At 64.6% G+C, this 112,546-nt stretch carries 109 protein-coding genes and 2 tRNA genes (2 of these 111 only partly in view); 47 read left to right on the top strand and 64 right to left on the bottom strand.

Annotated elements, in window-relative coordinates:
* Window positions 1–164: the 5' end (the start) of a hypothetical protein gene (locus RH858_RS02305; protein ID WP_259533643.1), read on the bottom strand. The gene continues 409 nt to the left of window position 1, outside the view; only the first 164 of its 573 coding nucleotides appear in the window; its start codon is at window positions 162–164; its stop codon lies off the left edge, out of view.
* A 237-nt stretch (window positions 165–401) separates the two neighbouring features.
* On the opposite strand from RH858_RS02305, the gene RH858_RS02300 reads away from it, so the two are divergent.
* Window positions 402–548, top strand: coding sequence for a hypothetical protein (locus tag RH858_RS02300; RefSeq protein WP_259533642.1), 147 nt, complete (start codon window positions 402–404; stop codon window positions 546–548).
* Window positions 549–553: 5 nt separating this feature from the next.
* Here RH858_RS02300 and RH858_RS02295 read toward each other — a convergent pair whose 3' ends face one another.
* Window positions 554–1,726 (bottom strand): ABC transporter ATP-binding protein, encoded by a 1,173-nt coding sequence (locus RH858_RS02295; protein WP_259533641.1) that lies wholly within the window; start codon window positions 1,724–1,726, stop codon window positions 554–556.
* A 476-nt stretch (window positions 1,727–2,202) separates the two neighbouring features.
* Here RH858_RS02295 and RH858_RS02290 point away from each other — a divergent pair, with 476 nt between their 5' ends.
* Window positions 2,203–3,546 carry a hypothetical protein gene (locus RH858_RS02290; RefSeq protein ID WP_310561055.1) on the top strand — a complete coding sequence of 448 codons (1,344 nt, stop codon included), beginning with the start codon at window positions 2,203–2,205 and terminating at the stop codon, window positions 3,544–3,546.
* Window positions 3,547–3,551: 5 nt separating this feature from the next.
* On the opposite strand, the gene argF is transcribed toward RH858_RS02290, so the two are convergent.
* Together argF and arcC are read right to left on the bottom strand one after the other, a co-directional pair.
* Window positions 3,552–4,439 carry an ornithine carbamoyltransferase gene (gene argF / locus RH858_RS02285; protein WP_310561054.1) on the bottom strand — a complete coding sequence of 296 codons (888 nt, stop codon included), beginning with the start codon at window positions 4,437–4,439 and terminating at the stop codon, window positions 3,552–3,554.
* A 56-nt stretch (window positions 4,440–4,495) separates the two neighbouring features.
* Complete coding sequence (arcC, locus tag RH858_RS02280) at window positions 4,496–5,425, bottom strand: carbamate kinase (RefSeq protein WP_259533637.1); 930 nt, start codon at window positions 5,423–5,425, stop codon at window positions 4,496–4,498.
* Window positions 5,426–5,993: 568 nt separating this feature from the next.
* Here arcC and RH858_RS02275 point away from each other — a divergent pair.
* Entirely contained in the window at window positions 5,994–7,349 is a 1,356-nt protein-coding gene (locus RH858_RS02275; protein ID WP_310561053.1) for an MmgE/PrpD family protein, read from the top strand.
* On the opposite strand, the gene RH858_RS02270 is transcribed toward RH858_RS02275, so the two are convergent.
* A complete protein-coding gene (locus RH858_RS02270) occupies window positions 7,329–8,141 on the bottom strand; it encodes an IclR family transcriptional regulator (RefSeq protein WP_259533635.1) in 813 nt (270 codons plus the stop codon). The genes RH858_RS02275 and RH858_RS02270 overlap by 21 nt on opposite strands.
* Before the next feature lie 68 nt (window positions 8,142–8,209).
* Window positions 8,210–10,747 (bottom strand): FAD-dependent oxidoreductase, encoded by a 2,538-nt coding sequence (locus RH858_RS02265; protein WP_259533634.1) that lies wholly within the window; start codon window positions 10,745–10,747, stop codon window positions 8,210–8,212.
* Window positions 10,748–11,441: 694 nt separating this feature from the next.
* Here RH858_RS02265 and RH858_RS02260 point away from each other — a divergent pair.
* The 5 genes from RH858_RS02260 (at window position 11,442) to RH858_RS02240 (ending at window position 15,998) form a co-directional block, all read left to right on the top strand.
* Entirely contained in the window at window positions 11,442–12,440 is a 999-nt protein-coding gene (locus tag RH858_RS02260) for a hypothetical protein (protein ID WP_259533633.1), read from the top strand.
* A 251-nt stretch (window positions 12,441–12,691) separates the two neighbouring features.
* Window positions 12,692–13,642, top strand: a complete 951-nt coding sequence (locus RH858_RS02255; RefSeq protein WP_259533632.1) for a glycine betaine ABC transporter substrate-binding protein — start codon at window positions 12,692–12,694, stop codon at window positions 13,640–13,642.
* Window positions 13,643–13,645: 3 nt separating this feature from the next.
* Window positions 13,646–14,356 (top strand): ABC transporter permease, encoded by a 711-nt coding sequence (locus RH858_RS02250; RefSeq protein WP_259533631.1) that lies wholly within the window; start codon window positions 13,646–13,648, stop codon window positions 14,354–14,356.
* Entirely contained in the window at window positions 14,353–15,336 is a 984-nt protein-coding gene (locus RH858_RS02245; protein WP_310561052.1) for an ABC transporter ATP-binding protein, read from the top strand. The genes RH858_RS02250 and RH858_RS02245 overlap by 4 nt, the downstream gene beginning before the upstream one ends.
* Entirely contained in the window at window positions 15,333–15,998 is a 666-nt protein-coding gene (locus RH858_RS02240; protein WP_259533629.1) for an ABC transporter permease, read from the top strand. The genes RH858_RS02245 and RH858_RS02240 overlap by 4 nt, the downstream gene beginning before the upstream one ends.
* Window positions 15,999–16,032: 34 nt before the next feature.
* Here RH858_RS02240 and RH858_RS02235 read toward each other — a convergent pair whose 3' ends face one another.
* Entirely contained in the window at window positions 16,033–16,812 is a 780-nt protein-coding gene (locus RH858_RS02235) for a carbon-nitrogen hydrolase family protein (RefSeq protein WP_259533628.1), read from the bottom strand.
* 77 nt (window positions 16,813–16,889) lie between these two features.
* Between RH858_RS02235 and RH858_RS02230 the strand changes: the two genes are divergently transcribed.
* From RH858_RS02230 to RH858_RS02220, 3 genes are all read left to right on the top strand, one after another.
* On the top strand, window positions 16,890–18,344 hold the full coding sequence (locus tag RH858_RS02230; RefSeq protein WP_259533626.1) for a trimethylamine methyltransferase family protein: 1,455 nt from the start codon (window positions 16,890–16,892) through the stop codon (window positions 18,342–18,344).
* A 41-nt stretch (window positions 18,345–18,385) separates the two neighbouring features.
* Window positions 18,386–19,087: a helix-turn-helix domain-containing protein gene (locus tag RH858_RS02225; protein ID WP_259533624.1), complete on the top strand. Its 702-nt coding sequence runs from the start codon at window positions 18,386–18,388 to the stop codon at window positions 19,085–19,087.
* Between the two features lie 95 nt (window positions 19,088–19,182).
* Window positions 19,183–19,638, top strand: a complete 456-nt coding sequence (locus RH858_RS02220; RefSeq protein WP_259533623.1) for a universal stress protein — start codon at window positions 19,183–19,185, stop codon at window positions 19,636–19,638.
* Between the two features lie 403 nt (window positions 19,639–20,041).
* Here RH858_RS02220 and purL read toward each other — a convergent pair whose 3' ends face one another.
* Window positions 20,042–22,270 (bottom strand): phosphoribosylformylglycinamidine synthase subunit PurL, encoded by a 2,229-nt coding sequence (purL, locus tag RH858_RS02215; protein WP_310561051.1) that lies wholly within the window; start codon window positions 22,268–22,270, stop codon window positions 20,042–20,044.
* A gap of 131 nt (window positions 22,271–22,401) precedes the next feature.
* On the opposite strand from purL, the gene RH858_RS02210 reads away from it, so the two are divergent.
* Together RH858_RS02210 and RH858_RS02205 are read left to right on the top strand one after the other, a co-directional pair.
* Entirely contained in the window at window positions 22,402–23,100 is a 699-nt protein-coding gene (locus RH858_RS02210; RefSeq protein ID WP_259533621.1) for a PHP domain-containing protein, read from the top strand.
* A 22-nt stretch (window positions 23,101–23,122) separates the two neighbouring features.
* Entirely contained in the window at window positions 23,123–24,355 is a 1,233-nt protein-coding gene (locus tag RH858_RS02205; protein WP_310561050.1) for an asparagine synthase-related protein, read from the top strand.
* Window positions 24,356–24,385: 30 nt separating this feature from the next.
* Here RH858_RS02205 and RH858_RS02200 read toward each other — a convergent pair whose 3' ends face one another.
* Window positions 24,386–25,417, bottom strand: coding sequence for an MBL fold metallo-hydrolase (locus RH858_RS02200; protein WP_310561049.1), 1,032 nt, complete (start codon window positions 25,415–25,417; stop codon window positions 24,386–24,388).
* Between the two features lie 490 nt (window positions 25,418–25,907).
* Here RH858_RS02200 and RH858_RS02195 point away from each other — a divergent pair, with 490 nt between their 5' ends.
* The gene (locus tag RH858_RS02195) at window positions 25,908–26,381 is read left to right on the top strand and encodes a pentapeptide repeat-containing protein (protein ID WP_310561048.1); all 474 of its coding nucleotides are present in this window, start codon (window positions 25,908–25,910) and stop codon (window positions 26,379–26,381) included.
* Between the two features lie 22 nt (window positions 26,382–26,403).
* Window positions 26,404–26,928, top strand: a complete 525-nt coding sequence (locus RH858_RS02190; protein WP_259533615.1) for a hypothetical protein — start codon at window positions 26,404–26,406, stop codon at window positions 26,926–26,928.
* A 286-nt stretch (window positions 26,929–27,214) separates the two neighbouring features.
* On the opposite strand, the gene RH858_RS02185 is transcribed toward RH858_RS02190, so the two are convergent.
* Both RH858_RS02185 and RH858_RS02180 read right to left on the bottom strand, forming a co-directional pair.
* Window positions 27,215–27,850: a uracil-DNA glycosylase family protein gene (locus RH858_RS02185; RefSeq protein WP_259533614.1), complete on the bottom strand. Its 636-nt coding sequence runs from the start codon at window positions 27,848–27,850 to the stop codon at window positions 27,215–27,217.
* Window positions 27,847–28,329: a DUF5793 family protein gene (locus RH858_RS02180; protein WP_259533613.1), complete on the bottom strand. Its 483-nt coding sequence runs from the start codon at window positions 28,327–28,329 to the stop codon at window positions 27,847–27,849. Before RH858_RS02180 ends, RH858_RS02185 begins: the two co-directional genes overlap by 4 nt.
* A 116-nt stretch (window positions 28,330–28,445) precedes the next feature.
* On the opposite strand from RH858_RS02180, the gene rocF reads away from it, so the two are divergent.
* Both rocF and RH858_RS02170 read left to right on the top strand, forming a co-directional pair.
* Complete coding sequence (rocF, locus tag RH858_RS02175) at window positions 28,446–29,351, top strand: arginase (protein WP_259533612.1); 906 nt, start codon at window positions 28,446–28,448, stop codon at window positions 29,349–29,351.
* 129 nt (window positions 29,352–29,480) lie between these two features.
* Entirely contained in the window at window positions 29,481–31,877 is a 2,397-nt protein-coding gene (locus RH858_RS02170) for an APC family permease (RefSeq protein WP_310561047.1), read from the top strand.
* Here the strand turns inward: RH858_RS02170 and gyrA are convergent.
* The 6 genes from gyrA to RH858_RS02140 all read right to left on the bottom strand — a co-directional run bounded on the left by gyrA (window position 31,862) and on the right by RH858_RS02140 (window position 40,725).
* The gene (gyrA, locus tag RH858_RS02165; protein WP_310561046.1) at window positions 31,862–34,390 is read right to left on the bottom strand and encodes a DNA gyrase subunit A; all 2,529 of its coding nucleotides are present in this window, start codon (window positions 34,388–34,390) and stop codon (window positions 31,862–31,864) included. The genes RH858_RS02170 and gyrA overlap by 16 nt on opposite strands.
* Window positions 34,390–36,306 (bottom strand): DNA topoisomerase (ATP-hydrolyzing) subunit B, encoded by a 1,917-nt coding sequence (gene gyrB / locus RH858_RS02160; RefSeq protein WP_310561045.1) that lies wholly within the window; start codon window positions 36,304–36,306, stop codon window positions 34,390–34,392. Before gyrB ends, gyrA begins: the two co-directional genes overlap by 1 nt.
* Window positions 36,307–36,418: 112 nt before the next feature.
* A complete protein-coding gene (locus RH858_RS02155; RefSeq protein ID WP_310561044.1) occupies window positions 36,419–38,566 on the bottom strand; it encodes a (Fe-S)-binding protein in 2,148 nt (715 codons plus the stop codon).
* An 82-nt stretch (window positions 38,567–38,648) separates the two neighbouring features.
* Window positions 38,649–39,368: an energy-coupling factor transporter transmembrane component T gene (locus tag RH858_RS02150; RefSeq protein ID WP_259533607.1), complete on the bottom strand. Its 720-nt coding sequence runs from the start codon at window positions 39,366–39,368 to the stop codon at window positions 38,649–38,651.
* A gap of 1 nt (window position 39,369) precedes the next feature.
* Window positions 39,370–40,098 (bottom strand): ABC transporter ATP-binding protein, encoded by a 729-nt coding sequence (locus RH858_RS02145; protein ID WP_259533606.1) that lies wholly within the window; start codon window positions 40,096–40,098, stop codon window positions 39,370–39,372.
* A 45-nt stretch (window positions 40,099–40,143) separates the two neighbouring features.
* The gene (locus RH858_RS02140; RefSeq protein WP_259533605.1) at window positions 40,144–40,725 is read right to left on the bottom strand and encodes a biotin transporter BioY; all 582 of its coding nucleotides are present in this window, start codon (window positions 40,723–40,725) and stop codon (window positions 40,144–40,146) included.
* 82 nt (window positions 40,726–40,807) lie between these two features.
* On the opposite strand from RH858_RS02140, the gene RH858_RS02135 reads away from it, so the two are divergent.
* Window positions 40,808–41,410 (top strand): conditioned medium-induced protein 4, encoded by a 603-nt coding sequence (locus RH858_RS02135; RefSeq protein ID WP_259533604.1) that lies wholly within the window; start codon window positions 40,808–40,810, stop codon window positions 41,408–41,410.
* 49 nt (window positions 41,411–41,459) lie between these two features.
* The gene (locus RH858_RS02130; RefSeq protein ID WP_259533603.1) at window positions 41,460–42,755 is read left to right on the top strand and encodes a hypothetical protein; all 1,296 of its coding nucleotides are present in this window, start codon (window positions 41,460–41,462) and stop codon (window positions 42,753–42,755) included.
* Between the two features lie 38 nt (window positions 42,756–42,793).
* On the opposite strand, the gene RH858_RS02125 is transcribed toward RH858_RS02130, so the two are convergent.
* From RH858_RS02125 to RH858_RS02110, 4 genes are all read right to left on the bottom strand, one after another.
* On the bottom strand, window positions 42,794–44,371 hold the full coding sequence (locus RH858_RS02125; protein ID WP_259533602.1) for a tryptophan--tRNA ligase: 1,578 nt from the start codon (window positions 44,369–44,371) through the stop codon (window positions 42,794–42,796).
* Window positions 44,372–44,384: 13 nt separating this feature from the next.
* Window positions 44,385–45,491 (bottom strand): tRNA-intron lyase, encoded by a 1,107-nt coding sequence (gene endA / locus RH858_RS02120; RefSeq protein WP_259533600.1) that lies wholly within the window; start codon window positions 45,489–45,491, stop codon window positions 44,385–44,387.
* A gap of 82 nt (window positions 45,492–45,573) precedes the next feature.
* On the bottom strand, window positions 45,574–46,341 hold the full coding sequence (locus tag RH858_RS02115; protein ID WP_310561043.1) for a topoisomerase DNA-binding C4 zinc finger domain-containing protein: 768 nt from the start codon (window positions 46,339–46,341) through the stop codon (window positions 45,574–45,576).
* Window positions 46,342–46,413: 72 nt separating this feature from the next.
* The gene (locus RH858_RS02110; RefSeq protein ID WP_310561042.1) at window positions 46,414–47,964 is read right to left on the bottom strand and encodes a DUF790 family protein; all 1,551 of its coding nucleotides are present in this window, start codon (window positions 47,962–47,964) and stop codon (window positions 46,414–46,416) included.
* A 120-nt stretch (window positions 47,965–48,084) separates the two neighbouring features.
* Between RH858_RS02110 and RH858_RS02105 the strand changes: the two genes are divergently transcribed.
* The 3 genes from RH858_RS02105 (at window position 48,085) to RH858_RS02095 (ending at window position 49,831) form a co-directional block, all read left to right on the top strand.
* A complete protein-coding gene (locus tag RH858_RS02105) occupies window positions 48,085–48,588 on the top strand; it encodes a hypothetical protein (protein WP_259533596.1) in 504 nt (167 codons plus the stop codon).
* A 92-nt stretch (window positions 48,589–48,680) separates the two neighbouring features.
* Window positions 48,681–49,343, top strand: a complete 663-nt coding sequence (locus RH858_RS02100) for a CPBP family glutamic-type intramembrane protease (protein WP_259533595.1) — start codon at window positions 48,681–48,683, stop codon at window positions 49,341–49,343.
* An 80-nt stretch (window positions 49,344–49,423) separates the two neighbouring features.
* The gene (locus RH858_RS02095) at window positions 49,424–49,831 is read left to right on the top strand and encodes a hypothetical protein (RefSeq protein ID WP_259533594.1); all 408 of its coding nucleotides are present in this window, start codon (window positions 49,424–49,426) and stop codon (window positions 49,829–49,831) included.
* Between the two features lie 25 nt (window positions 49,832–49,856).
* Here RH858_RS02095 and RH858_RS02090 read toward each other — a convergent pair whose 3' ends face one another.
* A complete protein-coding gene (locus RH858_RS02090; protein ID WP_310561041.1) occupies window positions 49,857–51,221 on the bottom strand; it encodes a DEAD/DEAH box helicase family protein in 1,365 nt (454 codons plus the stop codon).
* Between the two features lie 95 nt (window positions 51,222–51,316).
* Here RH858_RS02090 and RH858_RS02085 point away from each other — a divergent pair, with 95 nt between their 5' ends.
* Together RH858_RS02085 and RH858_RS02080 are read left to right on the top strand one after the other, a co-directional pair.
* Window positions 51,317–51,805 (top strand): GNAT family N-acetyltransferase, encoded by a 489-nt coding sequence (locus RH858_RS02085; RefSeq protein WP_310561040.1) that lies wholly within the window; start codon window positions 51,317–51,319, stop codon window positions 51,803–51,805.
* An 82-nt stretch (window positions 51,806–51,887) separates the two neighbouring features.
* Window positions 51,888–51,961 (top strand) — tRNA-Thr (locus RH858_RS02080).
* A gap of 177 nt (window positions 51,962–52,138) precedes the next feature.
* Here the strand turns inward: RH858_RS02080 and RH858_RS02075 are convergent.
* The 4 genes from RH858_RS02075 to RH858_RS02060 all read right to left on the bottom strand — a co-directional run bounded on the left by RH858_RS02075 (window position 52,139) and on the right by RH858_RS02060 (window position 57,507).
* Window positions 52,139–53,836: a tRNA uridine(34) 5-carboxymethylaminomethyl modification radical SAM/GNAT enzyme Elp3 gene (locus tag RH858_RS02075; RefSeq protein ID WP_310561039.1), complete on the bottom strand. Its 1,698-nt coding sequence runs from the start codon at window positions 53,834–53,836 to the stop codon at window positions 52,139–52,141.
* A 78-nt stretch (window positions 53,837–53,914) separates the two neighbouring features.
* The gene (locus RH858_RS02070; RefSeq protein WP_310561038.1) at window positions 53,915–56,119 is read right to left on the bottom strand and encodes an OB-fold nucleic acid binding domain-containing protein; all 2,205 of its coding nucleotides are present in this window, start codon (window positions 56,117–56,119) and stop codon (window positions 53,915–53,917) included.
* 111 nt (window positions 56,120–56,230) lie between these two features.
* The gene (locus RH858_RS02065) at window positions 56,231–56,842 is read right to left on the bottom strand and encodes a YIP1 family protein (protein WP_259533588.1); all 612 of its coding nucleotides are present in this window, start codon (window positions 56,840–56,842) and stop codon (window positions 56,231–56,233) included.
* A 32-nt stretch (window positions 56,843–56,874) separates the two neighbouring features.
* A complete protein-coding gene (locus tag RH858_RS02060) occupies window positions 56,875–57,507 on the bottom strand; it encodes a thymidine kinase (protein ID WP_259533587.1) in 633 nt (210 codons plus the stop codon).
* Between the two features lie 118 nt (window positions 57,508–57,625).
* On the opposite strand from RH858_RS02060, the gene RH858_RS02055 reads away from it, so the two are divergent.
* Window positions 57,626–57,910, top strand: coding sequence for a DUF357 domain-containing protein (locus RH858_RS02055; protein WP_259533586.1), 285 nt, complete (start codon window positions 57,626–57,628; stop codon window positions 57,908–57,910).
* Between the two features lie 38 nt (window positions 57,911–57,948).
* Here RH858_RS02055 and RH858_RS02050 read toward each other — a convergent pair whose 3' ends face one another.
* The 3 genes from RH858_RS02050 to RH858_RS02040 form a co-directional block, all read right to left on the bottom strand.
* Window positions 57,949–58,455 (bottom strand): DUF2062 domain-containing protein, encoded by a 507-nt coding sequence (locus RH858_RS02050; RefSeq protein ID WP_259533585.1) that lies wholly within the window; start codon window positions 58,453–58,455, stop codon window positions 57,949–57,951.
* An 87-nt stretch (window positions 58,456–58,542) separates the two neighbouring features.
* Window positions 58,543–60,021, bottom strand: a complete 1,479-nt coding sequence (cysS, locus tag RH858_RS02045; RefSeq protein WP_310561037.1) for a cysteine--tRNA ligase — start codon at window positions 60,019–60,021, stop codon at window positions 58,543–58,545.
* Between the two features lie 74 nt (window positions 60,022–60,095).
* The gene (locus tag RH858_RS02040) at window positions 60,096–60,458 is read right to left on the bottom strand and encodes a DUF555 domain-containing protein (protein ID WP_259533583.1); all 363 of its coding nucleotides are present in this window, start codon (window positions 60,456–60,458) and stop codon (window positions 60,096–60,098) included.
* Between the two features lie 290 nt (window positions 60,459–60,748).
* Here RH858_RS02040 and RH858_RS02035 point away from each other — a divergent pair, with 290 nt between their 5' ends.
* From RH858_RS02035 to RH858_RS02025, 3 genes are all read left to right on the top strand, one after another.
* Window positions 60,749–60,922, top strand: a complete 174-nt coding sequence (locus RH858_RS02035) for a hypothetical protein (protein WP_310561036.1) — start codon at window positions 60,749–60,751, stop codon at window positions 60,920–60,922.
* 75 nt (window positions 60,923–60,997) lie between these two features.
* On the top strand, window positions 60,998–61,645 hold the full coding sequence (locus tag RH858_RS02030; protein WP_310561035.1) for a thioredoxin domain-containing protein: 648 nt from the start codon (window positions 60,998–61,000) through the stop codon (window positions 61,643–61,645).
* Window positions 61,646–61,744: 99 nt separating this feature from the next.
* Window positions 61,745–61,829, top strand: a tRNA-Ser gene (locus RH858_RS02025).
* A gap of 169 nt (window positions 61,830–61,998) precedes the next feature.
* Here the strand turns inward: RH858_RS02025 and RH858_RS02020 are convergent.
* Complete coding sequence (locus RH858_RS02020; RefSeq protein WP_259533579.1) at window positions 61,999–62,475, bottom strand: pyruvoyl-dependent arginine decarboxylase; 477 nt, start codon at window positions 62,473–62,475, stop codon at window positions 61,999–62,001.
* 69 nt (window positions 62,476–62,544) lie between these two features.
* A complete protein-coding gene (locus tag RH858_RS02015; protein ID WP_259533577.1) occupies window positions 62,545–63,768 on the bottom strand; it encodes a proteasome-activating nucleotidase in 1,224 nt (407 codons plus the stop codon).
* Between the two features lie 153 nt (window positions 63,769–63,921).
* Between RH858_RS02015 and RH858_RS02010 the strand changes: the two genes are divergently transcribed.
* The 3 genes from RH858_RS02010 (at window position 63,922) to RH858_RS02000 (ending at window position 67,066) form a co-directional block, all read left to right on the top strand.
* Complete coding sequence (locus RH858_RS02010; RefSeq protein WP_259533576.1) at window positions 63,922–65,079, top strand: signal peptidase I; 1,158 nt, start codon at window positions 63,922–63,924, stop codon at window positions 65,077–65,079.
* A gap of 98 nt (window positions 65,080–65,177) precedes the next feature.
* The gene (locus tag RH858_RS02005) at window positions 65,178–66,032 is read left to right on the top strand and encodes a 3-hydroxyacyl-CoA dehydrogenase NAD-binding domain-containing protein (RefSeq protein WP_259533575.1); all 855 of its coding nucleotides are present in this window, start codon (window positions 65,178–65,180) and stop codon (window positions 66,030–66,032) included.
* 107 nt (window positions 66,033–66,139) lie between these two features.
* Window positions 66,140–67,066: an alpha/beta hydrolase gene (locus tag RH858_RS02000; RefSeq protein WP_259533574.1), complete on the top strand. Its 927-nt coding sequence runs from the start codon at window positions 66,140–66,142 to the stop codon at window positions 67,064–67,066.
* A gap of 37 nt (window positions 67,067–67,103) precedes the next feature.
* Here RH858_RS02000 and RH858_RS01995 read toward each other — a convergent pair whose 3' ends face one another.
* The 3 genes from RH858_RS01995 to RH858_RS01985 form a co-directional block, all read right to left on the bottom strand.
* Window positions 67,104–67,538: an OB-fold domain-containing protein gene (locus RH858_RS01995; RefSeq protein ID WP_259533573.1), complete on the bottom strand. Its 435-nt coding sequence runs from the start codon at window positions 67,536–67,538 to the stop codon at window positions 67,104–67,106.
* Complete coding sequence (locus RH858_RS01990; protein WP_310561034.1) at window positions 67,535–68,701, bottom strand: beta-ketoacyl synthase N-terminal-like domain-containing protein; 1,167 nt, start codon at window positions 68,699–68,701, stop codon at window positions 67,535–67,537. Before RH858_RS01990 ends, RH858_RS01995 begins: the two co-directional genes overlap by 4 nt.
* Window positions 68,702–68,848: 147 nt before the next feature.
* Window positions 68,849–69,604 carry a proteasome assembly chaperone family protein gene (locus RH858_RS01985; protein ID WP_310561033.1) on the bottom strand — a complete coding sequence of 252 codons (756 nt, stop codon included), beginning with the start codon at window positions 69,602–69,604 and terminating at the stop codon, window positions 68,849–68,851.
* 127 nt (window positions 69,605–69,731) lie between these two features.
* Between RH858_RS01985 and serS the strand changes: the two genes are divergently transcribed.
* The 4 genes from serS to RH858_RS01965 all read left to right on the top strand — a co-directional run bounded on the left by serS (window position 69,732) and on the right by RH858_RS01965 (window position 72,179).
* Window positions 69,732–71,114 carry a serine--tRNA ligase gene (gene serS, locus RH858_RS01980; RefSeq protein WP_259533570.1) on the top strand — a complete coding sequence of 461 codons (1,383 nt, stop codon included), beginning with the start codon at window positions 69,732–69,734 and terminating at the stop codon, window positions 71,112–71,114.
* Between the two features lie 2 nt (window positions 71,115–71,116).
* Window positions 71,117–71,719 carry a tRNA (cytidine(56)-2'-O)-methyltransferase gene (locus RH858_RS01975; RefSeq protein ID WP_259533569.1) on the top strand — a complete coding sequence of 201 codons (603 nt, stop codon included), beginning with the start codon at window positions 71,117–71,119 and terminating at the stop codon, window positions 71,717–71,719.
* 62 nt (window positions 71,720–71,781) lie between these two features.
* A complete protein-coding gene (locus RH858_RS01970) occupies window positions 71,782–72,009 on the top strand; it encodes an LSM domain-containing protein (RefSeq protein ID WP_259533567.1) in 228 nt (75 codons plus the stop codon).
* On the top strand, window positions 72,006–72,179 hold the full coding sequence (locus RH858_RS01965; protein WP_259533566.1) for a 50S ribosomal protein L37e: 174 nt from the start codon (window positions 72,006–72,008) through the stop codon (window positions 72,177–72,179). Before RH858_RS01970 ends, RH858_RS01965 begins: the two co-directional genes overlap by 4 nt.
* A gap of 11 nt (window positions 72,180–72,190) precedes the next feature.
* Here RH858_RS01965 and RH858_RS01960 read toward each other — a convergent pair whose 3' ends face one another.
* Window positions 72,191–73,183 (bottom strand): AI-2E family transporter, encoded by a 993-nt coding sequence (locus RH858_RS01960; RefSeq protein ID WP_259533565.1) that lies wholly within the window; start codon window positions 73,181–73,183, stop codon window positions 72,191–72,193.
* Between the two features lie 148 nt (window positions 73,184–73,331).
* Here RH858_RS01960 and RH858_RS01955 point away from each other — a divergent pair, with 148 nt between their 5' ends.
* Window positions 73,332–74,285 carry a radical SAM protein gene (locus RH858_RS01955; protein WP_259533564.1) on the top strand — a complete coding sequence of 318 codons (954 nt, stop codon included), beginning with the start codon at window positions 73,332–73,334 and terminating at the stop codon, window positions 74,283–74,285.
* Between the two features lie 56 nt (window positions 74,286–74,341).
* On the opposite strand, the gene RH858_RS01950 is transcribed toward RH858_RS01955, so the two are convergent.
* Together RH858_RS01950 and RH858_RS01945 are read right to left on the bottom strand one after the other, a co-directional pair.
* Complete coding sequence (locus RH858_RS01950) at window positions 74,342–75,289, bottom strand: D-2-hydroxyacid dehydrogenase (RefSeq protein ID WP_259533563.1); 948 nt, start codon at window positions 75,287–75,289, stop codon at window positions 74,342–74,344.
* A gap of 71 nt (window positions 75,290–75,360) precedes the next feature.
* Window positions 75,361–76,584, bottom strand: a complete 1,224-nt coding sequence (locus RH858_RS01945) for a cystathionine gamma-synthase (protein ID WP_259533560.1) — start codon at window positions 76,582–76,584, stop codon at window positions 75,361–75,363.
* Window positions 76,585–76,759: 175 nt separating this feature from the next.
* Here RH858_RS01945 and RH858_RS01940 point away from each other — a divergent pair, with 175 nt between their 5' ends.
* Window positions 76,760–78,259: an MATE family efflux transporter gene (locus RH858_RS01940; RefSeq protein WP_259533559.1), complete on the top strand. Its 1,500-nt coding sequence runs from the start codon at window positions 76,760–76,762 to the stop codon at window positions 78,257–78,259.
* Window positions 78,260–78,268: 9 nt separating this feature from the next.
* On the top strand, window positions 78,269–79,570 hold the full coding sequence (locus tag RH858_RS01935) for an MFS transporter (protein ID WP_259533558.1): 1,302 nt from the start codon (window positions 78,269–78,271) through the stop codon (window positions 79,568–79,570).
* Window positions 79,571–79,586: 16 nt separating this feature from the next.
* On the opposite strand, the gene RH858_RS01930 is transcribed toward RH858_RS01935, so the two are convergent.
* Both RH858_RS01930 and RH858_RS01925 read right to left on the bottom strand, forming a co-directional pair.
* Window positions 79,587–79,868, bottom strand: coding sequence for a hypothetical protein (locus RH858_RS01930; RefSeq protein WP_259536428.1), 282 nt, complete (start codon window positions 79,866–79,868; stop codon window positions 79,587–79,589).
* Window positions 79,868–80,251, bottom strand: coding sequence for a helix-turn-helix domain-containing protein (locus RH858_RS01925; protein ID WP_259533557.1), 384 nt, complete (start codon window positions 80,249–80,251; stop codon window positions 79,868–79,870). The genes RH858_RS01930 and RH858_RS01925 overlap by 1 nt, the downstream gene beginning before the upstream one ends.
* Before the next feature lie 155 nt (window positions 80,252–80,406).
* On the opposite strand from RH858_RS01925, the gene RH858_RS01920 reads away from it, so the two are divergent.
* Window positions 80,407–80,859: a halocyanin domain-containing protein gene (locus tag RH858_RS01920; RefSeq protein ID WP_259533556.1), complete on the top strand. Its 453-nt coding sequence runs from the start codon at window positions 80,407–80,409 to the stop codon at window positions 80,857–80,859.
* Window positions 80,860–80,957: 98 nt separating this feature from the next.
* On the opposite strand, the gene RH858_RS01915 is transcribed toward RH858_RS01920, so the two are convergent.
* Window positions 80,958–81,104 (bottom strand): hypothetical protein, encoded by a 147-nt coding sequence (locus tag RH858_RS01915; RefSeq protein ID WP_310561032.1) that lies wholly within the window; start codon window positions 81,102–81,104, stop codon window positions 80,958–80,960.
* A 37-nt stretch (window positions 81,105–81,141) separates the two neighbouring features.
* On the opposite strand from RH858_RS01915, the gene RH858_RS01910 reads away from it, so the two are divergent.
* The 4 genes from RH858_RS01910 to RH858_RS01895 all read left to right on the top strand — a co-directional run bounded on the left by RH858_RS01910 (window position 81,142) and on the right by RH858_RS01895 (window position 85,246).
* The gene (locus RH858_RS01910; RefSeq protein ID WP_259533555.1) at window positions 81,142–82,458 is read left to right on the top strand and encodes an MFS transporter; all 1,317 of its coding nucleotides are present in this window, start codon (window positions 81,142–81,144) and stop codon (window positions 82,456–82,458) included.
* Between the two features lie 66 nt (window positions 82,459–82,524).
* Window positions 82,525–83,874 carry a M28 family metallopeptidase gene (locus RH858_RS01905; RefSeq protein ID WP_259533553.1) on the top strand — a complete coding sequence of 450 codons (1,350 nt, stop codon included), beginning with the start codon at window positions 82,525–82,527 and terminating at the stop codon, window positions 83,872–83,874.
* 151 nt (window positions 83,875–84,025) lie between these two features.
* Window positions 84,026–84,706 (top strand): NAD(+)/NADH kinase, encoded by a 681-nt coding sequence (locus RH858_RS01900; RefSeq protein ID WP_259533552.1) that lies wholly within the window; start codon window positions 84,026–84,028, stop codon window positions 84,704–84,706.
* Window positions 84,707–84,805: 99 nt separating this feature from the next.
* Window positions 84,806–85,246 (top strand): hypothetical protein, encoded by a 441-nt coding sequence (locus RH858_RS01895; RefSeq protein WP_259533551.1) that lies wholly within the window; start codon window positions 84,806–84,808, stop codon window positions 85,244–85,246.
* Window positions 85,247–85,288: 42 nt separating this feature from the next.
* Here RH858_RS01895 and RH858_RS01890 read toward each other — a convergent pair whose 3' ends face one another.
* The 7 genes from RH858_RS01890 to RH858_RS01860 form a co-directional block, all read right to left on the bottom strand.
* Window positions 85,289–85,564: a hypothetical protein gene (locus tag RH858_RS01890; RefSeq protein ID WP_259533550.1), complete on the bottom strand. Its 276-nt coding sequence runs from the start codon at window positions 85,562–85,564 to the stop codon at window positions 85,289–85,291.
* Window positions 85,557–86,006, bottom strand: coding sequence for a hypothetical protein (locus tag RH858_RS01885; protein WP_259533549.1), 450 nt, complete (start codon window positions 86,004–86,006; stop codon window positions 85,557–85,559). Before RH858_RS01885 ends, RH858_RS01890 begins: the two co-directional genes overlap by 8 nt.
* Window positions 86,007–86,043: 37 nt before the next feature.
* On the bottom strand, window positions 86,044–86,829 hold the full coding sequence (locus tag RH858_RS01880) for a cytochrome bc complex cytochrome b subunit (protein WP_259533548.1): 786 nt from the start codon (window positions 86,827–86,829) through the stop codon (window positions 86,044–86,046).
* Window position 86,830: 1 nt separating this feature from the next.
* A complete protein-coding gene (locus RH858_RS01875; RefSeq protein ID WP_259533547.1) occupies window positions 86,831–87,625 on the bottom strand; it encodes a cytochrome bc complex cytochrome b subunit in 795 nt (264 codons plus the stop codon).
* A gap of 1 nt (window position 87,626) precedes the next feature.
* Window positions 87,627–88,019 (bottom strand): hypothetical protein, encoded by a 393-nt coding sequence (locus RH858_RS01870; RefSeq protein WP_259533545.1) that lies wholly within the window; start codon window positions 88,017–88,019, stop codon window positions 87,627–87,629.
* Window positions 88,020–88,022: 3 nt separating this feature from the next.
* Window positions 88,023–88,667 carry a halocyanin domain-containing protein gene (locus tag RH858_RS01865; protein ID WP_259533544.1) on the bottom strand — a complete coding sequence of 215 codons (645 nt, stop codon included), beginning with the start codon at window positions 88,665–88,667 and terminating at the stop codon, window positions 88,023–88,025.
* Between the two features lie 88 nt (window positions 88,668–88,755).
* Window positions 88,756–89,601, bottom strand: coding sequence for a hypothetical protein (locus tag RH858_RS01860; RefSeq protein ID WP_259533543.1), 846 nt, complete (start codon window positions 89,599–89,601; stop codon window positions 88,756–88,758).
* An 85-nt stretch (window positions 89,602–89,686) separates the two neighbouring features.
* Here RH858_RS01860 and RH858_RS01855 point away from each other — a divergent pair, with 85 nt between their 5' ends.
* On the top strand, window positions 89,687–90,169 hold the full coding sequence (locus RH858_RS01855; protein ID WP_310561031.1) for a hypothetical protein: 483 nt from the start codon (window positions 89,687–89,689) through the stop codon (window positions 90,167–90,169).
* A gap of 24 nt (window positions 90,170–90,193) precedes the next feature.
* Here the strand turns inward: RH858_RS01855 and RH858_RS01850 are convergent, their stop codons facing one another.
* From RH858_RS01850 to RH858_RS01785, 14 genes are all read right to left on the bottom strand, one after another.
* The gene (locus RH858_RS01850) at window positions 90,194–91,735 is read right to left on the bottom strand and encodes a hypothetical protein (RefSeq protein ID WP_310561030.1); all 1,542 of its coding nucleotides are present in this window, start codon (window positions 91,733–91,735) and stop codon (window positions 90,194–90,196) included.
* A gap of 71 nt (window positions 91,736–91,806) precedes the next feature.
* Entirely contained in the window at window positions 91,807–92,328 is a 522-nt protein-coding gene (locus tag RH858_RS01845) for a hypothetical protein (protein ID WP_310561029.1), read from the bottom strand.
* Complete coding sequence (locus RH858_RS01840; protein WP_310561028.1) at window positions 92,321–93,325, bottom strand: hypothetical protein; 1,005 nt, start codon at window positions 93,323–93,325, stop codon at window positions 92,321–92,323. The genes RH858_RS01845 and RH858_RS01840 overlap by 8 nt, the downstream gene beginning before the upstream one ends.
* Entirely contained in the window at window positions 93,313–93,951 is a 639-nt protein-coding gene (locus tag RH858_RS01835) for a hypothetical protein (protein WP_310561027.1), read from the bottom strand. Before RH858_RS01835 ends, RH858_RS01840 begins: the two co-directional genes overlap by 13 nt.
* Window positions 93,951–94,487 (bottom strand): hypothetical protein, encoded by a 537-nt coding sequence (locus RH858_RS01830; protein WP_259533537.1) that lies wholly within the window; start codon window positions 94,485–94,487, stop codon window positions 93,951–93,953. The genes RH858_RS01835 and RH858_RS01830 overlap by 1 nt, the downstream gene beginning before the upstream one ends.
* Window positions 94,484–96,526, bottom strand: a complete 2,043-nt coding sequence (locus tag RH858_RS01825) for a type II secretion system F family protein (RefSeq protein ID WP_259533536.1) — start codon at window positions 96,524–96,526, stop codon at window positions 94,484–94,486. The genes RH858_RS01830 and RH858_RS01825 overlap by 4 nt, the downstream gene beginning before the upstream one ends.
* The gene (locus RH858_RS01820) at window positions 96,523–100,167 is read right to left on the bottom strand and encodes an ATPase, T2SS/T4P/T4SS family (protein ID WP_310561026.1); all 3,645 of its coding nucleotides are present in this window, start codon (window positions 100,165–100,167) and stop codon (window positions 96,523–96,525) included. The genes RH858_RS01825 and RH858_RS01820 overlap by 4 nt, the downstream gene beginning before the upstream one ends.
* A gap of 170 nt (window positions 100,168–100,337) precedes the next feature.
* Window positions 100,338–101,576 (bottom strand): tripartite tricarboxylate transporter permease, encoded by a 1,239-nt coding sequence (locus RH858_RS01815; protein WP_259533533.1) that lies wholly within the window; start codon window positions 101,574–101,576, stop codon window positions 100,338–100,340.
* Between the two features lie 79 nt (window positions 101,577–101,655).
* Window positions 101,656–101,988 carry a 50S ribosomal protein P1 gene (gene rpl12p, locus RH858_RS01810; protein ID WP_259533532.1) on the bottom strand — a complete coding sequence of 111 codons (333 nt, stop codon included), beginning with the start codon at window positions 101,986–101,988 and terminating at the stop codon, window positions 101,656–101,658.
* Window positions 101,989–102,003: 15 nt separating this feature from the next.
* Entirely contained in the window at window positions 102,004–103,044 is a 1,041-nt protein-coding gene (locus RH858_RS01805; protein WP_259533531.1) for a 50S ribosomal protein L10, read from the bottom strand.
* Complete coding sequence (locus RH858_RS01800; RefSeq protein ID WP_259533530.1) at window positions 103,041–103,679, bottom strand: 50S ribosomal protein L1; 639 nt, start codon at window positions 103,677–103,679, stop codon at window positions 103,041–103,043. Before RH858_RS01800 ends, RH858_RS01805 begins: the two co-directional genes overlap by 4 nt.
* A 133-nt stretch (window positions 103,680–103,812) precedes the next feature.
* A complete protein-coding gene (locus RH858_RS01795) occupies window positions 103,813–104,403 on the bottom strand; it encodes a hypothetical protein (protein WP_310561025.1) in 591 nt (196 codons plus the stop codon).
* 148 nt (window positions 104,404–104,551) lie between these two features.
* A complete protein-coding gene (locus RH858_RS01790; protein WP_310561024.1) occupies window positions 104,552–104,746 on the bottom strand; it encodes a methytransferase partner Trm112 in 195 nt (64 codons plus the stop codon).
* 79 nt (window positions 104,747–104,825) lie between these two features.
* Window positions 104,826–106,178 (bottom strand): sodium-dependent transporter, encoded by a 1,353-nt coding sequence (locus RH858_RS01785; protein ID WP_259533527.1) that lies wholly within the window; start codon window positions 106,176–106,178, stop codon window positions 104,826–104,828.
* Between the two features lie 160 nt (window positions 106,179–106,338).
* Here RH858_RS01785 and RH858_RS01780 point away from each other — a divergent pair, with 160 nt between their 5' ends.
* Both RH858_RS01780 and RH858_RS01775 read left to right on the top strand, forming a co-directional pair.
* Window positions 106,339–107,736 (top strand): NAD(P)/FAD-dependent oxidoreductase, encoded by a 1,398-nt coding sequence (locus RH858_RS01780; protein ID WP_259533526.1) that lies wholly within the window; start codon window positions 106,339–106,341, stop codon window positions 107,734–107,736.
* 86 nt (window positions 107,737–107,822) lie between these two features.
* Entirely contained in the window at window positions 107,823–109,115 is a 1,293-nt protein-coding gene (locus RH858_RS01775; RefSeq protein WP_259533525.1) for a BGTF surface domain-containing protein, read from the top strand.
* Between the two features lie 78 nt (window positions 109,116–109,193).
* Here the strand turns inward: RH858_RS01775 and RH858_RS01770 are convergent, their stop codons facing one another.
* Entirely contained in the window at window positions 109,194–109,808 is a 615-nt protein-coding gene (locus RH858_RS01770; protein ID WP_259533524.1) for a helix-turn-helix domain-containing protein, read from the bottom strand.
* A gap of 73 nt (window positions 109,809–109,881) precedes the next feature.
* Window positions 109,882–111,144: a S8 family serine peptidase gene (locus tag RH858_RS01765; RefSeq protein WP_310561023.1), complete on the bottom strand. Its 1,263-nt coding sequence runs from the start codon at window positions 111,142–111,144 to the stop codon at window positions 109,882–109,884.
* Between the two features lie 116 nt (window positions 111,145–111,260).
* On the opposite strand from RH858_RS01765, the gene RH858_RS01760 reads away from it, so the two are divergent.
* On the top strand, window positions 111,261–112,436 hold the full coding sequence (locus RH858_RS01760) for an anion permease (protein WP_310561022.1): 1,176 nt from the start codon (window positions 111,261–111,263) through the stop codon (window positions 112,434–112,436).
* 47 nt (window positions 112,437–112,483) lie between these two features.
* Here RH858_RS01760 and RH858_RS01755 read toward each other — a convergent pair whose 3' ends face one another.
* Window positions 112,484–112,546, bottom strand: partial view of a hypothetical protein gene (locus tag RH858_RS01755; protein WP_310561021.1) — the 3' portion only. Its footprint extends 477 nt past the window's final position; the window shows 63 of its 540 coding nt (coding positions 478–540); the start codon falls outside the window, past its right edge — the gene reads right to left on this strand; it ends in the stop codon at window positions 112,484–112,486.

Here is a 112,546-nt window from a genome sequence, read left to right as displayed (position 1 = left end):
GTCGATTCGCCGTCGGGAGACCGCTTCAGCTCCGAAAGTACGTATCGCCGTCGGGCGTTGCTCAGCGTTCCGAATATCTCGTCTTTCGTGAGGTCGTACGCTTCGTCCCCGACCTCGTTTTCCGCCCCGGAGGGCGCCGAAAGCTCAGCGGCATCCGAATTCATCGATTCTCCGAGTGCCCTCGTCGACTCTTCCCCACCAACCGTTATTCATCATCATTTGTAACTCCCCAGTTCTCGTCCCTATAGTATGCGTATGTTGATATAAACGCTTTCCTCAATTTCTCGTCATTGGACCTGTCCGACGTGGCGCCGCTGACCGGGCGTTGCCGTCCCGCCACAGTCGAGTCGGGCGAGCATCGAACGGATGCGTTTTAGTACCCGCCGTACGCACCGTCGAGTATGGCAGACCACGACGACGAACCGGACCCGGACGCGCGCGTCACCGCCCCGATGCAGGAGTTTACGACGAAACAGGTCGGCATCGGACTGGTCGTACTGCTCGTTGGACTCGCGGTCGCCTTCGGCGTTCCGCTCGTGCTAGCCTGATCGGGCTATCGCTGCGGCTCTTCCTGTCTGGGATACCACGCGAGCGGGTGGTCGGCGACGAGATCCACCGCCACTCGCTGATCTGTTTCGAAGTTCTCGACGTGGTTGTGGAGGCAGTGGACGATCTCGCCGGAGTCGAGTTCGACCCGATAGATGAACGACGGACCGACGTACTGACGACGGAGCACGTAGCCGTCGGCGTCAGCTCCAGCCGCGGGCGTCGCCCGCACGTCGTCGGGACGCACGAGCACGTCGACTGGAGCGTTGTCGTAGGTGGTGTCGTAGCCTTCGAGCGTCGCGGCGTCGAACCGTCCGATTCCCGTTTCGACTTTTCCGTCCGATAACCGCCCTTCCAAGAAACTCGCTCGCCCGAGGAAGGAGGCGACGAACTTCGATTCGGGCTGTTCGAACACGGCGGCCGGATCGCCGATCTGTTCGAGGTGTCCCTCGTTCATCACCGCGACCCGATCGGAGATCGACAGCGCCTCCTCCTGGTCGTGGGTGACCGAGACGGCAGTAACCCCTGCCTCCTTGAGGATCCGTCGGACCTCCTCGCGCATCTCCACGCGGAGACGGACGTCGAGGTTCGAGAACGGCTCGTCGAGCAACAACACCTCCGGCTCCGGTGCCAGCGACCTGGCGAGTGCGACCCGTTGTTTCTGTCCCCCGGAGAGCTGATCCGGTGTCTTTTCGCCGTGTTCCGGGAGATTCACCAGGTCGAGCAGTTCCTCGACTCTGGCGTCCGCCTCCTCCTCGTCGGCATCGGTCAGACCGAACCCGACGTTCTCCCGGACGGTCAGATGGGGGAACAGCGCGAAGTCCTGAAACACGATCCCGACGTCCCGAGTTTCGGGGGTGACGAACGTCGAGCTGTCGGCGACGGTCTCTCCCCCAATCGTGACGCGCCCGCGTGTCGGCCGTTCGAGTCCGGCGATGAGACGCAGCGTCGTCGTCTTCCCACAGCCGGACGGGCCCAGGAGGGTCAAAAGCTCCCCCTGTTTGACGGTCAACGAGACGTCTTCGACCGCTGTCTCGGCGTCGTACTCTTTGAACACGCCGTCGAGTTCGAGCAGTGTTTCCCCACCAGTTTCCGGGGGCTGTGTGCTCTCGCTTTCGGCTCTCGGGGCGGTCGTTCGGAGTTCCGACCGGTCGTGTTGCAGTGGTTTACTGTGAGACATGTGATCCTCCAACTGACGTCCCTGCCGCCGATTCAGTCCATGGCAGCGATTCCGGCGCCCAACTGGGGCGTCGTGACGGGCTTCGAGAGACGCGAGGAGCCATCGTTGCCAGTACGTCTTTTAGGAGAACCTAAAAGTATGTCGCTCGGATTCAGTTGCTGAGAAATTTTCGACACTGTGTATCTTTCCCGTTGGATGACTCCTTTTAGATTTGATAATTATCCTAATAAACAAGAATTTGTTTTTAACACGACGCTGTGATTTCGGCCTGATTATATATATTGGATACGCTTAATTGAACTCGTTCTGGTGTAATAATGCCATATTCAGTCTCGTACGTGAACTGCCGAATAGAGCGTTAGATCGGATGTAAGAAACGATATTGTAGTTTATATTTTGTCTGTTGATTCTGGCGCATAGGGATCCAGAAACCGAAAATATATAATTATATGCCATGAACGTTTTGTTCCAACCACATGACCCGAAGAGTCGTCATCATGGGTGCTGCGGGGCGGGACTTCCACGACTTCAACTCGGTGTTTCGCGGGGACGACGAGCACGAAGTTGTCGCGTTTACGCAGACGTTTTCCCAGAACATCGGCGAACTCGACGAGGTTCCCGAGCGGACGTATCCGGCCTCGCTCGCGGGAGAGAACTATCCCGACGGGATACCGATCCTTCCGGAGTCCGAGCTGGAAACGATCGTCAGAGAACGGGACGTCGACGAGGTCGTGCTGTCGTACTCGGATCTCTCTCACGAGTACGTGATGAACCAGGCCTCGCGCGCGATCTCGGCAGGCGCCGACTTCCGTCTCGTCGGCACGCGGATGATGTACGAGGCCGACATCCCCGTCGTCGCGGTCGACGCTGTCCGGACCGGCTGTGGCAAGTCTCAGGCGGCGCGAAAGCTTACCTCCTTCCTCCGGGAGCGGTCCGACAAGGAGGTGGTCGTGGTTCGCGAGCCGATGCCGTACGGCGACCTCGAGAAACAGCGCATCCAGCGGTTCGAAACGCTCGAAGACCTCGAACGCCACGACGTCACCATCGAAGAGCGCGAGGAGTACGAACACCACATCGAGCAGGGACACGTCGTCTACGCCGGCGTCGATTACGAGGAGATCCTCACAGAGGTCGAGAAGGAGGCCGACATCCTCCTGTGGGACGGCGGCAACAACGAACTCCCGTTTTACGTCCCCGACGTCCACTTCGTGCTCGCGGATCCACACCGGCCGGGACACGAGCTGCGGTATCACCCCGGGGAGGCGAACCTCCGGATCGCCGACTACGTCGTGATCAACAAGGAGAACACCGCAGACGAGGTGGACATCCAGACGATCGTCGACAACGTCGAGGCGACGAACCCCGACGCGGGGATCATCCACGCGGATTCGGTCATCACGGTCGAGGACGAGGCGGCGGTTCGGAACGCGCGCGTCCTCGCCGTCGAGGACGGACCTACGCTCACCCACGGCGGTACCTCGGTGGGGGCGGCATCGATCGCGGCCGAGCAGTTCGGAGCGAGCGAAATCGTCGATCCACGCCCTCACGCCGTCGGCAGCATCGCCGAGGTGTTCGGAGAGTACGAGCATCTCGGAAACGTCCTCCCGGCGATGGGCTACAGCAAGCGACAGCTCGCGGAGCTGGAGCAGTCGATCGCGAACGTCGACTGCGACGTCGTGCTTGCCGGTACGCCGATCGACCTCTCGAAGATCGTCGACGTCGACACGCCGATCGTGCGCGTCCGGTACGAGATCGAAGAGCGGGGCGATCTCGACTTCGAGGCGGCACTGGAGGCACACGCCGACGTTCTCGGGCTGTAAGACGCTCACTTCTCGAGCAGCGTGTGGAGCAACGCCTTCTGGATGTGCATCCTGTTTTCGGCCTGATCGAAGACGATCGATTGCGGACCGTCGATGACCTCTGCGGTCACCTCCTCGCCGCGGTGTGCCGGGAGACAGTGCATGAACACGGCGTCCTCGCGGGCGGCGGCCATCAGTTCCCGATCCACCTGGAACCCCTCGAACGCGGCGAGCTTCTCCTCGCGCCGATCCTCTTCACCCATGCTTACCCACACGTCGGTGTACACCGCGGTGGCTCCGTCGACGGCTTCGTATGGGTCGTTGGTCACCACGACGTCGGCGTCCCGAACTCGATCCTGGATCGTTTCGTCCGGCTCCATCTCCGGCGGCGTCGCGACCCGACAGCTCACCTCCAGCTTCCCACAGGCCTGCATCAGCGAGTGTGCGACGTTGTTTCCGTCGCCAACGAACGCGACAGTGTCCAGCAGGTCTCGCTCGTACAGCGTGTACAGATCCGTGAGCGCCTGACACGGGTGGAGGAAGTCGGTCAGCCCATTGATGACAGGTACGCTCGCGTGCTCGGCCAGTTCGACGATCTCATCGTGGTCGAACAGCCGGGCCATGATCGCGTCCTCGTACCTGGACATCACCTTACTCGTGTCGGCTATCGGCTCGCCCCGCCCGAGCTGGGACTCCTCCATCTCGAAGAAGATGGCGTGACCTCCCAGCTGTGTCATTCCCGTCTCGAAGGACAGCCGCGTCCGCGTCGAGGGTTTCGCGAACAGCATCACGAGCGTCCGGTTTTTCAGCGCCGAGGAGAACTTCACCGGCGTGGATTTCAGCTGGTCGGTGCGTTCGAACAGCGATTCGATCTCCTCGCGAGTCAGGTCACGAATGTCAATCAACTGTTTCATCGTCCGGATCTTGTCCCGGATCCGTAATTATTATTTCTTCGTTACGGGCGACGTCCTCACCCCGAGTCGGACGACGGGACGATCGTCGTCCCCGTTTCCCCATCGAGCGCTTCGGTCACCGCCGTGGTTGCGGTGATGATTGCCCGGCTGCCCCCGTTTTCCACGAACGCGATCGCGGCCTCGACTTTCGGCGCCATGCTCCCCTCGCCGAACTCCCCCGCCTCGAGGAGTTCGGCGGCCTCTTCGGCGGTGATCCGGGACAGCAGCTCCTGATCTTCGGTGCCGAAGTTTCGATACGCGGCCTCGACGTCAGTCAGGAACAGGAGTTCCCCGATCCCGATGTCGTTTGCGAGCGTTCTGGAGGCGAGATCCTTGTCGACGACGGCCTCCACGCCGGCGAAGCCGTCCGTCGTTTTCACGACCGGTACGCCTCCGCCGCCGACGCAGACGACCGGCCGTCCCGTTTCCAGCAGGGTCTCGACGTGTTCGGTTTCGAGGATCTCGAGGGGGGCCGGGGACGGAACGACGCGCCGATACCGAACGTTTCCAGCCCCGTCTGTGTCGGGCCGCGTCGGAAACTCCTTTCGTTCGGCCTCCGTTTCCCCGTAGAACGGACCGATTCGCTTCGTCGGGTTCTCGAACGCCGGATCGTCGTCGTCCACCAGCGTTCGAGTGACGAGCGTTACGGGGGTCGTCTCGAGCACGTTGTGGAGTTCCTGCTGGAGTAGATAGCCGATCTGGGCCTGGGATTCGGCGACCAGGACGTCCAGGGGTTTCCGGTCGATCGACTGTGACTCCTCGTTTTGTAAGAGCAGCTGTCCCACCTGCGGACCGTTTCCGTGTGTGACGATCAGGTCGTATCCTCGATCGCCGAGTTTTCCGATCTGGGACACAGTTTGACGGACGCGTCGGCGCTGCTCAGCAATCGTCCCCTTTCCCCCCTCGAGTATCGCGTTTCCGCCGAGCGCGACGACGATGTGACTCATGGAACGTCCGAGAGTTGTCGGACCGAATGTAAAACCTTTGTCACCATCTGGGGTCGTTGACGATAGAGGAAGTCGTACCCGGACGAACGAGGGAACCAATAACTATCTCGATTAAATATAAACTTCAAATTTTACAAGTACAATCAGTATCCTATTTCTAATAGTTACTGTCGACGGTTTTGAACTGGAGGGTCCTGTGGTAGTACAAAAGCAACTAACCCTGTTCGGCGATCGAAGCTCAGGATCTCTGGGGGTATCGTTTCTTGGATTCTGGCCGAATCCGGACCGAGAATTGTCGAATTGCTCGAGCAAGTCATTGTACCAGACCGCGTTATGTCGAGACCGAGACTGTGTACAGTGATCGAGTTCGTCTACCGCGTCCGTGCATGTGGATGTGCGCTATCAGCCATAATTATCATAATTATATACAATATGTGATACGGGTATGATTAGACATATTACTGGAAAGTTATGTAATATATTTCCCCAGACGTTCTCGATCAGCTTCCGTTTGCCGACGTTCGAGCCGAAAGTTTTTCATCCGGGGGTTGTTCCTTGTACGCACACGATGACAGAGCAATCTGTAGCTAGCTTCGGGACTCGCCAGCTTGCAGAGTACGCTTGTGGTGAGTCATTCTCGTCGGCCCCGGACGCGGTCCGGAACGATCTGGAACGGCGCGTCCTCGATACGTTTGCCGCCATCGTGTCCGGCTACCGGGTCGAGGGGATCGACGCGGCGGCAGACTACGCCGCAGAAACGTTCGCCGCCGGCGAGTCGACCCTCCTCGACGGATCGACCCGACGGCTCGACCCGTCCGGTGCGACGTACGCGAACGCGATGGCCGCGAACGCGCTCGACGTCGACGACGGGAACCGGATCGCGGAGGGGCACCCCGCAGCGGTGCTGGTTCCGGCAACCCTCGCTGCCGCCGAGGGGGTCGAGGCTACCGTGGGGGAGTTCCTCGACGCCATGCTCGCGGGCTACGAGATCTCGATCCGGGCGTCCGTGGCGCTCCACGAGCGGACGGGGATGCACAACAGCAGCGGGTCGTGGGGCGCAGTCGCTGCGGCCGCAGCAGTCTCTCGGTTATACGGCTACGACGTCGAGACGACGATGGACGCGATGGGGATCGCGGAGTTCAACGCCCCGCTGTCGCCCGTCATGCGATCCGTCGCGCGTCCGTCGAGTTCGATGACGAAAGACGGGATCGGGTGGGGGAGCCACCTCGGCGTCGCGGCCGCAAAACTGGCCGGACGGGGCTTCGAGGCCTCGGGCACCGTGTTCGACGAGATCGAATGGAACGGTCTCGAGGGACTCGATCTCCCCCCACTGGGCAGGGAGTACACGGTGACTGAAAGCTACTACAAGCCGTATCCCGCCTGCCGCTGGATTCACTCCGGGATCGACGCGACGCTTGCACTCCTCGAAGAGCACGGCATCGCCCCCGACGAGATAACACAGGTTCGTGCCTACAGCCATCGAAAGGCGATCGAGCTGAAGACGCCCCGTCCCAGTACCCCCGACGCGGCACAGTATTCGTACCCCTACGTCCTCGCGATCACGCTGCTTCGGGGCGACTGGATCACTCCCGAGCAACTGAACGAAACCTGGCGGGAGGACGACCGCGTTCACGCGATGGTCGACCGGATTTCGCTGCACCTCGACGAGGAGGCCCAGCGACGCTATCCGGAGCAGTCCGTCTCCCGAGTCGAGATCCACACCTCCTCTGAAACCTATCGATCCGGGCTGACGCATCCACGTGGATCACGGGAACGACCCATGACTGCGGAGGAACACCGGAAGAAACAGCAGCTGTTCATCGACGCCCACGTCGGATCCGGAACCGCCGAACAGCTGCGCAGAGTCTTATCGACCGACGAGAAACCGGTATCGGCGCTCGTGTCAACCCTCGACGACGGGTGATCCACCACCGTCGGTGGAGAACTCCTGGTGCTCCAGGTTGAGTTCGAGTTCGTTCGCCGTCCCGAGCAAGAGTTCCGGCAACTCTGTTTCGATCAGCTCGCCTTCGAGCCGATGTTTCGGTCCCGATAGACCGATCGCACCGAGAACCTCGCCGTCGGGTCCGAGAACAGCCGAGGCAACGGCGTACAATCCTTCGGTCGACTCTTCTCGGTTGTATCCGACGCCCCGCTCGCGGATCTCTCGAAGCTCGTCGAATAGCGCTTCCCGGTCGGTGATCGTGTGTGCCGTCGCGGGTTCGAGCCCGTGTTGTGCGATGATCTCTGCGATCCGTTCCTCCGGCAAGTGAGCGAGCATCGCCTTTCCGCCGGCGATCTGGTGCATCGGCGTCCGGTTGCCGACCCGTTCGGGTGGATGCACCGAGTGCATCCCTGCGGCCCCGTACAGGTAGACACAACGTCCGTTTTCGTGGGTCTGACACCACGCCAGCTCCCCGGTTTCCTCGGCGAGTTCGTCGATCCTGTCGCGAGATACCCGGTAGATCGCCTGCTGCTGTCTGGCGTAGATCCCGTGATCGAGAAACCGCAATCCGACGCGATATTCACCGTCGACCTTTGTGGCGTAGTCGTGAGTGACAAGCGTCTGCAGGTGCTTGTAGACGGTGCTCTTCGAGACGTCCATCTGCTCTGCGATCTCGGTGACACCCGCACCGTCGGTTCGCTTGAGGATCTCGACGATCTCGAAGGTTTTCTCTCCCGACTTCACCATCGAGCCGTTCCGGGGTGCCTCTGTCATGTGTGGGGATGCCACGCCCACCCATAAATTCGTTTCTCTATAATAAACGCTCGACGGAACGGAACGAACTACCCGTGGAGCCGTTCGTTCTCCGGATCGAACAGCGGTTCGCTCCCGACCGCCTCGACGGTGACCGGGTACTGCTCGCCGAAGTACAGCACCTGCAGCTGCTCGCCTTCGGTTGCGTACTCCGCCGGAAGGTACGACAGCAGGAGGTGTTTTCCGACCGACGGCCCGGTTTCCGCGCTCGTCACGTACGAACGGCGTCCCTGCTCGTCGACGAGGACGTCACCGTTCTCGTCGAGGATCGGTTCGCCGCCGAGCATGAACCGCTTCTCCCCGCCGTTCGGGGCGTGATCGTCGACCGAAAGGGTACAGAGTGTCGCCGCCTGGTCGCTCTCGAGAGCTTCTGCGTACGCCTCTTTGCCGATGAAGTCCGCGTCCTTCACGCCGTGGAACGCGAGGTCCGCCTCGATTACGTCGTACTCGCGGCGCAGTTCGTGGCCGTATGCGCGGTAGTTCTTCTCGATCCGACCGGTGTTTGCGTACACTTCCGTTCCGACCGGGCGGAGGTCGTGCTTCTGGCCGGCCTCCATCAGTTCGTCCCAGGTGCGGGCGCCCTGTTCCATCGGAACGTAGATCTCCCAGCCGAGTTCGCCCACGTAGGAGACGCGGATCGCCCACCCCTCCACGGGGCCGATCGTCACCTTCTGTGCACCGTACGCCGGGAACGCCTCGTCCGACATGTCCTCCTCTGCTGCGTCCTGGAGGATCCCTCGCGCGTTCGGACCCCAGACGCCCATCGTCGCCATCGACGAGGATCTGTCGGACAGCGACACCGCTTCGTCGTCACGCAGGTGACGACTGAGCCACTGGTAGTCGGGACCGACCCGTGTTCCGCCCGTGATGAGCCGGAAGTGGTCCCGGCCGAGACGCGCAATTGTGACGTCGGATCTGGCAGCGGCGTCCGAATCGAGCAGGGGCGTGTACGTCGTCTTCCCGGGCTCGAAGTCCATCGGCGCAACCGCCATCCGTTCGAGGAACGACCTGGCGTCCTCGCCTTCGACGTCGATGATGCCGAAGCCGATGTTTCCGACGATCCCGGCCGCGTTGCGGAGATGCAGATGTTCGGCCAGAATGATTGGCGACCACCACTCGGAATCCCAGTCGTTGGGCCGCCGCAGCCCCTCGATGTCGTCGCGATACCGGTCGAGGAGGTCTTCGTTCGATTCATACCAGGCGGGACGCTCCCAGCCGGCGGTTTCGTGGAACTGTGCGTCGAGTTCCTCCTGGCGGTCGTGGAACGGGGCCCGACGGACGTCCCGACCGCGGTCCCACTGTTCTTTGGGGTGGTTGATCCCGTAATGGCGCGTGAATCCCTCGTAGGCGCGCTCCTTGACGAACTCCTTGCCCCGGCCGTAGCCGTCGAACCGGGCGACGTTGATCGAGTGGAGGTCCGTCTCCATCGCACCCCATCCCTCGGTCATCCACCGGGCCATCTCCTTGGTGATCCCCGGGGCCAGCCGGATCCAGATCGCGGCACACGACCAGAGGCCGTCCACGTCGTTGACCGGGCCGACGACCGGTCCTTCGTCGGGTGTAAGCGAGATCAGACCGTCGATCGCGTGACGGACTCCGGCGTCGGGATCGTCGAGGACGTCCGGCATGATTTCGAGGGCGTGTTCGAACGAGTCTTCGAACGCGTCCTCGGTGAACGGCAACTGGGTCGGGGAGAGCGGGGCCTCGTCGATCGACGGGATCTCGTCGACGTCGTAAAGCAGCGGCCGGTGTTCGTACGAACCGACCTCCATGTCGTTCCCGTGGGGTCGCTCGTACATCCGTGTGTCCATGTCTCGGACGACCGGATAGTTGATCTCCCCGTCGTCCTCGGCGAGTTTGTCGATCGGACCGACGCTTATCATCTGGTGAGCGACCGGGTACAGCGGGATCCGTGTGCCCGCCATCTCGGCGAGCTTGGGGCTCCAGACGCCGGCGGCGACGACGACCTCTCCGGTGACTTCGACGGTTCCGCGATCGGTTTCGACGGCGGTGACTTCGCCGTCGTCGACGTGGATGTCGAGCACTTCAGTGTTCGCCGAGACCGTGAGGGCGTCCATGTCCTTCGCGCGCTCGCGATACACTTCTCCGAACCGAAGCGGGTCACACGTTCCCGCGTCGGGCGTGTACATTCCCCCCTCGATGACGTCCTCGTTGATGTAGGGGACCCGCTGTTTGACCTCCTGTGCCTCCAGCATCTCCGCGTTGGTTCCGAACGCCTGGGCGGACTGCGCTCGGCGACGGAGGTCCTCCATCCGGCGTTCGGTCCGGGCAACCTCGATGCCGCCGCTGTTCTCGAAGACTCCGACCTCGTCGAACTGCTCGATCGAGTCGTGGGTGAGTTCGGTCATCTCCGAGTTGTGCTCGATCGGCATGATGAAGTTCGACGCGTGTCCCGTCGACCCGCCGGGGTCCGGCAGCGGTCCCTTGTCGATCTGCAGCATGTCGGTTTTCCCCCGCTCGGCCAGGTGATACACGAGACTGTTGCCGACGATACCGGCGCCGATAATGACCGTTTCGGCGCTTTCGGGGAAATCTTCGTCCGTCATCGGCAGGTTACGCCCCTCCCGTAGACGGCGTTCCGTCGGCTCCGATCGTCGGACTTCCTCGGGTACAGTACGCGCTCGCATCGCTATGGCACAGGATTGCTGCCATGTGTGGGCCATCAACGTAGCCGTATTAAAATGTACCGGCGCCGGCTACCGAGCCCTCCTTTCGTCGGTGATTTCCGAGCGATCCGTGATGCCTCTCGATCCCTCGCCTCGCCTTCGTCAGAACCTCTCTCGGAACAGCTCGCGCTAACTGCCGTCCCTGCCGATACTGCGGCCGTCGATGGATGCGACGATCACTGTTTCTTCATAAAGAACAACTTCCGTGGGTCGGTTTCGTCCGTAATCCCTCGATCTCCGGAATAAATTACACTCATAGTGTTGTAATTCTCGCCCCCGATCGGCGGGTGGATCCGTGATTTCACGATAGTAAACAGCCGCTAGAGAAACAGCGGGTCGAGAACCGTCGGTTTCCCCCGGACTCTCCCCCGAGAAACGTTTCTCGCCGAGTGCTGGTGATGGTCAGATATAGTTTCTTATAAGGAAACAACTTCGGGCCCCGGGTCGGTGCTTTCTGTGCTGTACCCCCGTCAACTAGCCTCGCCGTACGACGGTCGCTTCCCGGCAGAAGTACTGGGACGACCAGAACGATTAAGTCACGGCCGGGGAATCCCTCGGCCACGGGGTACTCGAGATGGTAGAGAACCAACTCACCGCCGTACAGTTCGGTGTCGGTCCGATCGGGGAACGCATCGTGCGCGCGGCGCAGAGACGTGGTGTACAGTTCGTTGGGGCGGTCGACATCGATCCCGAGAAGGTCGGTCGCGACCTGGGTGACGTCTGCGAACCCGGCGACGAGATCGGCGCCGAAGTCACGGACGACATCGAGGAGGCGCTCGGGAACGATCCGGACGTCGTCTTCCACTCGACTGTGTCGGCGGCGCCGCCGGCCACATCCCAGATCGAACCCGTTCTCGAAGCCGGGTACGACGTCGTCACGACCTGTGAGGAGCTCGCGTATCCCTGGCGGGACCATGCCAAGGAGGCAAAGACCCTCGATGCAACCGCACGCGAACACGGAAGCACCTGCCTCGGAACCGGTGTGAATCCCGGCTTCGCGATGGACGCGATGCCGGCAGTGCTGTCGACGCCGATGGAGTCGGTAGAGTCGGTCCGTGTCGAACGGGTACAGGACGCCGGAAGCCGTCGGGAGCCGCTCCAGCGCAAGGTCGGCGCGGGGACGACCGTCGCGGAGTTCGAGGCCGAGATCGCGACCGAGGCCGGACACGTCGGCTCCGCGGAGTCGGCGGCGATGCTCGGCGCCGCCCTCGGGTGGGAGCTCGAAGAGATCTCCGAAACGATCGATCCCGTGGTCGCGGACGAACGGCTCGAAACCGACTACCTGACCGTCGAGGAGGGGGAGGTCGCCGGCGTCCACCAGGTCACCCACGGCTACGTCGACGGCGACCCGCGGATCACGCTCGATCTGAAGATGGCGGTCGGACTCGAGGCCCGCGACACCGTCGACTTCGAGAGCGATCCGGACGTAACGATCGAGGTCGACGGTGGATACCACGGAGACGTCGCCACGTCGGCAGTCGTTGCCAACTGCGCACCGCGGGTCGTCGGCGCCGATCCGGGACTAGCGACGATGCTCGATCTCCCGATGCCGTCGTTCGTTCGTTCGGTTTGAGGGGAAATACGGTCGACGACGAGGGAGGGCGCACCGCGTATAAACCGTTGAGATGTTCGACCTGGTACTATTGGGGTTGACGGACAATCTCGCGATCGTCGATCGAACGCCCGGACCGTGACAGTCGCTGATGCCCGGTCGGTTTCGGGTCGTTCGCGTGGAACACCCCGGTCGCCGAACCTGCCCTTATTAAACCTATCTCTCATATTGAACAATTTTTAAATATGATGGTTATGTAACCCCGTATTGCAATGGCATCACACACGTCGAGACGGAGCTTCATCAAACAGTCGGGTGCGGTCGCCAGCGTCGCCGCGTTCGGGGGGATCGCCGGCTGTCTCGGGGACGATGACTCCGTGGCGATCAGTTCGAAGCGGTTCACAGAACAGCGCGTCCTCGGATATCTCGCGTACGAGCTTCTCGGAGAGAACCTGGACGTCGAGGTCGAGGACGAAACTGGGCTCGGAGGGACTGTTCCGAACTTCGAGGCGCTTCGAGAGAACGAGGTGGACCTGTACTGGGAGTACACGGGGACGGCCTGGCTCACGCTCCCACCACAGCAGGAGGAGGTTATCGCCGATCCGGAGGAACTCCACCAGGAGGTTCAAGAGGAGTTCGAGGCGGAGCACGGCATCGCCGTTCTCGAACGGTCGCCACTCAACAACACGTACGTGATCACGGCGCGTCCGGGGTGGTACGAGGAAACCGGGATCGACACCCTGAGTGAACTCGCCGCGTACGCCAACGACGGCAACGCCGCAGACCTCGATCCCGTGTTGGGTCCGGAGTTTCAGGAACGCGACGACGGGTGGGCGGGGCTGCTCGAGTATTACGACTTCGAGGAAGACGCGATCGAAACCGTCAATGACCACGTCCAGACGGTTGACGAGGACATCGTGTATCAGGCCCTGGACCAAAACGAGGGGAACGTCGGGATGGGGTTCAACACCGATCCCCGCATCCTGATGTTCGATCTCCACGTGTTCGAGGACGACGAGCTGTTCTTCCCGACGTACAACGCTGTTCCGATGGTCCACGGGGAGACACTCGAGGCAAACCCGGAGATCGCGGATCTCCTCAATGACCTCTCGCCGGAGCTCACGAACGAACGGATCAGGGAACTGAACGCGGAGGTCGCGATCGAAGAGCGCAACGCACAGAACGTCGCTCGGGAGTTCCTCGAGGAAGAAGGGTACATCTAACCGATGTTTACGTCGGTACTGCACGGCGTCTTCGTCGCCTACCTGGAGTTCCTCGTCGAGAACTCCGATCGCCTCACAGTGGCGACGATCGAACACATCGAAATAATCGTCTTCGCCATCGCGATGGCGGTCCCGATCGGGGTCACACTCGGGTTCCTCATCACGTACGACCGCCGACTCGCCACCGTGGTCATCTGGCTCGCCGGCATCATGATGACGATCCCGAGCATCGCCCTGTTCGGGCTGTTGATCCCGTACTTCGGGATCGGATCGCGACCGGTCATCGTCGCGCTCGTCCTTTACTCGCAGCTGCCGGTCATCCGGAACACGTACGTCGGGCTCAACGACGTCGATCCGGCGGCACTCGAGGCCGGGAAAGCGATGGGAATGACGACCCCACAACTCCTCAGAAAGGTACAGCTGCCGATCGCACTGCCGGTCATCATGGCTGGCGTCCGGAACGCCGTCGTCATCCTCATCGGAATCGCGGCGATCGGCGCGTTCGTCGGTGCCGGCGGGCTCGGGGACCTCATTTTCGACGGGATCTCCTACGCCCACACCGAGATGATCGTCGTCACAACGGTCGTCCTGTCGCTTCTCGCGTTGGCGTTCGACTACGCGTTCGGGGTTAGCGAGCAGATCTTCCGTCTCAACAACGGCGAAGAGATCGAACCATCGGTGGCTACCCGATTCATTCAGCGAGCCCTATCATGATTACGTTCGAAAACGTCACCAAGGAGTATTCCGACGGGACAGTCGCCATCGAAGACATCTCGTTTACTGTCGAAGAGGGGACGACGACAGTCCTCGTCGGGCCGTCCGGGTGTGGGAAGACGACGACGATGAAGCTCGTCAACCGGCTGGAGGACCCGACGGAGGGGACAGTGTACCGGGACGAGACTCCGCTTTCGGAGTTCGACCCGATCGATCTCCGGCGAAACACCGGCTACGTCATCCAGGAGATCGGGCTGTTCGACCACATGTCGGTCGAAGACAACATCGCCACCGTCCCACGACTGACAGGATGGGACGAGTCCGAGATCGAAGATCGGGTGGCCGAACTTCTGGATCTTATGGACATGCCGCCAGGGGAGTACCGCCACCAGTATCCGACCGAACTCTCGGGAGGACAGCGCCAGCGTGTCGGCGTCGCCCGCGCGCTCGCGTCCGACCCGGACGTGTTGCTCATGGACGAGCCGTTCGGTGCACTCGACCCGATCACGCGGGAGAACCTCCAGGACGAGTTCCTCTCGATCCAGGAGGAGCTGGAGACCACCATCCTGTTTGTCACCCACAGCATCGACGAGGCGCTGAAGATGGGCGACCGGATCGCGATCTTCGACGTCGGGGAAGTCGTCCAGTACGACACACCACAGGAGATCCTCGACAACCCGAAAAACGAGTTCGTCGAGAACTTCATCGGTTCGGACCGTCCACTCAAGAAGTTGAGCGTCACGCGGGTTCGCGAGATCATGTCTTCCGACGGGGACATCCAGTCTGCGGAGGTCGACACTAGTGTGGATGGGGAAGGGAGGATGGCTGTCGCCCCGGATGACACTGCACTCGCCGCGCTGTCGAAACTCGTCGAAAGCGGGCGGGATCAGCTTCCAGTCCACGAAGAGGATACTGTCGTGGGTACGGTTTCCTGGGAGAACGTGTACAGTATTCAGGGCGACGCCCGTGATCGGGTATGAGCACGTTCGTCGAAAGCCTCTATTACCTCGTAGAGAACGTCGACGAGGTGCTGTTTCTGCTCCGCCAGCATCTCGCGCTGGTCGCGTTGGCGGAGGGGGCAGCACTCGCGTTCGCTCTCCCGATGTCGATTTTTGCAGTGCGCAACGACCGATTCCGGTCGATCCTCCTCGGGTTCGGCAACACCGCACAGACTGTCCCGACGCTCGCTATCCTGGCGCTGGTGTTGCCGTTTCTCGGGCTCGGCTTCTGGCCGTCGATCGTCGGGCTGTGGGCGTACGCCATCCTTCCGATCATCATCAACACGATCAAAGGTGTCGAAAACGTCGACGAGAACACGATCGAGGCGGCTCGCGGCATGGGGATGACCGACTGGGAGATCCTCAGGTCGGTTCAGTTGCCATTGGCATTACCAGTCATCTTTGCGGGGATACGTACCAGCATCGTGCTCACCATCGGTACCGCCTACCTCGCCGTTTTCATCGGCGGTGGAGGACTCGGACTGATGGTGGTAAACGGCATCCAGACCTACGACATGGCACGGGTGATGGCCGGCGCTATTCCGGGGGCGCTGCTGGCGATCAGCGCCGATCTCGTGCTGGCTCGCATCGAAGGACATCTCGGCGGTGAAGGCGGCGTCAGGGACGCGTCCGTCGCGACCTGACTGCTCCCGATTCGGTCACCGCCGTCGTCGACTGTTACTCCTTCTCTCGGCGGGTTTCTGCGACCGGGTTCCGTTCTCGGGCGCGTTCGAGCTCCGTCCCCATTATCTGGGCGACTGCAGCGCCTTCCTCCGGTCCGGTCTCCTCGACGATGCTCCCGTCGGGGCCAGCGATCAGCGAGTGCCCCGCGTGATCTCGGCCGCGCTGGGTCCCGGTGTGGTTCGAGGCGACCACATAACAGTTCCCGTCGAACGCTCTCGCCCGGGCGAGCAGCTGCCAGTCGTCGAGGTACTCCGTCCGCCAGGCTGCACTCACCGCGAGCAGGTCACAGCCTGCGTGTGCGTACGGGAGCTCGGCCTCCGGAAAGTTGAGATCATAACACGTCAGATACCCCAGCGTTCCGGCGGGGGTCTCCGTCACGAGCGGTTCCTCGCCGACCGAGAAGACGGTCGCTTCCTCGCCCCACAGGAACCGTTTCCGATACACCCCCTCGACGCCGTCCGGAGTAACGTACGCGAGTGAATTGTACACCGTCTCCTCGGAGTTTCTGCTACGTTCGGGAACGCCGACTACCATCGACGTGTCGTGTGATGCGGCGATCTCGACGAGCGGCTTCGTGAGGGGCCCCGGTACCGGCGCTGCGATCTCCCGTGCGGTGTCGAGATCATACCCCGAAACACAGAGTTCGGGAAAGACGGAAAGCGTCACGTCCCCGGGGAGCACCTCTATGGCACTTGCAACGCGGTTTCGGTTTGCGTCGACGTCGCCGACGACAGGCTCGAACCCGCAGGCTGCAACGCGCGGTGGAGTCGTCATGATTTCACATTCGAGCCCCCGGCAAAAACGGTTTCTCCGGAGAAACAGTTATACGGTGTGGCTCGTAGTGCTAGACAATGACGCACCAGTTGACGACGGAGGACGTTCCACGCCATCATCGACTGTCAGATGATGGGGTAAAAGAGATACACAACAAATCAATTACTATTCTCGAGGAGACCGGAATCGAGGTCTCGCACGGAGAGATCCGGGAGCTGTTAGCGGACGCCGGCTGTGACGTCGACGGGGAGATAGTTCGGTTCCCACGGGAACTCGTAGAAGAGTCGGTCGACCGGGCGCCGTCGTCGTTCACGCTCCACGGGAGGGGGGACGATCGCGAGGTGGAAGTCGGGGGAGACGACCGTGTGATCCTGCCTGCCGGGAGCGCGCCCAACGTCGTCAAATACGACGAAGACAGGCGACCGTCGACGATCGACGACTACGAGGAGCTGTTGAAGCTGGCTCACATGGCGGAGGTGACCGACCTCAGCGGCGGGATGCTCTGTGAGCCAAACGACGTCGACCAGTCTGTAAAGCATCTCGAGACAATAAAAAGACATATACTGTATTCTGACAAACCGTTCAAAGGATCCTCGTGGGGTGCCGACCGAGCCAGGGCGTCGATCGAGATGGCAGGCATCGCCAACGAGGATCCCGACGTCGAACGGCCGTATCTCATTACCGTCGTGAACAGCGTCTCCCCGCGGATGTGGGACACGAAGATGTGTGAAGGGCTCTACGAGTACGCCAGCCACGAACAGCCGGTGATCCTCGCTCCGGCGGTGATGGCGGCAGCGTCCGGTCCGGCGACCCTGCCGGGTGCGATGGCGCTTGCGAACGCGGAGATCCTCTCGGGGGTGACGATCGCACAGCAGATCTCCCCGGGAACGCCCGTCGTCTACGGGCTCCCGAGTTCGAACGTGGACGTCCGGTACGGCGCGTTCAGCATCGGCAGCCCGGAGGGTGCACTGTTCGTCTCCTTTGCCGGGCAGATGGCGGATCACTACGGCGTCCCTTCTCGGGCCGGCGGCGGCCTCACCGACTCGAAGACGCTGGATGACCAGGCCGGCACCGAAGCGATGTTCCAGCTGTCGACGACGTTTTTCAGCGGAATCGACTTCGTCTACCACGGTGCGGGCATCCTCGACTCCTACTCGACGGTCTCGCCGGAGAAGTTCGTGCTCGACTGTGACCGGATTCGGTATCTAACGCGGTACGAGGAGGGGTACGAGATCACCGACGACTCGTTCGCGCTGGATCTCATCGAGGAGGTGGAGCCGGGCGGTCACTTCCTCAACAAGCGTCACACGCTCACACACTCCCGCTCGGAGTTTCTCATTCCCGAGGTGTACGACCGGAAGTCGTACGACACCTGGGCGGAGAACGGAAAGAAAAGCTCCTACGAACGCGCCCACGAACGGGTCGGCGAGCTGCTTGCGGAGTACGAACGCCCGACGATCGATTCCGACGTCCAATCGGAGCTGCTTGCGTACGTCGACGAGAAGCGAACCGAGATCCTCGAGGGCGAATGACTGTATTCCACACATCGCCGGCCGGCTGATCAACTCCGACTATGCTCACAGCCGAACTCTCCGTGCGGTACACCGGAAACTGGACCGAAGAGCTTGCCGACTACGACGCGTTCGGGGAGTTCCTCGCGTCGACGTTTCGGAACCGAGAGTACATCGGGTTGTTCTCTTTGGAATCCTCACAGCTGTCCGAGGCGGTTTCAGTGATCCGGAACCACCGGCGAACGTCGGCTGTGGACGTGATCGAACGGTACACTCCCGGCACCGGGGAACGGTCGGTTGCAACCCTGTTCATCCGCAGCGAACTGGGGGAGTTCACGCCGCTTCAGAGTCTGCTTTACGAGGGATTCCTTCCAGTGGGACCGACTGTTCTCGAGGGGGGGAGAGAACGGTTCACCCTGCTCGTTTCTGACCGTGAGGAACTGTCTAACGCGGTCGAACTGCTCGAGGAATTCGGGGACGTGACCCTCGAGAGGGTCTCCGAAGAGTTCTCTCGGGAGGTCACACCGAGCGCTGCCGGGTGGCAGGAGCTACTCGGCTCGGTCCCGCCCCGCCGTCTCGAGGTGCTCAACACCGCCGTCGAGGGCGGATACTACGAGATCCCGCGGGGGGTAACGCTCGAAGAGATCGCCGAGGAAGCCGGGATCACCAAGACCACCGCATCGAATCACCTCAGAAAGGCCGAACGACAGATGGTATCGTTCCTGCTTCCGTATCTCAATCTGGCTGCGGACGGCCCGCGTTGAGTCTCTGTCTCTTTTTGGTTTTCCCGACTCCCGATAAAAACGGTTCGCTATGTTCGGGGACACGACCTTACCGCTGTCGGCCGAACGTACACCCGATGAACACGGTCTACATTTCCGTTCCGGGCCATCCGAACTGGGCCCGTGACGTCGCAGACATCGCGCTCGACATCGAACCGTCCGAGGAGACCGAAGTTGTCATCCTCTACGTGTTCGAGGGTGACGACCTCGAATCGACCCGTGCGAACCTGAACATCCCGGAGTCGGAGGCGCCGTACTCTCTCGACGAACTCGCAACTCGCAAGTCCGGCGTGAAAGCGATCGAGTCCGCCATCGAGGACAGTCCGGTTGTGACCCGCGTACGGGGGATAAAAGCGGGGAACAAACCCGGAAAGGAAATCGCCTCACTCGCAGCGAAGGACAGCGCCGATCGGATCTACCTCTTCAGCCGTCAGCGGAGCCCGGCCGGCAAAGCCGTGTTCGGGAGCCGCCCCGGCGAAGTGCTTTCACACGCCAGCTGCCCCGTCGTGGTCGTTCCCTTCAACGGGCGATAGACCGACGCGGTCGTTCCCTTCAACGGACGATAGACCGACGCGGTCGGTAGCCCTTCGATTCCTTCGGCCGTATGGTGGGGAAACGTAGTATACTAATAAATACACGATTTGTTAAGTGTGGGGAATATTATACTATGTGGGTGCGATCACTTTTCAAGAATTCAAACGTCCGTATGACGGCTTATCGTATCTTATATACGTTTTCGGCAGCGGCAGGTCCGTTTCGATCTATTTCTCCATCTGCTGTACAAACCGGTTAAAATCTGTGAGCGGGAACTTCTCTGGACAACCGGCGCAACTGCTCTTCGGTGGTTCCTTCCTCACACATATGTGTCTTATAACGTACTATTATGCAGAGATATCACTTTCTTCTTCGTCGGCTGTCTTCCGTATTCAAATTTTCCTACTCCAGTTCCCGTTCGATGACTGCCCGCTTTTCGGCGATCTCGCCGGCGGAGAGTTCGATCGTTTCCCCGTCCACGGACAGCGAGAAGCGACCGTCGTCGGTACACGCCCCCAGCGACTCCACCGGAACGGCGTCCCCGACAGCGTCCCGGACTGCGTTTTCGTCGGTCGTCTCGACGACGAGCCGTCCGGGTGTCTCCTCGAACGCCGCGATTCGATCCGGGAGCGAGACGTCGACGCCCGCCTCTTCGGTCACCATCTCCGCGAGCGTGACGACGAGTCCGCCGTGGCTCACGTCGTGGGCCGCCACCGTCGACTCCAGGGACGCGACCCACGCCAGCGAATCCACGGCGGCGGCCGGATCCGCCGGTAGCGTCGGGAACCGATCGCTCCCGCCACACCGGACGAGATACTCGGAGCCGCCGAGGCAGTCGGACCCCTCGCCGACGACGAGCAGCTCCGTGTCCGTCCGACCCGATAGTTCGATTCCGGGAGCGTCGTAGCCGCGTTTCGTTCCGATCACCGCGAGCGTCGGCGTCGGGGGCACCGGACCTGCTGTCGAGTCGTTGTACAGTGAGACGTTGCCGCCGACGACCGGCACGTCGAGCCCGGCACAGGCGTCGGCGAGTCCGTCGACGACCGCGGCGAACGCGCCGTACACGTCCGGTTTTTCGGGATTGCCGCCGTTCAGGCAGTCAACCGCCGCGAGGGGCCGGGCGCCGACAGCCGCGAGGTTTGCGGCGTTCTCGATGGCGATCGCCCGGGCACCGTCGTACGGCGCCACGCTCGTCCAGTTGGGGTTGGCGCCCGCCGAGATCGCGAGCCCCACGCCGTCGCCGACGTTCGCCTCGGGTTCGGGGGCGAGTTCCCTGAGTGCGAGCACCGCCGCGTCCGCGCCGGGCCCCACTGCCGTTCGGACGCCGACCTCGTGGTCGTACTGTCGGTACACCCACCGCTTGCTTGCGGTCGTCGGGCTCGAAACGACTGCTTCGACTGCCGCCTCCAGCGAGACGTCCGGAAGCTCCTGGGAGGGTGTTTCGGGCTCGGTCATCGGGAGGTCGTTCATCGGAGCGCCGTCGGCGAGGAACTCTGCCGGCACGTCGACGACGGTGTCCCGCGTTGCGTCCTCGTCCTCGCTGCCCGCTTCGTCGGCGAACGTGCACACGTAGTTCCCGTCGGTCACCTCCCCGATGACCGAACAGCCCAGATCGAACCGCTCGGCGAGCTCGCGCACCCGCCCGACGTCTTCGGGGCGGACCTCGTAGCACATCCGCTCTTGGGACTCGGCGAGCAGGATCTCGAGGGGTCGCATGTTCGGCTCCCGCTGGTGGACCCGTTCGAGCTGGATGTGGGCGCCGAGTTCCCCCTTTGCAACCATCTCCGAGGAGGCGCCGCCCAGCCCCGCCGCGCCCAAGTCGCGGGCCGAGATGACGAGCTCCTCCTCGATGAGTTCCTCGTTGCATTCGATGAGCCGCTTTTCGGCGTACGGATCCCCGACCTGCACCGCGGGGCGATCCTCCGTCTGTGCGTCCTCTCCGAGGTCTTCGGAGGCGAACGACGCCCCGCCGAGCCCGTCGCGGCCGGTTGCGTTCCCCACCAGAACGAGCGCGTTTCCCGGCTGTTGCGCCTCTGCGGTGACAACCCGGTCGGCGTCGGTCAGGCCGACGCAGGCGACGTTGACGAGCGGGTTCCCCTCGTAGCCGTCGTGAAAGTCGACGCTGCCGGCGACCGTCGGGACGCCGATACAGTTTCCGTAGTGGCTGATCCCCTCGACGACGCCTTCGAAGAGATATCGGGAGTGGTCTCGATCGAACGAGCCGAAGTAGAGGCTGTCCGCCAGCGCGATCGGATACGCCCCCATACTCATCGTGTCGCGGACGATCCCGCCGACCCCGGTCGCGGCGCCGTCGAACGGATCGACGTAGGAGGGGTGGTTGTGGCTCTCGATGCCGAACGTGAGGTACGTGTCCGTGTAGTCGTGCTCGTCCCGCTCGCCCGGGGGAAGACGGGACGCCTCCGGCTTCGGCACCGCGACGACTGCGGCGTCGTCTCCCGGGCCGACGACTACTTGCGGTCCCTCGCTTTCGAACGCGCCCAGGAGCGGTCGGGAGGAGCGATACGCGCAGTGTTCGCTCCAGAGGTTCTCGAAAAGCGCCGCCTCGACAGGTGTCGGCTCCCGGTCGAGTTCGGCGGTGATGCGCTCGTGATCCGAATCGGAGAGACTCATCCACTTATATGGTCAGATAGAGCGGATTAATGCTTTTCTATATGCACGAACGTGGTGTCCCTCGACGCAGGGACGACGGATCGGCAGATGCTACCGTGATCCTTTTTAAGTCCACACTCGTAGCTGCGGCCGTGTTATCGGTCGAGTTACACGCGCACTCGTCGCTGTCTCACGACGGGCGGGATCCGGTGGAACTCCTCCTCGGGCAGGCGGCGGCCGTCGGACTCGACGCGCTCGCCGTCACCGACCACGACGAAATCGACGCGAGCCTCGAGGCCGCCGAGCTGGCGCCGGAGTACGGGCTCGTCGGTATTCCGGCCATGGAGGTTACCTGCGCGGTGGGCCACGTCCTCGCGCTGGGTGTCGAGGAGCTCGTTCCCGCGGGGCTTCCGTACGACGAGACGCTCGACCGGATCCGTAAACAGGGCGGGATCGCCGTGATTCCCCACCCGTTTCAGAAGTCGCGTCACGGGGTCGCCCCCCACGTCACCGACGACCAGCTCGCGAGCGCCGACGCGATCGAGGTGTACAACTCCCGGCTGCTCACCGGCCGGGCCAACCGGAAGGCCGAACGCTTCGCCCGGGCTCGCGGGCTTTCGATGACTGCCGGCAGCGACGCGCACATCTCCGAGATGGTCGGTCAGGCGGTCACCGACGTCGATGCCGACGCCCGAACCTCCGGGGCGATCCTCGAGGCGATCGCGGCGGGACGAACGAGCGTCGTCGGGAAGCGCACACCCTGGCACATCAGCTTCCGGCAGGCAGCAGGCGGGGCGAAGCGTCGGATTTACCGTCGGGTGGACGAACTGCTCGAGACCGCACGCGGGTGATCCGGATGGGTGCTGTTCTGCCGTGACACGACCCGACGTCTGTGGTGCGGATCCGTCGATCGTTCGGCGAACCATCGCGGATCGCGAGCCGCTTCCCGGATCCCGTTCCGGGTATCCGGCGTCGCTTGCGGGCTTTGCGGGGCGGCTCGATGGAACCCTGTTCCGGGACGTTCTCGGCCGCGAACCGCTGTTCCTGGAGGGGCAGACGACCTCGGAGACGTCGGGGACAGACGGATCGGACACTGGCCCGCCTGCCGTCGACTGGGCGTTCGAGCCGGGACCGCTGGACGACCCGGTGTTGTTCCCCGCCGGTGTCACGTGGTCGCCGGAACGCGACGGGGGATGGGCGAACCGGACACGGCGATGGCGCCTCCCGAGGCCGTCGCCGGAGGCGTCCGGTGCCGCACTCGACCGGCTTCGAGGGGCGCTGGCTCCCGCACTCGGGATCGAGCGGCCCGACGGTGAGGGATCGAACCGGAAAGAGTCGTCTTCGGACGACGTCGCCGTCGCCTTCTCGGGCGGGGTCGACTCGGCGCTCGTGGCGGCGGGCCACCCGGACGCCCCGCTGTATGTCGTCGGGTTCGAGGGATGTCACGACGTCGCCGCTGCGCGGGAGGCGGCTGACGCCATGGGCCGGTCGGGGGACCTGCGAGTGATCGAACTCACACACGAAACGCTCCGGCGTGCGGTCCCCCGCGTCGTCTCCGCGACTGGGCGGACGAACGCGATGGACGTCGCCATAGCGATCCCGCTTTCGATCGTCGCCGAACGCGCGGCGGCCGACGGCTACGGGACGCTCGCGGTCGGCCAGGGGGCCGACGAGCTGTTCGGCGGCTACGCGAAGGTCGTCGACCCGGCCGACGATCACCGGGTCGAGGCGGAGTCGGTTCGGGGGGCGGTCCGGGAGGTGATCGCGACGCTTCCGGAGCAGCTGGCCCGGGACGTAACGGCGATTCGGGCGGCCGGCGTCGACGTCGCCGCCCCGTTCCTCCAGGACCGGGTTGTCGAGGCGGCGCTCCGACTGCCTCCGGAGCTGCTCGTCGATGGCGGGATCCGGAAGGTTGCACTCCGCCGATTCGCCGACGAAACCGACGTCGTTCCGCGATCGGTCTGGACTGCAGAGAAGAAGGCGCTCCAGTATGGAACCTACGTCTCCCGGGAGCTGGATCGACTCGCGAGGCGGGCCGGATTCAAGCGGCGCATGGATCGCCACGTCGACCGATACGTCGAGTCGCTCCTCGAGGACGGGGCATAGCCTCGGCGATCGCGCCAGATGTCGTACTCTTCAAACGTTCGATCGTCGCGCGGGCGACGGAAACAGTGCGTCGACGTCGGGTGACTCCTCACACAGCGCGTACACTCCGTCGTCGTTCCGGTCGACGACGCCGGCCCGCTGGAGGTGATCGAGGTGGGCGGAGGCCTCCCCGGGCCCATGGAGGATGTGGATGTTCTCGAGGTCGCCGAACAGCCGCGCCGACACCGTCCAGACGTCGGCCGGACCCTCCTCTTCGAGGCTGTCGACGACTCGCTGCGTCCGGCGGCGGTGGTGTTCGAGGATCGTCGCCGCACGGGCGGGGGGATCGTCGATCGGGTATCGGTGGCCCGGCCACGCCCGGTTCCAGCCCCGCTCGACGATCGAATCCAGGCTCTCGACGTACGTTCCCAGCGGATCCTCGACGCGCGTGTCGGCACCGCCGACGTTCGGGGTGTACTCCGGCAGGATGACGTCGCCGACGAACGCCTCACGTCCTGGGGGACGATCGGCACGTTCCGACAGTCGATCTTCCTCGGCCTCGAACTCGTAGGCCACGCTTCCGGCCGTATGCCCCGGAAGGTGGACCACCGAAAGCTCCGTTCCGTTCACCACGAACGTCTCCCCGTCGGAGATCGGTGTGGTGTCGACCGGCTCGCCGCGGAGGTCCTCCATCACGTTTCCGAGAAACGCCTGGAGCTCCGCTCTCGGCTCTTCTGGCATCCCCCAGTCGTCGAACTGGGCTCGCTGTGCCGCGGGATCCTCGAGCAGCGATCGCTGACTGCCGTCGATCAGCGGCGCGTCGGCCTCGTGGATCCGGACGGTCGCGCCGGACGCCGCCTGGATCTCGCCCGCGAGCCCGGAGTGGTCCGGGTGCCAGTGAGTGAGGAAGATCTCGTCGACGTCGCCAAACGAGATGCCCAGCTCCGCCAACCCCGACTGCAGTTCCTCCCGCACGGACGGCAGCGAGACGCCCGTGTCGATCAACGCCGTGGTATCGCCGTCGAACAGGTAGACGTCGTTTTCGCCCTCGAACACCGTGTTTCCGAGCTGTATTCGCTGCACGTTTTCGGATCGGACGGGAACGAATATGAACGTACGGAAAGCCCGGGCGGATCCCTCGTGGATTTCAGTACTGATATTTAGAGAGTCACGTTGAAACGGGGCGGCTCGTTATTCGATTGCAGACAATGTCGGCGGACTTCTACGATCTGCTGGAGGTGGACGAGGACGCCGACGACGAGGAGTTGAAACGCGCGTACCGACGGGCAGTCCGCCGATACCACCCCGACGTCAACGACAGGGAGAACGCGGACGCACAGTTCAAGGTCGTAAAACGCGCCTACGAGACGCTCTCGAATCCGAAAGAGCGGGCACGCTACGACCGGCTCGGTCATCGATCGTACGTCCGAGAACAGCTCGGCGGGCTTCCAACCACGGTCGTGTCGACGGTCGACGACGGGTCGGACAGTTCGGACTCTTCGGGAACGGATCCGACGCCCGCTGCGACCGAGACGACCGCACGATCTGCCGGATCGTCCGGCGGCGCCGGCCGATGGGACGGTTCCGCCTCGAGCGGGACAAACTCGGCAGGGAGCAGCACGGGCCGAAGCGGTTCGAGGGAGGAATCGCGCTCTTCGACCGGCAGCGGTACAACCTCCAGCGGTGCAACCTCCAGCGGTGCAACCTCCAGCGGTGCAACCTCCAGCGGTGCAACCTCCAGCGGTGCAACCTCCAGCGGTGCAACCTCCAGTGGCGCCACGTCGACGGGTTCGGGTACCGGTCGGTCGACGGCGACGGGTTCGACGGCGACGGGTTCGACGGCGACGGGTTCGACGGCGACAGACACCACTGCTGGGAGAACCACCTCTGGGTCGAGCGCTGCCGAAAACAGTTCTACTACCGGAACCGCGACGGGAACGTCCGGTTCGGCGTCATCGAAGGCGGAAGGGAGTTCGACGGGCGTCGGTACGACCGACCCGCGAACGAACGGAACGACGACTGCATCGGAGCAGGGTGCCGCCGATGAGGATCCGTCGACGACGACCGACGTGCGCGAGAGTACCGGCGTCGACGCTCATCGGGTAGGCCTCCGCCGCGGGTTGTACGCGTCACTCGTCGGGCTCGTTGTCTATCTCGCGGGGCTTTCCGCGTATCTCTCCGCCAACGCGGGCACTCTCGCCACGCTGGCCGACGAGGTGTCAGCTACACCCCAGGAGACGGTGTTCGCGAGCGCCGGCTTCATTGATCCGATCGTGTACGTTCTGGCGTCACCGGACGCTGTCACCGGGATCGCGTTCGCGGTCGGGGTCGTTCTCCTTCCGGTGACAGTCGGTACTACGGTTCTTCGGTTCGGTCGTGGTGCCGCTCGCCTGTACGGGGTCGCAGCACTCTTGCCCGCGGTGTGGCTCCTGCTCGCGAGCGATCTCCCGTTCGCGGTGGCGGGCGTCCCCGTGCCCGGGGTGTTGGCCGAGGGCGTCCCGGTCGCGGTGACGGCGCTTTTGCTCGTCGTGATTCCGGTCGGGGCGGTCGTCGCCTTCCTCGTCGACGTTGGGAGATATCTCCGGGCCGGATAGCAGTAGGACTCGACTGCGTTCGTCGTGACACGGATCCTCCCGACCGGACGGCCGGGAGGGCGACCTGAAACGGTCGATTGACTGACCAAGCCACTGGAGCACTAGTCCGTGTCGGCGCGACTGTTTCGCGCCATTCGTGTCGTAGGACGATATTAAGTTTATCTCTTCTTTCGTGCCAACATTCACCGGCGGTTGCTAATAATCTGTTCGAATATTACTTTATTTGGGTAAAACCCGAACGAACGACTACTAATAAGTGTTCAAAATCGATGTCGATGAACGGATGTCACCTGACGTAATACGGGTCTCCACCGGGAAGGAACCGGCCGAGATCGGACTCTCGCCTGTAGTCGGTTGCCTGCAGTACCACGAGCGCTTCGACGAGTCTGTCGGCGTCGTCGTCGCTCCAGTCTGTGGGGTCCTTGATCGGCACGACGAGGAAGCCGGAGCCGTGGAGCTCACTCGCGTGAAGCCGATCCATCTCCCGTGCGCGCTCCGGATCCCTCGCGGTGTAGGTTTCGAGCACGTGTTCGGTTGCGCGTTCGCCGACCGGAAGCAGTACGTGGGCGGCAATCGCCCGCAGTTCCGCGTCGAAGAACCGTTCCATGTCGGCGTAGGACTTCGGGGTCGGCGGTTCGACGTCGGGGACACAGCTGTGGAGATACGAGAAAAACGTCGACGCCACCCGGGGCCGTTCGGGATCATCGTCGACCAGGAGGCCGGCGTCGACGAGCGCCGCGAGGAACGATGCCGACCACGGGGCCCCAGTGAACGGAACACCCGTCTCGATGCCGCCGTGGACGCCGGGATGGTCACCGACGACGTGAAAGTCGGCGTTCGCGTCGCCGTACCCCGGAACGTAGCGATCGCACGGGGGAGTCATTCCGAACGGGTTTCGCCGCCTGTCCGTGACGTTCCTCACAGTTCGATCCCGGAGGGAATGAGACTCTCGCGTCGAAGCAGGTTCCCGTCGGCGTCGTACACGAGGAACGTGCCCTTCTCGTACTCGACGAGTGGGTTCCCCTCGTAATCGATCTCGATGCGGTACTGGCCGTCCGAGCCGTCGGAACGCCCGTACTCGCGTGCGGCGCGGATGAACTGGAGTACATCCCCGGCCGTGGCGTTGAGTTCGAAGACGAAGTCGCCGGTGAGCCTGTTCGTCACGCTCACCACGCCCTCGGCGTCGGGGTCGTCCTCGTGGGGTTCGAGCAGCCGGAAGGAGACGTCGACGTTCTCGGCCTCGAGAAGCTCCCCGTCGTCCTCGTCGACGTCGGCGAGTTGACCTTCGAGCAGCTCTTCGGGCCCGTGGAAGTCGATCCGAACGAACGGCTTTTGCGGCTCGCCGCCCTTCCGGATCCAGTCGACGTTTCGGACGTCCAGTTCGAAGTAGTCACGCCGCATTTCCTGTCCGTCCGTTGGGAACGGGACGGTATGAACTTGACGCCCGCACCGTCTCCGGCACGTCGATCCTGCGCCCGATCGGGAAGTTCAAGCGGCCGGAGAGTTCCACTCGAAGTATGAGAACCGTCCGGATCATCGGGGCGCCGACGGACTTCGGCGCAAACCGACGCGGCGTCGACATGGGACCGTCCGCCATCCGCTATGCCGGACTGGCCGAGGAGCTCGAGTCGGCAGGCAGTGACCCTCGGGACGGTGGCGACCTCTTCGTTCCCCGTGCAGAAGAGCGGGATCCGGACGCAGACGAACCCCCGGGCGGTCGCGCGAAGTTCCTCCGGGAGACGGCTGCGGTCTCCAGACAGCTGGGAAACGAGGTTGCACTCGCACTCTCCAACGGGGAGACGCCGCTCGTGCTCGGTGGCGACCACAGCGTCGCCATCGGATCGCTTTCGGGGACCGCACGCGAGGCGAACGTCGGCGCCGTCTGGTTTGACGCCCACGCCGACCTGAACACCCCGTCGACCTCGCCGTCGGGCAACGTCCACGGGATGCCGCTCGCGGCGGCGCTGGGGATCGACGAGTTCGCCGACACGGAGTGGGCGAACGCGCCGCGGCTCTCCCCCGAGAACATCGCCCTCGTCGGGCTCCGCAGCGTCGATCCCGCAGAGCAGGAACTGCTCCGCGAGCGCGGGTTCGCCGCCTACACGATGTCGGACATCGACGAGCACGGTATCACCGAAGTCGTCGAGGAGGCGCTGTCGATCGCGACCGACGGGGTCGACGGGCTCCACGTCAGCCTCGATCTCGACTGGCTGGATCCGAACGTCGCCCCCGGGGTCGGCACGCCCGTCCGGGGCGGGGTTACCTACCGGGAGGCTCACTCCGCGATGGAGATCGTCGCCGACACCGGGACGCTCCGATCGATGGAACTCGTCGAGGTGAATCCGACGCTCGACCAGCACAACGAAACCGCCGAACTGGCGACCGAACTCGCCGCCAGCGCGTTCGGGAAACGCGTGTTGTAATCCGGCTCCCCGGTGTGATCCTAACTCGTTTGGATCGGCGTCTAAACGCGGTGGGAGACAATTTCCTCGCGTGCGATCCGAACGGCTACACTCGAGTGGAACGTCTCGAACGCGACAGGTGAGGGGGCCGTGCCGACTGGGCTGAAGCGGGACCTCGGACTCCCGGCGACGACTGCGATCGCAATCGGGGCCATGGTCGGCTCCGGTATCTTCATACTTCCCGGCGTCGCCTTCGTCACGGTCGACGGTGGGCATCCCTCGGTCGTGATGGCGTTTCTCGTTTCAGGGGTGCTCGTACTGCCGGCGGCGCTCTCGGCCGCCGAGATGGCCACTGCGATGCCCGAGGACGGCGGCTCGTACGTGTACGTCGAACGCGGGATGGGACCGTTACTCGGGACGATCGCGGGCCTTGGAAACTGGTTCATGCTCTCGTTTAAAGGGGCGCTCGCGTTGATCGGCGGGATGCCGTATCTGGTGTTTCTGTTCCCCCGGCTCCGGGAGGTACAGGTTCCGGTGTTCGGCGATCCGATCGTTCCCTTCGCCCTGGTTCTCGCAGTCGGGTTCGTCGTGCTCAACGCGGTCAGTACGTCCAGCACAGGCCGGTTACAGTTCCTCATCGTCGGTCTCATGCTGGTTGTGATGGCGTGGTTCGTCGCCGGTGGATTCGGTGAGGTCCAGAGCGCACAGATCGACGGCGCCTTCGCGGTCGGCGAGTCCGGATTTCTCGCGGCAACCGCCCTCGTGTTCATCTCGTATGCCGGCGTGATCAAAATCGCCGCCGTCGCCGAGGAGGTGAAAGACCCCGGGAGAGTGATTCCTCGGGCGATGGTCGGCTCGCTCGTACTCACTACTGTCATCTACGTTGCGACCGTGTACGTCGCCATCGGGGTCGTCGACGTGGCGGAACTGTCCGCTGCGGAAGCGGCCGACGTCGAGGCGTACGCGAACGGGTTGCTCACCGAGGAGGGCGAAGGCCCGATCATGGCGATCGCTGCACGGGAGACGCTCGGCAGCGTCGGCGTGGTCGGGGTAACGATCGCCGCCCTGTTGGCGCTCGCGTCGACGGCCAATGCGGGGCTGTTGTCGGGCTCGCGGTTCCCGTTCGCGATGGCCCGGGACGACCTCGCGCCAGCAGCGTTCGAACGCGTCAGCGACCGGTTTCACACCCCCGTTCTCGCCGTCGGCGTGACCGGCGGGATGATCCTGTTTATGGTGGCGTTCCTCCCGATATCTGAGGTCGCCAAGTTCGGCAGCGCGTTCCAGATCCTCGTTTTCGTCCTCGTCAATCTCGCGCTCGTCGGCTTCCGCGAAGGGGCGATCGAGGAGTACGATCCCGAATTCACGTCGCCGCTATACCCCTGGATGCAGGTGTTCGGCATGGTCAGTGGTATCGTGGTTTTGACGCAGGTCGGAACGGTTCCGCTCGTCGGTGCTGCGGTCATCGTGGCGGTGGGTGTCGCGTACTACTTTCTGTATGCGCGGGGGACGATCGACCGCGAAGGGGCCGTCAGGGCGGGTGTACGGGAGAGTCTCGGTGTCTCCGCGGTCGATCGGACCCGCAGGCTGTTTCAAAACGACGCCGAGTACGACGTCCTGGTTGCGATCACCGACCGGACGCCCGAAGACACACAGCGGAACATGCTCCGGATCTCGGCGGATCTGGGACGGTTGCGGACGACGGTAGTCTCCCTCGTGAAGTTCTTCGACGTTCCACGTCGGGTATTTGACGAGGATCATCCGGAGGTTCACGCTGCCGACGTTCCCGACTGGTTCCCGACTGACTCGGGGGACACGGCGGAATGGTTCCCGGAGAACGGCACTGTCCGACCGGCAACTCGACCGTCCGGTGGACAATCCGGAACCGTTCGCGGATCCGCTGGGAGGAACGGACCGACGATCGAGTACCGGGAGATCGACAGCAGGGATCACGAGCGTGCCATGATCGACGTGGCGGCGTACGGAAGGTACGACCTGCTGGTCGTGGAACGCCGCCGGGAGGAGTTGCATCGTCGGCTCTTCGGCAGCGAGACGGACGAGATCCTCGCGAACGCGCCGTGTGACGTGTTGCTCGTCGAAGATCGGGGGTTCGACGGGATCGACGAGGTTGCCGTGGTGACGACTCGTGGACCGTACGACCCGTTGAAACTCCTCATCGCGGACGCGATCGGCGAGGAAACCGGCGCTGAGATCAACCTCCTTCAGGCGATTCCGGAGAACCCGCCGGAGACGCAGCGCCGAACTGTGGCGAACTACCACGACGAATTGATCTCCCTGTGTACCGTTCCTACGCGATCGACGGTCGTCGAAAGCGAGGACGGGATTTCCGGGCTCGTTCGGTTCGTCGGGACCGCGGATCTGCTGGTGACCGGCGTCGACCGCGGCGGCTTTCGTGGGCGGGTTCTCGGCCGGCCGGGAGATCTGCTGGTCGATTCGGTCGACTGCACAGCGGTAATGGTCCAGACCCACGAGGACACCGACACCAGAGGTCCTGTCGGTCGGTTCCTGATGGATTACCTGTTCGATTGATCCGTGTCCGGTTCTTCACCGTCCCCGTCGGTGGTCGTCTCATCCTCATCGGTGGCTGGCGCCTCCTCCAGCCGCTGGGCCGGGACGACCTCCATGCAGGCAACTGCATCGCCCGGCTCGACTTCCATGACAGTCACGCCCATCGTGTTTCGACCGACGATCGAGAGGTCCTCCACCCGGGTGCGCATGATCTGCCCACCGCGGCTCATCGTCACCAGGTGATCTCCCGGGCCGACCGTCGCGATCCCGACGACTTCGCCGTTGCGTTCGTTCGTCTTGATGTCGATCAGGCCCTTGCCGTTGCGCGACTGCACGCGGTAGGCGCCGACGTCGCTCCGCTTGCCGTAGCCGTTTTCCGTCACTGTCAGTACCCAGCTGTGTCTGTCGGGATCTACCGCCGCAATCCCGGCAACCCGATCGTCGCCCTCCAGCCGGATCCCGCGCACGCCCCGGGCGCTGCGACCCATCGGACGAACTTCCTCCTCGTCGAACCTGATCGACATCCCTCCGCGGGTGCCGATCACGAGGTCGGTCTCGTCGTCGGTCACCTCGACGTCGATCAGTTCGTCGCCCTCCTCGAGCCGTATCGCGCGGATCCCCGTCGAGAGGATGTGCCCGAACTCGCTCGCGCAGGTCCGTTTCACGTAGCCGTCCCGGGTCACCATCGTCAGGTACTGCTCGTCGGAGAGCGCTTCTGTGTTCACCACCGCAGTGATCTCCTCGCCGTCCTCGAGGTCCAGCAGGTTCACTGCCGACTTGCCCCGGGCGGTTCTCGACATCTCCGGTATCTGGTAGGTCTTGAGCTCGTAGATCTGGCCGTGTGTCGTAAACACCAACAGGAGATCGTGAGTGTTCGCGACGAACACCGAGGAGACGCTGTCGCCTTCCTTCAGTTCCGTGCCGATGATCCCCTTTCCACCGCGGTTTTGCGCCCGGAAGGTGGAAAGCGACATCCGCTTTATATAGTCGTCCTCCGACATCGTGACGACCATCTCGGCTTCCGGGATGAGGTCCTCGTGGGTGACGGTGCCGTCGTCCTCGACGAAGGTGGTGCGGCGCTCGTCGTCGTATTCTGCCTTGATCTCCCGGAGCTCGTCCTCGATAACCCCGAGTAGTTCGGACTCGTTTTCGAGAATCTCGTTCAGGCGTTCGATCCGGGCCTGGATGTCCTCGTACTCTCGTTCGATCTCTTCGGACTCCATCGAGGTGAGCGAGCCGAGCTGCATCGCGACGATGTGCTCGACCTGGGGCTGGGAGAAGCCGTACTCCTCTCGCAGCGCCGACTTGGCCGCGTCGCGATCCGATGCGTTCCGAATGAGCTCGACGACGTCGTCGACGTTCTCGAGTGCCCGCAGCCGCCCTTCGAGGATGTGTGCACGGTCCTGGGCTTCCTCGAGTTCGTGTTGCGAGCGCCGCCGGACCACCTCCCTGCGGTGATCGAGATACTCCGCGAGCGTCTCCTTGAGCGTCAGCACCCGCGGCGCGCCGTCGACCAGCGCGAGGTTGATCACGCCGAACGTGCGCTCGAGATGGTTGTCGAGCAGCTGGTTTTTCACCACGTCCGGCATCGCGCTCTGCTTGAGTTCGATCACGATCCGGATACCGTCCCGATCCGACTCGTCGCGGAGATCCCGGATCCCAGGGATCGTCCCCTCGTTTACGTCGTCGGCGATCCGTTCGACCAGCCGGGACTTGTTCTGCTGGAAGGGGAGTTCCGTGATGACGATCCGTCCCTTTTCCTCGTCGACCTCGAACTCGGCGCGCACCCGGATCTTCCCGCGGCCGGTCTTGTACGCCTTGTAAACCCCATTGCGGCCGACGATGTTCGCCCCGGTCGGGAAGTCCGGTCCCGGAACGTGTTCCATCAGGTCCTCGACCGTACAGTCGGGGTTGTCGATCAGGTGGATCGTCGCGTCGATCACCTCGCCGAGGTTGTGCGGCGGAACGTTCGTCGACATCCCCACGGCGATGCCCGACGAGCCGTTGACCAGCAGGTTCGGGAACGCCGCCGGCAGCACTTCGGGCTCCTCGAGCCGGTCGTCGTAGTTCGGAGCGAAGTCGACGGTGTCCCTGTCGATATCCGCGAGCAGTTCCTCGGCGATCGGGGCCATCCGGGCCTCGGTGTACCGCATCGCCGCCGGCGGATCCCCGTCGACCGAGCCGAAGTTCCCCTGACCGTCCACCAGCGGATACCGCATCGAGAAGTCCTGGGCCATCCGGGCGAGCGTGTCGTAGATCGCGGTGTCGCCGTGCGGGTGGTAATCACCCATCGTTTCGCCGACGACCGAAGAGGACTTCCGGTGGCTCGCCCGGCTGGTCACGCCCGCCTCGTGCATCGCATACAGGATGCGCCGGTGGACGGGCTTGAGACCGTCGCGGACGTCCGGCAGCGCCCGGCCCGCGATCACCGACATCGCGTAATCGATGTAGGACTGCTCCATCTCGTCTTCGATGCGGGCGACCTGTACCTCTGCGGCGTGATCGTCGTCGGGATCGGGTATCTCTGAACTCATCAGATGTCCACCCACTCTGCGTCCTTCGCGTGTTCCTTGATGAACTGTTTTCGCGGTTCGACGGCGTCACCCATCAGCACGCTGAACGTGCGATCGGCGGCCGCCGCGTCCTCGATCGCGATCCGTTTCAGGATGCGGTTTTCCGGGTCCATCGTCGTTTCCCACAGCTGGTCGGGGTTCATTTCCCCGAGTCCCTTGAACCGCTGCACCTGGTCGGGAGCGCCGCCACACTCCTCTTCGACGATCCGGTCGCGCTCGGCTTCGGTCATCGCGTCGTAGGTGTCCCCGCCCTTCCGGATCCGGTACAGCGGGGGCTGGGCCGCGTACACGTATCCGGCCTCGAGCAGCGGCTTCATGTGCCGGTAGAGGAACGTCAAAAGCAGCGTCCGGATGTGGGCGCCGTCGACGTCGGCGTCGACCAAAAGGATGATCTTCTCGTAGCGGGCCTCCTCGATGTCGAACTCCTCGCCGATTCCCGTGCCGATCGCGGTGATCAGCGCTCGGATCTCGTCGTTCTCGAGGATCCGATCGAGGCGGTGCTTTTCGACGTTGAGAATCTTCCCTTTGAGTGGCAAAATCGCCTGGAAGCGCCTGTCTCTGCCCTGTTTGGCGCTTCCTCCGGCGCTGTCTCCCTCCACCACGAACAGCTCCGCTTCGCCCGGGTCGCGAGTCTGACAGTCCGCGAGCTTCCCCGGCAGCGCCGTCGTCTCCAGGGCCGACTTCCGGCGCGTGAGCTCTTCGGCCTTCTTTGCGGCCTGCCGTGCCCGGGCAGCCTCTGCTGCCTTCGAGACCACCGCGCGAGCGATGTCGGGATTCTCCTCGAAATACGTGCTCAGATGTTCGTGCATCGCCGACTCAACGATCCCACGGACCTCGCTGTTTCCGAGTTTCGTCTTCGTTTGCCCCTCGAACTGCGGGTCGGGATGTTTCACCGAGATGATCGCCGTGAGCCCCTCGCGGACGTCCTCGCCCTTGAGGTTACCGTCGATGTCGCCGATGAGGTCGTGTTCGTTCGCGTAGTCGTTCACGACGCGCGTGAGCGCCGTCTTGAACCCGGTGAGGTGGGTCCCACCTTCCCTGGTGTTGATGTTGTTCGCGAACGCGTGTAGCGACCCCTGCAACTCCTCTGTCGCCTGCATCGCCACCTCGACGTGGACGCCCTGCTCCTCCTCACTGAAGAAGATCACTTCCTCGTGGAGCGGCGACCGCGTCTCGTTGAGATAGCGGACGAACTCCCTGATTCCGCCCTCGTATTCGAATATCTGTCTCTCGTCGGTTTCCTCCTCGGCGAGCGTGATCTCGACGCCCGGGTTCAGGAAGGCGAGTTCCCGGAGGCGAGAGGAGAGCGTGTCGAAAGAGAAGTCGACGGTTTCGAATATCTCGTCGTCGGGCCAAAAGCGGATGTACGTCCCGGTCTCCTCGTCGTCCTCCAGCGGGCGAACCCGTTCGAAGGCGCCCTCGACGGGTTCGCCGTGGTCGAACCGGTGGCGCCACAGGTAGCCGTCGCGTTTCACTTCCGCCTCGAGCCGTTGAGAAAGCGCGTTGACGACGGAAACGCCGACCCCGTGGAGCCCTCCGGACACCTGGTAGGATTTGCTATCGAACTTTCCGCCGGCGTGCAGCACCGTCATGATTACTTCCAGCGCCGGCCTGTCGTACTCCTCGTGTGGATCGACCGGGATCCCCCGCCCGTCGTCGCTGACACTTACGGAGTTGTCCTCGTGTATCGTCACCTCGATGGTGTCACAGTACCCCGCGAGCGCCTCGTCGATGGCGTTGTCGACAACCTCGTAGACGAGATGGTGGAGCCCACGGCCGTCCGTGGACCCGACGTACATCGCCGGGCGTTTTCGTACGGCCTGGAGACCCTCGAGGACCTGGATCTGCCCGGCCCCGTACTCAGTATCCTCTGACATAGAACTATGTACGGCTTTACTCGGCATCCGACTTAAAGGCCTCGCACGCGCGCGTAAGAAAAAGAAAGAAGTCGAATTATATCGGGTGAAAATTCCAGTAATAAACGCCCGATCAGGCGGCCGCCGCTTCGCCGGTCTCGAGCGTGCCGTTCGCCTCGAGCGCCTCGATCAACAGCTCGGCGACGTCGACGACCTCGATCTCGTCCTCGAAGCCGCCGGTCTTGCGGCCGTCCTCGTACATGGTGGTACACATCGGGCAGGCGACGACGAACTTTTCGACGGCGTCGCCCGCCGCGGTGTCCTCGAGCGCCTCACGGAGCCGCTCCTCGCTGGGCTTCGTCTCCTCGTCGATGTCGAGCCAGAGGCCGCCCCCGCCCCCGCCACAGCAGTAGGAGTCGTTCCGGTTGCGCGGCATCTCGTGGAGGTCGGCGCCGGTCGCACGGATGAGTTCGCGGGGCGCCTCGTACTCGTCGTTCATCCGGCCGAGGTGGCACGGATCGTGATAGGTGACGGTGTAGTCCAGTTCGGCCCCCGAGAGGTCGAGTCGGCCGTCGGCGACGAGCTCTTCGGCCACCTGCGTCCAGTGGAGCACGTCGACGGCGCCGTCTGCGTTCCACTGTTCGTCGTACTCGAAGGGCATCACCGGGTCGTCGGCGAAGGCGGCGAAGTCGACCTCGGGATACTCGTTTTTCATCGTGTTGTACGCGTGGGGGTCGGTACAGACGATCTTCTCGAAGTCACACTCCTCGAACGTCTCGACGTGATGGCCCGCGAGTTCGAGGTAGAGGAACTCCTCGCCCACCCGGCGGATGTCGTTACCGTCGAACTTCTCGTCGTCGAACAGGATGCCAAATTCCACGTCGGCGGCCTCGAAGATCCGGGCCAGCGCCCGGGCGACCTTCTTGTTCCGGTCGTCGAAGCTCGGGTAGTCGCCGACGTACCAGAGGTACTCGACGGATTCCTCGCGGGCGTCCTCGAGGTCGAACTCCAGTTCGTCGGCCCAGTCGGCACGCGCGCTCTGCTGGTTGCCGAACGTGTTGCCCCGCTGCATCACGTTGCCGAACACGTCCTGCATGCTCGGGTCGACCATTCCCTCGTCGGTGATCTGCCGGTTCATCCGCGTGAACGACGAGAGGTGCTCGATCTCGACGGGACAGGCGTCCATACACGCCATACACGCCATACACGACTCCATCGTCTCCGGCTGAATGACGCCGCCGTCGGCGACGATCGGCACCTCCTCGCCGCCGTTGTCGCCGTCGAGTGACTCTCGATACGTTTTCAGATCGAGGATAACATCGCGGGGATCGAGCGGCCGCCCGGAGGCGTTCGCCGGACACACCGACGAACACCGGCCACATTTCGTACACGCGTCCTGATCGAGCAGCTCCTTCCAGGTGAAGTCGTCGATCGATTCGGCGTTGGTCTCCTCGAGGTCGGCCGGCACGTTCGGCAGGCGCGCGCCAGCCTTCTCGTCTTTGGCGACGACGTTCGCGAACGACGACAGGATGTGCAGCGGTTTGCCGTACGGGATCCACGCGATGAACGCCAGCGCCACGATCGCGTGGGTCCACCAGGTCCACCAGTAGGCGGTCGCCGCCATCTCGGGAGTGACCCCCGCGGCGATCATCGCCTGTGCCATCCCGTAGCCGACGAAGCTGACGAGCTCGTTTGCGCGCTGGGGCTGGCCGATGATCGAAAGCGCCTGCGCGAGGAAGCCGCCCACGCCCAGGAAGAACAGCGACCACACCAGGAAGTCGTCGTCGAGATCCGTGTGTTTTCCCCATACGCGGCCGTCACGGTTCCTGTAGCGCCGCCAGATGGCCATCCCCAGCCCGACGACGAACAGCAGACCGAACAGGTCGACGACGAACTGATACGAGAGGTAGAAGTCGCCGACCCAGAAGGACTCCCCGAGAAGCAGCTGCCAGGCGTACTCGTCGAACGCCAATATCGACGTCGCGATGAGCAGTACCAAGAACCCCCACAGGATGAACGTGTGCATTATCCCGGCGTAGACGTCCCGGTCGAACAGTTTCTCGTTCGATCCGACGATCTTCGCCGCGTCCATCACGCGCGCCCCGAGGTCATCGAGTCGGGGAATCGGATCCTCCGATCCTTTCGTGTATCGGGTGACTCGCTCGTAGGCGCCGTACAGGAAGACCAGGATCGCGACCGCGGCGAGGAAGTAAAAGATCGCCTTGCCGGTCGGACTGATCGTCCAGTACGTCTCGCGGGTCGCCGCCTGTAGAACTGTCATATATTCTCACGTGGCCACGCACAGGTTAAATCTTGCCAAGAGCTTGTTCACCCGTTTAAGTAACTCCGCTCGGTTCGGCCGGTTAACGCAGTATTTTGTCCGTCAAAACGAGCAGAATCGTCACGACGGATCCCAGCGTCACCAGGTAATCGACCGGCGAGAACGACAGCGGCGGAAGCGTCGGGTTCCAGGAGAAACACCGCGCCCGGAGTGCGAGTGCAAGCCGATCCGCCCTCGCAAGCGCTCGTGAGACGCCACCGACGGCGAGCAGCCCGATCCGGTCCCGGAGCGATCGGTTCTCGCCGAGGCGCGCGCGCATTGCCCGGCGCACGGCCAGCAGCTCCCGGCGCAACGGCGGCAGGGACCGGGCCGTAACGGCGACGCCGACCCCGAGCAACTGTCCCGGGCGGCCGGGGACGGTCCGCTGGATCGCCGCCCGCGACTCCCGGATCGACGTCGACCGGACGTACGCCGCGCTCACGAGCAACACGAGCAGGACCCGGTAGGACGCCAGGCCGGTGACAGCGGCGTCGCCCGGCGAGAACCACGGCGGGCCGACGGTGACGCCGGCGATGATCGGTGCCAGTACGAGAAACGGGAGTGCGAACCGGAAGCCGTACAGCGCGGCGATCGGGCCAGTCCCGGCGAGGAAAAGCGCCGCGAGCGCAACGACCGTCAGAACCGCCAACCCCTCGGGTGTTGTGTAGGCGTACGCGACGGCGACCACCGCGAACTGGACGACGAGTTTCGTCCGGGGGTCGAGCCGGTGTGCGACCGTGTCGTCGGGGCGATACTGGAGCACGCTACTCGCGCCCGTGAATCGGGACGCCGAGTGCAACCAGTCGGTCCTCGACCGCTGGATCGGGGGCCGCGTCCCCGCTCACGTCCGCCTCCAGTGCGATCTCGCCGTCGGCGAGCGCGAGGACACGATCGGCACGTTCGATCACGGTCCCGACGTCGTGGGTCACGACGACGATCCCGGTTCCGTCACCGTGAAGCGTCCGGAGTCGATTGCGGACCGCCTCCCGCGTCGGCGCGTCGAGCCCTGCGAACGGCTCGTCGAGAACGAGGTGTGACGGCTCCATCGCGAGCGCCCCCGCGATCGCGACCCTGGCGCGTTCGCCGCCGGACAGCGAGTCGATCCGTTCGGCTTCTCGACCCTCCATTCGCACGGCTGCAAGCGCCGACTCTACGCGTTTGCGGATCTCCTTCCGCGAGAGGCCGAGGTTCTCCGGCCCGAACGCCACGTCGTCGCCGACGGTTGCAGCGACGAAACAGTCGCGGGGATCCTGAAACACCATGCCGACGGCCGTCCGGGCGGCCACGGGGTTCGAGCTGACCTCCTGGCCGTCGACACACACCTCCCCTTCGTCGGGCGTGACGAGGCCGTTGAACGTCCGCACGAGGCTCGTCTTCCCGGAGCCGTTCGCCCCGACCAGCGCGAGGAACTCGCCGTCGGGGATCTGGAGGGTAACGTCGTCGACGGCGACGACGTCTCCGTACTGCACCGTGACGTTACGGACCTGGATCATCTTGAATCAGTCCGACACCACGTCGTCGATGGTCGGGCCATCGGTTCACACTGCGGCGAGGCGATCCGAGTGCACGATTCCGACGGCGGCGGCGATCTTCGCGACCTCGAACGGGACGAAAGCGGCCGCCCCCAGGAGGAACGCCTCGAGGAGAGTGAGTCCGAGGACGGCCGCCATCACGACCGTCCCGACCCCGTAGATGACGGCGACACCGACCACCATCGCGCCGACGAGGAGGCCAACACTTGCCTCCTTCGGGGGGCGCAGTTCGGTTCCGCGGTGGACGATCGCGCCGACGACGGCGGCCGCGATCGGGTACGACCACAGGTATCCGGCGGTCTCCCCGACGAGAACGCCGAGGCCCGCGGTGCCGCCGGCGAACACCGGCGCGCCCAGCGCGCCGGCCGCCAGATACAGCACCATCGAAAACCCGCCCCACGCCGGTCCCAGCAGGATCCCGGCGAGGAACACCCCGAGCACCTGCAGGGTCACCGGAGCCGGCGAGAACGGCGTCGGGATCGCCACGTACGCGAACGCGCCGACCAGCGCGGCGAACAGCCCGGCCCTGGCGAGGTTCGTGACGGTTCCTTCCTCGACGAGTTCGACCGATTCGGCCCTCGTTGCCATGGATGGCCGTTTTTCGGGACGCGCTTGAACCCTGTGGTTCGAACAGCAACCTTTTATATGCTCGACACGTTCCTTCCCAGCCATGGACGAAAAGACCGAGGAGTTACGGGAGATCTTCATCGACGCCACCGGCTCCGAATCGGTGACGGAGGGCCAGGTGGAGTCGCCCGGATCGCTGACCGACGGGGACGAGGGGGCAGTCCTCGATCGGGTGGCGGAACTCGTCGGGACGATGCGGGAACGATACGAGTTCGACTCCTCGTTGTGCGACCGGGAGCTCGTCGACGTCGTTCGGTGTCACTTCGACGGCGCCGACGACGACGCCATCGCCGACCACCTCGGCGTGGATCGGGAGGGGGTGTTCCGTGCCCGGATGGATCTTCATCTGGTCGCCGACGGGGACCGGGACGCGCCGTTCGAACTGGAGACGCTCAAGCGGCTCCACGCCGACGGGGTCTCGATGGCGGAACGCGTCGAGACGCTGGACGCCGACGAGGAAACGGTGCGGCGATATTCGGCGGTCGTCGACGCCGAACTGGAATCCACCCGGGCGAACGACCGCTTCCGCGACGAGTTCCGGGAGCTTTTGACCGACGCGGACATCGAGGGACCGCTCGCCCAGGACGCCCACGAGGACGGCCTGGAGGAGGCGACCGAAGACATCGAGACCGACGTTTCCTTTTGAACCGGCAGTACATTTACTGTGCCAGCATTCGAACGAGTCGCCGGCAGCTATGGCCCTCCACAGACGACGCGTCCTCGCTGCGACGGGAGCCGCGGGCGCCGGCATCCTCGGCCTCGGCTACTGGCAACGGCGCCGGATCCGACGATACCCGTCGGTGCTCGACCTCCGTGAGGTCACCGGAAGCGAGGTTCCACGGATCGAAGACGACCAGATCATCACCTCGACGCTGCTCGATGCGTCGTACGACCGGGCAGTCGAGCGGTTCGAGGAGATAGAACCCCGTCTCGACCCGCCGTACGATCGGTACTCCGAGGAATTCATCGAGAACCTTCGGGCGCGATTGAGTGACAGGGCGCCCGAAACTGTGACTATCTGGTCCCGCGGCGTCCCCGCGATGCACTACGCCCGTCGGCAGGCGCTTTTCACGTACCGACGGGTCCGGTCGCGTCTGGTGGGGATACTCGCACACGAAGCCCCCGACGAACTGCCCTTCGAGCCGTTCGCCGAGCGTGCGTCGGCCCTGGAAGAACGGATCGAATCCGTCTCGGTTCCCTACCGGGGGGCGAGCTTCGGGGAGGCGATCGTTGCCGGTTCGACGATCGAGTCGGCACTCGGCGAGGCCACCAGCGCGCTCGAGAACGCACGGGAGGAAGACGAACGCAGAGATCGGTGGAGACAGCTCGAACGCGCCACAGCCGCGGTCGAAGACGCCGAGTCCCTCGTCGAAACCCGCTCTGGGGAGAATCATCGTCCGGAGTTTTCGGCGGCCGCCGAACGTCTCGTGGACGAATACGAGCACCACCGCGAGGCGGCCCCCGCTCGCCACGAGGCCCCCGAGATCGACGGGGCAAACTCGACGTTCGCCATGCGGGGGATCGGGGCGTTGCAACGGCCCATGCGCAACCTCGGCGGGACCCCCGAAATCGCGAGTCGCCTGTTCGATGACGGCGATCACGGACGGGCCGCCCACACCCACGTGCTGTTGCTCCCGACAATACCGCTGTACGAGGCGTTTTCCGACGTTCCGAATCCCGTCTGGTGGGAGGAAATCGACTACGAACACGGTGCGGATCCTGACGACCTTCGCGCACGGAAGCGCGCTGCGATCGACACCGTCGAACCGTACCTCGATCGCGACGATCCGCTCGTGGGACATCTCGCTGCCGTCCCGCTCGGCGTCGTGCGGGCAACCGACAGTCGGGTGGAACGCCTGACGGAAGACGCCCACGCGGTCGACGACTCCGAGTGGGCGATGCAACTCGACCTCGCGCTGCTTTTATACGAAAGCGCACGCCGATACGCCGAGGCGATCGACGAGGTGATCGACGTCGTGGACGATCTATAGTCCGGCGTCGGCTGCCGGAAACTCCGTTAGAACACCCCTCAGTGCTCGTCGCCGGGCACGCCGCGCCGTTCGGCGTCGAGTTCGATATCGAGGTCCTCGAGGATCGCTTCGGCCTCCTCGCGTTTCTCCTGGTGATCCGCGAGGAACTCCCGCATGAGTTGTGCGGCCTGTTCCTTGCAGCCGCCACAGAGGCGTTCGCCGCCGACACACTCGTCGTACACCGCGGTGGCAAACTCGTCGTCGTCGCCGGCCAGTAGATAGGCGTACAGTTCGTACACCGGACAGTCGTCGGCCTCGCCGCCGAGCTCGCGCTGTAGTTCTGCGGTCTCCCGGCCGCCTGTGGTCGCCGCCTTCACCTTCTCGTATCCGTCCTCGGGGTCGTCCAGAAGCGAGATGTGACTCGCGGGCACCGAGGAGGACATCTTCCCGCCCGTGAGGCCGGTCATGAACCGGTGATAGATCGACGAGGGGAGCATGAACCCGTACCCACCGTGGTCGATCTCGATCTCGCGGGCCAGCTCCTCGGCAGTTTTTCGGGACAGTTCGAAGCTGTCGACGTGTTCGTCGAAGACGCGCTTTTCGCCGTCCACCGCTTCGATCAGCGCCTCGAAGGCCTCGTCGGTGGCGTTGCGGTCGAGGAACCGAACCCGGGGTCGAAGAGGCTCTTTCCCGGCGGCCCGGAGCTTCCCGACCAGCGACTCTCGAACCGGGGATGGGTCGGCCGACTCTTCGAGCCAGTCGGCGGCGTCTTCACACCGCGGTGGCCCCCCGTCCTCGTGGTCCAGGGAGCCCTCTTCCGACAGCGCCTCGTACGCCCGAGAGAGCAGCTTACGTTCGTCCGAATCGACCTCGAAACTCGCGAACGCCTCGGTGATCCCGAAGTAGCGCAACCGCGCGGCCAGATCGCGGGCGAACCGGACGTGCGGATCCTGATCCGGGCCGACCGGGATCACGGTCGGCTTCGGTTCCTCCAGTTGCGGGTAGAGGATGTCGGCCATCTGGGTGACGACGCTTTGCATGTGTGAGACGCTGGTGTCGCCCTCGAACCCGTAGATCGCCTGAAACTCCGAGAAATTGGCCTTCGAGCCGAGTTCGAAGGCGAGATCCTGGACGTCCTGGTTGTCCGCCTGCCGGTAGAGTTCTCCCTCCTCGGGATCGAAACCCAGCGCGATCAACGACAGCAGGTAGTTGCGAGCGTGTTCGTCGATCTCCTCCCACGGGATCCCCCGCGCGGAGTGGGCCTCCAGATCCGCGATGAGGCCGTAGGTGTCCCCGCCCTGCTCCTGGTGCCAGATCAGCTCGTCGAACACCAGCTTGTGGCCGATGTGTGGATCACCCGTCGGCATGAAGCCCGACAACGCTGCGAACGGCTCGTCGTTCGCCATCGCCCGGGCGACCCGATCGTACTCCCGGTGGCCGAAGATGACGCCCCGGCGCATCAGGTAGTGGGGGTTCGGAACCCCCGACAGAACGTCCTCGAACTCCTCGATGCCGAACTCCTCGAACAGCTTCCGGTAATCGGAGACGGTCGAGGAGCCCCACGGGTCCAGCGCCAGGTCGTCCGCGCCGGCTGCCGTGTCGCTGCCTCCGTCCGTGGCTTCGTTCTCGTCGGTCATGGTTGGGCTCCGGTCATGGCGTGAGTCGAGCTACCGAACGGTACTCGACTGTACTCCCGTCGGTCAACGCAAAAACCATTCGCTTGCGAACGCCGCCCGCCAGCCGGACGTCCAGCGACAGTTCGCGGGGATCGAAGACGTGATCCGGGGACAACACCCGCACGAGCGTTTCCGAGTGTGGGAGTTCCTCGACGGATTCTACGTTCGCGTACGTGCGGAAATCGGCGCCGAATTTGAAGCCAGTCTTCGGAACGATCCCCGCGTCTCTGAGTTGCCGGTACACCCGGAGCCGGCGATCGAACCGCTCGCCTTCGACGGCGCGCCCCCGCTCGACGATCGACGCGAGGGCCGGAACGTCGTCCCCCGAGCTGTCCCCACCGATCACGGACGAAAGCGACAGCACCCCCTCGGCTGCGAGGGAGGCCGCCTCGACCAGCGAAAGCTGGAGCGCGTCCTCGACGGGCCCGGTTCTCCCGGAGAGGGGCTGGCCGTAAAACCCCCGCTCGTACAGTGAGTCGGGGGCGTCCCAGACGACGACCCGATCCTCGAGCAGCACTCCATCGACTGACGCAGGGGGGTCGTGCGTCGTCGATCCGTCCATCGCCGGCGCCCCGGTCTCGAAGTAGGTGAGGTCGCTCTCCTCGTCGACGATCGCGAGTACGCCGGACAGCTCGGCCGCCGGAAGCCGCTCACGCTCGCCGACGACGCGAACGCGGTACGCCACTGATCCGTCCGGCGGTCCCTCACCCCGATCGTAGACGGCGAAGTCCACCCGTCCCGGGGCATCGGGATCGACCGCCCGCTCGCCGGGCCAGCCCTCCCGCACCGGCGAGAGGTAAAACCCGCGCTCCCGGAGGTCCGCATACACCAGAAACCGGAGCGCGAACCGGTCGCCGGCCGCGGCGGCGTCGACGAAGAACTCCTCGAACGTCATCGACCGTCCGTCGACCGTCACTTCGTCGAGATCACCCCGGAACAGCAGGTGTGCCGCCTCGACCCGGGAGAGGGCGATTTCGTTCCCTCCGAGCGGTCGGCCGTAGCCCCTGGCGTCGTAGAAGCGCTGTCGCGCGTCGCCGCCGACGCGGACCTCCTCGCCGCGCAGGGTCCCTTCGATGTGCATACGGGATCCCTGGCCGGCGGCCGCTTATGATCACCGGTTCGATCGGGCACGCCGGCAGAGCGTCGGCGTCGCGATCGGTGGCTCACTCGAGATAGCTGTCGCAGGTGCCGTCGAGACAGCGCCGTCCGGTCGCGGTCTCGAAGACCGGCAGCCCGCAGTCGCACAGGCCGACGACGACGCCGGCGGGGATCGAGAAGGCGGTCTCGCAGTCGGGATAGCCCTCACAGCCGAAGAATGGGCGGCCGTCCGTGACCCGGATCCGGAGATCGCTCCCGCAGTCGGGACAGTCGAACGCGCGATCGTATCGCTCCCGAATTCGGTCGTTGAGCGACTCGCAGGTGTAATCGAGACACACCTCGAACGTCTCGCCCCGGTCCACGCGGATCTGCGGGAGCCCGCAGTCGTCACACTGACGGTCCAGTACGGTCGCCCCTGCCGGCAGCCCGTAGCGTTCCCCGCAGTCGACGCAGGCGACGTCGCCACCTGTTCTCGCGAGCGTTCCCTCACAGTCGGTTGCGACACACTCGCCCACCGGAACTCCCGCCTCCCCGATCGGGATCGTTCGGACGGTTCCCTCGCCGTGCGACTCGACGGTGAGCTTCTGATCGCCGGTCCGAGCAGTGATCGTGAACTCGGCGTCTTCGGTGGCCGTTCCGTCACTGTGATGCTCGACTGCCGCCTCGTCGGGTCGGGTGAGCCACGCCACCGGCTGGTAGCCGTCGGCGTCGTGAACTAGCACGGTGTCGTCCGGTTTGAGCAGCACGACCACGTAGCCGTGCTGGATTCGCGATCGGGTCCCCTCGAACGTCGTCGTACACTCCCCCGCGAACAGCCTGAGTTCGCTGGACATGGCACGGTGTCGTCGCGTCTTCGGATTTCAACGCTCGGGCGGTTCCAGCGTTCCCGGGGCGGAACCGCCGGATCACTCCCCGCGTCGGCGGAGGCGACCGCAGCCGAGGCCCTCCCACTCGATCCGATACTCCAGCGCCGACAGGACTGCGCTCGCGTCGGACAGTCCCCGGGATTCGATCACCGCCTCGACCGCCGAAAGTGACATTCCCGGTTCGAGTTCGTCGTCGATCTCTTCGAGCACGTCCGGTCGCACCAGTGTCCGACCCACGAGTCGGTGGTCCGGGAACGCGTTGTCTTCGACCGCCGCGACGCTCACGCCGTAGTCGGCCGCCAGATCGGCGAGGGAAACGACCGCGGCGTCGGGGACGATCTCCTCGGGGATCCGTTCGATCTCCCGCGCGATCAGGTCGGTTTCGTACTCCCGGAGGGTGTCGACGACGTCTTTCACGCGGACGGTTCCCGAATAGGGGATCACCCGGTGATCCCTGGCGGCCACCTCCGCCGTTGCGTCCCCGGTTTCGGTCCGCTGTTCGGTGGACGATTCCGGATCCAGTCCGAGCGACTCGTCGACCGCGACGACCAGTTCGACCTCCTCGACGGCCGCGAGCTGGTCGAGTTTCTTGTCGACGTACGACGGCGTCCAGAAGCCCATCACCTCGAAGAACACCCGAAACGGGGCGTGATCGTAGTCGAACGCGAAGTCGGGGATCATCACGCTCGTTTCGACCTCCAGGGGTTCCGGTTCTCGGCGAAGCGTCCACGGGCGGTCCAACGCCTCGAACCGAGCGGCGAAGTCGGCCTCGACGCCGCTGTCGTAGGTCGGCTCCGCGATCGGCTCCCCGGTCGGGGGCAGGACGTCGCCGGTTTCCAGCGTCAGTTCCCGTTCGGTTCCCCTGTCGTCGATCGTCGCCGACAGCCGCCACTCCGGGGCGCCCGCGATCGTCGAGAGCAGCCTGGCGAACGCCGTCCCGTACCGGCGGGTCCGGCCGAACAGCGCGTCGGGACCCGTAACGATCAGTTCCCGACCGCCGTCGGTCCGGCGGAGTTCGTACAACAGGCCGAGCCGCTTGACCGCGGAGACGAGCTCCCGCGGTTCGGTGCTCCGGATCCGCACCTCCGTCGCGTCGAACAGCGCGGTTTGAGCCAGCGAGAGATTGTATCGGTCGAGCAGCTCGTCGGGTCCCCACGGACTCTCGAAGGACGCGAGGTACTGGTTCGGCTCCCGATCGGCGTATAGCGACTGCTCGACGTCGTCGGGAGCGACGCCGAGCCGGTCGGCGGCTGCCGCCAGCGCCCGGTCCCGTTCGTCTTCGGAGGCCACCCCGACGGCCTCGGCGCGTTCGAACGCCACCCTGCGGGTGCGTTCGGGCGGGATCGGCGCGCGCGTCTCGAAGACGGCCTCACGGTCCAGCAGTGCGGCGAACCCCCGCACGAGCTTGAAGTCGTCGGCGTCGCGTTCGAGCGATTCGATTGCTGCGTCCAGCTGCTCCCGGCGCTTTCCGACGTGGCCCTGGTAGGTGCCGATCACGCGTGCGGCGAGCGGTCGCGCCTCCTGATCCACGAACTGCGGGTGATAGCCGCCGCCGGCCCGTGAGACGCGGAGCAGCTCCTTGCGAAGCACGGACCGGGATTGGGGGCGTTCGGATAAATATGGTGGCAGTCGCGGCACCGACCCCGATCGATCGGACGTCGGACCGGCGAGGCCGGAGCGTTTTCATACCGGAAGCCGAAACGGATCCGTATGCGTCGGCGTCGACTCCTCGGCGCGAGTGTCACACTCCTCGCCGGAGCGTTCGCGGGTTGTATCGGGGACGAGCGGTCGCCCTCGGGACCCCGTTCGCCACCCGAAACCCCCCGGGACGGTCAACTCGAGGAGGACGCTGATTCGCAAGCCTACGACCCGGAAACCGACGACGAGGTCGACCCGCCCGAAGACACGGACGACGGGGAAGACTCCCCGGAACCCACCGATCCTCCGGGGGATCTCCGGGTCGAGTCACTCGACTTCGGAGAGAACGAGGAGGGAATGCTCGTTGTGACTGTCGTCGTCGAGAACGTCTCCGACGCCGAGCGCTCGGGTGACTTGCGCGTGGAGGTGACCGCCGACGATGAGGTGTTCGTGGTGACTCGGGGGGTGACGGTCGAGGCCGGTGGTTCCGACAGCTACGAATTGCAGCCCGGAATCGAGTTCGGCCGGTTCGCCGTAGAAGGCATCGTCGACGCGTCGGTAACGACCGACGAGTGACGACCGGCGACCAAAACCGGCGAATGGGAGGAGACGATTGTGGGTCGACGGTAGATCGACCCTTGCGGATGGGCACAGACGCGAAAGCACACATGCCGAGACAGGACACTACGCCCGACCGTCAGTACTGGTCGCTTGCGGTACTCGCCAGCGTGCCGGTCGTCGCCCTCGCGTGGACACTGTGGTCGACCGGGTCGTTCGGGGAGCGCATCCTCCGTGATGCGATCGTTTACGGGGCACTCTCGATCGGCCTGGCGGCAAGCTACGACGGAAGCCTCCGCGAGGAACTCGGCTGGACGGTCGATCGGGAAACGGCGGTCGCTGCAGCCGGGCTTACCCTGTTCGTGCTGCCGTTTTACGTTGTTGGGGCGTCGTTACCGGCGGTCCGGAACGCCTATCCGATGTGGGGGGCGACCCTGGAGTTTCCGGGGTATCTCGGCCACGTGCTCGGGTTACTCGTGCTCACCGCCGTCACCGAGACGTATTTCCGGGGACTGCTGTGTGTGGGGCTCCGGCATCTCGGTCCTGCATGTATCGTCGTCCATGTTCCGGTGTACGTGCTCGTCCACGTCCCCCGACCGACGATCGAGATGGCTCTGTCGGCGGGCGTGGGTCTGCTGTTCGGCTGGGTGGCCTACAGAACCAGATCGATTCTCCCGGTCGTGGTCGCCCACTTTGTGGGGCTGATCGTGCTGGACGTGATGGTGTCGGTACCGCCGGTGTTCCCGAACGCCAGCGCGTATCTACCGATCTGATCCGTCTCGCCCTCCCGATAGCGAAAAACACCGTTTGAGTCTTCAGGAAACATTTATTCGCAGCCCCAGTAGCGACTGATATGAACCGCCGAACCGTGCTCGCAACGATCGGCGCCGCCGGCTGGACGATTCTCGCTGGCTGTCTGGATACCGGGCAGAACGGCGCGGTCGAGCCCGCAGACGTCGAGGGACGAGTGATCGACTGTGAAATCGACCACGTCGAGACCGAACTGATCGACGGTCCCGATCTGACGATCGACGACCCGCTCGAACCGACTGTCGTCGATTCAGCCGCACGCGAGGACGGAGCGTATTTCGAACTCGAAACCGCTTTCGGCGCAACGAGAACCCAGGAGGAGGGGCCGGACGAACACGTCGATTTCCTCGTCGTGGCACAGTATCTCGTCGACGAAGAGGACACGGTGTACCGAACTGAAGGGTTCGACCCCGACGACGACCCGCGGGACGGCGTCATTCTCGACTGTTGAAGCAGCGTTGGTTCTCCCGACAATCTCACCGCCGCCGACTTGCAACCCGTTCCTCGGCCGTTTCGTCGCTCACGACCTCGTACAAAAGGGCCCGGCCGCCGCCGTCCTTCGGCCGGAGGATTCGTCCCAGTCGCTGGGTGAACTCGCGTTCGCTGCCCGACCCCGACAGCACGACAGCGACGTTCGCGTCCGGAACGTCGACCCCCTCGTCGAGCACGTTTGCGGTCACGACTCGCGAGTAGCGACCGTCCCTGAATCGTTCGAGGATCTGCCTGCGTTCCGACGTCCCGGTTTCGCTCGTGATCGCCTGCAGGAGGAACCGACGCGAGAGCCGGTACACCAGTTCGGTGTGGGCGGTGAAGACGATGACTCGGTCGTCGCGGTGCCGGTCGAGGATCCGTTCGAGCGCGTCGATCTTCGCGTCAGCGTTCATCATCACGTTTCGTGCCCGCTGTTTGGCCAGCAGCGCCTCCCGCGCCCGGGGGTCGTTGCCGGAACGCATCACCAGCTTCTGGTAGTCGCTGCCGCTTTGCATCCGGAGGTTCGATGATTTGAGGTAGTCGACGAACGTCTCCTGTGCCGCCTCGTACTCCCGTCGCTCCTCGGGAGTGAGTTCGACTTCGATCCGTTTGATGTCGTACGCCGCCAGGTGATCGCCAGCGAGGTCGTCGACGTCGAGCCGGTACACCCGGTCGCCGACCAGGTCGGCAATCGCCTCGTGGGCGCCGTCCGGGCGTTCAAATGTCGCCGTCAATCCCAGCCGGTACGGCGCCGCGAGCAGCCGAGCGATGTCGCGGTACCCCTCGCCGCCGAGGTGATGTACCTCGTCGAAGACGACGAACTCGAAGGCGTCGCCGACGTCGTCGGCCCGGAGATACGCGGAGTCGTACGTCGAGACGGTGATCGACTCCCGTCGCTGTTCGCCGCCGCCGAACCGGCCGACCGGAACCGAAAACTCCCCTTTCAGCTCTCGTTCCCACTGGTTCAGCAGGTCGATTGTGGGGACGACAACGAGCGTCGGGCGTCCGACCGCCGCGATCGCGGCGATCGCGATCACAGTCTTCCCGCTGCCGGTCGGGAGCTCGATTACTCCACGCCGTCCGGCATCCTCCCAGGCTTCGAGTGCCGCTGTCTGATACTCGCGGAGGCGGTAGTCCGTAGAGAGGTCGAGCAACCTCTCGCCCCGAGCGTCGAACACTCGATCGTCGGACGGCAGCCCGCGCTCCTTGAGGGCTTCACGGAGGTCGGCGTACCGGGAGGCCGGGGCCCGGAAGCCACCCGAACGCGGATCCGGTTCGACGCCGGGGAGTGATTCGAGGTCGGGGGAGTGTTCCTCATCCCCGTCGGCGAGGTGGATCGTCCCGTCCCGGTATCGGAGTTCGATCGCCACGCTGTCGTCAACGACTGCCGCGGATAAAGTCCCGTCGACGCCGTCGATCGCTTTTCCCGCTTATCCTTATTACTCCCCTCGCCCAATTCAGCTCCGTGCACGTCGAACCCGCCACGCTGTCCGAGGTGGAGCTGCTTGCCGACTGGTGGGTCGAACTCGCCGCCGAGCAGCGTGCCTTCGACTCGCATCTGTTTGCGGACGAAAACCGCGAGCTCATCCGGGAGGCCATCGGCCGGGGGATCCTCGCCGGGACGGTTCTGGTTGCGCGGCCGGACATTGATGAGGAACAAGAGGCAGCGGCGGACGTCGACCCCCTTGGATTCGTCATGTTCTCGTTGGAGAGCGGGCGGTACCGCCAGGACGTCACCAGAGGAATCGTCGACAACCTCTACGTTCGGCCCGCAAAACGAAACCGTGGCGTCGGGTCGGAGTTACTCGAGGCGGCCGAACGGGCACTCTACGAGGCAGGGGCCGAGACGGTTTCGCTCGACTCCATGGCCGAAAACGAGGGTGCACGCCGGTTTTACCGGCGACACGGCTACACGCCTCACCGGATCGAGTTCGAAAAGGGACTCGACGAGTGACCGCTTCAGCAATTTCGAGCCGATGGCGAAAAACGACAGTGACTCAAAGGAGGACGCAGTACAAACACCTGCACGGCGGCGCGCCAGGGGAGCATGGGTGGTTCATGCACTCGACTTGTAATCGAGACTTCCGGGGTTCAAATCCCCGCCCTGGCTCTTCGGATCGAGCGAAGCGAGATCGAAGTGCACTCTCAAGGGGATTTGAATGAGGCGAGTCGCAGCCCGCGCAGCGAAGCGAGCAGGACCGTCTAGACGTGGTTCAAATCCCCGCCCTGGCTCTTCGGATCGAGCGAAGCGAGATCGAAGATACTCCTCCAGCTGGTGTCGTCCCGTTCAGGGGTCGAGCCGCTTCGAGACGTAGGGACCGTCCTGGTGGTACCCCAGCTTCTCCCGGTAGTACTCCCGGACGCCGATTCCCGAGAGGACGCTGAGCTTCTCGAAGCCGGCGTCTTCGGCGATTTCCTCGGCCGTCCGGATCAGCCGCCCGCCGTAGCCGCGGTGTTGCCAGTCGCCCTCCTCGCCGAGCGCGGCCTCGCTGCCGTACACGTGCAATTCGCGCACGATCGCGGCGTCTTCGAGCTCCCGCCGGACCGGGTCGTCCGCGCTGTCGGGTGCGCCGGGCTGACCGGGAGCGAATGAGGGAAACCGGAGCCGACAGAACCCGACGAGCAGGTCCTGGGCCGTGTCCTCGAAGCTGATGAACCGTTCGGTGCCGCCGGCGGCTTCGTACTCCCGGACGCGGAGCTCGACGTCGTCCGGATCCGGATCGGCATCGTTCATCCCGACCTCCCGGGCGCGGATGTCCCGCGGCTTGATCCCCTTCTCTTCGGCGCGTTGTTCGGCGAGCTGCCTGAGGTTGGACTTCCAGACGCCCGCCTCGATGAAGTCGGCGGGGATGTCCCGCTGGACGCGCTGGAGGCGGGTGTACGGCGCGATCTCCCCCATCGCGTCGGCGACGACGTCGGCGGCCTCCTCGTTCGAGAGCGGCTCGTACTCGCCGCGTTTCCACATGTCGTACACCCTGGTCCCCGCCACCACGAGCGTGGGGTAGATCTTCAGGTAGTCCGGGCGCCACTTCGGGCTCTCGAACAGCCGGCGGAAGTCCTCCCGACACATTTCGGCGGTCATCCCGGGCTGGCCGGGCATCATGTGGAAGCCGACCTTGAACCCGGCGTCCCGCAGCCGTCGGTTGGCGTCCTTCGACGCCTCGATACCGTGTCCCCGATGCATCTCCCGGTTGATCCGCTCGTAGGTGGTCTGGACGCCGACCTCGACTTTCGTGCCGCCGAGCGCCAGCATCCGGTCGATCTGTTCGGGGTCACTCCAGTCCGGCTTCGTCTCGAAGGTCGTGGCGACGTTGCGGACGTCTGCGGTTTCGTTTCTCGCGATAACGTCCTCGAGGTAGCGGAAGTCGTACTCCTCGAGGTCGGGTTTGAAGCTCTCGTCCTCGGCGGGCTGGGGATCCGACTCGACGTCGTAGTCGTTCATCGCCGCGAGCGCTCGCTTTAGGAACCACTCCTGGTAGTCGTGGCTTCGGGCGGTCATCGTCCCGCCCATGACGATCAGCTCCACCTTGTCCACCGGGTGGCCGATCGACCGGAGCTGCTCGAGGCGGAGCGTCACCTGCCCGTAGGGGTCGTACTCGTTTTGTTTGCCCCGTGCGGCAGCGGGCTCGTGGCCGGTGTACGACTGCGCCGAGGAGAACTCCGAGGCCGGCCCGCCGGGACAGTACAGGCACTTGCCGTGCGGACACAGCTGCGGCGACGTCATGATCGCCACCGGGGAGACGCCAGACGCGGTCCGGACCGGCTTGCGCTGGACGACCGCCTTCACTTCCTCCCGACGGTCGTCGGGCGCGTGATCCAGAAGCTCGGTGTTCTTCGGCACCGTCGACGCCGAGTGGGCCGAGCAGACGTCGAGCTTGGCGGACTCGAGGTTCTCCCGGTCGACCTCGCCCGCGAGGATCCGCTCGACGAGCTCGGTACACACCTGCGTGTGCGTCTCGTCGACGTCGTCGGTGTCGGACCTCATCGGCACACAGTCACGGCGTGACGCGAATAAGGGTGTCGTTGCGGGCCGTCGTTCGGCCGTTGCGGGGTCGATCCGTCGTTATCGGGCCTGATCGACGACGGCGTCGACGATCGCGTCCCGGGCGTCTTCCCGGCGGCCGGCCAGAAACTCCACGCGGCCGTCGCGCAGGTCGGCGACGCCGAGATCCGCCTCGGGAACGGCCTCCTGGGCGTCGTCGACGGCCGCCCGAAGGTCGACGTCGAACGTCGACCGGACGAACAGCTCGTCGGTGCCGACGCCGATCGTCGCGAACGCGCCGTCGGTTCGTTCCCGGCGGTGCAGTTCATCGAGCAGCAGCGACGTCGGGGGGAAGTCGTACCGATGGGTGTACGCGTCGGTGTCCAGCAGTGCGAGTTCGACGCCGTCGCGGGCGGTCCGCTCGAGGTTCTCGCGTGCGGTCGCCACCTCGGTGTCGACCTTCACGCGGAACTGTTCGGCGACGTGCGCTGCGAGATCCGCGCCACCGTCCCCGAACAGGAGATCGGTGAGCAGCTCCCGTTTGTCCTCGTAGGACTGATAGTACGCCTCCAGCGCGACCGCCTCGCGGAGATCGCGCCGCCTGTCGGCGTCGTAGCCCGCCTCGTCGGCGACCCGGGCGTACGTCCCCGGAGCCGTCTCCCAGTAGCTCGTCGCGGGAAGATGTGCGAGCCCGTCCCGGGCGCCGTCGTCGATCGCCGCGGCGAGTTCGGCTCCGAGCGCACCCACCGACAGGTCGTCTTCGTCGTCCTCGTCGGGCGCGACGAGCACTGCCGCGTGGTCGCCGGCCTCCGGATCCGCCGGCTCGGCGTCGACGACGACCCGCGTGGCGTCGTAAATGTCGAGCAGGTCCAGCCCGTCCTCGGACTCGGCGGTCGCTCCCGTTCCAAGCAGCAGAAACACCGGGAGCTTCTCGTCGTGTCGGTCCCGGTCCTGGAGCATCCGCGTGACGTCCATCGTCGCGTCGTCCATGTCGTACACCGACGACTCCAGCGGACGGCGTTTGAAGTAGTGGTACTCGGCGTCGGAGCCGGCGTACTCCTTTGCCACGAGCGGCAACACTGCGCGCTCGACGGCAGCACCGGCGAGGTAGCCGTTCGCCGTCGCCGGGTGTCGGACGACGATCGGTCGGCTCTCGAGGACGGCCCGACGGAGCGCCTCTGCGGCGTCCAGGATCGGCTCGCGCAGTGCCTCGACCGTCTCGTGGTTCCCGATCGGCTCGAAGACGTCCGGACGGGCCTTCGCGGCCAGGGCGTCCTCGAGCCGCGTTACGACTTCGTCGCGGTCGTCTCCCTCGAGGACGACGAGCGCTTCGGTCTCGATCTGGATCTCGTTGCGCCGGAGCTCGACGTCACCCTCGAGCCGAACGACGTCGTCGACGCCGACGTCCGGATACGCGCGGACTCCGGGTTCCACGAACGCGGCGCAGTCCACGACCCCGGTTTCGTCGCGGAGTTCGAACACCGTGGGGCCGCCGGTCTGGCGAACGCTCACGATCTCTCCTTCGAGGCGGATCGTCTCGCCGACGGCGTCCGACAGCGCTTCGACGGACACCCGATCGATGGACGTTCCGGCTTCCGGTTCGGACTCGGCTTCCGGTTCGGACTCGGCTTCCGGTTCGGACTCGGCTTCGGACTCGGCTTCCGGTTCGGACTCGGCTTCGGGCTCGGTGGTGGCTTCGGTTGCCGCCTCCGACTTCGTTACGGCAGTCGTACCCGCGTTGCCGGACGGATCCCGAACTTCGGTCGGCTCGCCACCACTCGTGGCGTCCGTTTCGGCGCTCCGTTCGATCGCCCGGTCGTCGGTCGTCGCAACGTCCTCCTCGCCGCTGTCCGGTTTCGCTACGTCCTCGTCGTCACCCTGCGTCTCTTTTTCGTCGTCGGCTTCCGTCTCCGGCTCCCGATCGGTGTCGCCGTCCTGAATCAGCGCGCCCCGGAACTCGCGTTCGGCCTGGCGGATCGACCAGCCGAGATCGATGTTGCCGTTGTCACGGACGTTCTTCACCTGGACGAACACCGTTTCGCCGGGCTCCCAGTCGAGCGACTCCAGCCGGCGGTCGAGCTCGCTGCGGTGCAACAGCCCGGTGACGCCCGGCGCGAGATCGACGAACACGCCGAAGTCGGCGTACCCGTCGACGGTGCCACGGTAGTATCGACCCGAAACCAGCTGGTCCGGGGAATCTCCACGAAACTCGAAAACGACGTCTTCCTGGTGGCTGTCGCATATTCGGCCGTCGACAGACACACCACAGATGATACACGAACCCATTTGAACGAACGAAATAGCCGCGGCCTAAAACGGTTGTCGAAAGTCGGACGCGGACCGACCCATGACAGCAGTTGATTCGACTGCAGCCGCAGCTCGGGTCTGCAACTCCGTTCAACCGCCAAACACGACGGCGTTTCCGACCCGGATCGCGGTGACGACCCCACCCGCGAAGACGACCGGCGGGAGCGCGGCGAGAACCGTACGAACCGGTCCCGTCCCGTGTCTGGCCGCGATTCCGACAAAAAGCAGGATCCCCGCGTACGCGATGCCGGTCCACATCGCGCTGGCGATCGAGACGTCGGCGAGCGCGACTGGGACCGGAACCAGCGCCAACGGGGCGCTCGCGTATCCCACGAGCTGAACGGTTTCACTGACGCCGCCGCGATCGGGAGCCACCACGACGAGCGCGATCGTTCCGACCGCAGCAGTCAGGTGCAACGTCACCGGGGTGACAAGCACCACCAGGAGACCGCCGACGACGGCACCGCCGACCAGTGAGCTGCCCCCGACGGTGGGAGACAGGCCGGGCACGGCGAGAAACAATCCCCCGATCGACGTCGCCGTCACCGCCATCGCGAAGAACAGCGCCGGCGCCTGGTCGGCCGGGGCGATCGCCGTCCCGAAGAACCGGCGCGGACGCACGAGCACTTCGATCCAGGCACGAACGAGTGCGCGTGGACCGCGGTCCCGTCCCCCTTCCGGGGTGTCGATCCAGGTCGTCACTGGCTCGGGTACGTGCCGGAACCGTATGACGGTTACTCGTCGGCTTCAGGGGCGGACCGGTCGACCGGGTCCTCCCGCGGTCCGGTCCGGAGGGTGTGACAGTTCCGGCATCTGGCCTCGTAGGATTCCTCGGCGCCGACGAGGATCGTCGGGTCGTCCCGATGGGCTGGCTCGCCGTCGATGAGCCGCTGGTTTCGGGTGGCGGGCTCGCCACAGACCGAACAGATCGCCTGGAGTTTGTCGACGTACTCCGCGACGGCCATCAGGCGCGGTACCGGATCGAACGGCTCCCCGCGGAACGTCTGGTCGATCCCCGAGACGATGACGCGTGCACCGTCCGACGCCAGCGTCTGGGACACCTCAACGAGTTCACTGGAAAAGAAGTTCGCCTCGTCGATCGCGACGACTTCCTCGCCGTCGTATCGGTCGTACAGCTCCCACACCGCATCGCCCTCGTTGGGAACGATCCGTGCGTCCCACTGGCGCCCGTTGTGGGACCCGATCGTGGCTTCGCCGTATCGGTTGTCGATCGCCGGCTTGAACGCGACGATCTCCTGGCCCGCGATGTCTGCACGCCGGAGCCGCCGAAGCAGTTCTTCGGTCTTCCCGGAGAACATCGACCCCGTTATCACCTCGATCCACCCCGAGCGCGTAATGGCGTGCATAAGTACGGGCGATTCGGCCACGAGCAAAACAGTTTCGAACAGCTGTGGGTCGCCGCCTCGGCGTTTCTCGACACGACACAGGGGAACGTCTATCGGGATCGAAATCCAATCCCAGCGCATGCCCGCGGAGCTCGAAGAGAAGGTCGATCGGTACGAACGAATGCTCGCGGACGCACTCGATGTCGCCGATCGGGCCGTTCCCGAAGGGACACCGCTCGGCGAGGCCGCGAGTGACTGTCGGGAAATGGCCGAATCCTACCTCGAGGACGGCCGTCACTTCAGGGAAGAGGACGACCCGGTCAACGCGCTTGCCTCGTACTCGTACGGCTACGGCTGGCTCGACTGTGGCGTGCGGATGGGACTGTTTTCGGTTCCCGGGGACAGCGACCTGTTCACCAGCTAGGTCGTGAGGAATGCGTACCTGTGCGGTTCTGTACCGGTTTACGCTGCGTCCGGGTCCAGCGTCCTGTCGACGACCTCCTCGATCGCCTCCTCCAGCGGTTCGAGCTGCTCCCGGTAGGAGACGACGAGGCGGAAGACGACGACGTAGCCGAGGACCGTCGCGAGGACCGCGAGCACCAGATTACCGACCAGCAGCCTGACGACGATCTCGGGGCCGGCCGAAAGCGAGACGTCTGCCATCGTGACGCCTTCGACCGGTCCGAGCAGCAGCGTGCCCAGCGTGAAACTGGCGGCGTAGACACCCCACTTGACGACGGGGTTGAACACGAGAACCGATGCGAACAGGGCGATCTTGCTGATCGACTTGAACAGCGCCACGAGCACGACGAACAAAAGCAGGCCGGTCCCGAGCGTCGGCAACATCGTGATAAACACGCCGACTGCGAAGCTCCCGGCGACTTCACGGGGCGTGTGATCGTCGGCGAACGCCCGCTTGAGTTCGTCGTGAACTCGCTTGCGGTACTCCCCGACGCGCTCGACGATCATGGGAGGGGAATACGCCACCGCCGGGAAAATAGCTGTCGGCGGTCCGGTCCCTCGGCGGTCGCAGCTCCGATCGAATCCGTTTTCGCGTCACTCGAACCGATAAGTCGGTCCGTCGGGCCCGTCCTCGACTTCGACTCCGACGTCGTCGAGGGCATCCCGCAGGTCGTCGGCACGTTCGTAGTTGCCGGCCTCGCGTTCCTCCTCTCGGATCTGTAACACGAGTTCGACGAGCTCGTCCGCCAGCGTGGCGTCGCCGTCGTCGACCCCGGTAAACTGGAGCCCGAGCACGTCTTCGCCGAACGTTTCGAGCGTCTCGATCGCCCGCCTGAGTCCGGGGTAGTCGTACGTTTCGCTGGCTTCGACGTGGCGGTTGACCGCGGCAGCGAGGTCCAGAAGCGCCGCCATCGCCTCGCGGACGTTGAAGTCGTCGTTCATCGCCGCTTCGAACTCGCTTCGCGTCGCCTCGACGGCGTCATGGAGCGCTTCGTCTTCGGCTTTGGTCGCCGCGTCGACCGAGTCGGCTGCCGCCATTGCAGTCTCATAAGCCCGCTGGAGTCGCTCGAACCGTTCGTGGGCTTCCGCGAGCGCGTCCTCGGAGAGGGCCTGGTCGGTCCGATACTGTGCGCCCGCGTAGAACGTCCGAACGACGTTGACGCCGAGTTCCCCGAGCGCGTCGGAGACGCTCCAGTAGTTGCCCAGACTCGAGCTCATCTTCTCGCCTTCGGTCTCGAGCAGCCCGTTGTGGAGCCAGTAGCGCACGAACCGCTCGCCGGTTGCGGCCTCGCTTTGGGCGATCTCGTTTTCGTGGTGAGGGAACACCAGGTCGCGCCCGCCCATGTGGACGTCGATGGTCTCCCCGAGGTGCGTCATCGACATCGCCGAGCACTCCACGTGCCAGCCTGGACGACCTTCACTCCAGGGGGAGTCCCAGGTTTGTCCGGTCGGAAGCGCGCCGTCGTGTTCGTGTTTCCGGTGCTCCCGAACGGCGGACTCGCTGACGCCGTCGGCTTTCCACAGCGCGAAGTCCGCGGGATGTCGCTTCTCGGAGCGCTCGTCGGGATCACCCTGGGCTTCCAGCTCCTCGAGCTCCTGGTTCGACAGCCGGCCGTAGTCGTCGAACTGCGTGACGTCGAAGTAGACCGACCCGTTCGACTCGTAGGCGTATCCCCGATCGACGAGCGTCTCGACCAGGTCGATGATCTCGGACACGTGTTCGGAGACCCGTGGATACACCTCCGCGCGCAGGAGGTTGAGCCCGCGCATGTCCGCAAAGATCTCCGCGGTGAAGTGACGGGCCACGTCCGATTCGGTCTCCCAGTCGTTACGTTCCCCCGCCCGCGCGGTGATCTTCTCGTTGACGTCGGTGACGTTCTCCACGTGGCGGACGTCGTAGCCGAGGTATGCGAGCCAGCGGTGGATGATGTCGGCGTGCACCCACGCCCGGGCGTGACCGAGGTGGGCGTCGTCCGAGACCGTCAGGCCACAGACGTACAGCAGGACTTCGCCGTCGTCGACCTCGAACGCCTCGCGTTCGCCCGACAGGGTGTTGGTCACCGAAAGGGTCATCGGGAGCCTCTACCCACGGCGAGCGTTTGAAAGCGTCGAATAATCGTGGAATCGCGGCCGGGTGCTCCTCCCCGCTACTCGTCGTCCTCGTCGGACTCGGTCTCGACGACCTCGATGACCGAAAGCGGGACGTCGCGGAGTGCACCCCCGACCTCGCTTTTCGCGATCCGGGTGGCGTGTTCCTCCCCCTCGGCGTTGAAGATCTCGATCTCCAGGAGAAGTCCAACGAGCGCCGTCTCCGCAGCGATGTACGCCGAGTCGAACGGCTCCCCGCAGGCGGGACAGGTCGTCACCCCGACTTCGACTTCGACGTACTCTTTGTCCTGATCGTTGAGGCGCCGCCCCGCCTCGCTTACGGCCACGCCGATCGCGTCGTCGATGTCTTCTACGTCGCGAACCAGCCAGGCCGCCTCCATCGCAACGAGGTAATTGCTCATGTGGCGTCCAACGAGACCCGGGGTTTCGTGTCTTGCGGTTCGCGGGCCGATTTTCGCCCGTTCTGGGCCCGAACTTCCCCGTTCGAAAGGCGCACGAGACGGCTTCGTTCCTCATAAGTTACGGATATCCACGGGAGGGCCACTCCAGGTAATCCACCGTGAAACGGTCGCTTGCACTTCTGCAACCGGTTGCAGCCGGAATTCGAAAAAACGCAAGACTGCGGAGGGGTAACCGACACCTCCCTCTCGACACCTTTATATATGGGTGCGCTCCCACCGCCGAGTAGGCAATGATCCAACGCGCACGCAGTGCCGTCATGCTCGCTGTTCACCAACTGATCGTCGCGGTCGGGATCGTCCTGTTCCCGATCGCGCTCCTCGCCAACCGGGTCGGGTTGCGGCTCCCGCTCCACCGGCTGCTCCAGGAGGTCCAGGCGGTGACAGAGAGCCCCGCAGACGACTGATTTTCGAGTCCGGTCGAAAGGGCCGCCAGGCGAATCGCTCGTAGGCGTTAAGTTCGCCCGCATCGACACTCACGTATGGAGCGTCCCGTCTCTCGACGGACAGTGCTCGCGACGCTGGGCGGCGCCGGCTCGGTCGCCCTCGCAGGCTGTCTCGGCGGTGCCGATCAGTCCCACGACTGCGAGTTGACCGAACCGGATCCGGTGACCGACCTCGAACGCCCGACGCTGGGTCCCGACGACGCCGACGTCGTCGTCTCGGCGTTCGACGACTTCGCCTGTCCCCACTGTGCGACGTTCAAGCTCGATGCGTTCCCCGAGTTCCGTACCGAGTACGTCGAGGAGGGGCTCGTCCAGTTCCGCCAGTACGATTTCCCGATTCCGGCCGACGGCGACTGGTCCGAACCGGTCGCGAACGCAGCCCGCGGGGTGCAAGAGCGGTTCGACGACGAAACCTACTTCGAGTACGCGACGCTGCTGTTCGAACAGCTTCGGGGGGACGGCTACTCTTACGAGGCGATCGAGGAGCACGCCGAGACGGTCGGCGACGACGGCTGTCTCGCCATCGCCGACGCGGAGTTCGAGCCGTACGAGACGGTCGTGGGTGCCGACCGCGAGGAGGGAGTAAACCGGGGCGTGAGCGGAACCCCCACCGTGTTCGTCGACGACCAGCAGGTCGACCCGACGTACGATGCGATCTCTGCAGCGATCGACGACCGACTGTGACCGTCGGACTCGAATACGTGTCGAGCAGCACACCGTCGACCGCCTCCGGTCGACGTCGTTGGTAAACCTTAAAACGTCCCGTCGCAGAATACCAAACGAGCCGAGGTAGCCTAGCCCGGCCAAGGCGGTTGCCTCGAGAGCAACTGTCCGTCAGGACTCGGGAGTTCAAATCTCCCCCTCGGCGTTTTCATGAGGCAACACGCAGAGCGACTGTTCTGTCGGTCGGCACACCGAACGGGACGACGGTCGAGAGTTGAACCGGATCGCCGTCCCTCCGAGCGGTGTACCCCGGTGATGTCCCGATCGAAACCTCCCTCCACTTTTGACCACCGCGACGACACGCGTGATTGGTTTCACAAGATCGGTTCGCTCTCGCCGTACGCCGCCAGCGTCACCACTGTCGTCCAGCCATCGGTCTCGGGAACCGCGGTGGTCACCTCGAACTCGCGGTTCGGTAGCTCCCAGTCACGGAGTTTACAGCCCGCCTCGAGCCCGTCTTCGAGTTCCCGACGGACCGCATCCGGATCCCGTCCCGTCGCCTCGTAGAAGAGTCCCGGCCCCGGGCCCGTTGCCCACCCCAGTCCCGCGGCGAGCTCTTCGGTCTCCGCTGGGGGGGCCGTGATCTGCGACTCCACGACGGTGAGGCGGTTACCGGCCGGCCCGAGGTCCGGCGCCCGGTCGACGCGTTCGACCGCAGCCCCCGCGGGAACGATCGAAGACACGCGAACAAGGTTGTAGTTGTGGAGGTTCGCGTCCGAAAGCGCCGCGTCGTAGGCGGCCATCTCCGTGGGGGCGACCCCGACGCCGCCGGCGACGTGGATCCGATTCATTACCGAAACTGGGTCACCGACGCGTTAAGGAGTTGCGTTCTGCAGCGAGAGGCCGTCGCGACGCGGTCGTCAGTACTGGTAGTGGACGACGCCGTCGGGCCCGTCGTCGGTGTGGTCGAGCTTCTCGATGGCGTCCTCGAAGTCACGACGTTCGACGGTCGTCCGGTCGTCCCGGATCGCGAACATTCCCGATTCCGTCACCAGCGATTCGATGTCGGCCCCAGAATAGCCGGACAGCTCCGTCGCGAGGTCGGCGAAGTCGACGTCGTCGTCGACGTTCATCTCCCGGGTGTGGATCTCGAGGATCTTCCGACGGCCCTCCTCGTCGGGTTTGGGGATCTCGATGAGCCGATCGAACCGGCCGGGCCGGAGGATCGCTTCATCGAGCATGTCGAAGCGGTTGGTGGCGGCGATGATCCGCACGTCCCCGCGATCGTCGAAGCCGTCCATCTCCGAGAGCAACTGCATCATCGTCCGCTGGACCTCCGCGTCGCCGGAGGTCTTCGAGTCGGTCCGCTTGGAGGCCACCGCGTCGATCTCGTCGATGAAGATGACTGCCGGCTCCCGCTCGGCCGCCAGGTCGAACAGGTCACGGACCAGCCGGGCGCCCTCGCCGATGAACTTCCGGACCAGTTCGGAGCCGGCCATCTTGATGAACGTCGCGTCCGTCTCGTTTGCGACCGCCTTCGCGAGCATCGTCTTGCCCGTCCCCGGTGCGCCGTGCAGCAGCACGCCCGAGGGCGGTTCCACGCCGACGGTCTCGAAGATCTCGGGGTTCGAAAGCGGGTCCTCGACCGCCTCCTGCACCTCCCGGATCTGCTCGTCGATCCCGCCGATGTCGTCGTAGGTCACCTCGGGCGACTCCTCGACTTCCATCGCCTGTGCCCGGGCGTCGGTTTCGTCGTCCAGAAGGGTCTGGATGCCAAACGAGTCGTCGATCCCGACCCTGTCTCCCGCTTCGAGGGCATCCTCGAGTTTCGGGGACGCCTCTGTCAGCACTTCCTGATTGTTGCCGTGCTGTTTGATGACGATGCCGTCGTCGGTCAATTCCTCGACGCTGGCGATGTACAGCGCGGACGTTTTCAGCGTCTCGTTTCGCCGCTGTAATCGATCTACTTTCTCGCGGAGCTGCTCTCGACGACTCCGCGTCTGTGCCAACCGTTGTTCCAGCTCCTCGTTTACGCCCACGATGCGCCTGTAATGCTCGCGGATGGCGTCCAACCGCTCGGCGTCGCTCATCTCGGGATCGAGCTCCAGGCGCGGGCGGTCGGGGAGCGACGGGCTCCGGGACATCTCTTGGTCTCGCTTTGTCTCCCGCCTAAATGTGCCTTTGGGTCGACGGGAGGGTCTGCTCTCTTCTCGAGGGGTACCAATCAGGTGTCCGGCGGGGTGCTTATAATCCCGGCCGCCGTTCACTCGCACGTCGCTTCGGGGGACCGATTCCGAATGGATCTCAAACGCGCGCTTTCGGTGACGCTGCAGCTCGCGCTCGCGGCCGTCGTCATTGCGCTCGTCGTCGGACAGTTTCTCGGCCAGCCGATCCTGTTGAGCTTCGTCGAGACCGGCAGTATGGAACCGACGCTCGATCCGGGAGACGGGTTCGTCGCGGTTCCGGCGGAGCTGTCCGGCGAGATCCAGCAGGGTGACGTGATCGTCTTCCATGCCGAGGAGATCCAGGGCGGCGGGCTCACCACCCACCGCGTCGTCGAGGTGACCGAGCAGGGCTACATAACCCGCGGGGACGCCAACCCGTTCACCGATCAGGATGGCGACGAACCCGTCGTGCGTGACGCACAGGTGGTCGCGACGGCGCTGCAGGTGGGCGGATCGGTCGTCGCCATCCCGCATCTGGGGACGGCGGTGATGGGGCTGCAGGCGGGGCTCGAGACGATCCAGCGCCAGCTGGCGGCGGCGCTCGGGACGCGGGCGTTGCTCGGACCACAGGGGATCGCGTACGTGCTCTTTGCGCTTTCGGTCCTGGCCTACGCGGCCGACTACCTCCTGTTCGGCTCGGCGGGAAAACAGCGACTCCGAGAGCGCACCCGGAACACCGGCACGTCCGCCCGGACCCTGCTTCTCGTGCTCGCGCTCGTGCTCGTGATCACCGCCACCGCGGCGATGGTCGTTCCGGCCGGAACCGAACAGTTCACGGTCGTCTCCGCGGAGTTCGAGTCCGACAACCCCACCGTCATAGAGCGGGGTACCGCAGAGGAGCTCCCGTATCTCGTTCCCAACGCCGGGCTGGTGCCGGTCCACGTCTACCTCGAACCCGCAAGCGAGGGGGTGGCCGTCGAGCCGGAGCACACCTACGTCGGCTCCCGGTCCGAGACCACCGCGACGCTTACGCTGTCTGCACCCGATGAGACCGGTGCATACCGTCGGTTCGTCACCGAGCGACGCTATCTCGCTGTGCTGCCTGCTCCAGTGATCGACGAGCTGTACCGGATCCACCCCTGGCTCCCGATCGTCGCCATAAACACCGTCCTCGCCGGCGGGATTTACGGCCTCGGTCGGTTTCTGCTGGGGACCGGACGGATCCGCGATCGGAATCGAACACACCGGGGGCGGCGCTTGCGGCGGCTGATCCGGTCGCTGTACGAATGAATGTCACACCGAGGGCCGCCGTTTTCTGCAGCTCCCGCGCCTGGGACAGCACGCTCTGGGACACCACGCTTACTATCCGTCCACCCGCAACGCCGTGTATGCGCGGACTATCCGAAATAGAGACAGTCGGCGTCGTCGGCGCCGGAACGATGGGTAGCGGGATCGCCCAGGCCGCAGCGACCGCCGGCTACGACGTCGTGATGCGGGACGTGAAAGCCGAGTACCTCCAGGATGGACTCGACCGGATCGACTCGAGTCTCGAACGTCTCGCGGAGAAGGATCGCCTCGACGCCTCGCCCGCGGAAATCACCTCGCGAATCACCGGCGTAACTGACCTCGAGGAACTATCCGGGGCCGACGTTGTCATCGAAGCGGTACTCGAGGATCTCGACGTCAAACACGAGGTGTTCGAAGCGCTCGACGAACAGCTTCCGAACGACGTCGTGCTCGCGACCAACACCTCGACGCTTTCGATCACCTCGATCGCGGCCGCCACCGAACGTCCGGAACTCGTCGTCGGACTCCACTTCATGAACCCGGTCCCGCTGATGGAGGGGGTCGAGGTCGTCGTCGGGGAACACACCGACGAGGAGGTCGTCTCGTTCGCTCACGGATTCGCCGAGGAACTGGGCAAAACGACCTGGGAGTCGGACGACAAACCCGGCTTCGTGACGAACCGGATCTTGATGCCGTGGATAAACGAAGGGATACGAGCGTACGACGAGGGCGTGGCGACGAAAGAGGACATCGACGCTGGGATGAAACTCGGGACGAACGTCCCGATGGGGCCACTGGAGCTCGCAGATCACATCGGGCTCGACATCTGTCTCCACGCCAGCGAAACGCTTCACGAGGAGCTCGGAGACAGGTATCAGCCGGCGTATCTGCTCAAGCGAAAAGTCGAAGCCGGCGACCTCGGAAAGAAAACCGGACGAGGGTTTTACGAGTACTGAGCCGGCGTTCTCTCGTCCCGTTCGAGAGGTCCTCGGGGAGGGTGATCGGAATGATTGGACGTTCGGAAACGCCCGGATATAAGCTGTTGGCGAACTACCCTTCGGACATGAACCTCCGTCGACTCGCGAGCTACGGTGCACTCGCCGCGGGAACCCTCGCGGCTATGAACCGGGGGCTCCGCCGAACGGAACCGCTCGACCAGCCACTCCCCGGGGAACAGCGGAGCTACCGCTGGCGCGGCATGGAGATCGCACACACCCTCGCCGGTGATCCCGCCGATCCGACGCTGGTGCTGATTCACGGAACGAGCGCCGTCGCGACGAGCGGCGAGTGGCGGGAGGTGTTCGATCGTCTCGCCGAGGAGTACCACGTGGTCGCGCCGGACCTCCCGGGGTACGGCTGCTCGGACCGTCCGGCGATCGACTACTCGCCGGAGCTGTACGTCGACTTTATCCACGAGTTCCTCGAACCGTACGACGAGCCGGCGGTCCTGGCGTCGTCGCTTTCGGGCGCCTACGCCGTTGCCGCCGCCGAAGACGCCGACGTCTCCCGGCTGCTTTTGGTCTGTCCCTCCACCACTGGCGGTCCCGAACCGCCGAAAGCGTGGCTCCGGACACTGATCCGGACACCGGTCGTCGGAGAGGCGCTGTTTAACCTCTCGGTCTCGCGGCCGGCGATCCAGTACTTCAACGCCGACCACGGCTACTACGATCCCGCGAACCTCACCGACGAGTGGGTCGAGTACGAGTGGCAGACAGGACATCGACCGAACGCACGGTTCGCGCCGGGGGCGTTCCTCTCGGGGTATCTCAACATCGATGTCGACCTCGGCGCTGCGCTCTCTGAGCTGGACGTCTCCGCAACCGTGATCTGGGGCCGTGAAGCGGAAGTGTCGCCGCTGTCACGGGGCCGGGAGATTGCCGAGGCCGCCGACGCGAGGCTCGTCGTGTTCGACGACGCGAAACTCCTCCCGCACGTCGAGTATCCCGATCAGTTCGTCGACGAGATCACGAAATCGATGGACGTCCCGTGAGGTCCTGCGTTCGGTGACGGGCTGCTCTCGGGGGGATTCAAACCGGCCGGAACACGAGGAGCGGATCACCCGTCGTCTCGCGCTCCTCGACGGTCGGCTCGACGGTCGTTCCGGTCTCGACTTCCTCGAGGTCGATCCCCCGAACGACCCCCGTCAGTCGAACTGGGCCGAAGTCGACCACGGCGGTCGCGTACGGGGTGTCTTCGGCGAACTGGGGCGAGGCGACGTGGACGACGGTGACGGCCTCGATCTCGCCCGTCTCGGGGAGCGGTTTCTCCTCGAGGTCACTCGAACCGCTGTGCGGGCAGATGCGGCGCGGCGGCAGCGACCCATCGCCGCTCGGTGACTCGAGATAGTAGCCCTCGCCGTCACCGATCGCCGCGAGCCATTCGTCGAAGCCGGCGTCACCCGGCTCCTCGCCGCCGTCGGTCCGGAGGCGGTCGCTCCGGGTGCGGTCGCTCCGGTCGCTCATGCGACCACCTCCAGGACGTGAACCACTGCACTCGCGACCGTCCCGCCGGCGTTGTGGGTGATCCCGAGACTGGCGTCGTCGACGGCGTCGCTGTTCGGATGATCCCCCCGGAGCAGGCGGGTCATTTCCACCACCTGCGAGGCGCCGGTGGCGCCGACCGGGTGACCCTTCGCTTTCAACCCGCCCGAGAGGTTCACCGGCAGGTCGCCGCCGGCGGTCGTTTCCCCGCGGCGGGCGGCCCCGGCCGCGTGTCCCGGGTCATAGAGGCCCAGAGATTCCAGTGCCAGCACCTCTGCGATCGTAAAGCAGTCGTGCACCTCCGCGAGTTCGACGTCGTCGGCCTCGATTGCGGCGTCGGCGTACGCCATCTCCGCCGCCTGTTCGGTCGCGGGCGTCCACGCCAGCTCGTCGCGATCCTGGAGCGCGAGGTTGTCGGTTCCTTGTCCGCTGCCCACGATCCCGACGGGGACATCGAGATCGTTCGCCGCGGCGTAGTCGTCGGAAACGAGCACCAGCGCGGCGGCGCCGTCGGTGATCGGCGCACAGTCGAACAGGTGAAGCGGCTCCGCGACCGGCGGGGCGTCCATCGCCTTCTTGACCGGGACTTCCTGCTGGTACTGCGCGTATTCGTTCTCGACGGCGTTGCCGTGGTTCTTCGAGGCGACGGCTGCCAGGTCCTCCCGGCTGCCGCCGTGCGCGTCGAAGTACGCCGACGCCATCAGGGCGTACGCGCCCGGGAACGTCATTCCCGCGCGCACCTCGAAGAGGTCGTCGGCGGCGATGGCGAGTCCCTCGGTCGCGCCGGCGGTGCCGAGGTTCGTCATTCGTTCCATCCCGCCGACGAGTACGACGTCCGCCTCGCCGCTCCGGACGGTCTTTACGGCCTCCCTGACCGCCACGCCCGCGGAGGCACACGCCTCCTCGTACCTGGTGGCGGGGCAGTCGATCCCGGCGGCCTCGGCCATCAGTGGCGCCTGGTGGCCCTGATGCTCCGCCAGCGCGCCCATGAAGTTGCCGTAGTTGAGCTGTTCGACGTCCTCGCGGGGAACCGACGCGTCCTCGAAGGCGAGCTGGCTCGCCTCCGCGAACAGGTCCCGTCCGGTTCGCTCCGGGTGCTGTCCGAAGTGGGTCAATCCGACGCCGGCGACGCGAACTCCCGTCATCGCGATCGCCCCCTGCTGCGTCCCGTGTAGACGGGACGGAACCGCTGGGTTCCGCTGGCCACCGCTGTCGCATCACGTTTCGTCATACTCGTAGATATCGCAACGTCGCTCATATGTGTGCCGGAGTGTCGACCACTGTCTTCGCCATCACCCGATGTACCGGAGCTCGTCGTCCGGGATCCCGGAGCTTCCCTCTTGCATCTCTCTGATCTTGCCGACGACCTCTTCCATCTCCTCGGCCCGGTCTTCGAGCTGTTCGTATCCCAGTTCGAACTCCAGGGCGGCCTCAAGCACCTCCAGGACGGCGCGTGCGCTTTTCGGATCGACGAGGTAGCCGCTGGTTTCGCCCATCAGACACGTCGCTTCGATCCCCCGGCGTTTCCCGAGCCCGAGCAGGAGTCCGGAGACGCCGACGATACCGCCGGCAGGTTCGTCGGGGCGGAACTCGACACCTGCCGCCTCCAGTTCCTCCCGCAGCTCTCCGCCGGAGACGGCACCGAGCACCGTATACTCCTCGACGAGCTCCCCGGTCGGGACGCCCCCGAGTGCGAAGGCGCGTTCGCAGCCGAACTCCGCTGCGAGGTCGAGGAACGCGTCAGTGAGCCGGTAATGCCCCTCGTTCGAGGACGCCTGGTGGTCCCCGGTCAACACGAGCAGGTCGGCGCCCTCGGTTTCGATGGCGTGAAACTCCGCGCAGACGAGATCCGCGACGCCGTCCTCGTCGACGTTCACCTGCGGCGGGAAGTCCGTGGCGTATACCCGCCGTACGAGCTTGCTGTCACACTCCTCGAGGAGGTGTTCGGCCGCGAGCTTCCCGACGTGACCGACTCCCGGGAGCCCCTCGACGAGCACGGGCGCGTCGAGCTCTGTGTCGGCCACGCGTTCGATTTCGATGTCTTCCATAGGCGTCACTCGCGGGAGCACGCCCCTTGGGCGTGTCGGTCGAGTGGCCACTGCACGCAGTTGCCGGCGTGTCCCACATCGTCACGGACCCGATACGATTTTCCGAGTCCCCGCAGAAGATCCGTCTATGCTGACCCGACAGTACGTCCGGGAGAACCCGGACGCCGTCCGCGAGGCGCTCGCGGCCCGCGGCACCGAGGACGTCGACCTCGACCGGATCCTCGAGATCGATGCGGAGTGGCGCGAGCTGAAAGCAAAGGGGGACGACCTCCGACACCGGCGAAACGAAGTGTCCAGCCGGATCGGCGAGCTGAAAGCCGAGGGCAAAGAGGAGGAGGCTCAGGAAGCCATCGAGGAGTCCAGCGAACTCAAGGAGGAACTCTCCGACCTCGAGGAACGGGCCGACGAACTCGAGGCGGAGCTCGAACGGCGGCTGCTCGAAATTCCCCAGATCCCCCAGGAGTCGGTTCCGGTCGGCGAAGACGAGTCCGACAACGTCGAGCGCCGACGGGTTGGATTCGACGACCTGCGCGACGTCCCGGCCCAGGCGGTGCCGCACTACGAACTGGGCGAGCAACTGGAGATCCTCGACGAAGCGCGGGGTGCGAAGACGACCGGTTCCGGCTTCTACTTCCTGAAGGGCGACGGCGCCCGCCTCGAGCACGCGCTGATCCAGTTCATGATGGACGTCCATCGCGAACAGGGGTATCACGACATCTTCCCGCCGATCCCGGTCAAGAGCTCTTCGATGCGCGGGACGGGTCAGCTCCCGAAGTTCAACCACGACGCCTATCGCATCGGCGGCGACGAACACGCTGCCTACGACGACGACGACCTGTGGCTGTGTCCGACCGCAGAGGTACCGGTGACGAACATGCACCGCGAGGAGATTCTCCTCGACGAGGATCTCCCGCTGAAGTATCAGGCGTACACGCCGAACTTCCGGCGTGAAGCGGGCGAGCACGGCACCGAAACCCGGGGAATCGTCCGGGTCCACCAGTTCAATAAGGTCGAACTCGTCAACTTCGTCCGGCCCGAGAACAGCGACGACCGGCTGGAGGCGCTCATCGACGAGGCGTGTGCGGTGCTCGACCGTCTGGAGCTCCCGTACCGGACACTCGATCTGTGCACCGGGGACCTGACGTTCGCCTCAGCGAAGACCGTCGACGTCGAAGTGTGGGCGCCCGCCGACGACATGCCCGACGGGCCCGAGCAGGGCGGTCGGTGGCTCGAGGTGTCCAGCGCGTCGAACTTCGAGGCGTACCAGGCGCGACGGGCGGGCATCCGGTTCCGCCGGGAACATCACGAGTCGGCTGAGCATCTCCACACGCTCAACGCCTCCGGGACTGCGATCGGCCGGGTGATGGTGGCGATCCTCGAGTACTACCAAAACGAGGACGGAACCGTCGAGGTGCCGGAAGCACTCCGACCGTACATGGACGGGCAGGAACTGATCGAGGGTCACGACTCCGTCGGCGAGTCGGCGCTGGGTCGCGGCGACGGGAACTGATCGTGCAGGGGGATCCCGATGTCGTCGTGCTCCGGTACGGTCACCGTCCGGGCCGGGACGACCGCATGACGACGCACGTGGGGCTCACCGCGCGTGCGCTCGGTGCCGATCGTGTGCTCTTCCCGTCGAACGCGACCCAGTCGAAAGAGACCGTCGACACCGTCACCGATCGCTTCGGGGGTCCCTTCGTCGCCGAACTCCGCGACGACCAGAACGCGATCGTTCGCGACTGGGACGGGATCGTCGTCCACCTCACGATGTACGGCGAACCGATCCAGGAGGTCCAGGCCGAGATCAGGGACCGTCACCGACCCGAGACCGGAACGGCCGAAGGGGAGCCGATCTTGATCGTCGTCGGCGGCGAGAAGGTCCCGTTCGAATTGTACGAACGGGCCGACTTCAACGTCGGCGTGACGAACCAGCCCCATTCGGAGGTCGCGGGACTCGCCGTCTTTCTGGACCGACTGTTCGAGGGCCACGAACTCGACCGGGAGTGGGAGGACGCCGATCGACGGGTCGTCCCCCGGAAGACGGGCAAAGAAGTCGTTCCGGCCGAGGGGTCGGACGACGACGGCGACGACGGAGACGGCGCCAGCAACCGTTAAGGTCGCCAATCGCCCGAACTGGCTCCGGTACGTTTATTACTGAATATCGTGGCGTTCAATCCATGAGTGGACGACCCCTGGACGTACTCGAAGAGACCCTGCAGGCGACCGTGACGATCCAGCTCAAGGACGGGGCGATCTACCACGGCGTTCTCGCAGGCTACGACCAGCACATGAACCTCGTTCTCGAGTCCGTCGACGACGTCGAGGCGTTCGCCGACGAACCCGGAGAGGCGGTCCAAGACACAACCATTATACGCGGCGACAACGTCGTGACGATAAGCACATGACCGGCGCAGGGACCCCCAGCCAGGGCAAGAAGAACAAGACGACACACGTCAAATGTCGACGCTGTGGCGAGAAATCCTACCACGTGAAAAAGAAGGTGTGCAGTTCGTGCGGCTTCGGCAAGTCCGCAAAACGGCGCGGCTACGAGTGGCAGTCGAAGGCCGGCGAGTGAGCGCGTTCTCCTTATAAGCGGTCGTACTCGTCTCTGAAGGTAACAAGCGTCGCTGCAAACACGGCGATGACGATCGGGCCGACGAACAGGCCCGTGAATCCAAGCGTGAACACGCCGCCGAACACCCCGATCAGTATCACCGCGGGGTTCAATCGCGCCTGCTGATCGATGACGATCGGCCGCGCGTAGTTGTCGATCATGCTCACCACGAACACGCCGTACAGCGCGAGCAACATCCCCGTCGCGGGGTCGCCGATCAACACGAGATAGCCCGCCGCCGGGCCCCACACCATGAACGCGCCGATCAGCGGCAGCAACGCCAGCACGATCATCACCGTGGTCCAGAACACTGGCCTGGGCAGCCCTGCGAAGTAGAGACCGATCCCGCCAACGACCCCCTGGAGTACCGCCGCGAAGATGTGGCCGATCACGACACCCCACGTCGTCCGGTGGATCCGCTCGAACAGTGTTCGCGTCATCGGCGGCGAGAGGGGGATGATCGTGTGGAGCCACCCGACGAACTCCTCGCCGTCCCGGAGCACGTAGTAGACGATAAACAGCACGAGCGCGACGCCGAGCGCCCCGTGCAGGACGACTGTAAACACCTCCGAGACGCTGCCGAACAGCGCGTCGATCAGGTTGTCGCCCGTCTCGATGGCGGCTGCACGCAGGTCGATTTCCACGCCCGTGAGGTCCGTGATCCTCGCCTCTATCTCGCCGAGCTGGAGCCCGGTTTCCCCGCGGGCGAACGCCTGGAGGTCCCGGAGGAACACCAGGAAGATGTACAAAAGGGGAACCGCGCCGACCAGGAACGCACCGAGGATCAACAGGATCGGGGCCGCCTGTTCGCCCACGCGGGGTGCCAGTTGTCGCTGGAGCGGGTACAGCACGTAGCCGATGATCACCGCAGCGAGGATGTACTGGAGGAACGGCAACACCACGAGCAGCGTCGCCAGCGCCGAAAGGCCGATAAGGAGGACCAGGAACGCACGCTGGGTGTTCATACACCCCACTGCGTCGAGGTGATACTTAAAGCCGGGCCGAAATAACCGTCCTCCACCGGGGGTCTCCCGCCCGGATCCGACCGGCAGGCTGTCCTCACGCCTTGGGAAACGACAACACGTCTATCCGTGCTACGAACCTACAATTCATATGAGCGACACAGCGACCGTGCCGAACTACAGGCGTTTGTCCGACGCCGAGTTCCAGCGCAGGGTCGATCGCCTCCGCGAACGGTACCGGGAGTGTGATCTGTGCGCTCACGCCTGCGGTGTCGACCGAACGGCCGGGGAACGGGGCCGGTGTCGAGCCGACGACACGCCGGTCGTCTCCTCGGCGTTCCCGCACCGCGGAGAGGAAGCGCCACTTTCGGGACAGCGCGGAAGTGGGACGATATTCCTCTCGTGGTGTAACCTCCGGTGTGTGTTCTGCCAGAACTACGAGATCAGCCAGGAGGGGGTCGGCAGGCAGGTCACACCCGACGAGATCGCCGAGATGGCACTGTCGCTCCAGTCGAACGGCTGTCACAACGTCAACTTCGTCACGCCGACCCACTTCGCCCCGGACCTCGCGGAGGCGGTACTGATCGCCAGGAATCGGGGACTCGAAATCCCCATCGTCTGGAACTGTGGGGGCTACGAACGCGCCGAAACTGTCGAACTTCTCGAGGATATCGTTGACATCTACATGCCCGACGTGAAGTGGGCAGACGACGACGCTGCCGCGAGATACTCCGGGGCGCCCGACTACTGGGAGAACGCCCGCGCATCCCTGCGCGAGATGCACCGGCAGGTCGGGGAACTCAGGCTCGAAAACGGGCTCGCCGTCGAGGGGATGCTCGTGCGCCATCTCGTGATGCCGAACCACGTCGAAAGCTCGAAGCAGGTGCTGACGTTCATCGCCGAAGAACTCTCGCGGGAGACGTACGTCAACCTCATGTCGCAGTACCGGCCGGCATACCGCGCGAGCGAGCCGGGACAGTACGAAGAACTGAGTCGCGGTGTCCAATCCGAGGAGTACCGCGAGATCGTTTCACACGGCCGCGAGCTCGGGCTTTCCCGCCTCGAGGTCGACGAGCGTCTCCTCGGTGAGCGGTCGTGGCTGTGACGAGATAGCCGTTGCACCCCTGTTGGGCCGCGTGAGGCCCTATGTGATGGTCCCTGCTATGCGACCTGATTTCTGAGATCCTCGTTCCTGTCGTCGTGGATCCGTGCGACGTTGTCGGCGAGGATGTCGGCAACGCGGGAGAAGTATTCGGGCGTGTAGCCCGCGTTGTGCGGAGTGATGTGAACGTTTCCGAAGCTCCACAGGGGATGGTCTTCCGGGAGGGGTTCGGGATCGGTCACGTCGAGTGTAACCCCGCCGAGCCCGTTCACGCGGAGCCGCCGCACCAGCGCGTCGGTGTCGACGACCCCGCCGCGAGCGATGTTGATAAGGACCGCGTCGGTCGGCATCGTCCGGAGCGCCTCCTCGTCGATGAGGTTCTCCGTCGTCTCGGTGAGCGGACAGGCCAGCACGACGTAGTCGGACCGGGAGAGCGGCTCGTAAATCTCCTCGAACCCGTACACCTCCGCGGTCGGTCCGCCCTTTTCCGGGCTGTACCGGACGCCGAGCAGCTCGGCGCCGAACGGTTCGAGCCGCGTTGCGACCGCCTCGCCGATCGCACCCAGCCCGACGACCGTCACGGTGGAGCCGTGAATCTCCGTTGTGGGGAAACTCCGCCATTCACGGCGCTTCTGCTGTCGCCAGGCCTGCTTGAAGTCTCTGGCGTGGACGATCATCGAACCGATCACGTACTCGGCGATGTTCGGGCCGTGCACGCCGGAGCCATTGGTGACAGCGACGTCGCGTTCGCGGAACGCGTCCAGGTCCAGGTGTCCCGTCCCGGCGTACACGCACGCGAAAAGCTCCAGGTTCTGCGCCGCCTCCAGCTCAGCCGGCGAAAGCTGGAGACCGGTCGCGATCTCGGCGGTCGCGAGAAGTTCCTGTTCTTCTCCCGGGGTTCGCGCGAGCCGGACGTCCACGTCGGGGAGTCGTGTTCGCAGTTCCGCTGCGTACGTCTCTGCCGGGAGTCCGTGAACGTGCTGTCGCAACACCGCGATCTCGGTCATACGCCTCCGTTCGAGAAGTGTCTACAAGAATGTGTGTCCCCCGGCAGTCAGGACGCTGCCACCGACTTTCCTCACTTCCCCGCCCGGGCCGCCTCGAACGCCGACTCGAGATCCCGCTTCAGGTCGTCGATCGATTCGATCCCCACCGACACGCGGATGAGCCCGTCCGTGAGACCGGCGGCGAGACGTTCTTCTCTGGGGACCGCGGCGTGGGTCATCGCCGCCGGCTGTTCGATGAGGCTCTCGACGCCGCCCAGCGACTCTGCCAGCGTGAACACTTCCGTCTCGCTTACGACCGTCGAAGCCTCCGCCAGGCTCCCGTCGAATTCGAAGGAGAGCATACCGCCGAAGTCGTCCATCTGTTCGGCCGCGAGCTCGTGCTGGGGATGTGACTCCAGTCCGGGGTAGTACACCCGGTCGACGTCGGCGTGATCCTGCAGCCACTGTGCCAGTTCGCGGGCGTTCTCGCAGTGGCGGTCCATCCGCACGGGCAGCGTCTTCGTCCCACGCAACACGAGGAAGTCGTCGAACGGTCCGGGCGTCGCCCCGACCGCGTTCTGGTAGTAGCCGATCTCCTCGTCGAGGTCGGCGTCGTCGACGATCAGCGCGCCGCCCACGGTGTCGGAGTGTCCCCCGAGATACTTCGTCAGCGACTGGCAGACGATGTCGGCGCCGTGCTCCAGTGGACGCTGGAGGTACGGGGTCGCGAACGTGTTGTCGACCGCACACAGCGCGTCGTATTCGCCGGCAATCTCAGCGAGCGCGGCGATGTCGTTTACCCGCATCAGCGGGTTCGTCGGCGTCTCGACCCACACGAGTTCCGTCTCGTCGCACATTGCCTCGCGAACGGCGTCGTGGTCGGTCGTGTCCACGAACGTCGTCTCCACGTCGTACTGCTCGTAGGTACCCGTCAGGATGCGATGGGTGCCGCCGTAGACGTCGTCGCCGGCGACGACGTGATCTCCCGACGACAGCAGATTCAACACGGTGTTGATCGCGCCCATCCCCGAGGAGAAACACCGGGCGTGGCTTCCGTTTTCCAGGGACGCCAGGTTCGCCTCCAGGTCGGACCGGGTCGGGTTCCCGGTCCGGGAGTACTCGTAGCCGCGATGCTCGCCGGGGGCGTCCTGTTCGTACGTCGAGTTGGCGTAGATCGGCGTCATCAGCGCGCCCGTCTCCGCATCGGGCTCCTGTCCCGCGTGAATCGCGCGCGTTTCGATGGCGTACGGGCTGTCGATCGCAGACGGGGGAGTTCCGGTTCGTCCCGCGTTTGCCTCGTGAGGTTCGTCGCTCATGGGCTAGACGTACACGCGAGACGCCCTGATTCTTTCCGTTCCGGACGTCGTCTCCTGCCGTCGTGTTCTCCCCTGTCGGCTGCGAGGTGTTTTCGAAACGAAATCCATTTGAACCGGGCTGACTGACTAATCAGTCAATGAGGTTGGTCCCCGAGGTCGGTGGTGATTCGGGCGAATGACCGACGGGAGTCGGTCCGGTCCGGGCCGCGACCGGTCGGTGAACGTCACCGACGGTGCCCTGTTTCGGCCGCTGCTTTTGCTTTCGCTTCCGATCGTCGGGTCGCAGGTGCTCCAGGTGGCGTACAACGTCGCCGACACCTACTGGGTCGGCCGACTCGGTTCCGACGCTGTCGCTGCACTGTCGTACTCGTGGGCGGTCGTCTTTTTGATGGTCAGCATCGGCGGCGGACTCACCGTCGCCGGAACCGTGCTCATCGCCCAGCACAAAGGGGCGAAGGACTTCGCCCAGTCGCATCACGTCGCCGGCCAGACGCTGTCGTTCGTTACGGTCGTCGCGATCGTCTTCGGCGTTCTCGGCTGGATCTTTACGCCCGTGATGATGCAGTTGATCGGCGCAGATCCCGGCGGGGACGCGTACGTCTACGCCGTCGAGTACACCCGGATCATCTTCGCCGGCGTCGTGTTCATGTTCTGGTTTTTCATCTACGACGCGCTCTCGCGGGGATGGGGAGACACCAAAACGCCGCTGTATCTGATGGCGATATCGGTGACCATCAACGTCGTCCTCGACCCGTTTCTCATCCTCGGATTCGAGGGCAACCCGGTCTTCTCGTGGACCGGACTCGAGTCGCTCGGCGCGGCGTTGCTCGCCGAAACCGGCTTTGCGGGCTTCGGCGTCGCCGGCGCCGCGTACGCGACCGTCTTCTCTCGCGGGTTCGCGGCGTTTATCGGCCTGTACCTCCTGTTCAGCGGTCGGGTCGGGCTCCAGCCGGCGCTTTCGGACCTGATCTTGAAACTCGAGACCGTCCGTCGGATCCTCGACATCGGGGGGCCGACCGCCGTCGAACAGGGGGTCCGGGCGTTCGGTATCACCGTGCTCACCGCCGTGGTCGCGCTCGCTGGCACCGACGCGGTTGCGGCCTACGGGATCGCCACACGGCTCTCCTCGATCCTGTTTCTGCCGGCGCTCGGGCTCGCACGCGGGACCGAAACCGTCGTTGGACAGAACCTCGGCGCCTCGCAGGTCGCCCGCTCGAAGCGGGCCGTGACGTTGAGCGTCGGGATGGTCGTCGCCGTCTTCGTTGCGGTGGTCGCGCTCGCGTACCCGTTCGCGGAGGCGATCGCCGGCTTCTTCATCGACGAGACCACGCCGAACGCCGGCGAGGTGATCGCGATGAGCGCGGCGTTCATCACGATCGCCGGACCGTCGTACGTGTTCCTCGGCGCGTTCCAGATCCTCCTGGGTGCGTTCCGGGGTGCCGGATCCACCCGGGCCGCGATGGTGTTTTCGATCCAGGAGCTGTGGCTGTTCAGGATCCCGGTCGCGTACGTCCTGCTTTCGACGTTCGGAATGGGGATCACTGGCGTGTGGTACGCGTTCGTGGTCTCGTACGTCTGCTCGCTCGCGACGACGGCACTGTGGTTCTCGCGAGGGACCTGGACCTCGAACGTCGTCGACGATCGTCAATCAGTGCCGGCTCCCGCGAACGATTGAGCACCGATCATGGCTAACACCACTACACCCGACCCGTCGACGGCAGCCCGCGCCTCCGACCGGCGAATCATCGTGGCGGTCATCGTCTCGACGTTCTTCGTCGGCTTCGGCGGGGGCGTCGTCTTCCCGATCCTCCCGAACCTGGGGGCGGTGCTGGGGATCTCGGCGTTCATGGTGGGGGTAATCCTCTCGGCGAACCGGTTCGTCAGGCTCGTGGCGAACGCCCCCGCCGGCGCCTTCGTCGATCGCGTCGGGACGCGAAAGCCGTTCGTCGCCGGCCTCGTCATCGAAGGTATCGCCACCTTCGGGTACGTCGTCGCCCTGCTCGTTCCCGATCCCGCGCCGGGGGCGTCGATCATCGTCGCGTTCCTGCTCGCGCCGGAAACGTGGTTCATGGTTGCCAGGATCCTGTGGGGGTTCGGTAGCGCCCTGGTGTTTGCGACCGCCTACACCATCGCCGCGGACGTGAGCGACGCCGGGGACCGCGGGACCAACATGGGCGTCGTTCGTGCGGGGATCACCCTGGGATTCCCCGCGGGACTAGTGCTCGGAGGTGTCGTGAGTGCGCTGTACGGGAACGCAACGGCGTTCGTCGTCGCTGCCGTCTTTGCACTGCTCGCGTCGCTGATCGCGTATCTGATCGTTCCCGAGACCCACGTCGAGGGAGGAGGGTCGACATCGGTGAAGCCGTGGGACGTGGATCTGACCGTCCCCGCCGTCACCGTCGGCCTCGTCAACTTCGGACTGTATTTCGCGTACATCGGGGCGCTGTTCGCGACGCTCGTGCTGTTTCTCGGGGCGAACGACCTCGCAGTGTTCGGTCTCGACGCACAGGGAACGTCCGGCATTTTCATGGCGGGAACCGTGCTCGCCGCCGGCGCCATGACGATCGCCGGTGGACGTCTCAGCGACGTCTACGGTGCGAGAACTCCGGTTCTCGTCGGCTTTCTCGTCGTGGCCTTCGTCGGCTTCCTGTTGCTTGCCCGGGCGGGCTCGATCGTGGAACTCGCGCTCGCGTGTCTGTTCATCGGCGCCGGGCAAGGCGGAACGAGCAGCCCGCTGATGGCGCTTCTGGCGGATCTGACGCCAAACGAACGGATGGGACGGGCGACGGGAACGAACAACGTGTTCGGGGACATCGGAGGTGGACTCGGTCCGATGGTGTCGCTGCCGCTCGTCGAAATCGTCGGATTTGGTCCGGTGTACGCAGCGTGTGCGGTGATTCCGCTTCTGGCTGGTGGCGTACTGTTGCTCGGCGTCCGAACGGAGACCGGGACGTTCGTTCCTGGACGGCGCCCTACGGGACCGTGAGTCGAGCTCCGGTCGACTACTCCACGTACAGCGAATAGGTCACGACCGCGAATCCGATCGCGGTCAGGATGCTGTTGATCGCGATGCCGGCCTCGAGTTCCACCTTGAACAGGTGGTGCAACACGCCGGCGGACACCGCGCCGATCGTCACGATCGCAAAGCCGATCGAAAGCGCCCTGAGTGCGGGGTTCGCCGTCCGGTTGTACGCCTTGTACGCGAAGTAACTGATACTCCCGCCGAGAACGACGATGGCGGTTTGCGACACTACGAGTATTACGTCCCAGAGTATGGATTCCATCATGCTTCCTCTTGCACCTCCTTCCACAGTTCCGCGAGGCGTTCGTCCCGTCCGCGGTCCCTGGCTTCGATCTCGACCGTGAGGTCGCGGTTGTCGGTGAGCCGAACACGGACCTCCTCGAACGCGAGCGAGTATCTCGTCGTGTGCTGCCCGTCCCGTCGGATCTCTGTCGATTCCGATAGGAGGGCGGCGTCGGTCAATAGCTCCAGCTTTCGATACGTCGTCGAGAGCGGGATGTCACAGGCGTCCGAGAGCTCGCTTGCGGTCATCGGCTCCGCGAGTTCCTTAACGATCGCCTGTGCCGCATCGTCGGCCAGTGCGTCGAGAACAACCTCCGGGTCGGGCTTCGATTGGTTCTCCCGTCCCGACGCGTTCCGGACCATCTGTACCTTCGTTTGACACCCCGGGCGATAAGTTTGTCCGTCCGACCGTGCTAGTGTCGGTACCTTGCTGTGTCGGCACGTTGCTGTGTCGGTGTCTCGGAGGACGCCCCGATTTACAGCAGCCTTTTGTCGTTCTGCAACCAATAGAACACTACATGAATACCATCGATAGACGGGAGTTCCTTCGCACTGCCGGCACTGCTGCTCTGGCGGTATCTCTCGCGGGCTGTGCAGGTAACGGCGACGACGACACAGCCTACGTCGACGAGGAACCGGACTACGGGGAGTTCCTGAACGACGTGCCGAACTACGATCGAACGATCGATTTTACGGATCGCGAAGAGGTACGCATCGGTGTCGGCGCGGGCGACGGACTTCAGTTCGAGCCGCCCGCCGTCCAAATTTCGACCGGTACCCGCGTGGTCTGGGAGTGGACCGGTCAGGGTGGTGACCACAACGTCGTCGAGGAGGACGGCGCGTTCGAGTCCGAAACCACCGCCGCCGCCGGCCACGAGTTCGACCACACCTTCGAGGATACCGGAACGTATCTGTACGTCTGTACGCCCCACGAAGCGGTCGGTATGAAGGGCGCAATCTCTGTTGTGTAGTCTCTTCGGAGCTATATCTGTTGTGTAGCCACGCCTCGATCACTCGACTCGATGGGGACCGCCTCCGAAATCTATTTTAGTGCGCAATATATACAATACTATGTCGGCACTCGTGCCTCCGATCCCTTCCAATCCCGTTCCCCTTCCGGCACGGAGGATGCCGACAGCGCTTTCGGCGTCTTTTCGACGCCGTCTGCTCCCCACTCCTTCCCCTTCGTTTTGTGAACTTGAGCACCGGCAGTCATCGATAGCTCCTTTGTATTCCACGTGGATACTCGAGGCGTGACCCGTCGATCGAGTGGTTTCTCTCTCTCGGCGACCGACTCGCGACAGTCGGCCCGTCGATGGCGCTGGCTGCTGTGGGGACTGATCGCGGCGACGTTCCTGCTCGTGAACGTCTATCGACTGTCGACTGCCGTGATCGCGGACGCGTTGATGGGTGCGCTGGGCACCACCGGCGCACAGTTGGGGACGCTTCACGCCGTGTTCTTCTTCGTCTACGCGGTGATGCAGATCCCGACCGGCGTGCTCGTCGACCGGGTCGGGCCGCGGCTCACCGCGGCCGCTGGGGCGGCCGTGATGAACGTCGGCGCGATCTGGTTCGCGCTGGCGTCTACCTACGGACCTGCGATGGGGGCGCGACTGTTGATCGGGCTCGGAGGCAGCGTCATCTTCGTGTCGATGCTCCGGTTCAGCGCGAACTGGTTTCGCCCTGAGGAGTTCGGGACGATGAACGGGCTTTCGTTTGCCGTCGGCGGCGTCGGGGGTATTCTCGCGACGACGCCGTTTGCACTGCTCGTCGGTGCTGCCGGCTGGCGGACGTCGTTTCTCGGACTGGCGGTCGTCGGACTGGGGCTGTCGGTTGCGACGCTGTTGTTCGTTCGTGACTCGCCCGAACGGGCGGGGTTTCCGTCGATCGAGGGGATACAAGAACGTCCCAGGATCACTCTCGAGGAAGCGCGGACGTTCGTTGCGGCAGTCCTGCGTGACCCCTGGACCTGGGTGGTCAGCGTGTTGCTTTTCGTCACCGGCGGGATCAACCTCACGCTGTTCGGTCTCTGGGGGATCCCGTATGTGGTGCAGCTGTACGACACGTCAGTGACGGTCGCGTCCACGGTCACCTTGCTAGGCGGGGTCGGCATCGTCGTCGGCCCCCCGGTGATCGGCCGACTCTCCGATCGGATCGGTCACCGAACGGAACTCGTTGTGGCCGGCACTGTCGTCTACACTGCGACGCTTGCGGTGATCGCCCTGCTCGGTACCCCGCCCCTGTTCGTCGTCGGGATCGCGTTCTTCGTCGCCGGGGCCTTGCTGGGCGCGTTCGTGCTCACGTATCCGATGATCAAACGCCGTCACGAAGACCGGGCCAGTGGCATCTCACTGGGAACCATAAACGGAGCGTCCTTCTTCGGCGCCGCGGCGTTCCCGACGCTCATGGGCGTCGTACTCGACACCTACTGGACCGGCGAAATCGCGGGCGGTGTCCGGGTGTACACCGTCACCGGCTACCGTATCGCGTTCGCGATCGCGGCAGCCGCGAGTCTGGCGACGGTCGGGTGTGCACTGTGGCTCCATCGTCACGCTCCCGAGCGAGTGTGAAGAGTGGGTTCCAGAGAGGTGGGCCCGTATGCGAACCGCTTTGGTGCTGGCGACGGGCCGGTGACCATGGACGACTTCGACGACGCCGACGCGTCCTGGATCGGTCGCACGTTCACGAGCGACGCGGGCTGGCAGCTTTTGGAGGAGCTCGTGGCGATCCCTGATCGGATGGCGGGCACCTCCGGGGAACGCGAGGCGCTTGCACGCACCCGCGACGCACTCGAGGCCGTCGGCGCCCGCGACGCTCGGATCGAGCCGTTCGACGTCCAGGGGTGGACACGTGGCGACAGCCGACTTCTCGCCGACGACGGGGAGGTTCCTCCGCGGCGGGACCAGATTGCACTCCCTCGGAGCCCTGCGGGATCGGCGACGGGTGAGCTCGTCGATCTCGACTACGGAGTTCCCTCTGACTTCGAGGAGCGCTCCGCAGAGATCGAAGACAGCGTCGTGATGGTGTCGACGACGGTTCCCGACGACTACGATCGGTTCATCCACCGCCGGGAGAAGTACTACTACGCCGTCGAACACGGAGCGTCCGCCTTCCTGTTCGCCAATCACGTCGAGGGCGGACTCCCGCCGACGGGGAGCGTCGGCAGCGACGAGAGTCCGATCGGGGAGATCCCTGCGATGGGCGTCTCGAAGGAGCTCGGCGCTCGCCTCTCCCGCGAACGGGTCGGCGAGTCGATCACTGTCGAGGTCGACGCTGAGATCGCCCCCGCAGAGAGTGGCAACGTCGTCGCCGAGCTCGGGCCCGAAACCGACGAGGAAGTGGTGGTCTCCTCGCACGTCGACGCCCACGACATCGCCGACGGGGCGATGGACAACGGTGCCGGCACGGCGACGGTCGTGGAGATCGCCCGTGCGCTTGCAGAACGCGTGGACGAACTCGACACCAGGGTCAGGTTCCGCTGTTTCGGCGCCGAGGAAGTGGGGCTCGTCGGATCGAGTCTGACGGCAGACCGGGTCGACCTCGACGCGATCCGGGCGATCGTCAACGTCGACAGCAACGTCGCCGCCCGGACGTTGAAACTGGACTACCACGGCTTCGACGAACTGGAGGCGGCCGCACAGACGGTCGCAGAACGGTTCGACCATCCGGTTCGGCTCAGCGACTCTCCAGTCCCTCACAGTGATCACTGGCCGTTCGTCAGGGAAGGCGTTCCCGGATACATGGTCTCGGGCGCGACCGAGGGGCGCGATCGGGGCTGGGGACACACTCACGCCGACACCCTCGAGAAGCTCGAGCCGCGGAACCTCCGCGAACAGGCGATCCTGTTGACCGAACTGACCGTCGAACTTGCCGACGAAACGACGGAACCCGCCCGGCGGGACCCCGCCGAGATCGCGGCAGATCTGGAGGCGGAGGGTGCCGCGGAGGGGATGAAAGTCACCGGAGACTGGCCGTTCGAGGAGTGATCCCTGGGTCGGATTATCCTCCGCGAGTCGAACCTGACACGCGAGTCGAACTGACACGCGAGTCGAACTGACGCCCGAGCCAATCGAATGCGTGTGGGTTTTTCTTCCCCGAACACTGACCTGCGTGTATGCAGCAACGGGAGGGCCGTCGATGAACGTCGCGATCGTCGGTGACGACGCGATCACCGGCCAGCTCGCAGATGTGGTCGCACGACGTGGCGGATCCGTCGTTTCGGCTCCGGACGCCGACACGATCGTCGCGATCGGCAAGCCTGCACTGTTCGAACTCGTCGGTGGCGGTCTCGAGGTTCCCGTGCTTCCGATCGCGGCCGGAGAGGGGAAGCACGTCGTTTCCAAACCCGACGCCTCCGACGCACTCGCGGCCGTCATCGAGGGGGAGGCGCGGCGGACCGAACACTACCAGCTCGGCGTCTCGACCGACGGTACGCAGGTTGCAACCGCGCTGTACGACCTCACGCTGGTGACGGAGGAACCCGCCCGCATCTCCGAGTACGCCGTCGTCGGCGACGGGGACGCTCTCGGAACCGTGCGCTCGGACGGGATCGTGGCGGCGACACCCGCAGGGAGCGCCGGTTACGCCCGGTCGGCCGGGGGGCCCGTACTCTCCCCCGGATCTGGCCTTTCGGTCGTCCCGATCTCGCCGTTCACTACCCATCCCGAGGCGTGGGTCGTCGCCGAGGAGGTGTGCGTGACCGTCACCCGGGACGACGACGTGTCGGTAGTCGCGGACGGGAAAGAGGTTTGCAGTGTCGGCCGCGACGAGTCGGTCGCGGTAACACGGACGGATCCGGTTACCTTGTTGCGCTTTTGAGCTTTCTGTTTGCATCCGGTGTCGCGTCCGTGTCGAGTGTCCCCCGTGCAGAACTGCCGATTGGAAAAACTCTAATGAGTCGTCCCCTCACAGGGTGGTATGGATCCGCTCCAGTTCATCGTCCCCCTCGGCTGGGTGGACGCGATCGGCGAGTACCTGCCGTTTGCGATCTTCACACTGGTCGTGGTGAACGCCATCACCCGCCATCAGGCGCACAGATCGCACAAGCGAAGCGCGGACGACGGCGACGAGAACGTCACCCGGTATCTCCCACACACTGTCGCGAACGTCGCGCTCGTCGTTCTCGGTCTACTGTACGTGATTTATCACACTCACGGCGGGCTGATCATGACGGCGCTGCTGTTGACTATGTTCGTCGCCGACATCTTCGAGTTCGAAGCGCGCCAGGTCGAAGCCCGAAACGGGATGACGATCGAGCGCCCCAAGTCGGCGCTTACCGCCTGGGGCCTGGCGTTCCTGTACGCGGCGTATCAGGCGTTCTTCGAGTTCGTCGCGCCGTTCTGGGAACTCGTCGTGTAATCTGTAGTCGTACTGCAGAACCGTTTTCGCAGCCGTTCTGGCTCAGTTTGCGGACTCGCGCTCTTCTAGGGCTCGCCGGAGTTCACGTGCGGCGGGGATCCCGACCCAGAAGGTGAGCGTCCCCAGGATCGTCACCCACAGGAACACCTCCGCGCCCAGGATTCCCAGGACGTCGAAGAAGTTGTTCGGCTCGGACGGCGCCGCGATCAGCTGTCGTGTGGTGTCGAACGTCGGGGTCTGATACCAGCCGGCGAACGTCATCCACGCGAGCCCGCCGACGGTGAAAAAGGCGAGCCCCTTTATGAACTCGTCAGCCATTATCAGTCCCTTCGGGGGAATCCTCTTGAGACTTTCCCATGTCGGGAGCCCGAAATCGGGTCCCGAGCACGTACACTCCCGCGCCCAGCGCCATCACGGCCAGTCCCGTCCCCGCAAGCAGCGCGTCGAGCGTCCCGGCGGCGACGTCGACCCCGACCAGCGCGAACAGCCCGGCTGCCAGGCGCCGAAGCACGCCGACCTGCAGCGTCGCCGCATCCAAAAGGAGAAACCCGAGCACGACTGCGATGACTGCAAGGAGGGTCGAGAACACCGTCACCGTCTTGTACAGTCGCAACGGGACGATCACCTCCCGACGCCCGCGGGCGTCAGTACGGACGTAATCATCTCGGACCGTGGCGTGATCGTCGAGAGCCGGGACGCGGTCGTCACCGGACGAGGAACGTTTGCCGGTCTCGGTCTCGGGGATCCCGTCGTCGCTCATACTGACACCGACGGCGGGAACGAAAAGGAACCTTTCGCTATTTCGGCGGACGAAGCCGGTAGTACCGCCGGTTGAGGTCGTACATGTATCCCTCCCGCATCGTTTTCAACACCGCGTAGGTGAGGATGCCGGCGATCACCGGCAGCAGGAACGTCAGATCGAAGATGACGTTGAGGTCCAGCGGGACGAGGTTCTGGATCGCAAGCACGCCGAGGGTGATCGAGAACACGACGCCGCCGACGCCGACCGCCGCCCAGAACGGCTGTTCGACCGGACGTCGGGCGCTTCCCTTGTTGAGGAACGGAACCAGCGCGATCGCGCCCACGACGACCCCGTTCGCCAGGACGCCGTACATCTCGTCGCCCATGATCTTCTGATCGCCCAGGATCGCCAGTTCGGGGTTGATCGGATCGAGGTGCAACAGCCCGAACGACCAGTAGAGATACCAGTCGGGGAGAATGATCGCCGGCGTACTCGAGGGGTCTGCCGGATCGCCGAAGTGCGGCGGCGCGACCGCGGACACCAGGATGATCATTCCGACGAAGAAGCTAGTGATCGCGAGGTTCCGAATGATCTCGTGGGGCCAGGTCGGGAACGCGAGCACGTCGCGTTCGACGTAGTCGGACTCCTGTCGGAGATCCTGATCCTCGCGTCGCGCACGCTCGAAGTATTCGTAGGTGAGCCGCGAGAGTCCCTGCGTGCGCTCCTTGCGCTCGCGCCAGGTGGGCGTCTCGTCGTCCGGCGGAACCGTCGCAGGCGGCCCGCCGTCGGTTCGTAATTGCTCGTCGGTTCGTCCGTCGGAGGTGGATTCGTTCCCTGTCATATCAGTGGGGTTCTGCGATTCCCTGCACCCAGACGATGCCGACGTGGAGCGCGATCAGCGCCGTCACGACGAACGGCAGGATGAACACGTGCAGGATGTACATCCGAATTAGGGTCGATTCTCCCAGGGTGAAGCCGCCGAAGATCAGCTGTGCGGCCCACTCGCCGACCAGCGGGGTCGCAAGCGCCATCTCGACGCCGATCTGTCCCGCCCAGAACGACAGCTGCTTCCAGGGCAGCAGGTAGCCGGTGTAACCGAACAGCAGCGTCAGCGAGATCAACACGACGCCGAGCAGCCAGTTGAGTTCGCGAGGCTCCTTGTACGCGCCCGTAAAGTAGACGCGAAGCATGTGGAGGAACACCGCAGCGAGCATGAACTGGGCCGCCCAGCGGTGGATCGACCGCAGCATGAAGCCGAACTGCAGGTCCTCCATGATGAACAGCATGCTGTTGTACGCCGCGCTGGGGTCGCCGGCCGTCGACGGCGAGTAGTAGAAGCCGAGTATCGCCCCAGTCACGGCCGCCACGAGGTACGCGACGATCGAGAGGAACCCGAGCGAATACAGCGGATACCAGTACCAGAACTTGTTGTCGAGGTTGTACTGTTCGGTGTGGCTTTTGGGCATCTGGAGGTTGACTCGGTAGTACATCGTCTCCAGCGCCTCGAGGTAATCGACGATGCGGAACCGACGATCGAGCCAGACGAGCGACGTCAGGAAGATGCTCTCGACTGCGGTGAGATCCCGCTCCTCGAGCCACGCTTTGTGGTCGTGTTCGTCCTTCTTTTCCAGACTCATGTTATCGTTTGTAGTACGGATACACCGCTCGTTTCACCGTCTCCCACGGGTCGACGTCGCCGCCGAGCTGTTCGCCGTCAGCTTGTTCTTCCCGGATGTAGAGGTCCTCCCACTTGCGTCGGCGTTTCTTTACGATCACGACGTCCGGCAGGAACTCCTTGCGATACAGCGCGAGGATGAAGGCCAGGTCGATGAAGATAAGCGCGAGAACGCCGCCGAGGAACATGTTTCCAAACTCCGACAGTGCCCACCCCTGCATGAGTCCGTAGGTGAACAGGAACACGAACACGATCTCGATGAGAGTCAAAAGCACGATCGCGATCGCAGCTGCGGTGCTTTCCCGTGCCGGTTCGTAGCGATGGACATCGCCGTACGATGAGCCTGACGAAGACATCGTTCAGTTCCTCCCCGTGCCCGTGTGGGCGGATTCGCCGTACTTCACTACGTAGAACGTGAAGACCAGCGTCGCAACGATCGCGAACGCCGACATGATCCCGACAAAGTGTGGGTGTAACGGGACGCCGTAATCGTGGACGCTCTCGGGCCAGCCGTCGTCGGGTGCCGGTTCGAGGACCGGCACGTCGTCGCCGACGGCGACGGCGCCGAACATGCCGACCCCGCGGTGCGGCTCACAGACGTAGCCGGTCCGGCCGCCCTCCTCGAAGATGTGTGAGAAGGTGTGGCCCGCCTCGTCGATCGGGTCGCCGCTCCTGAAATCGTGTGCGTTCTCGAAGTCGGTGTTCTCCGTGTCGGTGACGACGTTGTGTTCGCCACCCTGCCCGGTCCATTCCCATGTCACTTCGGTCCCCTCGTCGATCCAGATGCCGGCCGGGGAAAACTGGAGCCCGTCGCCGGCACCCACGTCGACTGTGACTTCCTCCTCCCCGCGGAGGTCGGCATAGCCGCCGCCGATCCCGTCGAGATACCCCTCGAAGTCGGGCTCGACGTCTCCCTGGGCACTGGCGGATCCGGCCGTCGCCGCTCCTGTGGCTGCGACGGCTGTTGCCCCGCCGGCTGTTCGTACAAACTCCCGCCGTCTCATACGGGCATTCGTCAGGATGGGACGCGCTTAAACCCACCGACTATCTGGGTCTCGAAAGGCGGTGCTCGCGTCGGAACGCTCCCGGAACTTACCGGTCTTCGTCGTTCGTGTCGTCCCCATCGCCGTCACTGGCGTGTGGAGCCTCCGGTGGCATTTCGGGAACGAAATCGGGTCGCTTTCCGTCCTCGAACTGGACCGCACGCAGCCGGTTTCTGTACTCTTCTGTCCGGAACCGATCGGAGAGGCGGGCGTTTGCGACCACGAAAAACAGGAACACGCCGGCAAGCAGGAAGGCGACGCCGGCGATCGGGGCGACGATCGTCGTGAGGTCGTCGATCAGAACGTACCCACCCAACAGCGCGACGCCGGCGACCAGCTGGGCGGCGGCGACGATCTGCAGGACCGTGTTTCCGAACTCCTCGGCTCCGTCGGGGACGTCCCCGGGGTCGGGGAGTCCGTAGTGTTCCGGCGGCTCCGCCACGTCGAACTCCGGCATCGAACAGAGCACGAGCGTCGGCTTCACGTCGCGAAACACCGTCCCCTCCCCTTCGAGGCTGCCGTCGGCGTAGACGACAGCGTACCCCTCGTCGGAGTACGCGAGCACCCGCTCGTCGTCCCCCTCGCCGACCCGCTCGAGTACGGCGAACACTTCCCGTCGCGCGATGCGGTTTTTCAGCTCCGCCTCGACCCGATCGAGCAGTTCCACGCCTGTCACCCACGACTCGTCGTCGAAGACTGCCTCCCACTCCTCGGCCGTCATCTCCATCATGTCCTCGGGTCCGAAGTCGTCGAAATCGTACTTCCGTTCGACCTCCTCGCGGAGCGCCTCGAGTTCGGGGTCCTCGGAGTCGGAATCGTCGGGGTGGGGCTGCTCGAAACTGTCGTCGCTTGCATCCTCGGGTGGGGGTTCCTCCGGCGACTCTCCGTCAGTCATCGCCTCGGAGTAGGGCCGCACCCGGGAAAACGCTTTTCGGACGGAATCCGGACGCTTTACCGCATGCCGGCCGAACGAACGGCCGATGGTCGACGACGCGATGATCGCGACGGCCGTGCTGGTCGTCGTAAGCGCGAGCCTACCGTTTTACCTCTACGGGACGTGGATAATGCTTCGCGCCCGCGAGGTGACCTGGGAAGTGCTGGTCCACCACCTGAAGTTCGTCACCGTCGGGCTCGCCCTGACGACGGTTCCCACGGTCGGATGGATGCTCCCCCGACTGTTCGACCAGCTTTCGGGAATCGCGGCGGTACACGCCTTTCTCGGACTACAGGCGTACGCTCTGCTCGCTGTCGGACTCACCGGCATCGCGCGTATCTATCAGGCGAAACGCGACGCGGATCTCTACCACCGACCGGATCAGAACGTTTCCCTGTCGGATCTCCACGAGAACGTCGGCGCCTGGCGGGCGCGGCTCCGGGTCGGGGTCTTCGGCTACACGTTCTTCTGGCTGTGTGCCTGGTTCAGCGGAATCTACCGGTATCTCCAGCTGTACGTGTTCGTTTGACCTGCCCGGCGCGCTGGGCGTGGCTCACCGGAACTCGACTTCGATCCGGTTTTCCGTGACGTGGAGATACGTGATGTAGTAGCCGTCCCCGCCATCGTATTCGATGGTGAGCGTCGATCCGTCCTCCATCTGAGTGAAAAAGCCCTGGTTGTTCGACTGTGGACCGGCGCCGCTGTCGACTTTCAGGTCGTAGGTCGGCCCGGTCTTCGAGAAGTAGTAGCCGACCAGTTCCGACAGTTCCACTTCGTCGCCGGCGCTGTACTCCGTCGGCTCTGTTTCCCCGGAGTGGACGATCTCGACGGTGTCGGCGGAACTGTCCTCGTTCCAGTCTAACGTTCCCCGATCGGTCGGTCCGTCCGACGACAGCGACAGGACGTCATCGCCGATCAGATCGCCTTCGAGTGTCGAGTCGCAGTCGGATATCTGGATGTCGCCCTCGCTCGCGTTCGTGGTTCCCGTCCAGTACTCCTGGGAACCTGCGTCGTCGCGATAGAGCAGTTCGATCCCGATCTCCGCGTCTTCACAGTGGTTCAGCTCGTTTTGCGTCGGGACATCGAGAATCACCTCGAACTGATCGCCCCCGTCCGATTCGGCGTAGAACGACACCCACCGGTTGTGGAGGTTGTTCGTCTCGAGACTGAACTCGAATTCTGATATCGCGTGACTGTCGCCGATCCCTCGGATCGGTAGCTTCTCGCCGTCGTGCGGGAACGGGAACGTCCCGCTTGCGCCCACGGTACGGAGTTCGAGGATCACCGTCTCCTCGCCGTCGAGATCGACGTTGCTTTCGGTCCCTTCGATGTCGACATCGGCGGGGTCGAGTATTTCGCCGCTGGTTCGCGTCCGGAAGAACGATTCCCACGCCTCGTGATACTCGCTTTCGAGAACCACGACCACGGTTCCGTTCGTGACTGGATTGCGGTACGGCGCGCCGTCGGCCTCGTACCGTTCGGCCGTCGGGTAGTGGCGGGTCATTCCCCGATTTTCCACCCGAACGGTGCGGGAACTGGCCGAGGTGGCGTCGCCGGACACCTGAACGATCGGAAGCGTCAGCGTCGACCCGCGGTAGTGGAACTCCGGCGGCGACACCATTCGGGCGTACCCGTCCCGCATGTGCCACACGCCGCCGGCCTGGTAGGCGACCCGCTCGTTTGTCGTCCCGGTCCCTTCGTACGTCACTGTCCCGAGCGCGCCGCTGTAGATCCGTTCGTTGTCGCCGGCTCCGGTGTGGTTGAGGTGCCACACTTCCATGTGGCCCGCGGTGTCGTTGACGGAGAGTTCCCCTTCACCGTTGCCGAACCTGACGGTTTGCCGCTCGGAATCTCCCAGCGCGACCATCGACGCCTTGGAGTCGAACTGCGTCATCGCGCTTTCGGCGCGCTGGAGGTCGGCTGCGTTCTGTGAGTCCCCCACCGCCAGGGAGCCGACCGCGACGGTAGCGGTCGCACCGAACAACACCAGGCTGACGAGGAGGACGAACCCGACCGTCTCGCTTACGGCTCGGTTATCGGTCGTCTCACCGATACCCGAACTGGTTGTCGTCGACAGGCTCCTCCCCCCGGTCATACCGAATAATTGGATCATAAGGGTATTAAATGTGCCGTTAAAACCCCTTTTCAGGACGTCTACGGACGATTTTACAGCCGGTCGGCGGTTTCGAGAACGAGCACCGGATCCCCGTTTTCGATCTCGTACCGGATCACCGTGGACCCCCCACGAACCGACGTCTCCTGGATCGGCGTCGACGTTTTGACGAGCGTGTCGCGTTCGACGTCGCCACTCGTTGCCTCGAGGCGATAGGTGTATCGCCGATCGTCGGGGTCGCTCTCGTTTGTCACCGCAATGTCGTACGACCGGTCGATCACCCGGTCCAGCAGGTTGACTCTAATTGCGGCATCGCCCTCTGAACCGTCCATCGCGGCCGCGAGTCGGTCAATTTCGCCGATCGAATCGGCGAGCTGTTCGTTCTGGACATCGAGAGCGTTTCCGACCGCGATGGTGCGCTGGCTCTCCATGTATCCACTCCCGGCGATGAGCAGTCCCGAGATGAGGATCGACGTGATCGCCAGCGCGAGTACGTAGTTGACAGTCGTAGAGAGGCCTCGGTCCATCGACGGGTTCCCGTTACCCTCGTCCCGCCGGAGCTGCGAGTCACTCATACGTCGGTTCCCCCGGTGCGACGCGAACCGTCGCCTCGTAGCGGACGTTCTGGCTCCGGTACCTGATCTGGAACTCGACGTCGTACAGCGCCCGTTCGGCGTACGGCTCGGCGTCGGGATCGGTTCCGAAGTTGTCTGACTCGACGTCGTCGTCTTCGGCGTCGACGACGAACTGGTAAGTCCCGTCCGAGGCGTCGGCGTTGCCGAACTCGAGGGTGTGATCCGGTCCGGCGCGTTCGAGGACCTGGAGCCACCCGTGTTCGTCGCTCTGGTCGATCGAGTTCTCGCCGTACGTCCCGTCGACGAGGTCGACGTAGATGTTTTCGGCGTCGGCGCAACTGCTGTTTTCGTACGTGTCGCCGTCGAACACTGCGACGCAGGCGTCGTCGCTGTTTTCGTCCTCGTACACGAACACGGTCACGTCCACGCCTCCGCCGTCGGTGACGTTGATGTAAAAGGGCCCGCCGTCGTCAGTCAAATCCGCGAAGGTTTCGTTCTCGATGTCGTCTTCCGACACCTCGGGAGTCGCGTTGATCCACGCGTCCCTCGTTTTTACGTCGGTCGCGAGCGTCCACGACTCCGCGTCGTTCACCGAAGTGAAGTTCCGGTCACTCGTGTCCTGTGCCAGCGCTGTGCCGTTGCTGCCGGTCGTGTCCTCGACGCCGGCGAGCCGACCCTCGACTGCACCGAACGGCTGGGTGGTGTTGCTCCAGGCCGACAGCCCCCCGGCGACGGTCGCCTCCAGTTCGTCGTAGTCGTCGCCTCGCTCTGTAGCCACAAGCGTTGCGGCCACACTTTTCGCCTCGTTTTCGTACTCGATCGCGGGGGCGGTCGAGGTCGCCAGGTCGCGTGCCGAGACGTTTTCGGTGTAGATGACGCCGTTCATCACCAGCGCCAGGACCACGAACGTCACTGCGAGTGCGAGCGCCCCGACCAGGAATAGCTGACCCCGGTCGTGGTCCTGGTCGCAACCGTGCGACCAATTCACATCCGCCATACCACCACCTCCACCTCGACGACGGTGAACAGGTCAGTCTCCGGGGAGACATCCAATTCGACGTCGTCGTCTTCGTCTTCGTAAAACCTGTCTTTGTCATCTGCATCGCCAACAGTCGTTCCGGTCTCGTTCCCGTCGGCATCCAAAAGCGGGTCCGAATTGTACAGCGTGACGAGACGGGTCGCCGTCGTGGCGTGATCGCTGGGCTCCCCGAGATCGACGATCTGCTGGTTGCCACGGGAGCCGTCGTCCGGATCAACGTATCGCACCTGGACGTTGAACGCGATGCCTCTATCCAGGAACGTCTCGTTCAACGCTTCGCCAAACGCTGTCGGAGGGCCACCCGCCGTATATCCGTCTCCAGTTGCTCCGTGGAACCGGCCGTTCGACTCGTTCCAGTACCGTAGCGTCTCGCTTATCGTCCCCTGTCGATCTTCGGCGGCAAGAAGCCCTTCTGCCATCTCAGTTTGCTGGTTTTCGATGTGCTGGCTCGAGGTGCTGCCGGTGAGGGGCGTCACTGCCGTCACCTGCAGGGCGAACACGACCGCCGAAAGCACGAGCAGCGCGGCCGTGATCGCCTCGAGGGTGTGCGCCTGCCCGCGCACTGTCTGTTTCCAGTCAGCCATTACCAGACCCTCACGACGAGCCGTTTGGATCCCCCGTCGAACAGTACCGTTCGACGGACGGTCGACACAGACTGTGCAGTGGCCGGGTCGTCGCCCGCAGCGAGCTGGATGGGGTCTCCGGCTTTTGTTTCCGTTTCGACGATCGGTCCGTCGCGCTCCTCAATTGTCAGGTTGATCCGGTCGCTGACTCCGAACACCTCTCCGGGTTCTTCAGCGTCGGGATCGAACCGGCAGTCGTCCGGCGCTTGGCCGCCGTTCATCTGAGCGAAGAATCCGACGGTACAGGCGGTGTCCAGTGCGCCGGGCTCGGCGGGATCGCCAAGCAGGTCCTTGGCGGCAGAATCGGCTACTCTGTCGGCGGTGATCGTCCCCGTGTCGGCGTCGAACGGGACGAACATCCCGGGGACGAACGCGACGACGAACGCGATCGCGACGAGGAACACCCCGGCGCCGATCGCGAAGTCCAGGGTCGTCTGGGCTCGCGACGAACGGGTCCAACTGTCCGTCGATCCGCCGGGAATGAGTTCGAAGATCATCCGACCACCACCCACGTGGCCAGCGCCAGCGTGATCAGCACGACGACGAACTTCACCCCCGAGACGATGTCGGCGTTCCGGATGTAGCCGCTGATGAACCCGGACAGGATCGCCTGGATCGTCACGGCGTGGAAGAACAGAAGCGACAGCAGCGACGGATCGACGCCGGCGCCGAAGTCGGGGCCGCCCTGCTGTGCGGCGCCGTCGGCTTCCTCGGCGCCAGCCGTGAGTTCGGCCATGACGTCGATGAACTGCGTCTGCAAGATTGCCATCACCGCGAGCAGCGTCAGGTATGTCATCAGGATGATTGCCACCTGCATCCGGGTTCTGGAGCGCCGTTCGCGTTCGATGTCGTCCTGGTTCTCCGACGCCTGGGCGGCAGTCGAGAGCACGTCCGTGATCTGTGAGGATGCCTCCTGTGCCTCCGAGATCAGCTTCACGGTCCGCGCGAGGCGGGGCATGTGGTATTTGTTGTTGAACTCGACCAGCGCCTCGCGGAGGCTCATCCCGTAGTTAACCTTGGTGTAGATGACGTCGAACTCGTCTGCGAGCTTCCCGGAGGAGGTCTCAGCCACGGAGTTGATCGACTCGAGGAGGGTCTGTCCGGTGTCGTTCGCCGACGAGAGCTTCCGGAGGTTCTCCGAGAGCTTCCCCGTGACTGCCGCTCGCGACCTAACGTTCCACTCGTGGAAGACGGCGAGGGGAACCAACACCAGATACAGCGGCACGTACACCCAGATGAACGTACTCCAGACGGGGTTCGAGATCCAGCCGTCGGGGGAGAGGGGGGCCCGCCCGGACGTGATCGCGATCGCCAACAGCACAAGCGCCGCCGGAACCGTAAGCGCCAGCGTGTACAGGGGATTGTCACGGAAAAACAGGTGCGGCTGTTTGAGGAGTTTGCTCGTGAGGTAGGTCCCCTCCCGGCTTTTGATCCGATCGAAGACGTTGTAGTTGCCGACGAACCCTTCGATCAGACCGAGGTGACGCAGGCTCTCCTGGCTCGTCTCGTGGAGCCGCTGGCTGCCGCCCTGTGGGCGGAGATAGCCATCGCCGGGCTCGTCCTGTTTGACCGTCGAGACCAGCACGAGGAAGCCGACCCCGGTAAGCGGGATCAGCGCGTAGACGCTCGCGTACAACAGGAACGCCTCCGCGTCGCCGAGCATGCTCATGATGACGAGGATGATGATGAGCAACAGCGGGAACAGCGACAGCGTCATGTACATCTCGCCGAACAGCTCCATCGTCTCCAGGGTCATCTCCTGCTGCTGTTTGGCGGTCCGGAGATGCTTTTCCTTCTTGTCTTTCAGGAACTGCTCCATGTCGCCGCCGGAGTTGATGATCGACAGCATGTCGGTGAGGAACTGCGAGAGCTCGTCGCTGGGCGTCTCGATCGACTGCTGTCTGATCGCGTTCCGGTAGTCGGTGCCGAAAAACTCCGTCTCGTTGATGATGCTTTGAAACTCCCGGGAGACCTCCCCGTAGGTGTCCTCGGCGCGGGCCATCGCCCGCAGGATCTCGAGCTGGTTCATCCCGCCCACGGAGAGCGCATACATAAACGAGACTCCGTCGGCAAGCAGCATGTTGATCTCCCGCTTTCTCGCGGAGGCCCGCGAGTAGGGGATCGCAATCAACGTCCCGAACCCCATCGCGAACCCGATCCCGCCGAAGACGATTCCGGTGATGCCGATCGTGACGGGAACGACCAGCGAGCGCAACAGCGCTCCCATCTCTGCGGTCGGCACCGGCACGCCGAGCCCGAGCGTCTCCGGATCGATCAGCCCGAACTGGAAGATTCCCCACCCGATCGCCGTGCCGACGATCCAGAAGACGGCACCGACGAGGATCCCCAGCCCCAGCGAACGGGAGAGATACATCTCGACCGGGTCGGGGATCCGCGCCTGCGTAAGCTTGACGTCGACGTCGCTCACGAAATCGCCGTCCTCGTCGAACAGCCGCTTGAACACCGGATAAAAGGCGCTCGCGAGGGGGTCTGCGTCCCCGCCGAGACCGCCGCTGGATCCCGTTTCGAGGCTCATCCGTCCTCCCTCGTTTCGGGGCTCTCTCCGCCGTCAGTTGCCCCGTCACCGTCGGCGGAGTCGTCCTCGTTGACCGAACCGAATCCCCAGTCGTCGAGTTCGTCCTCGGTGTCGTCCGAGTCGAGTGTACCGTCCGACCCGACTGACCGCTCTTGCTTGGAGGAGCCGTCGTCGAAGCTCGATCCCGCATCGACGCTTCCGAATCCGGATTCTGTGTCGAACTCGGAGTCGGTTCCGGTGTCGAACGAGGGCTCGTCGAAGCTCACGTCGTCTGCCGGCTCGTCGAACGTCACGTCGTCTGCCGAGTCGTCGAAGCTCACGTCGTCTGCCGGCTCGTCGAACGTCACGTCGTCTGCCGGCTCGTCGCCGCCGTCGATGTCGTCGAACAGCCCCTCCAGGTTCGCGTCGCCGTCGTCGCTTCCCGCCGGAGTTCCGAACGAATCGTCGGGGTCGTTTGCAGTGTCTCCGTCGAGTTCACCCGCGACGGTCGTCCCGTCGAGTTCGCCGTCGGCCTCGGCTGTGGTTTCTCCCTCGAGCTCGCCCGACGCCTCGATCCCCTCGCCGTCGCCGGTGATCCTGGGTGGTCCTTCCGTGTCTCCGTCCGGGGACGGCGGTTCCGCCGGTCCGGAAGGATCGGCCGCCTCCCCGTCGGCGTCCTCGGTTGCCGCCTCCAGTGCGGGTCGATCCTCGCCGGCGGACGCCTCAACGGTCGCTTCCCCGTCGACGTCGAACAGCGCGTCCGCCACGTCGCCGGGTTCGACGTCGCGGTACTCTGCGAACAGTTCTTCGGCCTCCTCGAGGATGCGTTTCGCCTCGGCGAGTCCCTCCTCGTCGGGGTCGGGACGTGGCACCATCTCCTCTTTTTCCGGGTCGACGTCGATCAGCACCGACTCCATCTCCCGGAGGTCTTCCAGCGACTGTTCGAGGCCGTCGTTGGCCATAAGCGCGAGGATCGTGTCCGGGTCGTTGATGAACGCCTGCAGCGTCGCCGCCACCTGCGCGTAGGTGTTGAGTCCGTTGACGATGAGGTACGCGAGCACGACCCGGCGTTTGAACAGTTCTTCTTCGAGCCGCTCCTGTTTCCAGCCGCGGTCGAACTTGATCTCCTCGAGCGTGTTCGATGCCCCCATCTTGAGGAATTCGTCGGTCTCTGCCTGCCACTGGAAGACGTCCTGAACGTTGATCTCGTCGTTTTCGGGGTCGTAGTGGTTGATCTCGGTGAGCGACTTGTTCCGTCGCACTTTGTTCCCTCTCACCCGCGTCGACGACTGGACCGAAACCAGATCCAGCGCGGTAAACATCGTCTTCGAGACGTTGATCGGATCCGTCGTGAAGCGCTTGAGCACCTCACCGACGTTGTCCGCGTGGAACGTCGTGTAGGTGGTGTGGCCCGTCGACATGACCTGAAACAGCGTGCGCCCCTCCTCACCGCGGATCTCGCCCATCACGATGTAGTCGGGCCGCTGGCGCAGCGCCGCCTCCAGCAGATCGAACTCGTCGACGTCCCCCTTGTCGTCGGCGGTAAAGGAGGGTCTGGTGACCGACGCGATCCAGTTGCGTTGTGGGAGTTCGACCTCTCGGGTGTCCTCGATGGAGACGATCTTCGCGTTCGAGGGGATGAAAAGCGACACCGCGTTCAGACTCGTCGTCTTCCCGGATGCGGTGCCCCCCGCGAAGATCAAAGACTTGTGGTTCTCGATACACAGCCACAGGAACGCCATCTGATCCAGCGCAAAGGTGTTCCAGTTGATCAGGTCGATCGGCGTGAACGGGACGTCCTTGAACTGCCTGATCGTGTAGTTGGTCCCGTGGTCGGACACTTCTTTGCCGAGGGTGAGCTGCGCGCGGGAGCCGTCCGGAAGCGTTGCGTCCACCTGTGGTGAACGCTTGGATATGCCCTTCCCGGATCGCTGGGCGAGTTTGACGACGAAGTCGTCGAGTTCTGTCTCTCCGTGGTACACGTTCGAGATGATCTGTTCGTAGTCACTGTGGTAGACGAACACCGGCGAATTGTACCCGTCACAGGAGATGTCCTCGACGTTGATGTCGTGTTTGATCGGATCGATGCGCTCGTAGCCGATGAAATCCCTGATGAGGTAATACAGCAGTTTCTCGACCTGGTACTCGGTTAGCGTCTCCGGATCGTCCTCGATCACCGCCCGTTCCGGCCGCGCAGAGAGCCCCGCGAGGTGCTCGACGTCACTGGTGGGTTCCTCGTACCCGATCGCGTCCAGTAAGCCCCCGATCCACCCCTCGTGCTCGAGCCCCAGCGTCCCCTGGAGCTTGTTTCCGAGCGGCTCGTTTTCGCGTTCGTAGAGGTCGTACCGATCGAGGAGCTGATAGGCTTCGCTTTTGATCACGTCGCGGCGTTCGCCCTCGCCTGCGCCGGCGACGTTCTCGTCGGAGTATTTGATCGAGGTGCGGATCTTGTCCGTGAGGTACTCCTGGATCCGCGATTCGATCTCGTTCAGGTGCGGCTGGACCGCGTAGTACTTCTTTTCGTTCTCCTTCCGGGAGTGGAAGATGATCACGAACGAGTACGGCTTGTTCACCCAGTAGCGCTCGACCTCCCGGAAATGGGTCTTCTTCTCGATGGGGACGGCCTTCTCGAGGTCGTACCGGTTGACCAGCGTCGTGTTCCCTTCGGTCGTACCGAAAAACTCGTTTTCGTCGAGTTCCTCCTGGACGTCGACGGTGCGTTCGTCCTCGAGATCGAGCAGCCGTTCGGCGGTTTCCTTCCCGGCCGAGAGGACGTTCTCGGTCCCCTCGGGGTCGAATCCGAGCGCTTCCGTGCGATCGAACGCCAGCGGATTTCCCTCCTCGTCGGTCGGCGGATTCCCCTCCTCGTCGTAGAAGAACTCTTTTTTGTAATCTTCCCAGGTGTAGTATCCCTTGATCGGTGGCGTCTTCGAGAGATCGTGTATCTCCGCGGCGAGCTCCCGGAGTCGGGAGCCGACGCTGTCGGCGGCGCCGAGTCGCCACAGGAGTTCGTCGGGATGGAAGCCGAGGAACTCGGCAGGATCGACACCTGCACGCTCCCAGTCTCTCTCCTCGAGGCTCCGGTCGACTTCGCCATCACCCCACCGTTCGCTTCCGGGGGCGGTGTCGAACCGGGCGTACAGCGCTTCGGCAGCCTCCTCGTAGCCGTGTTCCCGCAGGAAATCGTCCCACGTGTATTCGCCGACGACGGCGGTGTACTCCGGCGGTTCGGGTTCCTCGTCCTGTCGACCCGGTTCTTCGTCTCGAACTGCATCAGCCTCTCGGTCGGCTGACTCGCCCTCCGGCGAAACGGCTGTTTCGCCCTCGAGTTCCGGTGTCTCCCGGGTGTTATCCTCGTCGTCTGTCCGTCCCACGTCGGTCTCACCGATCGGGCCCTCGGCCCCGTCGCCGGGTCCCTCGAGCGCTTTAGATCGCTCCTCCGAATCGCCAGCCAGTTCCGTCTCGCTTTCGGCGGGCTCGGGAAGGGTTTCGTCCTCGACGTCGGATTCCGTGTCGCCTCCTTCGAGGTCTCCCCCCTCGGAACCTCCCTCACTGGAGGTGGACCCGTCGGCGTCCGCGTCCGTCTCGAGAGGCGAGGACTCGACCCCCTCTTCCCCCGTCGATTCCCCTGCCTCGGGGCCGTCGGCGTCCTCGTCTGTCATCGTTTTATCCAAACCGCCACCCTCAAAAAGCGTTCCGACCGTTCTCATCGGAGATATTTATACCGGGTTACATAGAATTTATAATCGACGTACTGAGGCGGGTATACTCTTTGTTTCTACGGAATATCGTTCAAATTATCCGTTCTGAAACCGATACTGTGTCCTCTCCGTCAGGTAGAGAGACCGAGCGGAACGATGAGTACGCCCATCAGATGGACCCGTCTGGCGCCCAGTCGTGGAGGGATCAGACCCAAAAGCGTCGACACGAGGAACACGGCGACGCCGAGCGGACCGGCGAACAGTCCCGACAGACAGACGAGCGCAGCCAGCACCGCCACCGACACGCGGGTGTAATCTGCCGTTCCGACGATTCGGAGGTACGCGTCGCCGACGAGCAACACCAGCGTGAACCCGACGACGGCTGCCGTTGCGGTTGCAAGTAGCAGTACCGGCAACGCGAACGGCACTTCGATCCGTTCGAGTGCGACCATCACTCCCGTCCGTGGCGTTCCCAGCGAGACCAGCGCGAAGAGCGCGAACACCGTATTAGCCGTGTTTGCGCCGCTCGTCGACACGATGAATCCCCGGTCCGCGTCGGCTGCCGGTACGGCTGGCAGCGCGAGCACCGACGCGATCGCCGCCGAAACGCCGGGCAGATATCCCACCAGCGCCCCTGCGAACGATCCGGCGCCGGCTGTCAGCCCCAGCGATCGGGGCCGCATCGTGATCCGGGCGTCAGCCTGCGGTGGGACGCCCTTTCCACCCAGCGCTTCCACGAGGACCGGGGCGCCGAACAGCCCCGTGAAAAGCGGTACGAGCATACCGCCCGAACCCAGTGGCGCGGCGGGATCCAGATCGAGTGTCACGAGACCCAGGGTTCCGCTCGCCAGAAACGCCATCATGCCGGCGATGGCGGCTCTGCGCGACGACTCTGTCACCAGGAGGATTGCCACCACCCCTGCCAGCACGAACGGGAGGTGGGCCCTGATCGTCGGATACGCACGTACCATCGCCCACGTGACGGGTATCGCAAGCGGAACCGCGAGGGCGACGGCGACTGCGGAGCCGACCGCCGAGAGCCGAAGCGCTTCCCGACCGCGCCCGGCGATCACGAGCCGATGGCCCGGGAGAGCAGCCACGGCCATCGCCGCGTCGGGAACGCCCAGCGCGAGCGCCGGCACGATGTCGAGGAACGTGTGGACGACGCCGGCGGCGAGTATCGCGACGCCGACGAGCAACGGATCCGCCTGAATGCTTGGAGCGATCCCCGCCAGAAGCAGCGCAAAGTTGTTCGCGTGTAGCCCCGGAACCAGCCCCGACACCGCCCCCAGCGTCGCTCCAGCGAGCAGAAACGCGAACGCTGCAAGCGCGAAGCCGGGATCGACGACGAAGCGGACGACCGGATCCATCGCTCACGGATGGCACCGTCTTTCTACTTAAAAAGGGAGAATCGATCGACCGGTTGCAGTCGGGGCGTCGCGTCCGGCGTCAGCCGAACAGCTCGCCGAGGCCCTCTCCGGAGGCGTCTTCTTCTTCCTCGTCTTCGTCGTCGTCGTCGGCCTCCTCGGCTTCCTCTTCGTCGTCGGCTTCCTCGTCGTCGGCTTCGTCTGCACCGCCCGCGGCCGCGGCACCCGCGGCGGGTGCGGCTGCGGCCGTCTCGATGGCCTCCTCGATGTCGACGTCCTCGAGCGCCGCGATGAGCGCTTTGACGCGCGACTCGTCGACGTCGGCGCCGGCCGACTCCAGGATCGCGGTGATGTTGTCTTCGTTGATCTCTTCGCCCGTCTCGTTCAGGATGAGTGCTGCGTAAACGTATTCCATTGTTCTTCTCCGTTGTTATCCGAACATCGCGCCGAGGCCCTCGGCACCGTCCTCGTCGTCTTCGTCGTCCTCGTCGTCGCCGTCTTCGGGGGCCTGTTCGGCGTCTTCCGCCTCGTCTTCGTCGATCTGTTCCTCTTCCGTTCCCGTCTCGGCTGCGGGCGCGTCGACGCCCTGCAGGGCTTCGGGGAGCGCCTCCTCGTCGTCGATCCGAGCGGCGAGCGCGCGGAGCTGACCGTCGGCCTTCCCGATGAGGTCCGGAACGACGTCCGGGCTCTCGATCTCGGCGAACAGACCGACCGCCTTCGCGTCGCCGGTCGCCTTCGCGATGAGCGTCGAGGCCGTCCTCGCGGTCGGATACGCCGCGTTGACCGAGAGGTTCCGGGCGCCGGCGGCGGCGGACTCGATGTCCGCGCGGTACTCGTCGACGTCGATCGAGAGTTCGTCGGATTCGAACAGCACGCCCTCGGAGTAGACGCCCTTGAGGTCGAGTCCGACCTCCTTCGGTTCGATACCGAGTTCGGCGAGTACGCTCGCGAGCTGATCGGAGACGACTTCGCCCTCCGGGAGCACCGTGGAGTCTTCGGTGACCTTGATTGAGCCGTCCATGATGCGGGCCGATGCCCCCACCTGCTGGAGCTCGCCGACGAACGGTCCCGGATCGACGCCGGTGTCGCCCTCCGGGATGACGATGTCGTTCGGGGCTACCTCGCCCTCGTTGATCGGGGCGGGGGTCTTCGACTCCTCGAGCTGCTGGTAGAGGCCGAACGGGTTGTCGTTGGTTCCGACGAGGGCGACCTCGCCGGCGACGTACTGGGTCAGCGTCTCCAGCCCCTCGTCGACCTCCTCCAGCGCGCGGACGACGAGCGTGTTGCGGCTCATGCGGAGCTCCGCGGAGCCGTGCAGCTCCCGGCGCATCGCCTGCAGCTGTCGGCTCGGGATGCCGGTGACGCCCACGACGCCGACCGACTCGTAGGATTCGAGGAAGTCGACGATCGCGTCGACCTCTTCCCGTTTCCACTCGGGGATCGTCTCCGTGCGACGGGCCTCCGAGCTCATGCGGGCACCTCCACGGACGGCCCCATCGTGGTTTTCACGTAGATGGAGTCGATGTTGAGTGGTCCTTTCTCGAGGTCGGCTTCCAGCCGCCGGACGATGACGTCGATGTTCTCGGCGATCTCCTCGGCGGACATGTCCACCGCGCCGACGCGCGTGTGGAACGTGCGCCGGTCTCGGGAGCGAAGCTGGACCGTGTTCTTCATTCTGTTCACCGTCTCCACGACGTCGTCGTCGGGCTGAAGCGGGGTCGGCATCTTCCCGCGGGGACCGAGAACGGTCCCGAGGTACCGGCCGATGTCCTGCATCAGGTTCGCTTCGGCCACGAAGAAGTCGGTGTCGTCCGCGAGGTCTTTCGCGGCGTCGTCGTCGTCGCCGAGGTCCTCGAGGTCGTCGGAGTCGAGTACCTGATCGGCGACTTCTCTGGCGCGGACGGCGGTTTCGCCCTCCGCGAAGACGACGATGGTGGTGTCCTGTCCGGTTCCGGCCGGCAGAACCACCGACTCGTCGACGCGATTCGACGGATCGTTGAGGTCAAGATCGCGCAAGTTTATCGCGAGGTCGACCGTCTCCCGGAACTCCCGGGGTGGGGCTTCCTCGAGTGCGCGAGTAACTGCTTGTTCGATTGAGTCTGCCATTATTCACCTCCGTAGTACGCGGTGACCGCTGCTACGGGTCAGTGAAACAGGCTGCGCCTGTCTCATCGGATGGAGGCCGATGACGGCCTTAAAAGCGTCGAAGCTGCCGGGCGGGTGTCACTCCTCCACACTGCTACTCGTTGGAGAGCAAAAGCGCCGCGATCGCGGCACCGACGACGATCCCTGTCCCGACGAGCACGGCGGTCGAACCGATCGAGATCCCGACGACGACGGCGAGCACCACGGCGCCTGCCGCAACGGCCCCGACGGCGAGCTGTGGTCCTTCCGGGATGGCCTCCTCGGCTCGCTCCCGGAGCGGAACGTAGTCGGGTGGCTCCCGGCCGGACGACTTCCCGGCGTTTGGCTTCGACAGCGCCTCGTCGACTTCGACCGGGGCCTTGCCGGCGGGCCCGGGTTCGATGGTCACGGACACGTATTCCGTCTCGGTTCCGTACCCGGTGACGACCTTCAGGCGGCCAGTCACCGGCTCGGAGATAGGTTCGACGTCGACGAAAACCTCGTGGGGCGTGCCGCCTTCGACGTAGTGGTTCCCCTCCCCGAGGGTTACGACTTGCGAGAGGTCGTCATCGAAGTTGAGATGCACGTGAGTCGGTGCACCGTGATTCTCGAGCACCACGGCGAACGACCCCGAAACCGTGACGCTTCCGGGCGCGTCGAGTTGGTGGGTACGGCCGCGGTTGAGGTCGACGGGAACGGTTGCCACGTTCGCCAGATCACAGGCACGGAGCAAAAAGGTTCAGGCTCCGTCGATCCCCTGATCCTCCAGCGTGGTCTATTTGCCTCCGGATCTTCCGGCTGTACAAGCGCCGCTCCGAGACGAATCGCGTCCGGACTCGTCTCGGATCGAAGCCTCACGCCGGCGCTTCGTCGCGCATGTCCGGCGGCAGGAGGTTCGGGATCCCGTCCTCGATCGGGTACTCCTCGCCACACTCGGTGCAGGTGAGGGTGCCCTCGAGGATCTCCTCGTCGGTTCGATCCTCGACGTGGAGTTCGAGATCGGCTTTGTCAACCGGGCAACAGAGGATGTCCAGTAGCGACTCCTTCATCGCCCGGGAGAACGGTCGGCGTCAGGAAAAACCTGTGGATCCGACCTTCGATCGGTCGCGGGATGGGCCGAACGACGTGTCAGCTTCCGAGCCACTCGGCGAAGTCAGTGGCGAGGAAGTCCACGTAATCGAGTGTGCCGAGCGCGAGTGCGATCACCAACACGATCACGATCGGGATGCGGACCATCCACAGCCAGATGTCGTCCCACGGATCGGCGCCCCGAATCCCCTGTCGCAGTTCCGAGAGCCCGACGTCGGGGATCACCCAGCCGACGAACACGACGAGAATTAACGCGCCCAGAACCAGCAGCACGCCGTCTGCGAACCCGTCCAGTAGGTCCAGGAACACCAGATCCAGCGTCACCGGGACGCCGAGCAGGAAGATCGCAAACCCCGCACCGATCGTCGCCGGGAGCCGGTCGATCGGGTGTTCGTCGATCAGATACGAGACCAGCACCTCGAGGATGCTGATCGCGCTCGAAAGCGCGGCGATCGTCACCACGCCGAAAAACACGATCCCCAGTAGTGTGCCGAACGGGAGTGTCGCGAACGCCTGCGTGAGGCTGAAGAAGATCGCCCCCACGGCGATCTGGCCCGGATCCGTCCCCGCCGCGAAGATGAAGGGGAACACCACGAACCCGACGAGCACCGCGATCGCGGTATCGAGGAAGACGATCACGCCTGCGTCGGTCGCGAGGTTGCGGTCCTCGCCGAGATACGACGCGTAGGTGATCATCACGCCCATCCCCAGCGAGAGCGTGAAGAACGCCTGGCCCGCCGCCGCCGGTAGCAGACTGGTCCAGTTGTCCATTACTGCGCCGAAGTCCGGCGAGAGGTAGTAAGCGTACGCGGCGCTCGCGCCGTCGAGCGTCGCTCCGTACGCCGCGAGGCCGATCAAAAACAGGATGATCGCCGGCACCATCACCTTCACTGCCAGTTCGATCCCCCGTCGAACTCCCATCGCGACGATGCCGATCACGAGCGCCATGAAGATCGCGTGGAACACGAGCGAGTCGAGTCCCGTCGACACGGTGCCGAACAGTTCTGCGGCTTCAGCCTCTGTCGTGACGACAAACCCGTCGGTGACGCCGACGACGAGATACCGCGCGAACCAGCCGGCGACGACGCTGTAGTACGAGAGGATGACGAATCCGGTAACGACGAACAGCCAGCCGACGTACCGCCAGGCGCCACCGCCGAGTTCGCGCAACGATCCCACCGCGTTGAGGTTGGTCCGGCGCCCGATGACGAACTCCACGAGGATCGCCGGAAACCCGATCGCAACCACGAACAGCAGATACACGAGGAGGAACGCTGCGCCCCCTTCCTGCCCCGTTTGGAACGGGAACCGCCAGATGTTTCCGAGCCCGACCGCGCTCCCCACCGCAGCCAGGATGAATCCAATGCGGGTCGCCCACGTTTCGCGTGCCATGCGATTCCGTCTCTTTACGGAACGCAAAAACCTGTCCTTTCAAATGGGTCATTTTTGACGATCTTTCGGGAAGAATTCGTGCCGGCCGCGGATTTCGTCCGGGAAACACGGACTGTCCGTCTTCCGTGGGTTTAATACTGAAACGGTGCCGGTAGCGTGTATGGAACGCGTCGACGTCGCGATCGTCGGAGGCGGACCGGCCGGCTCTTCGGCGGCCCACGCGGCCGCGAGCGGTGGTGCGGAGACGCTCGTCTGCGAGAAGGGAGTTCCGCGTGCCGACCGCGAAGGACTCGGTCCCGATTCGACGGACGCCGCCGGTATCCTGGATTACTGGGTCGACATCATGGGGATCCATCCCGACGAGTTCCCGGACGGTGTCGTCCAGCGCACGCTCGACCGGGCGGAGTTCGTCGGGCCCAACGCGAAGGCCACGCTGTACGGGACGGGAATCGATTCCTCCTACGAGCATTTCGGCTACACCTTCCATCGGGCTCGGTTCGACGATTGGCTCCGAGAACGGGCCGAAGACGCCGGTGTGGAGTATCGGGTCGGCGTCTCGGTCAAGGACGTCCGAACCGATCTCTCGGCCGGACCGGGAGCCGAAGAGCCGAGACACGAGATCGATCTGGCGTCCGGCGAGACGGTCGGCGCCGACTTCCTGGTGCTCGCGGACGGCCCCCAGCGAACCGTCACGAACCGCGTGCTGGATCGGTTCCTCCCCGAGGGACGGAAAGCCTCGGAGATCCTCGCTTCGGGCACGGCCAACCACATCGCCTATCAGGAGTACCGTCGATTTCCCGAGGAGGCGTTCGCTGACGTCGACTCCAGCATCCGGTTCTGGTGGGGTGTAATGCCCGGCCACACCGCGTATCCGTGGGTGTTTCCGAACAATGACCGAGTGTGTCGCGTCGGGTTGACGATGCCGATCGGACTCGAGATCGACGACGTCGAGGCCCGTGATTCCTACAGGCTGCTCCGTCCCGGAGACGATCGCATACCCGGCGGCAGCGAGTACATTCGCCGGCTATTGGAATGGCAATACGGCGACGACTACAACGTCGAAGACGACTTCCCGATCGTCGACGGAACCGGGAAACGGGACGGGACGGAGACGTACGCCATCTCCTCGACCAGACCGATCGAATCTCCAGTGGACGCAGGGATCGCCGTCGCCGGGGGGGCGATGGGATCGACGTCGGCGTTCCACGAGGGGGGCGATCACGTGGCCGTCCGGACCGGAGCGATCGCCGGCGAACTGGCCGCACGCGGTGATCTCTCTGCATACAACCACCGGTGGCACGAGGCGATCGGGGACGAGGTGCTTCGCAACCTGACGATGGCGGAGGTGGTTCGCGGATACACTCCGAACGACTGGGACCGCGTCATCTCCTGTGCCGACGCGATGCTCGCGGCGGAGGCGGGGAAGGGACTCGTCGAAAAGACGTACACGGCGGGGCTTCGGGCAGCCAAGCTGGTGGTTTCCTACAAGTGGCAGAAACGGAAGCTCCGTGGTGCCTACGCCCAACTGACCGAAGACGAGTACGTGTACGAGCTGTGACGCCCTGTGTGCGCAACCGGACGTCGCTCAACCCTTCATTTTAGCTATCCGCGGTTTAACTACCGATAGCGAGCTACCGGGAAACGATGCCCGAAACCCTCCAACAGGCTGCGACCGGGCTGCGATCGAGGCGCGTCGTACTCCTCGTCGTGGTCCTCGCAGTCGCGGCTGCGCTTGCAGTCCCCGCAACGGCTGCAGCGGACACCGAAACGAACGAGACGGCCGAACCGCCCGAATTCGACCAACAGCTCGTGAGCGTCGCGCCCCCCGACGAGGCGGGGATCGGGATCGACGCGCCCGGCGACGAGCCGTTCGAGGTTGTGATCGACATTGATGAGCAGTTCCACGTCGAGGCGACTGTCATCGATCACGACGACGAGATTCATATCCTGTTCGACACCGGAAACGCAAGCGCCGAGGAACCAGACGACTATCTCTCGACCGACGGTGCCATGCTCCAGAACGTCACCGTCCACGCGAACGATCTCGAGCGCGAACGGCCCCCCGGCGGGCTCCACGATCTGCAACTCGTCGCCGACGACGAACCGGTCGACCGCTCGGTCCTCGAAGTGAAACCGATCGTCGTGTTCGACCCGATCGACGAGTTCGAAGCAACCGACGGACAGACGATCACCGGCGAGGCGGACCTCGCAGACGGCGAACAGCTCCAGATTCGGGTCAGATCGACCGGAAACGGGGCGTTCCTGCTGTCGGAGGACGCGGTCGTCGAGGACGAGCGGTTCGAGGCGACGTTCGACGCGAGCAACGTCCAGCCCGGAGCCGACTTCGAGGTGGTCGCCCGCCACGACAACCGGACGGTCGGATCCACGACGGGTGTCGTCGAGGGTTCTGCGACCGACGACCCGGATGACGGCGACAGAACCCAGGAGAGCCAGGGTGTCGTACTCGTGTACGAAGGCGACCAGCTCGAACTCGAGGCCGAACCGGACCAGCGGATCGTCGGCGAGGCGGACCTCGAGGAAGGCGAGGGCGTCCAGATCCGGCTCCGCGGGGAGGCAGACGGCATCTCGTTCCTCGTCTCCAACCAGACCACCGTCGACGAACACGGCACCTTCGAGGCCGCGGTCGACCTCGACGAGATCCCGCCCGGGACCGAGTTCACTGTCCACGTGCGGGCGACCGACAACCCTGACGTGCAGGGATCGGCCCCCGGAGTCGTCGTCGAATCCGCCGGTGGTGACGGCGCCGGTGACGGTTCCGGCGGAGAGACGGACACCCGGATCGACGACGGTGAATCCGACGGCGCCACGCTCCCCGTTCCCGGCGACGCGCTCGGCGGAGTCGGCGCGCTCGTCGTCGGTGCGGGGCTCGCGGTCGTCGGGATCGGGCTGATCGTCGGCCTCGGTCGTCGTCATTGACTTCCTCCCCGCGGTGAACCGCGAGGCTTTCGCCTTGTCTTTCCGTAACGACGGCACCGTCACGCTCTCGACGCAACCCTATCGACGCAACACCGTCGACGCGATTGCCGCGACGAACAGACAGGCGAAAAAGAACAACAGCCCCGGTTCGCCCGCCTCGAAAACGAGCCACACGAATACGCCGCCGGCGTCGTTCGCTCCCGCCGTAAAACTCGCGGGATCAATCGCGGTTGCCGCTGCCCGGTCCGGCGAGAACAGCTGATAGGCACCCCACTGGACGAGTAGTGCCCCGCCGGCGAGCAGGCCGACGCCGGCGACGACGTCCGACAGTGACCGGTCGAGGCGCGACCGGAGCTCCTCCTGCCCGACGAACACTAGCGGATCGCTGGTCGGGCCGTACACGACCATCTCGTTGCCCTTCTCGGAGTAGCGCCGACCGACGTCCTCCACGAGATCAGCGTCCTCCAGGGCAGACACGTGGTGGGACACGTTCTGGAGGGAGGTGTCGAGCCGGTCGGCCAGTTCGGAGGCGGTCGCCGGCTCCTCCAGCAGACGCCGATACACGTCTCGGCGGGTGTCGCTTGCGAGGACGTCGAAGACGTCGTCGGCCTCCTCGTCGTCCATCTCGACGATCCGGGTCCTGGCCTCGGACGTCGGGGGACCTGTCGGGAGGATATCGGTGAGCGTCGACATCGGTCGCTGGTTCGGTTTCGAGTGACACATAGCTTTCCGTAGGTTAAATGCGGATTTGAGCGGCAGATCGTCGCTACTCGCGGTCGCGATCGGATCGTTCCTCGGCCGCTGCGATCGCAGCTGCCGGATCGACGCGACCGTGACCGACCCGTGTGCTCACGTCGTTTTGAGCGCCGGCTGTCGTCGCGAGCGTCCAGCGCACTTCGTCCGGCTCCAGGTCGGGGTCCGAATCGAGCACGAGGGCGGCGACACCGCCGACGTACGCCGCGGAAGCGGACGTGCCGACGAACGGTCCGCCGTCCGTTGGCTGACTGCTCGAGGCGACAACGTAGACGCCCAGCCTGCCGTCGGCGGTCGGCCCGCGTCCGCTGAACGGCTCTACCTCCCCGGTCGCGGGATCGACCGCGCCGACGCCGATCGCACCCGGGGCGGCTGCGGGCGAAGCGACGCTTCGTTCCGTCCGGGCGTCCGCCAGCGTGTGCGTCGTCGTCGCGACCCGAATCTCGTCGCCGTCCGTGTCGGAATCGTCCGGCCCCCTGATCGCGATCGCGTAGCGGTCATCGTCGAGCCGAACGGTCAGTCGCTGGCTTTCGTTTCGGTGTCGAACCGATCTGGCGACGAGCTCCGTCTCGCTGTCGCCGATCCGGTGGAGTTCGATCGCGTAGCTTTCGGGGGTGTCCGCAGCGAGCCAGAACTCCGCCCGCCCCGGTGGACCCTGTACCTCGTTCAGGGGACCAGCGTCGAAGGTGTGGAGTCCTTCTTCCGTCGGGTTGTACTTCCCGTACCAGTGGCCACCGGCGAAGTTCCCCGTCGGGGCGACGACTACCGTCCCTCGATCGACTGCCGCTGTCGTCGCGCGGTCGAGCTCGGCGGTCCCGTCCCCGAGCGCTCCGGCGTATGCAACCGGAGTCACGATCACGTCGACGTCGCGTTCGAGCATCCAGTCCAGCGCAGCCTCGTAGTCGTCGGGGGTCTCGAACGCCGCGAGGTACAGCTCCGCCTCGGGGGCGGTGCGGGCGACCGTCGCAGCCGTCGCCGTGCCGTGACGATCGCCGCCGTCGACCGACTGTCCCTCACCGAACGTCTCTCCGTCGGCGATTTCACCGTCGATGGCGTCTCGATCGAACCCTGTGACGTCGAGTACCCCAACCGAGACGTTTTCGCCGGTGATCCCCGCTTCGTGAACCTCCGCTATCGTCCCGTCGTCGAGGGTCGCCGGCTGTCCGTCCCCCGGCTCGACGTCCTCGACAGTCAGGGTGACTGCGCCGATACCGACAGTCAGCGCCGCCACGCTTCCCAGCACGAACAGCGCCACCGCGATCTCCCGGCTTTTCACTGGTCACTCCTCCTTCGACGGAGCTCTCCGTCAGTTCGGTCGTGATACGAAACAGCGGTCCGTAGCTCTTTCCCAAAGTCGCATCTTTTAACCCGGCGGGAGCGGTCCGTGAACGTATGATCGAACCGCTTCTTTTGATCGGACTCGTCGTCGCGCTGTTCGTCGGTTTCAACATCGGGGGCGCGACGACTGGCCCGGCGTTCGGGCCCGCAGTCGGCGCAGATGTCATCTCGAAAGGGATGGCGGCAGCGCTGATGTCTGTGTTCTTCCTCGTGGGTGCCTGGACTATTGGCCGCCGCGTCGTCGACACGCTTGGGCAGGAACTCGTGCACGATCCGGGCGTTTTCACCATCGAGGCGAGCATCGTCGTGCTGTTTTTCATCGGCGGGGCGCTGTTCATCGGCAACTACTTCGGCGTACCGGCGTCGACGTCGATGACGGCGGTCGGCGCGATCGCCGGCCTCGGGGTCGCCACCGGACAGCTCAACTGGGCCGTGATGGGGGAGATCGCCGTCTGGTGGATCGTCGCGCCGATCATCGGCTTCTGGGTCTCGGGAGTGATCGGGCGGTACTTCTACCCGACGATCAACCGCTGGGTTTCGATCACGCAAACCGACGGTGCGCTGATCGAACTCGACCGTTCGGGGGCCGTCCCCGTGCCCAGAAAGGGGCCGAACACGACGACCCGGGAGTTCGTCGGCGTCCTGGTCCTGATCACGATCGGCTGTCTGATGGCGTTCTCCTCGGGAACGTCGAACATCGCGAACGCGATCGCGCCGCTTTACGGCGCCGGCGTCGAGATGGATCCGCTGATCTTGCTCGGCAGCGCCGCGGTCGCGGTGGGCGCGTTCACGATCGCCCGCCGGACGCTGGACACGCTGGGCAACGACATCACCGACCTTCCCCTCACGGCGGCGATCGTCGTCGCGGTCGTCTCCTCCGGGATCGTGGTCGGCCTCTCGGCGATCGGGATCCCCGCCTCGTTCGTCATCATCGCGACGATGTCCATCGTCGGACTCGGGTGGGGGCGGGCGACCCGATCGGTTACCGTCTCGGAGGGGCTGCGGGGCAAAGAGCAGCCGAACGTGTCGGTCGGCGCACTCGCGGCCGACGAACCGGGCGAGCAAGCGCCCGAAATCGGGGAGGAGGAGCCGGAGGACATCCCCTCGGCCGCCGACCTTTTCGATCCCTCCACTACCGGTCGGGTGATCGTGATGCAAAACGTCGTGCCGATCATCTCGACGGTCGGGGCGTACGCGACGTTCTGGGTGCTGTTTTCGTTCTGGTGGTGACTTGGGGGAAGGGGGTCGACTTCGCCCCCGCACCAGCGCAGATCGGTTTATAAGGGATCGAGCGACTCCTGTCGCCCCTTCGGAACGACCGACCTGAGTTCGTCGTAGAG

The organism is Halalkaliarchaeum sp. AArc-GB, from assembly GCF_031432225.1.
GTDB lineage: Archaea > Halobacteriota > Halobacteria > Halobacteriales > Haloferacaceae > Halalkaliarchaeum.
The sequence above is the reverse complement of the archived record's forward strand: the minus strand, read 5'-3'. Positions and strand labels throughout refer to the sequence as shown.

What these genes read in the sequence shown, in the direction of transcription:
- RH858_RS02300 (WP_259533642.1), top strand. Translation starts at nt 402, where the DNA reads ATGGCAGACCACGACGACGAACCGGACCCGGACGCGCGCGTCACCGCC.
- RH858_RS02295 (WP_259533641.1), bottom strand. Translation starts at nt 1,726, where the DNA reads ATGTCTCACAGTAAACCACTGCAACACGACCGGTCGGAACTCCGAACG.
- RH858_RS02290 (WP_310561055.1), top strand. Translation starts at nt 2,203, where the DNA reads ATGACCCGAAGAGTCGTCATCATGGGTGCTGCGGGGCGGGACTTCCAC.
- argF (WP_310561054.1), bottom strand. Translation starts at nt 4,439, where the DNA reads ATGAAACAGTTGATTGACATTCGTGACCTGACTCGCGAGGAGATCGAA.
- arcC (WP_259533637.1), bottom strand. Translation starts at nt 5,425, where the DNA reads ATGAGTCACATCGTCGTCGCGCTCGGCGGAAACGCGATACTCGAGGGG.
- RH858_RS02275 (WP_310561053.1), top strand. Translation starts at nt 5,994, where the DNA reads ATGACAGAGCAATCTGTAGCTAGCTTCGGGACTCGCCAGCTTGCAGAG.
- RH858_RS02270 (WP_259533635.1), bottom strand. Translation starts at nt 8,141, where the DNA reads ATGACAGAGGCACCCCGGAACGGCTCGATGGTGAAGTCGGGAGAGAAA.
- RH858_RS02265 (WP_259533634.1), bottom strand. Translation starts at nt 10,747, where the DNA reads ATGACGGACGAAGATTTCCCCGAAAGCGCCGAAACGGTCATTATCGGC.
- RH858_RS02260 (WP_259533633.1), top strand. Translation starts at nt 11,442, where the DNA reads ATGGTAGAGAACCAACTCACCGCCGTACAGTTCGGTGTCGGTCCGATC.
- RH858_RS02255 (WP_259533632.1), top strand. Translation starts at nt 12,692, where the DNA reads ATGGCATCACACACGTCGAGACGGAGCTTCATCAAACAGTCGGGTGCG.
- RH858_RS02250 (WP_259533631.1), top strand. Translation starts at nt 13,646, where the DNA reads ATGTTTACGTCGGTACTGCACGGCGTCTTCGTCGCCTACCTGGAGTTC.
- RH858_RS02245 (WP_310561052.1), top strand. Translation starts at nt 14,353, where the DNA reads ATGATTACGTTCGAAAACGTCACCAAGGAGTATTCCGACGGGACAGTC.
- RH858_RS02240 (WP_259533629.1), top strand. Translation starts at nt 15,333, where the DNA reads ATGAGCACGTTCGTCGAAAGCCTCTATTACCTCGTAGAGAACGTCGAC.
- RH858_RS02235 (WP_259533628.1), bottom strand. Translation starts at nt 16,812, where the DNA reads ATGACGACTCCACCGCGCGTTGCAGCCTGCGGGTTCGAGCCTGTCGTC.
- RH858_RS02230 (WP_259533626.1), top strand. Translation starts at nt 16,890, where the DNA reads ATGACGCACCAGTTGACGACGGAGGACGTTCCACGCCATCATCGACTG.
- RH858_RS02225 (WP_259533624.1), top strand. Translation starts at nt 18,386, where the DNA reads ATGCTCACAGCCGAACTCTCCGTGCGGTACACCGGAAACTGGACCGAA.
- RH858_RS02220 (WP_259533623.1), top strand. Translation starts at nt 19,183, where the DNA reads ATGAACACGGTCTACATTTCCGTTCCGGGCCATCCGAACTGGGCCCGT.
- purL (WP_310561051.1), bottom strand. Translation starts at nt 22,270, where the DNA reads ATGAGTCTCTCCGATTCGGATCACGAGCGCATCACCGCCGAACTCGAC.
- RH858_RS02195 (WP_310561048.1), top strand. Translation starts at nt 25,908, where the DNA reads ATGGGACGGTTCCGCCTCGAGCGGGACAAACTCGGCAGGGAGCAGCAC.
- RH858_RS02180 (WP_259533613.1), bottom strand. Translation starts at nt 28,329, where the DNA reads ATGCGGCGTGACTACTTCGAACTGGACGTCCGAAACGTCGACTGGATC.
- rocF (WP_259533612.1), top strand. Translation starts at nt 28,446, where the DNA reads ATGAGAACCGTCCGGATCATCGGGGCGCCGACGGACTTCGGCGCAAAC.
- gyrA (WP_310561046.1), bottom strand. Translation starts at nt 34,390, where the DNA reads ATGAGTTCAGAGATACCCGATCCCGACGACGATCACGCCGCAGAGGTA.
- gyrB (WP_310561045.1), bottom strand. Translation starts at nt 36,306, where the DNA reads ATGTCAGAGGATACTGAGTACGGGGCCGGGCAGATCCAGGTCCTCGAG.
- RH858_RS02155 (WP_310561044.1), bottom strand. Translation starts at nt 38,566, where the DNA reads ATGACAGTTCTACAGGCGGCGACCCGCGAGACGTACTGGACGATCAGT.
- RH858_RS02145 (WP_259533606.1), bottom strand. Translation starts at nt 40,098, where the DNA reads ATGATCCAGGTCCGTAACGTCACGGTGCAGTACGGAGACGTCGTCGCC.
- RH858_RS02140 (WP_259533605.1), bottom strand. Translation starts at nt 40,725, where the DNA reads ATGGCAACGAGGGCCGAATCGGTCGAACTCGTCGAGGAAGGAACCGTC.
- RH858_RS02135 (WP_259533604.1), top strand. Translation starts at nt 40,808, where the DNA reads ATGGACGAAAAGACCGAGGAGTTACGGGAGATCTTCATCGACGCCACC.
- RH858_RS02130 (WP_259533603.1), top strand. Translation starts at nt 41,460, where the DNA reads ATGGCCCTCCACAGACGACGCGTCCTCGCTGCGACGGGAGCCGCGGGC.
- RH858_RS02125 (WP_259533602.1), bottom strand. Translation starts at nt 44,371, where the DNA reads ATGACCGACGAGAACGAAGCCACGGACGGAGGCAGCGACACGGCAGCC.
- endA (WP_259533600.1), bottom strand. Translation starts at nt 45,491, where the DNA reads ATGCACATCGAAGGGACCCTGCGCGGCGAGGAGGTCCGCGTCGGCGGC.
- RH858_RS02115 (WP_310561043.1), bottom strand. Translation starts at nt 46,341, where the DNA reads ATGTCCAGCGAACTCAGGCTGTTCGCGGGGGAGTGTACGACGACGTTC.
- RH858_RS02105 (WP_259533596.1), top strand. Translation starts at nt 48,085, where the DNA reads ATGCGTCGGCGTCGACTCCTCGGCGCGAGTGTCACACTCCTCGCCGGA.
- RH858_RS02100 (WP_259533595.1), top strand. Translation starts at nt 48,681, where the DNA reads ATGCCGAGACAGGACACTACGCCCGACCGTCAGTACTGGTCGCTTGCG.
- RH858_RS02095 (WP_259533594.1), top strand. Translation starts at nt 49,424, where the DNA reads ATGAACCGCCGAACCGTGCTCGCAACGATCGGCGCCGCCGGCTGGACG.
- RH858_RS02075 (WP_310561039.1), bottom strand. Translation starts at nt 53,836, where the DNA reads ATGAGGTCCGACACCGACGACGTCGACGAGACGCACACGCAGGTGTGT.
- RH858_RS02070 (WP_310561038.1), bottom strand. Translation starts at nt 56,119, where the DNA reads ATGGGTTCGTGTATCATCTGTGGTGTGTCTGTCGACGGCCGAATATGC.
- RH858_RS02060 (WP_259533587.1), bottom strand. Translation starts at nt 57,507, where the DNA reads ATGCACGCCATTACGCGCTCGGGGTGGATCGAGGTGATAACGGGGTCG.
- RH858_RS02055 (WP_259533586.1), top strand. Translation starts at nt 57,626, where the DNA reads ATGCCCGCGGAGCTCGAAGAGAAGGTCGATCGGTACGAACGAATGCTC.
- RH858_RS02050 (WP_259533585.1), bottom strand. Translation starts at nt 58,455, where the DNA reads ATGATCGTCGAGCGCGTCGGGGAGTACCGCAAGCGAGTTCACGACGAA.
- cysS (WP_310561037.1), bottom strand. Translation starts at nt 60,021, where the DNA reads ATGACCCTTTCGGTGACCAACACCCTGTCGGGCGAACGCGAGGCGTTC.
- RH858_RS02040 (WP_259533583.1), bottom strand. Translation starts at nt 60,458, where the DNA reads ATGAGCAATTACCTCGTTGCGATGGAGGCGGCCTGGCTGGTTCGCGAC.
- RH858_RS02035 (WP_310561036.1), top strand. Translation starts at nt 60,749, where the DNA reads ATGATCCAACGCGCACGCAGTGCCGTCATGCTCGCTGTTCACCAACTG.
- RH858_RS02030 (WP_310561035.1), top strand. Translation starts at nt 60,998, where the DNA reads ATGGAGCGTCCCGTCTCTCGACGGACAGTGCTCGCGACGCTGGGCGGC.
- RH858_RS02020 (WP_259533579.1), bottom strand. Translation starts at nt 62,475, where the DNA reads ATGAATCGGATCCACGTCGCCGGCGGCGTCGGGGTCGCCCCCACGGAG.
- RH858_RS02015 (WP_259533577.1), bottom strand. Translation starts at nt 63,768, where the DNA reads ATGTCCCGGAGCCCGTCGCTCCCCGACCGCCCGCGCCTGGAGCTCGAT.
- RH858_RS02010 (WP_259533576.1), top strand. Translation starts at nt 63,922, where the DNA reads ATGGATCTCAAACGCGCGCTTTCGGTGACGCTGCAGCTCGCGCTCGCG.
- RH858_RS02005 (WP_259533575.1), top strand. Translation starts at nt 65,178, where the DNA reads ATGCGCGGACTATCCGAAATAGAGACAGTCGGCGTCGTCGGCGCCGGA.
- RH858_RS02000 (WP_259533574.1), top strand. Translation starts at nt 66,140, where the DNA reads ATGAACCTCCGTCGACTCGCGAGCTACGGTGCACTCGCCGCGGGAACC.
- RH858_RS01995 (WP_259533573.1), bottom strand. Translation starts at nt 67,538, where the DNA reads ATGAGCGACCGGAGCGACCGCACCCGGAGCGACCGCCTCCGGACCGAC.
- RH858_RS01990 (WP_310561034.1), bottom strand. Translation starts at nt 68,701, where the DNA reads ATGACGGGAGTTCGCGTCGCCGGCGTCGGATTGACCCACTTCGGACAG.
- RH858_RS01985 (WP_310561033.1), bottom strand. Translation starts at nt 69,604, where the DNA reads ATGGAAGACATCGAAATCGAACGCGTGGCCGACACAGAGCTCGACGCG.
- serS (WP_259533570.1), top strand. Translation starts at nt 69,732, where the DNA reads ATGCTGACCCGACAGTACGTCCGGGAGAACCCGGACGCCGTCCGCGAG.
- RH858_RS01970 (WP_259533567.1), top strand. Translation starts at nt 71,782, where the DNA reads ATGAGTGGACGACCCCTGGACGTACTCGAAGAGACCCTGCAGGCGACC.
- RH858_RS01965 (WP_259533566.1), top strand. Translation starts at nt 72,006, where the DNA reads ATGACCGGCGCAGGGACCCCCAGCCAGGGCAAGAAGAACAAGACGACA.
- RH858_RS01960 (WP_259533565.1), bottom strand. Translation starts at nt 73,183, where the DNA reads ATGAACACCCAGCGTGCGTTCCTGGTCCTCCTTATCGGCCTTTCGGCG.
- RH858_RS01955 (WP_259533564.1), top strand. Translation starts at nt 73,332, where the DNA reads ATGAGCGACACAGCGACCGTGCCGAACTACAGGCGTTTGTCCGACGCC.
- RH858_RS01950 (WP_259533563.1), bottom strand. Translation starts at nt 75,289, where the DNA reads ATGACCGAGATCGCGGTGTTGCGACAGCACGTTCACGGACTCCCGGCA.
- RH858_RS01945 (WP_259533560.1), bottom strand. Translation starts at nt 76,584, where the DNA reads ATGAGCGACGAACCTCACGAGGCAAACGCGGGACGAACCGGAACTCCC.
- RH858_RS01940 (WP_259533559.1), top strand. Translation starts at nt 76,760, where the DNA reads ATGACCGACGGGAGTCGGTCCGGTCCGGGCCGCGACCGGTCGGTGAAC.
- RH858_RS01935 (WP_259533558.1), top strand. Translation starts at nt 78,269, where the DNA reads ATGGCTAACACCACTACACCCGACCCGTCGACGGCAGCCCGCGCCTCC.
- RH858_RS01930 (WP_259536428.1), bottom strand. Translation starts at nt 79,868, where the DNA reads ATGGAATCCATACTCTGGGACGTAATACTCGTAGTGTCGCAAACCGCC.
- RH858_RS01925 (WP_259533557.1), bottom strand. Translation starts at nt 80,251, where the DNA reads ATGGTCCGGAACGCGTCGGGACGGGAGAACCAATCGAAGCCCGACCCG.
- RH858_RS01920 (WP_259533556.1), top strand. Translation starts at nt 80,407, where the DNA reads ATGAATACCATCGATAGACGGGAGTTCCTTCGCACTGCCGGCACTGCT.
- RH858_RS01915 (WP_310561032.1), bottom strand. Translation starts at nt 81,104, where the DNA reads ATGACTGCCGGTGCTCAAGTTCACAAAACGAAGGGGAAGGAGTGGGGA.
- RH858_RS01905 (WP_259533553.1), top strand. Translation starts at nt 82,525, where the DNA reads ATGGACGACTTCGACGACGCCGACGCGTCCTGGATCGGTCGCACGTTC.
- RH858_RS01900 (WP_259533552.1), top strand. Translation starts at nt 84,026, where the DNA reads ATGAACGTCGCGATCGTCGGTGACGACGCGATCACCGGCCAGCTCGCA.
- RH858_RS01895 (WP_259533551.1), top strand. Translation starts at nt 84,806, where the DNA reads ATGGATCCGCTCCAGTTCATCGTCCCCCTCGGCTGGGTGGACGCGATC.
- RH858_RS01890 (WP_259533550.1), bottom strand. Translation starts at nt 85,564, where the DNA reads ATGGCTGACGAGTTCATAAAGGGGCTCGCCTTTTTCACCGTCGGCGGG.
- RH858_RS01885 (WP_259533549.1), bottom strand. Translation starts at nt 86,006, where the DNA reads ATGAGCGACGACGGGATCCCCGAGACCGAGACCGGCAAACGTTCCTCG.
- RH858_RS01880 (WP_259533548.1), bottom strand. Translation starts at nt 86,829, where the DNA reads ATGACAGGGAACGAATCCACCTCCGACGGACGAACCGACGAGCAATTA.
- RH858_RS01875 (WP_259533547.1), bottom strand. Translation starts at nt 87,625, where the DNA reads ATGAGTCTGGAAAAGAAGGACGAACACGACCACAAAGCGTGGCTCGAG.
- RH858_RS01870 (WP_259533545.1), bottom strand. Translation starts at nt 88,019, where the DNA reads ATGTCTTCGTCAGGCTCATCGTACGGCGATGTCCATCGCTACGAACCG.
- RH858_RS01865 (WP_259533544.1), bottom strand. Translation starts at nt 88,667, where the DNA reads ATGAGACGGCGGGAGTTTGTACGAACAGCCGGCGGGGCAACAGCCGTC.
- RH858_RS01860 (WP_259533543.1), bottom strand. Translation starts at nt 89,601, where the DNA reads ATGACTGACGGAGAGTCGCCGGAGGAACCCCCACCCGAGGATGCAAGC.
- RH858_RS01855 (WP_310561031.1), top strand. Translation starts at nt 89,687, where the DNA reads ATGGTCGACGACGCGATGATCGCGACGGCCGTGCTGGTCGTCGTAAGC.
- RH858_RS01850 (WP_310561030.1), bottom strand. Translation starts at nt 91,735, where the DNA reads ATGACCGGGGGGAGGAGCCTGTCGACGACAACCAGTTCGGGTATCGGT.
- RH858_RS01845 (WP_310561029.1), bottom strand. Translation starts at nt 92,328, where the DNA reads ATGAGTGACTCGCAGCTCCGGCGGGACGAGGGTAACGGGAACCCGTCG.
- RH858_RS01840 (WP_310561028.1), bottom strand. Translation starts at nt 93,325, where the DNA reads ATGGCGGATGTGAATTGGTCGCACGGTTGCGACCAGGACCACGACCGG.
- RH858_RS01835 (WP_310561027.1), bottom strand. Translation starts at nt 93,951, where the DNA reads ATGGCTGACTGGAAACAGACAGTGCGCGGGCAGGCGCACACCCTCGAG.
- RH858_RS01830 (WP_259533537.1), bottom strand. Translation starts at nt 94,487, where the DNA reads ATGATCTTCGAACTCATTCCCGGCGGATCGACGGACAGTTGGACCCGT.
- RH858_RS01825 (WP_259533536.1), bottom strand. Translation starts at nt 96,526, where the DNA reads ATGAGCCTCGAAACGGGATCCAGCGGCGGTCTCGGCGGGGACGCAGAC.
- RH858_RS01820 (WP_310561026.1), bottom strand. Translation starts at nt 100,167, where the DNA reads ATGACAGACGAGGACGCCGACGGCCCCGAGGCAGGGGAATCGACGGGG.
- RH858_RS01815 (WP_259533533.1), bottom strand. Translation starts at nt 101,576, where the DNA reads ATGGATCCGGTCGTCCGCTTCGTCGTCGATCCCGGCTTCGCGCTTGCA.
- rpl12p (WP_259533532.1), bottom strand. Translation starts at nt 101,988, where the DNA reads ATGGAATACGTTTACGCAGCACTCATCCTGAACGAGACGGGCGAAGAG.
- RH858_RS01805 (WP_259533531.1), bottom strand. Translation starts at nt 103,044, where the DNA reads ATGAGCTCGGAGGCCCGTCGCACGGAGACGATCCCCGAGTGGAAACGG.
- RH858_RS01800 (WP_259533530.1), bottom strand. Translation starts at nt 103,679, where the DNA reads ATGGCAGACTCAATCGAACAAGCAGTTACTCGCGCACTCGAGGAAGCC.
- RH858_RS01790 (WP_310561024.1), bottom strand. Translation starts at nt 104,746, where the DNA reads ATGAAGGAGTCGCTACTGGACATCCTCTGTTGCCCGGTTGACAAAGCC.
- RH858_RS01785 (WP_259533527.1), bottom strand. Translation starts at nt 106,178, where the DNA reads ATGGCACGCGAAACGTGGGCGACCCGCATTGGATTCATCCTGGCTGCG.
- RH858_RS01780 (WP_259533526.1), top strand. Translation starts at nt 106,339, where the DNA reads ATGGAACGCGTCGACGTCGCGATCGTCGGAGGCGGACCGGCCGGCTCT.
- RH858_RS01775 (WP_259533525.1), top strand. Translation starts at nt 107,823, where the DNA reads ATGCCCGAAACCCTCCAACAGGCTGCGACCGGGCTGCGATCGAGGCGC.
- RH858_RS01770 (WP_259533524.1), bottom strand. Translation starts at nt 109,808, where the DNA reads ATGTCGACGCTCACCGATATCCTCCCGACAGGTCCCCCGACGTCCGAG.
- RH858_RS01760 (WP_310561022.1), top strand. Translation starts at nt 111,261, where the DNA reads ATGATCGAACCGCTTCTTTTGATCGGACTCGTCGTCGCGCTGTTCGTC.